The following is a 103,534-nucleotide window of genomic DNA, read 5'->3' as shown; positions in this document are numbered from 1 at the left end:
TGAGAAGCAATATTTCCAACGGCTCAAGAGTGTCTAGAGAAGCCGGGGCGATTCAATGCATGCTTGTACCGTTACCCAACATCGAAACGCGTCGTCGCTATCTTAAGTATCACGATCTGCATCACTTGCTTACCGGCTACTCTGTTGGCCGAATTGGAGAAGGAGAAGTGAGCGCGTGGGAACTGGGCGTGGGTTCAGGCTTCATTTCCCCCACATTAGGACTGATGAATCTTATTGCGCTATCAACAGGTTTGGTGCTTCAGCCCAAACGCATGTGGCTTGCCTTTCGGCGTGGCTGCCGTAGTCGCTGTCTTTATCGCCCCGCTATGCGGGCACTTGTGGACGCAGGCCATTGGCTTGACCTTGCCTCTCTAAGCCGTGAGTGTCTCGAATCAAGAAAACCGCGTGTTCCCGCAGCCTTGCGGACTGTCGAGTTTGTCTGTTACTGCGCTACTGCCATGCTCATTCACGCCACAATTGCGGTGCCTGCCGTCTTTGCGCGCATCGTTACTGATATGCTGTTGGGGTATACTTTCTTTCAGGCTGTGAAGCCCGTTCGTCGTATGGATCTGTACTGACCATACAGCTGCCTGGACGGAATATATTGCCGAACTCATCCGCATTTCATCTTGGGCAGGTGAGCGTCTGGCTGGGTAGGCCAGCGCAGCTTCAGATGCAGCTGTCAAAATGAACCCTGGCAAGGGGGAGGTGGCACTGAGTCTGGAGTCGTATTTTTCGCCAAAACCGCAAGGTGGGAACGGCGAGCTTCCCCCTTTGATGCTGCCATCACCGCGCAATATCGATGCCCTGGCTCAGGACATCAACCAGAAATTCCGGCATTTCTCTCCGCCAACGGCATTCCGGCTGCACCTGCCAGTATCCAGTACGATAGTAAGGGCCAGCCGCAGTTTCCTGCCGATTACCCCTATGCGGCCTAGCTTAAGCAAGCCTTGACTGATAACCCGGGTATCGGACGCGAGCTGAGCACGGTTTACGCCTTGGGCGAATTCAAGAACGTACTGGATGACAGCCAGGCATTCCAGCAGGAATATGCCGCTGCGGGCAGCCAGGGTGAGCTGGACAAGGTGATCGCCAAGTATTCCCAGCTGTTTTCGGCTAATCCGCCAGCAACAAAATCCATCCTGATGATTGATGCTGATGGCCATATACGCATCGGTGAAGCCGCAGGCCCTTCTAGCACTGCAGCACGGACAAGGCGGCTTGAATGTCCGTTTGCAGTGTTGTCAGCCAAAGGCAGTGGGACTGCCGGGCTATAGTGCGGCAGTAGGCTGAACCAGCAAGGGCTGCGGCGTGGCATTGGTGGCGTCCCACACCGCATTGAAATGGTCGATGACCTGTTCACCGCTCAATGCAAAGGCGCTGAGGGTAGTGTGGCCATCACGGATGACGGTGACCTGAAAGCCGCGCGATACCGCATTGCGCAGGGTGCTGTCCACGCAGAAGTCTGTTGCGCAGCCACCCAGCCACAGCTTACTGACGCCCAGCGTGTCCAGCAGGGTGGCCAGCGGTGTGTCGCAAAAGCTGTCGCCATAGCGCTTGAAAATGCGGTGATCACCGGCAGCATGCTGTAGTGCCGGGTGTAGCTGCCAGTCGGCACTGTCCCGCTCCAGTCCGGCTTCCTCATGCTGTACAAACACGATGGGAATGCCACGCTGGCGTGCCTTGGCGATGGCCAGGTTGAGGTTTTCCAGCACAGTATCCAGCCGGACGGCAGGCAGATCGCCCGCCACAACGCCACACTGGATGTCCACAATCAGCAAAGCAGTATCTGGCATACCTCCTCCTTGGTGAGTGGATAGGATAATCGCTATTTCAAGATCATGCAGATTGGTGTTCTTTGCTGCTGCCCGTTTTCCGCTTCTGCGGACATGGCTTTGCTGTGGTTCCGCTTGCTTCGGTCATGCGTGATCAGGCCCATGCGCGGCGGGGTTCTTGCTGGATTTTTGTCTTGATATTGGGAAAATATTTCCTGTATATTGGAAATATGAATCTGGATACCCAATTAGCCACCCGCATCCGTACCTTGCGTAAGCAGCGTGGATTTTCTTTGGAACAGCTGGCTGAGCGCAGCAGTGTCAGCCGCTCGATGATTTCCCTGATTGAACGCGCCGAAACCAGCGCAACGGCAGCGGTGCTGAACAAGCTGGCCGATGCGCTGGGGGTGAATCTGGCCTCGCTGTTTGATGAGGAGGCCGCCGCCGGTGCTGCCTTGCCCCTGGCACGCGCTGCGGAGCAGCAGGCGTGGCAGGACCCGGCCTCTGGCTATGTGCGTCGCCATCTGTCACCGCATGGCTTTGGCTCACCGCTGGAGCTGGCCGAAGTCAGCTTCCCGCCGGCTGGCCGTGTGGTGTTTGACAATGCCATGCGCAGCATCATCACCCACCAGCAGCTGTGGATGCTGGAAGGGGAAATGGAAATCACCCAGGAAGGGCAGGTGTGGTTGCTGCAGCCGGGCGACTGTCTGGCCATGACCCTGGGTCAGCAAATCACTTTTCATAATCCGGGCAGCCAGCCCGCTCGTTATCTGCTTGCCTTGACGGCAAGGTCTTCATTCTCCGGGAAATAATCATGACCCAGCTGCAACAGGTTTCCTGTAACCATGAGCGCCATGCCGGTGCCATTCTGGAAATTTTCAACGACGCCATCGTCAACTCAACCGCCCTGTACGACTACAAGCCCCGCAGCCCGGACAGCATGGATGGCTGGTTTGCTGCCAAGCACCAGGGGGGCTACCCCGTCATCGGCATCGAGAACGCCGCTGGCCAACTGCTGGCATTTGGCAGTTATGGCAGCTTCCGCGCCTGGCCTGCCTACAAGTACACGGTTGAACATTCGGTGTATGTGCACAAGGACTACCGTGGTCAGGGGTTGGGTCGCCAAATCATGCTGGCCCTGATTGCGGCAGCCAGAGCACAGGGCGTACACGCCATGATGGGCGGTATTGATGCCAGCAATAGCGGCAGTGTGTCCCTGCACGAGAGCCTGGGGTTCCGCCATGTGGGTACCTTGCCTGAGGTGGGTTTCAAGTTTGGTCGCTGGCTGGACCTGGCCTTTTATCAGTTGCTGCTGGAAACCCCCTTGCAACCGGTGGATGGCTGAAGCGTCCATCCGCTGATGCCGTCTTGCCGACAATAAAAAGCCGTTCCCACAGTGGGAACGGCTTTTCCATGCCAGATTTGCGTTCTGTTTCAGCGCTGTGCTTCGGCATCAATCAGCGAGCGTTGACCCGTGTCACGCATAAACCAGCAAACCAGCAAGGTGCAGGCAATCACGCCGGTGGTGTACCAGTAAAAACCGCTTTCCAGATGGATGGACTTGAACCACAAGGCCAGGTATTCCGCAGTGCCGCCGAATACCGATACCGCAAAGGCATAAGGTACGCCCACGCCGGTGGCGCGGATGCTGGCCGGGAACAGCTCGGCCTTGACCAGCGCATTGATGGAGGTATAGCCGGAGACGATGACCCAGGCGCAGGCGATGAGGCCAAAGGCTTCCCACGGCCCGCTGGCATGGCGGATGGCGGTGAGTAGCGGCACGGTGAACAGGGTGCCCAGCAGGGCAAAGCCGATCAGCAAGGGCTTGCGGCCAATGCGGTCTGACAGCGCGCCGTAAATGGGCTGCAGGCACATGGCAAACAGCAGCGAGGCAGCCGATACGGCGGTGGTTTGCATGTCGGTCAGGCCCACCGACAGACGCAGAAATTTCTGCATATAGGTGGTGTACACATAAAAGGCCAGCGTGCCGCCCATGGTCAAGCCCACCACCAGCAGCACTTCTCTGGGGTGCTGGGCCAGCTGTTTCAGGCCGCCCATCGCTTTGGACTTCTTGCGCGCAGCTTCGAAAGACTGGGTTTCCGGCAGATTATGGCGCATGCGCAGGGCCAGCACCGCCAGGGCCGCTCCTACAAAAAACGGAATGCGCCAGCCCCAGGCGCGCAGTTCTTCCGCACTGAGTAGGAATTTCTGCAAGACCAGCAGCAGGATCAGGGCCAGCAGCTGGCCGCCAATCAGGGTGACGTACTGGAAGCTGCTGTAGAAACCACGGTGCTTGGAATCGGCCATTTCCGACAGATAAGTGGCGCTGGCACCGTATTCACCACCCAGGCTCAGGCCCTGCAGCAGCCGGGCCAGCAACAGAATGCAGGGCGACAGGATGCCGGCGCTGGCATAGGTGGGCGCACAGGCAATCAGCAAGGAGCCAAAGCACATCAGCAGTACCGAGGCCATCAGCGCGGTTTTGCGGCCCATGCGGTCGCCAATGTGGCCAAACAAAATGCCGCCGATGGGGCGAATGAAAAAGCCCAGGGCAAAAATGCCGGCAGTGGACATCAGCTGGGCGGTGGGGTCCTGTGCCGGGAAGAAGGCATTGGCAAAGTACAGGGCAAAGGCGGAATAGCAGTAAAAGTCGAACCATTCCACCAAGTTGCCGGCCGAGCCGACAATAATGGCATGCAGGCGCTTGCCGGATATCCGTTCGTGAGTAGTCGCAGTGGCAGTGGCGCTGGACATGGTGTCTGTCTCCTCTGGTGTGACGGGTTATGGATGGGTTTCCCGTTTATCGCCGTCTACTATGCGCAGCAGGGCGGTAGTCGGCATCCGCAACTTTGCCCTGATCGTCTCCGTAAAACTACGGAGGAGTGTTTCCGTCCGGCGGCCGTGCTGCTATGGTCTGTGCTTCCCCGGCCAAGGAGATGTCATGTCCAGCCCCAGTTCCAGCTCCAGCACACACCATGCCCGCTATTGGCGCTGGCTGGGGCTGACCATGGCTGCCATCGGCCTGATCGTGTTGAGTGCCAACTGGGCGGAGCGCCACGAACTGGCCACCCGCACCGCTGCCTTGCGTCAGGCCGCTGCTGCCCATGTACTGGGTTTGCGCGGGCTGGTGGAGAAACACGATTTCCTGCCCTACGCCGCAGCGCGCCACCCTGATGTGCTGGCCTTGCTGCAAGCGCCGCAGGACAGTGCATTGCGCCTGCGAGTGAACCATTACTTTGCCGATTTGCAGGCCACCACCGGCGCGGCGGCCTTGTTTCTAGTGGACCGCAACGGCCTCACCTTGTCGTCCAGCAACTGGAATCAGCCCTCCAGTTTTGTTGGCGAGTCCTACCGCCAGCGCCCGTATTTTGAAACCGCCCTGCAGGGGCAGCGTGGCCTGTTTTACGGGCTGGGGCTGACCACGGGCCAGTCTGGCTTGTTCATCGCCGAACCGGTACGCGGCCCGGCTGGCATCATGGGGGTGGCGGTGGTCAAGATCAGCCTGGAGCCTTTGCAGACGGCATGGCGACGCGGCATCGACCCGGTTTCGCTGCGCGATAGCCGTGGCGTGGTGTTTCTCAGTGCACAGCCCGAATGGCTGTTCCTGGCGCGCCAGACGCTGAGTGCTGCGGATGCCGACTGGATCAGCCGCCATCGTCAATACGGCAGCCGCAGCCAGTTTGCCGTGCTGCCCTGGCAGGTAAGGCCCTTGCCGGATTCGGCCGCCTATGGTCTGCAAACCACGGTGCAGGGGCAGCATCGTTCCTTGCTGGCGCTGGATACGCCCTTGCCGGAACTGGACTGGACGCTGACCGTTACCTCCGACATGAAAGAAGTCACCCAGGCACGGCAGCTGGCGCTGGCCTTGAGCACCTTGCTGCTGGCCCTGCTGCTGCTGGCCAGCCTGTACTGGCGCTTGCGGGAAAAACGCTTTGTCGAGCAGCGCAGCGCCCGGCTGGAACTGGAACGGCGGGTGGAAGAACGCACCCGCGACCTGGAAGAAGCCCATACCTTTCGCAAGGCCATGGAAGATTCGCTGCTGGTGGGCATGCGCGCGCGCGACCCGCAAGGCCGCATCATCTACGTCAATCCGGCGTTTTGCGCCATGGTGGGTTATAGCGCGGAAGAATTGCTGGGCTGCCTGCCGCCTTATCCATACTGGCATCCGGATGATCTGGAAAAACAGGCCAGGGTGAGCCAGGACGTGCTGCAGGGCAGGGTGGTGCCGCATGGTTACGAATCACGTATCCGCCACAAGGACGGCCATGATGTGATCACCATGATTTACACCGCCGCCCTGGTGGATGCGCGTGGCGTGCATCGCGGCTGGATGAGTTCGGTGGTAGACATTACGGCCCAGAAGCAGGCGGAAGCCCGCCAGCGCGATCAGGAACTGCGGCTGGAACGCAGCGCGCGGCTGGCCAGTGTGGGCGAAATGGCCTCCACACTGGCACACGAGCTGAATCAGCCGCTGATGGCGCTGTCCAATTTTGCCCTGGCGGCGCGGGCGCTGGCCGAGCAAGGCAATGATGCACTGCTGGGGGAGACGCTGAACGACATCATCGCGCAATCGCGGCGGGCCAGCGAAATCGTCAAGCGGGTGCGGGTGTTCATCAACCCGCAACGCGCACAATATGAAAACCTGATGCTGGAGGAGGTCATCACCCATGCGGTGGCCCTGCTCAAGCCAGAACTACAGCGCCATCATGTCCAGTTGCAGCTGCAGCTGGAAGACGGCCTGCCGCCAGTGCGCGGGGATAGCGTGCTGCTGGAGCAGGTATTGGTGAACCTGATTCACAATGCGTTGCATGCCGTGCAGCCGTTACCGGCAGGACAGCGCAGCATCCTGCTGCTTAGCCAGCGGGTGGCGCAAGGGGTGAGCGTGACCGTGGCGGATAACGGACCGGGCATTCCCGCTGCACAGCTGGAGCAGGTTTTTGCCCCGTTCTTTACTTCCAAACCCGATGGCCTGGGACTGGGGCTGAATATCTGCCGTACCATTGTCGAGGCCCACGGCGGCAGCATTACCGTGGAAAACCGCCCCGCTGGCGGCGCAGCGTTTACCTTTACCCTACCCATCGCCCCATGAAAGAAATGCCGCTTACCCTGTTTGTTGTCGACGATGATGAGGCCCTGCGCCGCTCCTTGCTGCTGTTGCTGCTATCGCAAGGGCTGGCCGTGCAGGCGTTTGACTCCGGCGAGGCCTTCCTCAGCGCCATTAATCTGCGCCAGCCCGGTTGTGTGATTCTGGATTTGCGGCTGGGGGGCATCAGTGGCCTGTCGGTATTTGAGCAGTTGTTGGCGGCGCACAGCCCGCTGGTGACACTGTTTTTATCGGCGCACGGCGATATTCCTACCGCGCTGGAGGCGGTACGCCGTGGTGCATTCGACTGGGTGGAAAAGCCGGATACCCAGCAGCTGCTGGACAAGCTGCCTGCCGCCATCGCCCTGGCCCGTGCCCGCGCCCAGGCTTTGCGGCAATGGGCCGAACTCACCCCGCGCGAACGCGAGGTGGCCCGCTTGGTTGGGCTGGGGCAGGCCAACAAGGAAATTGCCCGCGTGCTGGTGCCGCCCTGCGGCCATCGTTCGGTGGAAACCCACCGTGCCAATATCTTCAGCAAGCTGCAGTGTGCCAACGACAACGAACTGGGACGCTGGCTGGCCGCCCATCCCTGGCTGGATTAAAGCGGCGCTGCAGCCATGGCCAGCAAGGGCGGCGACTGCTTATAGATGCTCGGCCAGAAACTGCAGGCTGCGACCGGTAGCCAGCGCTGCGGCAGACTGGTTGTACACTGCGCGGCGGCCCCAGCAATTGAAGCCATGGCCCACGCCGGGATAATCGCAGAACACGGCATTGTGCTTGCCGGCAAAGGCCGCTTTCACAGCGGAGACGGCAGTCTGCGGAATATGGTCGTCATTGCCAGCGTAATGGAACAGGATGGGCTGGGTGATCTGCCCGGCGAGTGCCAGGTGCTGGTCGATGCCGCCACCATAGAAGCAGACCGCTGCATCTGCCTGACTGAGCGCGGCAGCGCGAAACGCCAACTGACCGCCCAGGCAGTAACCCAGGGTGGCCACCTTACCGCTGACGTCCGGGCGGCTGCGCAGCAGGGCAACCGCAGCGGCAACATCGCTGGCTGCCTGGGCGGTATCTACTGTCTGGTAATAGCCGAATGCCTCCTGGGTGCCTGCCTCATCGTAAGTCAGGTCCACACGCGGCTGCAGACGCCAGAAAATGTCCGGTGCCAGCACCACATAGCCCGCCAGGGCGTATTGGTCTGCCACGGCCCGGATATGTTCGTTTACACCCCAGATTTCCTGCACCAGCACGATACCCGGCCCGGTGCCGGTGGGGGGGAGTGACAGATAGCCGCCGAATTGCTGACCGTCTGAGGTGGGGATGTCGATCCAGCTTGCGTTCACGGGAAACTCCTTTGTGTGAGAGTGCATCGGAATGGCCATCGGGCTGGCAGCCCGCAGGCATGAAAGGGGGCAGGGCAGGGTCAGGCGCCGTTGTCGTGACATGTTCGGCCAGGCCTGCCCTGCATGATCTTGGCTATGTCGTAGCAGGCATGGCTTTTTCAATAGTGATGCGCAGAAAATGCGTAGTGCCATTTGGCTGGCTTCGATCAGGTTTGCAGAAAGTTATGTCAAAAAGGCCAGCTTTGCTACCATGATAGCTGTCGCTTACCAACAAGCATTTCTCTCATGAAGCAGCACGCGCAACGCATGTTCATTGTGTTCTTCCTGCTGCTGTTTCTGGGCACGGCGGCCCTGATTGCCTTTCTCCTGGGGGTGGCCTACCAGGAAAAGCAGCGTCAGGCCGAGGTGAATGCCCGTAATGTGGTGGAAGCGCTGGAAGCCAGGCTGGAAGCCACCTTGCGCCGCAGCCAGGCCACGCTGGAAGAACTGGCACGGACTACCTCGCCAGCTGTCATGTCATTGGCGGTGCGCAATGAACACGGCAGTGCCATGCAAAGAGATCTGGCCTTGCGTGCCAGCCACTTTCCGGAAATTGTCGGACTGCGCTTGATCGATGCCCAGGGCAATGTGCTGTATGCCTCCGATCACGCCTTGCCTAATGCGTCGGTGCGAGACCGCAGCTATTACATTGCCTTGCGCCAGAATCCCCAGATACCGCTGTTTTTTTCCGAAGTGACAATCGGGCGGCTCAATCGCACCCGCCAGTTGTACATGGCCGTGCCCATGCGCAATCCGCTGGGCGAATTTGCCGGCATTGCCATGGCGCCGCTGGACATTGCCTATTTTCAGAAGCTGTTTGCCAGCATCGACCTGGGCCCGCACGGGGTGCTTACCTTTCGCCGCAGCGATGATGGCCGGCTGGTACTGCGCATGCCGGCCGTGGTGGGCACGGTCAACCAGAGTCTGCAAACCAACCAGATGTTCCAGCATGTTACCAGCGGTGAGCAAAGCGGCCTGCTGCGCTATTCCTCCAGCATGGACCAGGTGGACCGGGTATACGCCTTCAAGCGGGTGGGGGAGTTTCCTTTCTACTTGGGTGCGGGCATTGCCAGCATGGATTTTCTGGCGCAATGGCATGCCACCTTGCTGGGTACGGTGGTGGTCAGTTTGCTGGTGTTGCTGGTGCTGGGTTGGCTGCTGTACCGCTTGCAGCGCTCGGAGGTGCGTCAGCAGGATGCCACGGCAGATTTGCAAGCCAGCGAAGACCGTTTCCAACTGCTGATCAATTCGGTGGGTGAGGGCATTTGTGGCATGGACCATGACGGGCGCTGCATCTTTTCCAATCCGGCGGCGCGCCGACTGCTGGCTTATCAGGAAGATCCCGCCGTGCTGAAGGTGGATTTGCTGTCGTTGATCCACCAGCACCTGCCAGATGGCCAGTTTTTGCCTGCGGAAGACTGCCCCATTCGCCAGGCCTTGCGTCAGGGCCACAGTGCCCACGCTGAGGATGATGTTTTCACGCGGGCGGATGGCACGCTGCTGGCAGTACGTTACGATGCCTATCCGCTGGTGAAGGATGGGCGGGATATTGGCGCGGTGCTGTTGTTCCAGGATATTGGCGAGGGCAAGCGTCAGCAGCAGCAGATTGCCTTTCTGGCACACCATGATGTGCTGACCGGCCTGCCCAACCGCATGCTGGCGGAAGAACATTTTTGCCAGCTGGTCAGCCTGGCCCAGCGCCAGGGCGGCATGCTGGCCATGCTGTTTCTGGACCTGGATGGCTTCAAGACCATCAACGACTCGCTAGGCCACGATGTGGGCGACGAAATGCTGCAAGCGGTGGCGCAGCGTTTGCGCACCCTGCTGCGTGAACACGATACCGCCTGCCGGCTGGGTGGGGACGAGTTTTTGCTGCTGTTGCCCGGCATTGCCAGTGTAGACGTGTTGCTGCCACTGGTCGGGCGCATCCTGCATGGGCTGGAGGCACCATTCACGCTGCGCAGCCACCAGCTATCCACCTCGGCATCCATCGGGGTGGCGCTGTATCCGGTAGATGGCGATGACTTTACCACCCTGATGAAAAAGGCGGATACCGCCATGTATCACGCCAAGGATGCTGGGCGGAATACCTGTCGGCTGTTTGATGGCGCCATGCATGTGGAGGCGCAGGAAATGCTGCGTCTGCGCAGCCAGTTTCTGACCGCACTGGAGAGCGGCCAGTTTGTGCTGCATTATCAGCCACAGCTGCGGCTGGGCGATGAGCGGGTGCTGGGGGTGGAGGCGCTGGTGCGCTGGCAGGATGGCGAAACCCTGATTCCGCCAGCACAGTTTATTCCCATGGCAGAGAGCAGCGGCCTGATTGTGCCGCTGGGCGAATGGGTGCTGCACGAAGCCTGCCGTCAGGCCGTGTCGTGGCAGTCCTGTTACGACAGCCCGGTGGTGGTGGCCGTTAATCTGTCTGCCGTGCAGTTCAAGCGCGGCAATCTGGAGCAGGCGGTGGCCTCTGCCTTGGCCGGCAGTGGACTGGCACCGCATCTGCTGGAACTGGAGCTGACCGAAAGCACCTTGCTGCACCAGACCGAAGCCGTGCTATCCACCCTGCACCGGCTTAGCCAATTGGGCGTGCGGCTGGCCATTGATGACTTTGGCACGGGCTACTCCAGCCTGGCCTATCTCAAGCGGCTGGCAGTCAATACGCTGAAGATTGACCAGTCTTTTATCCGCAACCTGGCTTTCGATCCCGATGATGCCAATATCGTGTGCGCCATCATCGAAATGGCCCACAAGCTGCAGTTGCATACGCTGGCCGAAGGGGTGGAAAGCCGACAGGTTGCCGACTTGCTGCTGCAGATGGGGTGTGACCAGGTGCAAGGTTATTATTTTTCCCGCCCGGTGCCGATTGACCAGTTGCAGCATTATTTGCGCAGTCGGCAAGCCAGCGCACAGGCTTAGCCCGGAGGCAGGTAGGAGGGGTGGCCAGGCGGAATCAGGTCGGTCACCAGAAAGTCGATGAAGGCGCGGATGGCTGGCGACAAGCCGCGCCGGGAGGTGAAGGCGGCATGCAATATGCCCCACGGGCTGTCGAAGGCGGGTAGCAGTCTGACCAGCCGGCCTTGCTGCAAGGCCTCGTCGCACACCATCACCGGCAGGGCGGCCACGCCCAATCCGGCCATGGCGGCCTCCAGCAGTACCAGCAGGTCGTCGGTCATCAGGCGCGGGTTGTCAATCTGCAGGCTGTAGGTGTGGCCGGCCTGATCCAGTAGCTGCCATTGACCGCGCCCGTCCGGACGGCTCATGGTGAGCGCTGGCAGCCCTGCCAGTTCTGCCGGTGACTGCGGCATGGGGTGCTGTTGCATGAAGGCCGGGCTGGCCACCAGGATGACCTGGCTTACCGCCAGCTGGCGCACCACCAGATTGGCGCTGTTGTCTATGCTGTTGCGCACCCGTAGCGCGACATCAATATTGTCTTCTATCAGGTCTACCCGTCGGCTGGTGGCTTCCAGTGCCACCCGCACTTGTGGATAGCGTTGCATGAAGCGTGGCAATACCGGGGCCAGCAGGGTCTTGGCCAGCAGTTCCGGGCAGCTTACCCGCACCAGGCCGCGCGGCTCGGCGGTAATGCGCGAGATGGCATCGTCAGCGGCTTCCGCCTCTGCCAGCATGGCCTGGCAGTGCTGGTAATAACTGCTGCCCACCTCGGTCAGCGCCAGGCGACGGGTGGTACGTTGCAGCAAGCGCACACCCAGCCGCTCTTCCAGCTCGGCCACTCGTCGCGACAGGCGCGACTTGGGAATGCCCAGCATGCGGCTGGCGGCCATGAAACCACCAAATTCCACCACCTTGGCAAAGTAAAGCAGGTCGTTAAGGTCTTGCATCTTATTGTCCTATAGGTGGAACAATGTTTCTTTTTTTAGCAGTCTAGTCATGATTAGCAACAAAAACTACTATTCAGCCATACCCAACTGCACATAAAGGAAGTCCGCCATGAAACTGTTGCACCTTGATTCCAGCATCCTCGGTCAGAACTCTGTTTCCCGTCAGCTGACTGCTGCCGTGGTAGAGGCCGTGCGTGCCAAGCACAGCGATGTTCAAATCAGCTATCGCGATCTGGCTGCCCAGCCGATTGCCCACCTGTCCGGTGAAATCATTGGTGCCAATTTCACTGCTGAAGCCGACTGGACTGAAACCCAGCGCAGCGAGAGCGGGCTGAGCAATGCGCTGATTGAAGAATTCCTGGCCACGGATGTGCTGGTGATTGGCGCACCGATGTACAACTTCTCCATTCCGTCCCAGCTGAAAAGCTGGATCGACCGCGTTGCCGCTGCTGGCCGTACCTTCAAGTACGGTGCCAATGGCCCGGAAGGCCTGGCCGGTGGCAAGAAAGTGGTGATCGTATCCAGCCGTGGTGGTGTGTACTCTACGGAACAGGGCCAGTTGATGGACTTCCAGGAAGACTACCTGCGCACCGTACTGGGTTTCCTGGGCATTACCGATATCGCCTTCATCCGCGCCGAAGCGGTCAATATGGGTGAAGACAAGCGTGCTACTGCCATCTACGCTGCCAAAGATGCCATTGCCAAACTGGCCATCTGATTGCTGTTTGCTGTGAAAACGGGCCTGTCAGGCCCGTTTTTTATTGCATGACGTTGAAAATTGGCCTGCCAGGGTGTGCAAATTTTGCCCACTATTACTTGTCAACATAAATAAAGTACGGTCTTATGCTGACAAGGGTGTTGCTGGTGAGTGGACAAGATGCGCAGGATATGGTTGGGGGACGTCGTTCTGGATCATCAGCCGGCCTTTCGGTTTGGTCTGGCGCTGGTGATCATGCTGCTGCTGGCATCCAATGGCTGGTATGCCTACACGCGTTCGCTCAGCTTGGCCGACCAATACGCCCACCATGCGGTCATCGGTGTTAACCAGCATTTTTCCCGCATCTTCGGTTTCATCGACACCATCCAGTCCGAAACGATCAATGAGCTGCAATGGGGCAAGCCGCATCAGAATGCGGAGCAGTTGTTTGCTGCGCTACACAATCCCCCCGGACAAGCCTTCTATGCACTCGACAGGCTGCCGCGACCCTTCACCCACACGGAACTGGGCAATCTCACCGGGCTGGGACAGGCCACCAGGCTGGATGCACTACACCGCCACGAAATTGCCGTGATACTGGGGATGGCCCCGATATTGACGGCAGCCTATCGCCATCTGGGGGATCAGGGCGTGGCCTGGGTGTATTACGTTTCCAACCAGCAGTTCATCTACATTTACCCGTTCACCCCCTCCTCCAGCTATCACTACAGTCCGGCCACCGCCGCCGGCCAGTTTTGGCGCATGGTCCAGCCGACAGTCAATCCGCAGGGCCGACGGGTGATCACGCCGGTGTATATCGACCAGGCTGGCAAGGGGCAGATGCTCACCATCAGCCAGCCCATCTGGGTGGGGCAGCAGTTTCGTGGAGCCTTGTGCATCGATGTCAGTATTTCCATGCTCAATCGCCTGCTTGGCAATGTTGAGGCCCCGCTGGGCAGCCTGTATCTGCTGAATGCTCAAAACCAGGTGGTGGCAGCCAGCAATGAGCAGGCGCTGCCACAGGAAAATCTGCTGGAACTGCCAGTCACTGCCGAGTACAAAGCGGGTGCGCGGGCGCATGTGCAGGTATTTGCCGTGGGCAATACCGGCATGCGGGTGGTGCACTACCTGCCCAATTACTGGCTGGCTCGAGAGATAGCCAAGGGGTGTGCGCCTGGCATGGTGGCGGCGCTGCTGTTGTGGCTGGCCCTGCTGCTACTGCTTCGCACCTTGAGGCTTAACCGCGAATTGCGCCGTTTGTCCGAGCACGACGCCCTCACCGGTGCGCTCAACCACCGTGCTTGCCAGGCCATGCTGGCACAGCTGTATCAGGCGTATCGGGAGCATGGCACGGTGTTTTCCCTGGTGATGGTGGATCTGGATCATTTCAAGAAGGTAAACGACAGCTTTGGCCATGCCATGGGGGACGAAGTGCTGAAGGTGTTGGTAAGGCTGGCGCACCATCTATTGCGCAGTGAGGACAAGGTGGCAAGGTTAGGCGGCGAGGAGTTTGTGTTGATTCTGCCTGGCACCGATTTGCGTGATGCCATGAAAGCAGCGGTCCGCCTGCGTCTGCAGCTGGAGCGGCTGCACTGGAACAAGCTGGGCTTGCCGGGCAAGGTGACGGCAAGCATGGGCTGTGCAGTGGTGCTGGCCAGCGACAGGCATGCCGGTGCGGTACTGAAACGGGCAGACGATGCCATGTATCGTGCCAAGCAGGAGGGCCGCAACCGGGTGTGTCTGGACTTGCATGGCCAGCCACCCGGGGTGCAATGATGGCGCTTATACCCAGTTGCGGGCAGGCAGAAAGCGCTCGTACAGTACGGCCTCTGCGCTACCCGGTTCCGGCTGGTAGCCGTATTCCCAGCGCACCAGCGGTGGCATGGACATCAGGATGGATTCGGTGCGGCCACCAGTTTGCAGGCCAAACAGGGTGCCACGGTCCCATACCAGGTTGAATTCCACATAGCGGCCACGGCGGTATAGCTGGAATTGCCGCTGGGCGTCCGTCCACGGGGTCGCCTTGCGTTTGTCCACGATGGGGACATAAGCGCTGACAAAGCCCTGACCCACCGCCTGCAGAAAGTCAAAGCTGCGTTCAAAGCCCCAGGCGTTCAGATCGTCAAAAAACAACCCGCCTACACCGCGTGCCTCGTTGCGGTGCTTGATAAAAAAGTATTCGTCACACCATTTTTTGTAGTCGGCATACACACTGTCGCCAAAGGGCTGGCACAGATCGCGTGCCACCGTGTGCCAGTGAATCACGTCTTCTTCTACCGGATAGAAGGGAGTGAGATCAAAGCCGCCACCAAACCACCATACCGGCTCGGCCCCATCCTGCTCGGCAATAAAAAAGCGCACATTGGCATGACTGGTGGGCACATGCGGGTTTTCCGGGTGAATCACCAGCGATACGCCCATGGCTTCAAAGCGGCGGCCTGCCAGTTCCGGGCGGTGTGCGGTGGCCGATGCCGGCAGGGCATCACCACTGACATGGGAAAAATTTACCCCGGCCTGTTCGAATACCGCGCCCTTGCTCAGCACCCGGCTGCGTCCACCGCCACCTGCCGGACGCTGCCAGGCGTCCTCGACAAAACGGCCCTGACCATCGGCCTGCTCCAGCGCAGCGCAGATATGGTCTTGCAACTGCAGCAAAAAGGCTTTCACCTTGTCGGCATGGGGGTGGCTCATCGCAATATCCTGGGTGGTGGTGTGGCTGGCATTGTAGCAGAGGGGATTCTGGCTGCTGCATTGGTGTGGGCCGCAGCGCATGCAGAAAAAAAGAACCCGCCGGGAAGGCGGGCTGCACATCGTCACACAAAGGACAGAGGAGTACAGGTCTGTTGCCAGACCCTTACAGATACAAAGCAAGAGACTTGTCGCAGGCTCGGGGGTGTCTGCGGCAAGGCCGTCTGCATGCAACACAGTGTGCCAGAGCCAGCATGCAGTACTGTGCGGCTAGCGTCCTGCCTGTGTGCCCGCGCTGTGCCGGCTTGGTGACGGTGGGTGACAAAGCGCCGGACTTTGTTGCGAATGATGAAGCGCTGGAACTTGGGCCGCCGGAATGACAACAGGGCCGCCACGCGATGGCGTGGCGGCCCTGTCGGGATGCGCTGGCGGATTCAGGCGGTGACGGCGTCTGCCGGCCACTGGCTGGCGGTAGCGCGGCTGGTGTCCTTGCGTGGTGCCGGGCGCGCCTGGAAGAAGTCCACGCTGCGTGCCAGTACGGCCATGCGTTCGTTATCCACCAGAATCATGTGATAGCTGTCCGACAGCGGCATGAAGTCCACCGGTCCGCCCAGATGTTTTTGCAGATGGTGCGCCGAGCGCGGGCTGGTGATGTCGTCTTCATCGGCATGCACAATCAGCGTCGGGCAGGTGATCTGCCCCAGGCGTGGCATGAGCTGGCGGCGCAGCTTGTCGACTTCGCGAATACAGGCCAAGGGGACATAGGGGTAGTGAAAACGCTCGCCACGCTCAAAGCGCTGCTGGATCAGCTTGCGGATGCGCGGGTTTTTGATGCCGAAGGGCTCGGCTTCCGGAATGCGCATGCGGCGTGCCATGCCTGGCAGGATATAGCCCAGCGGGCGCAGCCAGGTCAGACGCGGCAGGCTCCAGCCATCCAGAAACAGCGGCGGTGCATACAGTGCCAGCTTGTCCTGATGATTTTCCAGCCGCGCCACTTCCAGTGCCACCAGTGCACCCAGACAAACCCCGGCCAGATGGACCACGCCATGGCGTTGTTTCAGCGCCCGGTATTCCGCCCGCATGCTGTCTATCCATTCGGTCCAAGCAATGTCCAGCAGATCGGCTGGTACCGTGCCATGCCCGGGTAGCAGCGGTGCATGGGTGACGATGCCGACATCTTCCAGGGTGCGACCCAGCGAGCCCAGGTCGTAGACAGTTCCACCAAGCCCGTGGATCAGCAGGGCAGCAGGTCGGGGAGAGCGCATGGCAATTCCACATACTGAAAAATAAACAGCCTGCAGTATGTGGTGTTACGCAGTGCGGGTCTGTCGGCTTCGTGTCCGCGCTTTGTGACGAGCTGTGACCCCATGGCGGTCAGCTCAATGCAATGCGCAAGGTCAGTCGGGCTCCGCCCAAGGGGCTGGTGCCGGCAAAGGCACTGCCACCGTGGTGTTCGGCAATCAGCCGCACATAGGACAAGCCCAGGCCATAACCGCCGGTGGCGCGGTCACGGCTGCGGTCCAGTCGGCGGAAGGGTTCGAAGATACGTTCACGGTCGGTTTCCGGGATGCCATGCCCATCGTCATCCACCTGGATTTCCAGCATGGTGCCCTGGCGCTCCACAATCAGGTGTACCTGGTGCTGGGCATATTTGAAGGCGTTGAGCAGCAGGTTGCGGCTGGCCACGTAAATCAGCTTGCGGTCAAAGGTGGCCTGGCCGCGTGCGCAGTCCATGGTGAGGCGGATGCCCGCTGGCTTGAGCGGCTGGACCAGATCAATCAGGTCGTCGAACCAGTCGTACAGATCCACTTGTTCGCGTTGCAGGATGGCTTCGCCCCGGTTGAGCTTGGCGTATTCCATGCTGGCGGTAATCAGTTCTTCCAGCTCCTGCATGTCGCGTTCCATGCCGTCGCTGTAACGGCGGCGCTCGTCTTCGTCGTCCTCTTCTTCCAGCATGGTCAGGCCAAAACGCAAGCGGGCAATGGGGGTGCGGATTTCATGCGCCACCGCATGGCTCATGGCCTGGTGCATTTCCAGCAGCCGCTCCAGCCGGGCGGCCATGCTGTTGAGGGCGGTGGACAGCGGGGCAAATAATCGGCTGTGCGCCTGCGGGGTACGCACGTGGAAGTCGCCATTGGCAAACAGCTCGGCGGCATCGCGTACCGATACCAGGTCGCGCCACATCGGTCGCAAATAGAAGTACATCAGCAGGCCCAGCGTGCTGCCGGTGAATACGATCCACAACAGCAATACCTCGATGTCCTCGGTAATCCAGCCACTGTCGTTGCTGTTGGGGGTGGCGTCCAGCGGGCCGAGCAACAGCATGCGCTTGTCGTCCGGCAGCGGGATGTAGAGCAGGTTGTTGTCGAAATCCAGATAGGTTTTGCCGCTGCTGAAGTTCTGTTTGCTTTCCGGGTCCAGGTCGGCAGGCAAGCTGGAGATCAGCTTGACCGGATAGCTGAAGTGACGGACCAGTTGCGGCAAGGCGTGTTCGCGGGCAGCCACGGGAACGCGTTGCAGCTCTTGCACCAGCAGTGAGGCCGGGCCGTCCAGCATGCGGCGGGCGTTTTCGCTGTCGCTGTTCTGGTACAACTTGCCCAGCATGAAGGCAAACCCGATGATGATGGCCAGCTCTGCTGCCATGGCAATGATGAAATAGCGGGCAAACAGCGTGGCCAGCGATGCCTTGCCAGCCCGTGGTTTGCGGTCTGGCCGCAAGGAGGCGAGTTTCATCATTCCCAGTCGCTACGTGAAAACAGATAGCCCTTGCCGCGTACGGTCTTGATGCGGGTGGGAGAGTCCGGGCTGTCGCCCAGTTTTTTGCGCAGCCGGGAGATGCGGGCATCGATGGAGCGGTCCAGCCCGTCAAAGCCGATGCCGCGCAGCTCGTTCATGATGTCATCACGCGACAACACCTGGCCGGCATGGCTGGCCAACAGCCATAGCAGGTCGAACTCTGCCGTGGTCAGCTCCATTTCCTCGCCGCTCAGATAGGCGGCGCGGGTACCCTGGCTGATCGTGAACTGGCCGAAAACCAGTTCGTCGTTGTCTTCGTTTTCACCGCTGCCCTCATCGGCGGCACCGCGACGTAACAGGGCGCGCACCCGTGCCAGCAGTCGGCGCGGTTCCACCGGTTTGGCCAGATAGTCGTCGGCTCCCAGTTCCAGCCCCAGGATTTCATCTACGTCTTCATCCCGCGCGGTCATGATGAGAATCCGACCGTGATAACGCAGCCGCACTTCGCGGCAGACGTCGAACCCTTCCTTGCCGGGAAGCATGACGTCGAGGATCACCAAGTCGGGGCGGGTATCCAGGATGACATCGGCCGCGGTGTCGCCACGACCGTGCTGGCTCACCTGATAACCATGCTTGGTCAGGTAGGCGGCAATCAGTTGGGAGAGATGGATGTCATCTTCGATGATGAGAATATGGGGTGCCATGCGGTATCTGCCAGAAACAATGGGAGAAATAGTATCACCATCCTGGCAGATGGCTTGTAATTCCGAATCCATGCGAAGAGAATGAAACGCGTGTTTTCCATGCACATTCAGGCCGGTCCCGATGTCGGCCCATGATTAATTCAAGGACAGAGAAAATCACATGCAACGCTTAAAGGAATGGGCAATCTGGATTGCCGTCGGCCTGGCGGGCGCCATCGCCTTTGCCGTGGTGGCATTGAACCGAGGAGAGCCGGTCAATGCGGTCTGGCTGGTAGTGGCTGCCGTGTCGGTGTATTCCATCGCCTACCGCTTCTACAGCCGTTTTATTGCCAACACCGTGCTGGAGCTGGATGCCAAACGGCTAACCCCGGCAGAAAAGCACAATGACGGCCTGGACTATGTTCCCACCAACAAGTGGGTGGTGTTTGGTCACCACTTTGCCGCCATTGCCGGTGCTGGCCCGCTGGTGGGCCCGGTGCTGGCCGCGCAGATGGGTTATCTGCCGGGTACCTTGTGGATTCTGATCGGCGTGATGCTGGCCGGGGCGGTGCAGGATTTCCTGGTGCTGTTTTTGTCCATGCGCCGCGATGGCAAGTCGCTGGGCGAAATCATCCGCCTGGAGCTGGGCCCCATCCCTGGCGTGATCGCTTCCATCGGCATCCTGATGATCATGATCATCCTGCTGGCGGTACTGGCGCTGGTGGTGGTCAAGGCGCTGGCTGGCAGCCCGTGGGGGACATTCACCATTGCCTGCACCATTCCGATTGCCTTGTTCATGGGGGTGTACACCCGCTTCATCCGTCCGGGCAAGATTGGTGAAATCTCGGTTATCGGCTTCATTCTGCTGATGCTGGCCATTGTTTACGGTGGTGATGTGGCCCACAGCCCGACGCTGGCGCCGCTGTTCACCTTCCAGGGCACCACGCTGGCGTGGATCCTGATCGGCTACGGTTTCATTGCCTCGGTACTGCCGGTATGGCTGCTGCTGGCTCCGCGTGACTACCTGTCCACCTTCCTCAAGATCGGCACCATCCTCGGCCTGGCCATCGGTATTCTGGTGGTGGCACCGAACCTGCACATGCCGGCGCTGACCAAGTTCATTGACGGCAGTGGCCCGGTATTTGCCGGTAATCTGTTCCCCTTCCTGTTCATCACCATTGCCTGCGGTTCGGTATCCGGCTTCCATGCGCTGGTGGCTTCCGGCACCACGCCCAAGCTGATCGAGAACGAAACCCACGCCCGTGCCATTGGCTACGGTGCCATGCTGATGGAAAGCTTTGTCGCCATCATGGCGCTGATTGCCGCCTGCGTGCTGGACCCGGGCGTGTACTTCGCCATGAACAGCCCGGCTGCCGTCATCGGCAAAACCGCCGTGGATGCAGCGCAGGTGATTTCCGGCTGGGGCTTTGTCATCACCCCGGATGTGCTGACGCAAATGGCCAAGGACGTGGGCGAATCCACCATTCTGTCGCGTGCCGGTGGCGCGCCGACCCTGGCGGTGGGGATGGCGCACATCCTGTCCGGCGTGATTGGCGGCAAAACCATGATGGCTTTCTGGTACCACTTTGCCATCCTGTTTGAAGCGCTGTTCATCCTCACCACCATCGACGCCGGTACCCGTGTGCTGCGCTTCATGATTCAGGATTTGCTGGGCATCTTCATCAAGCCGATGGCCAATACCGAATCCTGGGTGGCCAACCTGGTGGCCACCGGCCTGGCCGTGGCTGGCTGGGGCTACTTCCTGTATCAGGGCGTTGTGGATCCGCTGGGTGGTATCAATACCTTGTGGCCGCTGTTTGGCATTGCCAACCAGATGCTGGCGGGTATTGCGCTGATTCTGGCCACTGTGGTGCTGATCAAGATGCAAAAGCTGCGCTATGTGTGGGTAACGGCAGTTCCCACCATCTGGCTGCTGATTGTCACCCTGGTGGCCGGTTGGCAGAAGCTGTTCCATGCCAGCCCGAAAATCAGCTTCCTGGCCCACGCCGACAAGTTCTCCGCTGCTGCGGCCAAGGGTGAAATGCTGGCCCCGGCAAAAAGCCTGGCACAGATGCAGCAGATCATCTTCAATGATTATGTGGATGCCACGCTGACCGCCATGTTTATTGCTGTGGTGGTGGCCATGCTGGTGTTCTCCGTCAATGTCATCCGCAAGGCGCTGGCCGTGAAGTGGGTTACCACCAAGGAAGTACCGGCGGCCTATCGCGAAGGAGAAGCCAATGTCTGAGTGGTTGCGTCAGCTGACCGAAGCGGCGCGGCTGATGGTGGGGGTGAAGGATTACGACAAATACGTCGCCAGCCGCCGCCGTTTCAGCCCTAACGCGCCAGTGATGAGCCGCGAGGCCTTTTTCGCCCATTGCCAATCCGAGCGTTACGGTGGCAAGTCGATGAAAAAGTGCCCCTGCTGATTTCCGGTCAGCCATAGAAAAACCGCCCGACTCCGGGCGGTTTTCAGGCTGCTGACAAAGTAATCTGGTTCGATTGCACAGGACCCGGCAACGCCGGGCCTTTCGACTAAGTTATTTCTTCCGCAGCCTTCCCATCTATTCCCAATCCCCCCGCCCTTTCCTTTCAGAAAGCGAGAAGGGTGGTTGTCAACGATATGAAAACCGCCCTTACCGGGCGGTTTTCTTTTGCCTGTTGATCTGCGGCGTTCAGATCAGGTGTACCAGATAACTGACGCCGCTATTGATCAGCGTGCCGCCCACCAGCAGCCAGCCAAACAGCGCGCTGGCCAGCAGCATGGGTTTGCTTCCGGCGCGGCGGATGGCGGAGATGTGGGTGGTGAGGCCCAATGCGCCCATGGCCATGGCCAGCAGCAGATTATCCAGTGCAATCAGCTGGGCTACCCAGGCTTGCGGCAGCCAGTGCAGTGAGTTGAAACCGGCCATGGCGAGAAACCCCAGGGCAAACCACGGAATGGTGATGGGGCGTGCCTCGGTGCTGCCGGACTGGTGACGGCGGCCCAGCCAGGCCGACAGGATGACCAGAAACGGTGCCAGCATCATCACCCGGATCATCTTGGTAATCACCGCGCTATTGGCCGCCTGCTCGCTGACCGCCCGCCCGGCAGCCACGGCCTGTGCCACCTCGTGCACGGTGGAGCCGGTAAACACGCCATAGGCAAATTCGGATACGCCCAATGCCTGCGTCAGCGAAAACAGCAGCGGATACAAAAACATCGCCAGCGTGCCGAACACTACTACCGTAGCCACCGCCACGGCCACTTTTTCGGCATGGGCCTTCACCACCGGCTCGGTGGCCAGAATGGCGGCCGCACCGCAAATCGAGCTGCCCGCGCCAATCAGGATGACGCTGTGCTCATCCAGCCCCAGCTTGCGCCGCCCCAGCCAGTAAGCCAGCGCAAAGGTGGACGTCAGCACACAGGCATCAATCAGGATGCCAGTTACGCCTACTGCAGCAATGTCCTGAAACGTCAGTTTGAAGCCAAACAAGATGATGCCCAGGCGCAGGATCTGTCCCTTGGCAAAAGTGACGCCGTGGTGGCTGTGCGTGGCCAGGCGCGGATACAGCGTATTGCCCAGCAACATGCCGCCGACAATGGCCAGCGTTAGCGCCGACAAACCTAATTGACTGAATAGCGGCCAGTTGGCGGCCAGCATGGCCAGCCCGGCCAGTAGCAGAACGAGTAGCAGGCCGGGCAGTTTTTGCGTAAGGGATTGCATGATGGTGTTCCGGTAAAGCGGGCGTTTGCCCTGTTGCCTTCACCATACGCGCCAGCAATAAAGTTGAAAAACGGATAAAATTTCTACAAATAATTAGAATTATTAATACATTGAACCGCCAACGGCGCTTTGCACCGCCTGGCGATGCAAGGAAAACGGTCATGGCATTACGTCTAAGCCTGCGTGAACTGGAAGTTTTTGCGGCCATTGCCGAGGCCGGTACGGTCACGGCGGCGGCGGCGGCGATTGCCCTGACGCAATCGGCTGCCAGTCAGGCACTGGCGGCGCTGGAGGCCGGTCTGGGCGTTGCCTTGTTCGACCGCATTGGCCGCCGACTGCTGCTGAACGAGCATGGGCGGCTGTTGCTGCCACGCGCCCGCACCATGCTGGATGCCGCGCAGGACATGCAGCGGCTGTTTGACGATCAGTCCGCCCTGCATCTGCGGCTGGGCGCCAGCACCACCATCGGCAACTATCTGCTGCCGGAGCAGATTGCGCGTTTCCGGCAGGCCAGGCCGCAGGCGCGGGTGGAGTTGATGGTGGCCAATACGGCGGATATCGTCGATGCCGTGGCAGGCTTCAAGGTGGATATGGGTTTTATCGAAGGCCCCTGCCATCATCCGGACTTGCTGGTGGAGCCGTGGCGGGACGATACCTTGCTGGTGTTTGCCGCCGCCAGTCACCCGCTGGCACAGGGCGTGGTGAGCCTGGCGCAGCTGGCACAGGCGCAATGGGTGTTGCGCGAGAGCGGCTCAGGTACCCGGGAAGAAGTGGAGCGTCTGCTGCTGCCACATGTGGGCAGCTTTGGCGAGGTGATGGAAATGGGTCATTCCGAGGCCATCAAGCGGGCGGTGGCTGCCGGCTTGGGCGTGAGCTGCCTGTCCTTGCATGTGGTGCAGGAGTTATTGGACAGCGGGCAGATTGTCGCGGTGCTGGCACCGCTGCCCACCTTGCACCGTACCCTGTTTCGCATCACCCACAAGCACAAGGGGCAAACGCGCGGCATGGCGCTGTTTAACCGCAGTACGGCTGAATAAAAACAGGCTGCATCGAGCAGCCTGTAAGGGGGTGGCGAGCAGCGGGCTTACAGCCAGAAATCGCTGCGCTGGCGATGGGCTTCCACCAGATGCTGGAACACCTTGGGGTCCTTGGTGTAGGTCAGCTCACCATCCATCGGCTGGTAGAGATCCAGCAGGCGGGAAGTCCAGAAGCGCAGGGCCGCAGCGCGCAGCATGACCGGCCAGGCTTTTTTCTCGTCCGCAGTCAGCACCCGTACTGACTGGTAGCCAGCCAGAAAAGCGCTGGCCCGTTCCGGGCAGATGCTGCCGTCTTCCAGTCTGGTCCAGTCATTAAAGGCAATGGCCACGTCGTACAGCAGAATATCGTTGCAGGCGTAGTAGAAGTCGATGAAACCGGCGATTTTGTCACCGTCCATCAGCACATTGTCCTTGAACAGATCGGCATGGATCACGCCGCTGGGCAGGTGATCGAAACGGTGCTGATCCTGGAACTGGATTTCCTGGCGCAAGCTGGCTGCATCCGCTTCAGCCATGAAGGGGTACATGGCGCTGGCGGTATTGCTCCACCAGCGCGGGCCGCGCGGGTTACGCATCTTGCGCGGGAAGGTGGCGCTGGCCACGTGCATCTGCGCCAGCATCTCGCCTACCGCATGGCACTGGATGGCAGACGGCTGGCTGATGTCGGCGCCGGACAGGCAGCTCACCAGACAGGCGGGCTTGCCAGCCAGCAGCGAGGCAAACTGGTCGGTGTTGTCGGCCACCGGGGCCGGGCAGGCCACACCATGACGCGCCAGGTGGCTCATCAGGGTCAGGTAGTAGGGCAGTTCTTCCAGCTTCAGGGTTTCGAAGATGGTAAGAACATAACGACCATGCGTGGTGGTGACAAAGTAATTGGTGTTGGTGACGCCAGCGGCAATGCCCTTGAGCTCAACCAGCTGGCCGAGCGCATAGCGGCTCAGCCAGCTTTGCATCATGTCATCGCTGACGGTGGTGTAAACCGACATGCCTGTTCCTCAGAAGCGCTTGAGAACCCATTGCGGGATGATGATGCGGCGATTGGGGTCTACCTGCTTCATGCTGCCATTGCCCTCTTCATCCATCAGGTAATACGGGAAACCCACATTGGGGGTGACCTTTACCATGTAGAGCTGGCCATTGAGGCGGTATTCCTCGATTTTTTCATCACCGCGCTGGATGATGCGCACTTCCGGCTCTGCCGTGCCGGCGGCATCCTGCGAGATGGTGGGCGGGGGCGGTACCGTGGCGGGAGCCGGCGGTGTTTCGGCCCAGGCTGCCGACAGTGGCAGCAAGGCGAGCAGGGCAAGGAAGCGGCGCATGAGGATGGTCCTTGGTGAAATGTCTTATAGGTTGAGCAGTTTTTCGCGTTCTTCCGGCAGAGCCTCGAAGCCACGGGTTTCGTAGTGCTTGAAAATGGTTTCCACGATCTGGCCGGGTTCGTCGATCAGCTGGATCAGGTTAACGTCGTCAGGGTTGATCATACCTTCTTTTACCAGATGATTTTTCACCCAGTCGATCAGGCCGCTCCAGAATTCACTGCAGCACAGGATGATGGGGATGGGCCGCGACTTACCGGTCTGGATCAGCGTCAGCGCCTCGAACATCTCGTCCAGCGTGCCAAAGCCGCCTGGCATCACCACATAGGCAATGGCGTGCTTGACGAACATCACCTTGCGGCTGAAGAAGTGGTTGAACTTGATCGACAGATCCTGGTATTCGTTAGGCTTTTGCTCGTGCGGCAGTACGATGTTGAGCGCTACGGATGGGCTCTTGCCATAAAAAGCGCCCTTGTTGGCCGCTTCCATGATGCCGGGGCCGCCACCGGAAATCACCGAAAAACCGGAATCAGAAAGAAGCCGGGCCACTTCCTCGGTGAGCTTATAATAGGGATGGTCGCGCGGAGTACGGGCGCTGCCGAAGATGCTGACTGCCGGTGTGATGCCTTGCAGTTCTTCGGCTGAGTCGACAAACTCCGACATGATCTTCATCACGTGCCACGCCTCGCGCGAGCGGAAGCGCTGCATCATGTCGTATCGATCACTGGTCTGCGGCAATTTATCGGACAAGCTCATCATTCGCCCCTTTTCTATGAAAACATTGTTATTAATCGACGGCTCTTCTTACTTGTATCGCGCCTTTCATGCGATGCCCGATTTGCGTTCTCCGGATGGCCGGCCCACCGGGGCGGTTTACGGCATGGTCAACATGCTGCGCCGGCTGGAGAAAGAGGTGCAGTTCGATTATAGCGCCTGCGTTTTCGACGCCAAAGGCAAGACTTTCCGCGATGAGTTATACCCGGAATACAAGGCCAACCGGCCTTCCATGCCGGAAGAGCTGGCCGCACAGATTAAGCCGGTGCACGAGGTGGTGCAAGCTTCAGGCTGGCCAATGCTGATGGTGGACGGGGTGGAAGCCGATGATGTGATCGGCACGCTGGCGAAGATGGGCGAGGCCGCCGGTTTCAAGGTGATCATCTCCACTGGCGACAAGGACATGGCCCAACTGGTGACGCCGATGGTGTCGCTGGTGAATACCATGACCAATGAAAATCTGGATCAGGCCGGGGTGAAAGAGAAGTTCGGCGTGCCGCCCGAACGCATCATCGACTACCTCACCCTGATTGGCGACAAGGTGGACAACGTCCCCGGCGTGGACAAGTGCGGCCCCAAAACCGCCGTCAAATGGCTGGAGGAATACGGCACGCTGGACAATATCATCGCCAATGCCGACAAGGTGGGCGGCAAAGTGGGGGAAAACCTGCGCGCCGCGCTGGACTGGCTGCCGCGCGGCCATGAGCTGATCACCATCAAGTGCGATGTCGATTTGCAGCCGGACATGCCCTACGGCCTCGACAGCCTGCAGCACGGGGTGAAAGACCGCCCGCGCCTGGCCGAGCTGTTCAAGGACCACGGCTTCCGCACCTTCTACCGCGAAATGACCGAAGGCGAAGACGCGCCGGTCAGCAGCCCGGCCCCGCTGGATGTGCCTGCCGCCAGCGTCGGCCAGACTGACGATCTGTTCGCCATGGCTGCTGCGGCACCCGCACCTGCGCCGGTTGCCCCGCCAGCCTGCGCCATCAGCCGCCATTACCACACCATTCTGGACGATGCCGCACTGCAAGGCTGGTTGGACAAACTGGGCAGCGGTGCGCTGGTGTCGCTGGACACCGAAACCACCAGCCTGGACCAGATGCAGGCCCGTATTGTCGGCATCAGCTTTGCCTTGCAGGCGGGCGAGGCAGCCTACCTGCCACTGGGCCACCACTATGCCGGTGTACCGCAGCAACTGGCGCTGGATGACGTGCTGGCCAAACTCAAGCCCTGGCTGGAAGACGCCAGCAAGCCCAAATGTGGCCAGAACCTGAAATACGACCGCCATGTGTTTGCCAATCACGGCATCCGGCTGGCCGGGGTGGCGGACGACTCCATGCTGGCCTCCTACGTGCTGGAAAGCCACCAGCGCCACAATATGGACGACCTGGCTGCGCGCCATCTGGGCGAAACCACGGTCAGCTATGAAGACATCTGCGGCAAGGGTGCCAAGCAGATCGGCTTTGGCGAAGTGGATATCGAGATTGCCGCCAATTACGCGGCGGAAGATGCCGACATCACCCTGCGGCTGAACCAGTACTTTGCCCCGCAACTGAGTGGCAAGCTGGGTGAAATCTACCGCGACATCGAATTGCCGGTAGCCGAAGTACTGTTCCGCATGGAGCGCAACGGCGTGCTGATCGACCGCGACCAGCTGGCAGCGCAGAGCCATCAGCTGGGCACGCAAATGCTGCAACTGGAAAGCCAGGCTTACGAGTTGGCCGGTCAGCCCTTCAACCTGAATTCGCCCAAGCAGCTGCAGGAAATCCTGTTCGGCAAGCTGGGCATTCCCACCAAGGGCATCAAGAAAACCCCGTCCGGTGGTTTCTCCACCGACGAATCGGTACTGGAAGCGCTGGCGCTGGATTACCCGCTGCCCAAGTGCATCCTGCAATACCGCAGCCTGACCAAGCTAAAGTCCACCTATACCGACAAGCTGCCCACGCTGATCAACCCGGACACCGGCCGGGTGCATACCAATTACTCGCAAGCGGTGGCGATTACCGGGCGGCTGGCCAGTTCCGACCCGAACCTGCAAAACATCCCGGTGCGTACCGCCGAAGGCCGCCGCGTGCGCGAGGCCTTTATCGCCAAACCGGGCCACCGCATTGTCAGTGCCGACTATTCGCAAATCGAACTGCGCATCATGGCGCATTTGTCCGACGACGAAGGCATGCTGGCCGCTTTTGCCAGTGGCGAAGACATTCACAAGGCCACGGCCGCCGAAGTATTCGGCGTGACACTGGAGCAGGTGAGCAGCGATCAGCGCCGCGCCGCCAAGGCCATCAACTTCGGCCTGATCTACGGCATGAGCGCCTTTGGCCTGGCGGCCCAGCTGGATATCGAACGCAACGCCGCCCAGCAATACATCGACCGTTACTTCATGCGCTACCCCGGCGTGGCCGACTACATGCAGCGCACCCGCGAAACCGCGCGTGAGCAAGGCTATGTGGAAACCGTGTTTGGCCGCCGCCTGTATCTGCCGGAAATCAAGCTGTCCAATCCGGCCCGCCGCGCCGGTGCCGAACGTGCCGCCATCAATGCACCGATGCAAGGCACCGCCGCCGACCTGATCAAGCTGGCCATGATTGCCGTACAGAACTGGCTGGATGCACAAAAGCTGTCCAGCCTGCTGATCATGCAGGTACACGATGAACTGGTGCTGGAAGTACCGGATACCGAGCTGGAACTGGTGAAACAGAAACTGCCGCAAATCATGGCCGGTGTGGCACAACTCAAGGTGCCGCTGCTGGCGGAAGTAGGCGCCGGCAACAGCTGGGAAGCAGCGCACTAATTAGCGCATTGCGGTCGTATTCATTCTCGAAGCCATCCATCCGGGTGGCTTTTTCTTTGCCTTTGTCATGGCAATGCCAGTGGCAAGTCCAGACTATTCCAATGTAATACCAGAGTCAGCTGGCAGCCTGCCGTGGCAATCCTGGTGACCATGTGCTGTTACTCCAGCCATCGCGCATAAGCGTCCTATCGTCGCAGGTGGCGTATGAAGAAATAGCGCGCTATTACCAAGGCAACAAAGCAAGAAGACCGAGAGATTTTTAAATAAATAAGGACTAAGTATGTACAACTTCACGCAAGAAGAACTCAGTCAAATGTCGGAAAGTGCACGTGCCGAAATTGAAAAACAAATGCAGGCGTATGCCGAAGAGCAAAAAAAGCCGATCATCGCGCAGTTTTTTTATATCACCGACGGAGCCAAAACCCGAGATGGTGGAATGGTGGTCGCAAAAGATCGTGGCGTTTTCTGTGCAGGTCGGTTTATCGCAGCCGTTGGCGACAAAGTCGTTTATCCAGATGGACGCGAGGCGGAAATTATTTCAGGGGCCGGGCGCGCAATGAGTTTGAAAAATAAAGACGGTTCTTATTCAAGTGTCGCCATCTTGGGCAGCCGGCTTAGCAATGGCGATGTCGTGATTAGCACGCCGCACGCAGCGATGTCATGTGTCATTCGGGAAGGTGGAAAAATACCGGAAGGGTTGTTAGTTGATTATTTCAAGGCGGATTAAAAATGCCGCAGATCCGATATGTATGCCTCCAAGGCGACCCCATCACCGGCGGCGGACAAGTCCGCGAAGGAATAGGCCATGATAAAGCCTATATTGACGGTAAAGAGCCTACCGCCGATGGGCTCAAGGGATGGTGTAATGTGTGCAAGTCGATGGGCGTTATTCGATGTGTCGGCCCCAGGCCTGGTCATGCTCCGGATAATATTCATGGCTATAAGTTGGCTTTAAATGGAGACCTTTTAATATGTCAATGCCCGAAGCCGCAAAAGCTAATGAATACATCAACGGCTTGGGAAGTAATCATCACCGAAGGCGATGGCAGTGCTTGGAGTGAGCCGTTAAGGGCGTCTGCATACGCGGCGGGCACAACGCGAGTGAATTTTGATGATCGTTATCGCCTGTATTGTGAATCGACGGGAAGCACTTTAGCCAATACGGAATATATGATCATTAAAGATGGCAAAACAACTTTTGGAACAACGGATGCCTTTGGTTGCACCGATGTGTTAATCCATGATTCTGATACAGATGTAGAAATTTACATTTAGGCAAAACAATGAAGACAGTCAAACACCCAGTGACGGGAAGGCCCATGACGCTGGTTGCCACGCGTAAACTAACGCCTAGCAGCGATACCAGCATCAAACACGTTTCGGTAAAACTCCCTAAAGCCATTGTTTTTTTCATTGGCGGTGCTGGTGACAAAAGGCCATTTATCCTTGGCGAATATCCGCAGAATCCAATATCTCCAAACGGGAATATTACTGATGTTATGGATATCGTTGAGATAAGGTATGAGTCAAAAATAGCTTCCGGAGACATCTTGGCAAACAAAGGGACCTATTTTGGTTATTATGAAATATTTGGGGATGATAGAATACAAAAAAATATTTTGCCATTAATAAAAACAAAATCACAAAAAATAATTATTATTGGACACAGCCTTGGTGCTTGGAATGGAATTTGGTTGTCAAAAAAATTGAGCGATTTGGGATATAACGTTGAATTACTTGTCACACTAGACCCAGTTGGAACCGGCTTTATTGTTGAGGCTTTTGTCGACATATATACAGAAACACCGATTGGAGATGCTAAATTCTGGGTGAATTTAGGTTGTGGGAAAAATGATGATAAGTCCGACGCAGTTGCTATTGCGGGCGGTCGGTTTAATCCTAAAGGGAGACGGGTGCCTTTGCCGAACGATCCTGATATTAATGAAGTTATTGCCGAGAGTCACTGGGCGACGAAACAAGCCATGCAGCATCGGCTTTCAACAGGAAGAATTGGATGGGATTATTTAGATTTCGCTTTGCAATGATATCATGGCGGAAGTTAATTATTTTAGCATTTTCCGCGTGCATTATTTTTTGGGCATTTGTCGGATTTTACTCCGTTAAAGCAGCTATTTTTTTAGAGAGGAAAAATAACAGGATATATGCCAAGATTGAGTCTAGGTATGAAAGAAAAGGTTCGTCTGTATTGTGTTGGCAAAAGGACTCAGCTTCTTTGCCAAAGGAGACGTTTAGGGGGCGAGCATATGGAAATGAAGATATTGATTCCAATGGTAATGATGGGTGGCATGTATTCAAACATCAGCAAACTATCGTTGTGCTAGATGCGGGAAACATTAAACTTGGAACAACTCTCACTTGCATGTTGCACCAAGTGGATTTTGATTTTTTAGTGCCATCTTCTAATGAATTTGAAATAACACTTAAATGAAGAGAATGGCAGCGACTCGCTACGCCTCGTCGGGGGTAGTTCGACCTGTGCCGTGCGCATACGCGCATTGTTTTATGATTAAGAAAGGATGAACATGGTTTGATGGCAGGAAAAACGCTCCTTTTCATTATAAATAAACAGACTTGCCAAGCTGCCGACTTGGAGAAAGCGCATGGGATTATGTGGATCACGCTCTAAAATGAGTGTATTTAAAAAAATCCTCTTTCTGATTATTGTCATTTACGCTATTTTTTGGATTTTCATTTCTTTTTTCTCTGTTCAATCCGCAACGTATTTATATAGAAATGAAGGTGAGGTATTTGTTGAAGTAAAGTCTTTATACAAGCGAATTGGAGTGTCGGCGATATGCCGAGAAAAGGATAAACCTTATTCTTTAGGCAAGCATTTTAGAGGGTATGCTTACGGAAACAAAGATGAGGATGAGGATGGATGGCATGTTTTTAATCATATGCAGTTAATGCGAATTACTCGCGCTGAAAAAATTCAACCAAATACGCAGATGGTTTGCTTTTTGCATCAGGTAGATTTTGATATTTTTATACCATCATCGAATAAATTTGAAATAACGGTAAAGTAGCGCGGTGGTGAGCAACGACTCATTCGCAGGCGTATATTTTTTTATGATTAAGAAAGGATTGGCATGGTTTTATGGCAGGAAAGTCGCACCTTTTTGTCATAAATAAACAGACTTGCCAAGCTGCCGACTTGGAGAAAGCGCATGGGATTATGTGGATCACGCTCTAAAATGAGTGTATTTAAAAAAATCCTCTTTCTGATCATTATTATTTACGCTATTTTTTGGATTTTCATTTCTTTTTTCTCTGTTCAATCTGCAACATTCTTATATAGAAAGGAAGGTGAGGTATTTGTTGAAGTAAAGTCTTTATATAAGCGACTTGGAGTGTCAGCGATATGCCGAGAAAAGGACAAGCCTTATTCTTTAGGCAATCATTTTAGAGGGTATGCTTACGGAAACGAAGATGAAGTTTATGGAAGGCATGCATTTAATCATACGCAGTTAATGTGGATTGCTGACACTGAAAAAATTCAACCAAATACGCAGATGGTTTGCTTTTTGCATCAAATTAATTTTAATATTTTTATCCCAGCTTCTAATGAGTTTGAAATAACGGTAAAGTAGCTTTGTGCAGGCTAGCGAGTGAAATGGATTTAATGGCTATCTGGTATTATCTCCTGCCAATTTGTTGCAGAAGCTACGATTGGATTAATTAGAGATGCAGAGAAGTGATAGTAAATTTGATTACGCTGGCTGGCGGTAGATTTAATCCGAAAGGAAGGTGTATGCCATTGCCAAATGATCCTGACATTTAGCGGCTGTGGTGTTGAGGATGCAGCATAATAGTATTTGAGATTTTACATTAAAGAATGAGCTGGATGCACAAAGGCTGTCCAGCCTGCTGATCATGCAGGTGCACGATGAACTGGTGCTGGAAGTACCGGATACCGAGCTGGAATTGGTGAAACAGCAGCTGCCTCAAATCATGGCCGGTGTGGCGCAACTCAGGTACCGCTGCTGGCGGAAGTAGGCGCAGGCAATAGCTGGGAAGCCGTACACTGATTAGCGTACTGCGGTCGTATTCATTCTCGACGCCATCCATCCGGGTGGCTTTTTCTTTGCCAGTTTGATGGTAAATGCATGAGCAGGCCGGATGTTTCCTGTGAGATATCAGAGTCAGCTGGCAGCCAGCCATGGGCATGCCGCGCACCATCAAGCCTTGCGCACGCTGCAGGGCACAGCCCCGTGTGGCGAGCGTTAGCCGGTTTCCGTCATTCTGCACGCTGTTCCGAGGTAGCCCGATGCCGCAAGCAGACCCGCACTACCGCCCGCATGGCGGCTTTACCCTGTATGAAATGCTGCTGGTGATGGCCGTCAGCCTGATTCTGCTGACCCAGGGTCTACCGGCACTGCAGGGGGTAATGGCCCGCCTGCAATTGCAGGCCCGTAGCCAGTTGCTGCAGGCCAGCCTGACGCTGGCGCGTAGCGAGGCGATTCGCGGCAATCGCCCGGTCTGGGTGTGTTCCCTCAACAGCAAGGTCAATCTGGACATCCAGGGTTGCCAGCCGGAACGCAAGACAAGCTGGCAGGACTGGAGCGAAGGAGTGCTGGTGTTTGCCGACAGCCCGGAGCAGCCCAATGGTCGTTACGACAGTGGCGAGCGGCTCCACCACGCGCTGTTTTCCACCAGCAGCATTCAGGTTAGTGCCAGCCAGCATATCTTTGCCTTTTCTGCCACAGGCCGGGTGATGGATGGCGTGTCACCGCGCTTTGAATTGCGCAGCAGGCAGGGGCAGTGTCACCGCTTGCAACTACTGGCTGGTGGACGGGTGCAGTGGTGCCGTCAGGAGGGTTGCTGTGCCTGAACAGCACCATCAACATCATGGCTTCAGTCTGTTGGAAGTGCTGATCGCCCTGTTCATCCTATCCTGTGGCCTGCTGTCTTTGTCCGCCATGGTTGTCAGCAGCTTGCAGCAACTGCGCAATAGCGATGCCGACAGCCGCCTGTTGCTGGCGGCCAGCAACCTGGCGGAAGCCCGTCAGCTGGCTTCCGAGCCAAACGGCGTGGCCGGGCCGCTGGTCGAGACTGCACATGCGGGCTTGCACCACACGGTGCAGCTGCTGTGGCCAGACATCCAGCCAGCAGCCATCTTGGCTTGTCGCCATGCTGATGCCCAGCCAACTGTGGCCACCACAACAGACTGTCCCGCCGCTGGGCAGTTATGGCTGCAACTGGCGGTTTCACCTGCACGGTCATGGCAACTGCCACTGGAATAGCAGGCATGGCCATGCCGCGCGGCTTTTCACTGCTGGAACTGCTGCTGAGCATGGCACTGGGCCTGCTGTTGTGCGCCTTGTTCCTGCCGGTACTGCAGGCTAGGTTGCATAGCCAGCGCTTTGCTCTGGGCCAGCTGGATGCCCAGCAGGAGGCGCGCTTTGTCTTGCAGCAGCTGGGGTGGGATTTGCGCATGGCGGGCAGTTTCGGCTGCGCCGGACCCGCACAGTGGTCGGCAGCGTATGGCTCGGCCCTGCCACAAGTGGGGGCCACAACATTAGGGTTGGTCTATGCCGATGCCGGGGTGGCTGTCCGGGTGGAAACTGACCCAACAGGCCAGCCCGGTCTGCGCTTGCTGCAAACACCCCCACCGTGGGCTGCCGGGCAGGTGCTGCTGCTCAGCAGCTGCCATCAGGTCGACCGGCTGATACTCGGCGAGCAAGCCTGGCTGCAAGCACAGGAAGATACGGTGTGGCTGCGGCTGGCGCATGACAGTCCGGCATGGCAGAACCTGAACCGTCATCATCTGCTGTCGCTGGAGCTGCAGCCACTGCGACAGCACCGTTACCATTGGGATGCGCAGGGTGCGCTGTGGCTGCAACAAGATGGTGGCACGGCGCAGTTGCTGGCGATTGGCATGGCCGGATTGCAATTGCAGGCCATGCCGCTGACATCCTGCTTGGCCGGGCAGCGAGCATGGTGGTGGACGGTGAGGCTGGCCATGCAAGAAACATCGGCGCAGCGCATAGCGCCCGCATATGAAATGCAGTTTGCCAGTCGAATGGGTGCAGCATGTCCCGCCCAATAAGGTGCTTCCCGCAAGGCATGGTCTTGCTGACCGCACTGTTATGGTTGTTGCTGCTGACGACCACCGTGCTGGGGGTCAGCCGGCTGTTGCGCGACGAACAGCGCATTGGTAGCAATCTGGATGATGCATTGCTGGCTTTCCGGTTGGCGGAATCCGGCTTGCGTGCCGGAGAGGCAGCCCTGCCAACCATCCCTTTTCTGCATGGGCTGGAAACCATGACCAATGCTGCGCTAAGCCGCGCTGATTCCCCATTTACCTTGTCGTGCCGTCAGCCGCATAACCCATCGCCGTGGCAGCAGGGCTTGTGCTTGTCGGCGGCACTGGCCGGACAGGCGCATCCTGCACCGTGGCAACAGCGTGATACCGCCGGCCTTGCGCTGCTCCATCCCTGTGGCGCGGCGCGGCGTGTGGCATTGCAGCCGGTATCCAGTGGCAATTACTGCCCTGGTGTTGCACCGGGGCCGTGGTACTGGGCCGATCCGCATTATCTGGTCGAACTGCTCGACCCGCGCTATCCCACCCCCACTGGCACGGGCCTGTTGTTCCGGGTAACGGCGCGTGGCTGGGGCAAGCAGGCTGGCAGCGTGGCCACGCTACAAAGTCATGTGCTGCTGGAGCCGGTAGGTAGTGCTGGCCGTCGGCTGCAGCGGCTGTCATGGCGGCGGCTGCCATGAGGCGGCAAGGACGGGGTTTTAGCCTGATCGAACTGCTGACGGCGCTGGCCTTGCTATCGCTGCTGGTGGGCCTGGCGGTGCCGCCGCTGCGTGGCCATGTGGTGAAGGTGCGGCAGGCTGAGGCCCGCGTGGCCTTGCTGCAAGCCAGCCATTTCATGGCGCAATGGCGCAGCCAGCATGGACGGTATACCCAGGGCTCCGGTAGCTGGCCGCTGCTGCCGGTTAGCGAAACCACCCATTACCAGCTGGTTTTTGGTGCACAGGATGGCCATGCCCGCAATGACAGCTTCCAGTTGCGTGCCATACCCAAAGCAGATCACGCATGGCTGGGTGAGGAGGTGTTGGTGCTGGATCAGGATGGCAATATCAAGCTGTGCGCCAACAATGCCGACGGTAAATTGCGCTGCCGGGTGGATTAGCCGGTTTCGTATGGACGCACGAAAAAGCCCGCTTGCGCGGGCTTCTGGTGGCATTCAGGCTTAATGCGCGCCGCTGTCGGCAGCACCGCTGGAGGTAAACGGTGGCCGGGCAAACCACACCAGGGCAATCAGGGCGACAAACATGATGCCGAACAGCCAGAACACCTCGTTCACCCCAATCAGCGAACCTTGCCGGGTAATCTGCAAGGCGGTGTAGGCCTGCTGCTGGCTGGTGGACATGCCGGTGCTTTCCAGCAGGCGGAACCACAGCAGGCTGGCCTGATCGTACAGCGTCACATGCTGGGTGAGCTGGGCATGGTGCAGGGCTTCGCGCCGGTCCCACAGCGTGGTGGTGATGGAGGTGCCGATACTGCCGGCCAGAATGCGCAGGAAGTTGGACAGGCTGGACGCACTGGCAATCTGGTTCGGGCGCAGGCCGGACAGCGTAATGGTGGTTAGCGGCATGAAGAAGCAGGCCACGCCAATGCCCTGGATAAACTGCGGCCATACCACATAGGCAAAACTCATCTCCACGTTGAAGGTGCTGCGCCAGAAGAAGCACAGCGCATACACGCTGAAGCTGATGGTCACCAGCCAGCGCATATCCAGCCGGTGCGCGTTCTTGCCGATGATGGGCGACAGGAATACCGGCAAGATGCCGATGGGCGCTGCCGCCAGGCCTGCCCAGGTGGCGGTGTAGCCCATCTGGGTTTGCAGCATCAAGGGCAGCAGCACCACCGCGCCAAAATACAGCATGAAGCCCAGGCTGATGGCCACGGTGCCCACGGTGAAGTTGCGCTTGGCAAACAGGGTGAGGTCGACGATAGGGTGTTGTTCACCCAGCTCCCAGATCACCAGATAGATCAGCGATACCGCAGAGACGACAGCCAGCACCACGATTTCGGTGGAATTGAACCAATCCAGCTCCTTGCCCCGGTCCAGCATCATCTGCAGCGCCCCCACCCCTACTACCAGCAGGGCCAGGCCCAGCTTGTCGATGGGCAGGTTGACGATGTCGGTTTCGCGCTCCTTGAGGATTTTCCAGCTGATGAAGGCGGCTGCCATCCCCACCGGCACGTTGATGAAGAAAATCCAGCCCCAATGCCAGTTGTCGCTGATGACACCGCCCAGAATCGGGCCGAATACCGGTGCCACAATCACCGTCATCGCCCATAGCGCCAGCGCAAGCCCTTTCTTAGCCGGTGGATAGCAGGACATCAGCAGGCTTTGCGACAGCGGAATCATCGGCCCGGCCACTGCGCCTTGCAGCACGCGGAACAGAATCAGCATTTCCAGGCTGTTGGCCATGCCGCACATCCAGGAAGTCAGCACGAACAGCAGGGTGGAAATGGTAAACAGCTTCACTTCGCCAATCTGCTTGGCCAGCCAGCCGGTGAGCGGTACGGCAATGGCATTGGCCACGCCAAACGAGGTAATCACCCAGGTGCCCTGGCTGGTGGCGGCACCCAGATTGCCCGAAATGGTGGGTAGCGCGACGTTGGCAATGGTGGTGTCCAGTACCTGCATGAACACCGACATCGACAGCGCCAGCGTGATCCACACCAGGCGCGAGCCGGTCAGTGGTGGATGTTGCATGAAGAAATATCCTTGCAGCGGTACAGCCTTCCCCGGCGCAGCCGGGGGGATGTCACCGGAATTACTGGGCGTTGGCCGCCAGCAGGCTGGCGACCAGATCGTCAGCCTGTTTCAGGTCCGGCGTGAGGGCACGGGTTTCCTGTACCGGGTTTTCACGTGCGCTCTGCGCCAGTGTCGGGCCATCCTGCTTGCTGGTGTCCACCACGGCATCCACCGACAGGCCGACGCGCAGCGGGTGTTCTTTCAGCTGTTTCGAGTCCAGCTGGATGCGCACCGGCACGCGCTGTACCACCTTGATCCAGTTGCCGGTGGCGTTCTGTGCCGGCAGCAGCGAGAAGGCGCTGCCCGTGCCGGCTGACAACCCCAACACTTTGCCGTGGTAGCTGACCTTGCTGCCGTACACATCGGCGGTCAGTTCCACATCTTGGCCGATACGGATCTTGGCCAGCTGTACTTCCTTGAAGTTGGCATCCACCCATACGCTGTCCAGCGGTACCACCACCATCAGCGGGGTGCCGGTGGCCACGCGCTGGCCTACCTGCACATTGCGGCGCGCCACATAGCCGGAAACGGGTGCCTTGACCTCGGTACGCTGCAGTGCCAGCCAGGCTTCTTTCAGCTTGCTGGCGGCACGCTGCACATTTGGCTGCTTGGCCAGAACATCCTTGCCCACCAGTGCATCCGTGGCCTTGGCCTGTTCACGGGCTGCATCCAGTGCGGCCTGTGCGGTTTTCACTGCATCGCGGGCGTGGCCCAGTTCTTCGGCCGACATGGCATCGGTACCGGCCAGGGTTTCGCGACGCTTGAGGTCGGACTGGGCGCGGCTCAGCTCGGCTTCACGCTGTGCTACCTGGGCGGCCAGCTGCTGGGTGCTGGTCATCAACTGGCGGGTTTCGCGCACGGTCTGCACAAACTCGTTGCGGGCACGTTCGAAGGCCAGCTTGGCATCGCTGTTATCAAATGCCACTACGGTCTGGCCGCTATTCACGCGGTCGGTATCTTCGGCGCTGATTTTTACCACGGTGCCCGCTACTTCCGGGGTCAGTTGCACCATGTGGCCGGCAACATAGGCGTCGTCAGTGCTTTCCTGATGGCTCAGCACCAGGCCCCAGTAAACACCGTAGCCGATGGCCAGGGCGGCGATGATGCCGGTGGCAACAAAAAGATTGCGTTTGCGGCTTTTTGCCGTCTCGATTTGCTTATCCATGATGGGTGTCCTTAACGGGCTTGTTGGGTGGTTTCACTGGTGGCGAAACCCCCGCCCAGTGCGGTATTCAGTGTGGCCCAAGCCATGCGGTTGGCGGCGGTGGCGTCTATCTTGCCAGCTTGCTGGTTCAGGTCTGCATCTTGTGCCTGCAGTACCGCCAGCTTGTCGACCAAACCCGCCTTGAAGCGCAGTACGGTGCTGTCGGATGCCTTGCGGCTAAGCTGGGTGGCCTGATGGGCATCGGACAGCTGGCTGGCGGTTTTCTGCCAGGTGGACAGGCTGTCGGCGGCATCGCGTAGTGCATCCAGCACGGTCTGGTTGTAGTTCTCCACCGCAATGTCGTAGCGCGCGCGGGTGGAGGCCAGGTTGGCCTGCAGTGCGCCAGCCGTGAAGATGGGCAGGTGGATGGCCGGCGCAATGCCGACTATCTTGGAGCCCGCCTTGAACAGGTCCGATGTTTCCAGCGCGGATTGTCCGGCAAAGGCGGTCAGCGACACATTGGGGTAGAACTCGGCTTTGGCTGCCTTGACCGACTCATTCATTGCTTCCACGCGGGCGCGCTGGGCGGTGATGTCCGGGCGCTGGCCCAGGATATCCAGGGTCAGCGCCGCATCGGGCATGGCCGGGGCCGGTTTGAGTGCTGCGGGTTTCAGCGTGTCCAGCGCGTGTGGCGGCTGGCCGGTGAGTGCGGCCAGTGCATGGCGGGCGTGGTCGGCCTGGTCGGCCAGTACGCTATCTTGCTGGCTGAGCTGTTTCAGGCGGATTTCGGCCTGACGCAGGCTGTCCCCCGGCAGCAGGCCGGCATTGACCCGGGCCTGGGTCAGCGCCAGCTGACTCTGGGCCAGTTGCTGGCGCGCCTTGAGCAGCTGGGCCTGGGCCAGGATACGCTGCAGGCCGGTGTACTGGGCAATCACTGCCTGGGTAAGCATCAGCCTGGCCTGTTGGCCTTCCAGCGCGATGGCTTGCTGGTTTCCGATGGCGGCCTTTACCGCAGCGCGGTTTTTGCCCCAGAAGTCGATTTCCCAACTGGCACTCAGCGACAGGGTGTAGACATCGTAATAATTTCCGCCGATGGGGGCGGGCAGCAGGCCGTACAGCGAGTAGCGTTCGCGGTCCACGCCGGCATTGGCCTGTACCTGCAGGCCGTCCTTGCTCTCGGTCATGCCGATGGCGCTGCGGGCTTCACGCAGGCGGGCATCGGCCACCTTCAGGGTGGGCGATTGTTGCAGGGCGGTGCTGATCAGTTGGTCCAGCGCCGGATCTGCCAGTTGCTGCCACCAGCCCTGATGTACTTGGGCGGCTGCATGGCTGTCCAGTTGCAGCTGGTTTGCCGTCAGCGGTTTGGCGGGCGCGGTTTCGTCACCGAAACTGGCGCAACCACCCAGCATGGCGGTCAACATCAACACGCCAGCTGTTTGCTGCCAATTGGGTTTATTCACCTTGTGGGTCTCCGGATTCCATCGTGATGGTTGATCGTGTGATAGTCACTTACGTTATTATTTGGCGGAAATCTGCCAGCGGCGGGTTGAGCAAGCCTTAGCCGCCCAGCTTGGCCAGCAGTTTGCGCATCAGCTTTTCCATCAGCTGCATTTCCTCGGCATCAAAGTCCTGCCATAGCGCCCGATGGCTGGCACGAGATACCGGCAGCAGTTTTTCCACCAGTTCCTGTCCACTATCGGTCAGTGCCAGACGGATCTTGCGTCTGTCTTCGGCACAGGGAATACGGGTGGCCCAGCCATTGCGCACCAGCTCGTCGACAATGCGTGTGGCATTGGTGCGCGAGGAGTCCAGCGTGTCGCTGATATCTGATGGAAACAGCGTTTGCTGCGGGCAGGCATACATGGCCAGCAGTGACATCCACAGTGACTCATTCAGCCCGTATTCCTTCATGCCCTCATTCAGATGGCAGGTCAGGCGCGGCAGAATGTGGTAGTACAGCCGGGTGAGGATGACCTCCTGGCGCGGTACGCCGGGAAAGCGGCTTTCGATGCGGTCGATCGCCTGTTCCAGATGATGGAATGATTTATTCATGCATTATTTTAGTAACGTAGGTTACTATTTATCAAGTTATTATTCGTATGAAAGTAATTTCTGGATGAATGGATTGTCGCGTGTTCACGACAGGGTGGTCGCGGCGCCAAAGCAAACGCCAGGCTTGGCCTGGCGTTGAGTTAGCGACGTGTGCGCCTGCGCAGTCGCTGGATGATGGCGGCGCGCAGGGGTGGTGTCAGGGTTGCAGCAGTGCCAGTACCTTCTCCGGCGGGCGGCCCAGTACGGCCTTGTCCTCGCTGACGGCAATCGGGCGTTCGATCAGCATGGGGTTGTCCACCATGGTTTCGATCAGCGAATCGCGCTCCAGCGTGATGTCGTCCAGGCAGAGGGTTTCGTATTCCTCTTCCTTGGTACGCAGCAGATCACGTGGTTCCAGTTGCAGCAGGGTCAGGATGTGGTCTAGCTCGGCGGCGGTGGGCGGGTGTTTCAGGTATTCGATTACCTCGACCTCGGCACCGGCTTCTTGCAGCAGGGCTAGTGCTTCGCGCGATTTGGAACAGCGCGGGTTATGGTATAGACGGATCATGGAGGGTCTCCCTTGTGGTTTTGGTGGGGCGGGAAGAGGGTCTGCCGCGCCTGCCCTCCGGGTGGGCACAAGGGGTGTGCCAGCAGTCAGCCGGGCAGGACAGTGACTTCCATCTTAGACAGAAAACTTTTTCTTTGTGTAGCTGCAATGCTATGTCGGCCTGCAGCATTTCTGCGGCGCGCATTCTCGCCCAGTCCACCGCATGTGCCAAGGGTTTGGCTTTTGCTGCGGCGGAACGGTAACATGTGCCGCCCCCACCGCCCTTGATCGGATTCTCATGTCGTATTCTGCACGCAGCCACTTCAGTCTGGCCCTGTTGCTGGCGGCCCTGTCTACGCTTGGCCCCTTCTCGATCGATACCTTTCTGCCAGCCATGCAGGCCATTGGCCATACGTTGTCTGCATCCCCCTTGCAGATGCAGCAGGCGCTGACGGTTTATCTGTTGTGCTATGCGGTGATGATGTTGTGGCATGGTTCGATTTCCGATGCCATTGGCCGCAGGCCGGTGGTGCTGGCTACCACCTTGCTGTTCAGCCTGGCCTCGTTGGGCTGTGCGCTGGCCCCGTCGCTAGGCTGGCTGCTGCTATGCCGGGGTTTACAGGGGTTGTGCGGTGGTGCCGGGCTGGTGGTGGGGCGGGCCATCATCCGCGACAAGCTGGACGGGGCCGAGGCACAGCGGCTGATGTCGCAGGTGACCATGCTGTTTTCCCTGTCACCGGCGATTGCCCCGGTGGTGGGCGGCTGGCTGTTTGGTGCCTTCGGCTGGCATTCCATTTTTGTCTTCATGGCGCTGGTGGGCTTGCTGCTGTTTGTGATGAGCTGGTTTGCACTGGATGAAACCCATCATGCTCATCTGCGTACCCCCTTGGCCTGGCGTTCACTGCTGCAGAATTATCTGGCAGTACTGGGCAAGCGCGATTTCCAGCTGCTGGCGGCAGCGGTGTCCTGCAATTTTGCCGGTTTCTTTCTGTATATCCCCTCGGCACCGGTGTTTCTGTTGCAGCATCTGCATTTGCGACCAGACCAGTTTTTGTGGATGTTTGGTCCGGCGGTGTCCGGCATCATGTTCGGGGCTTATCTGTCGGGCAAGATGGCAGGTCGGCGCGGCGCACGCGAAATTGTGTCGCTGGGCTATGTGCTGATGTTTGCTGCGGCAGCGGCCAATCTGGCTTACAACCTGGGGGTGGCCGAGGCGGCCATGCCGTGGGCGGTGTTGCCGCTGGCGCTGTACACCACCGGCATGTCGCTGGCTGCGCCGTCCATCACGCTTAACCTGATGGACCAGTTTCCGGCGCTGCGTGGCACGGTGTCGTCTTTGCAAGGCTTTTTACAGACCATGCTGGGCAGTATCGTCGCCGGGGTGATTGCGCCGTTGGTTTGGGGAAGTACGCTTAGTCTGGCTTGCTGTATGGCGGTGTTTCTGGTGCTGGGTTTTTGCTTTCGCACCGCCTATCGTCGGCGACTGGTACGCCGCTCTGTGTGAGCGCTTTGCCTTCAAGCCCGGCTGCTGCTGTTGTAAATTCTGTACGGCAGTAGGGTTTTTCTGAGGTTTAGCATTATTTTTCCTAAAATATGCATGTGAGCGGATTGCGAAAGAGAATGATTCGCATATAAAATGCGAAAAATTATCATTCCGCAGCCAAGCCGTAGCGATTCCCGCTGCCTGCTGCTTTGCATAAAGGGTCACTCATGCGTTCCACCATCAGCACTGTTTTGCTGGCCTCCGCCGCCCTGACACTGAGCGCCATGGCTGCCGCCAAGGAATATCCGATTGGCAAGCCGGCCATCAAGAATGGCATGGAAATCGGTGCGGTTTATCTGCAGCCCACCAAAATGGAGCCGGAAGGCATGATGCGCAAGGCGGAAGAGTCCGACGTGCATCTGGAAGCCGATATCCATGCGCTGAAGAACAATCCCAACGGCTTTGAAGAAGGTGCCTGGATGCCCTACCTGATGGTCAAGTACGAACTGACCAAGGTGGGTGGCAAGGGCAGCATCAAGGGCGACATGATGCCGATGGTAGCCAACGATGGCCCGCACTATGGCGACAACGTGAAGCTGCAAGGCCCGGGCAAATACAAGCTGAAGCTGACTATTCTGCCGCCGTCGGAAAACCCGCACGCTCACTTTGGCCGCCATATCGACAAGGAAACCGGCGTGGGCCCGTGGTACAAGTCGTTTGAAGTGAACTATGAGTTCACCTACGCCGGTATCGGCAAGAAGGGTGGCTACTAAGCCCAGGCTTTACCCGGCAGTGGCCTGACGGGCGAAGTGCAATGCGAATCTAAACGCAAACCATTCCCGTTGGAGTATCATGAGAAACAGCGCTGTCTAATTTAAGCCAGCGCTGTTTTCTATTCAGAGGTTGCAAATGAAAGTTGCGATATTTCTGGCGGCAGCACTGCTGTCGATGTCGGCACTGGCTGACGACATGCCTACCTACAAGCTGGAGCTGAAAGACGGCGTGCTCAAACCCGCCCGCCTGCAGGTGCCGGTCAATACCAAATTCCGCCTGGAAGTGAGCAATACCGGCAAGACGCCGGCAGAGTTCGAAAGCACCCAGCTGCGCAAGGAAAAGGTATTGGCGCCGGGGGTGACTTCCTCGGTGGTGATCCTGCCGCTGGCTGCCGGCGAGTACAAGTTCTTTGATGATTTCCACATGGCAACCGCACAGGGTGTGATTGTTGCCAAGTAAGTGACACACGCAGGAAGAAGGTAAAGCAATGGGTCAGGTATTGTTCATTGTCTGGCGCGAAAGCGTCGAAGCCTTGCTGGTGGTGGGCATCCTTAATGCCTGGATGAACCAAAACCCGCAAGGTCGTGCCGGTAAGCCCTATTTGTGGGGTGGCGTGGCGCTGGGGATAGCGCTGGCGGTACTGCTGGCTGTGGCGCTGTTTTCGGCCAGCACGCTGATGGCTGGCTCGCAGGATGTGTTCCAGACCGTGATGGAATTCATGGCTTCCGGCCTGATTGTGCAGATGGTGCTGTGGATGCGCGAGCATGGCCGCACGCTGAAAAAAGAGCTGGAATCGGGCCTGGCGGATAACGCCAGCACTGCCAACTGGTGGGGCGTTACCACCCTGGTGGCCATTGCCGTGGCGCGTGAAGGCAGTGAAACCGTGGTGTTCCTGTACGGCATGCTGGGCAGCGCCGACGGCCAAACCCTGCTCAATATGAGTGGCGCGGCACTGATGGGCCTGGCGCTGGCATTCCTCACCTTTTTTGTATTGCAGCTGGGCGGCAAGGTGTTGTCCTGGCGGCTGTTTTTCCGCGTGACCGAAATCATGCTGCTGCTGCTGGGTGCATCTTTGTTCCTGGCCGGGGTGGAGAAGCTGATTTCCATGGAAATCCTGCCGGCGCTGATCGACCCGCTGTGGGATAGTTCGGCGGTACTGGATGACATGAGCCCGGCCGGTGGCGTGGTGGCCTCGCTTACCGGTTATCGCGCTCACCCGGCACTGATGAGCCTGCTGGCCTATCTGTTGTTCTGGGCTGGCGTATTTGGCCTGTTCTTCTGGCGTAAGCGTCGTCAGGCCGTATGAAACCCCTTGCCGATCACCGTCGCCGGCCCGAGCTCATCCGCCCGCTGTCCGGTGGTTGCGGCAGCCATGGAAGCGCCGCCCATGGCCGTCTGGCCATTGTAGGTAACTGGCTGCGCGACCATGCCGGCGCCCTGCGCCTGCTGCAGTGGCTGGTGGTGCTGGTGTACGCAGCGCTGCTGCTGATTCCGGCTTGGCTGCCACTGCCGGGTGACAGCGCCCGCATTGTCAACAACCTCACCATCTTTGCCCAGTTTGTGTTCTGGGGCATCTGGTGGCCCTTTGTGCTGTTGTCCATGGTGCTGTTTGGCCGGCTGTGGTGTGGGGTGCTGTGTCCGGAAGGGGCGCTCAGCGAATGGGCTGCCAAGAAGGGGCTGGGCCGACCGATTCCGCGCTGGATGCGCTGGGACGGCTGGCCCTTTGTTGCTTTTGCCCTCACCACCCTGTACGGCCAGCTGGTCAGCGTTTACCAATACCCCAAGGCGGCGCTGTTGGTGCTGGGTGGCTCTACCGTGGCGGCCATCGCTGTCGGCCTGGTGTATACCCGTGGCAAGCGCGCCTGGTGTCGTCATCTGTGTCCGGTAAATGGCGTGTTTTCTCTGCTGTCCAAGCTGGCGCCCATGCATTACAAGGTGGATGAACAGCGCTGGCTGGAATCCACCCGCCAGTCCGGCGTCATCCGCATTCAGGCCGTGGATTGCGCGCCCTTGCAGCCGCTGCGCCACATGCAGGGCGGCAGTGGTTGCCATATGTGCGGCCGCTGCAGCGGTCACCGCGACGCCATCAGCTTGAGCCTGCGTTCGCCCGCAGAAGAGGTGGTGAAGGTGGCGGCCAAAGAGGCCACGGTGTGGCAGACGCTGCTGATTGTGTATGGCTTGCTGGGCATTGCCATGGGTGGTTTCCACTGGACGGCCAGCCCCTGGTTTGTCGACCTCAAGCAGAGCGCTGCCGAATGGCTGGTGGACCACGACATCATGTGGCCGCTGGATACCAATGCGCCGTGGTGGCTGCTTACCCATTACCCCGATCACAACGATGTGTTTTCCTGGCTGGATGGCATGTCCATCATTGCCTACATGCTGGGTACGGCGCTGGTGATCGGCAGCGGCCTGCTGCTGTCACTGTCCTGTGCGGTGCGCCTGGCCGGGGCATGGCGCAGCCAGCGCCTGCACCATCTGGCGCAAAGCCTGATTCCGCTGGCTGGTATCGGGGTGTTTCTGGGGCTGTCGGCGTTGACGGTCACCCTGCTCAAGGCGGAGGGCATTGCCACCGGCTGGGCCAATGACCTGCGGCTGGGCCTGCTGTTGCTGGCCAATGCCTGGTCGCTGTGGCTGGCAGCGGGCATTGTGCGGCAATGGCAGGCTGGCTGGCGTAGTGTGCCGGCGCTGGTCTGTGTCATGGCGGGCCTGGCGCTGGTGGATGCCGCCTGGGGCTTCATGTTCTGGTGGTGGTAAAACGGCAGACTTTGATGGCAAACAGGGCGGCGTGACCGCCCTGTTTTGCGTCTGGCATCAGGCGGCAGCCTGTACCAGCACCGGCTGCAACACGCGGATCACTTCCTGCGGGTCCACACCAATCAGAAAGCCGCGCTTGCCGCCGTTGATATAGATGCGCGGCAGCGCGGCAATACTGCTTTCCATGTAAACCGGCATTGGGTGGCGGGTGCCAAACGGGCTGGTGCCACCCACCTGATAGCCGCTGTGCTTGTCGGCGGTTTTCGGGTCGCAGGGATTGATCTTCTTCACGCCAATCTGCTTGGCCAGCATGCCGGTGCCCACTTCGCGGTCGCCATGCATCAGCACGATCAAGGGGTGCTTCTGCTCGTCCTCCATGATCAGCGTTTTCACCACGCAGTGCTCGTCCACGCCCAGTTCGCGTGCCGACACCGTGGTGCCGCCCTTGTCCTCATATTTGTACAGATGCTCGCTGTACTCCACCTTGTGTTCGCGCAGTACGCGAATGGCCTGGGTGACCGGCGTTTTTTCCTTGGACATATCCGTCTATCTGTTACGGCAAAACGGTTACTTTAGTGGCTGCGGCCAACAACTGCAAACCGTGTCACTTGTGGCATGCTGAGGTTTTCTGCGGGGAATTGCCATGATTCTGGAAGCGGCCATGCTGCAAGTAAAAGCGGGGATGCAGCAAGAGTTTGAAACCACCTTTGCCGAGGCACAGGCCATCATTGCCAGTATGCCGGGCTATCACTGGCACCAGTTGCAACGCTGTCTGGAAGTGGAAGGCAAATACCTGCTGCTGGTGGGATGGGACAGCGTGGCCGCCCATGAGCAGGGCTTTCGTCAGTCTGCGGGTTATCAGGAGTGGAAACGGCTGCTGCATCACTTTTATCAGCCGTTTCCGGTGGTGGAGCATTTCCAGCAGGTATTGCCGGTTTAAGGCTGCCGCAGTTTGCGCACCAGCCGCCAACCCAGCAACACTGCCAGCACGCTGGCGTACAACATGGGTTGGGTCAGGTCTTTTTTCACCAGCCACCAGTAGTGCAGCACGCCCAGCAGGGCCACCGGGTAAACCAACTGGTGCAACTTGCCCCAGTTGCGTTTCAGCCGACGCATCCAGCCCTGGGTGGAGGTGATGGCCAGCGGCGTCATCAGCAGCATGGCGGCAAAGCCCACGGTGATGAAGGGGCGCTTGGCGATATCGTGCAGCATGCCCGGCCAGTCAAAAAACTGATCCAGCCACACATAGGTGGTGAAGTGCAGGCAGCCGTAAAAAAAGGCATACAGGCCCAGCATGCGGCGCAGGCGCAGCGGCCAGCCCCAGCCGGTAATCTGCCGTAGCGGGCTGATGGCCAGGGTGATCAGCAAAAAGCTTAGCGTCCAGGTGCCGGTGGAGCGGGTGATGAACTCCACCGGATTGACGGCATCACCGGATAGCACAATCCACGCTGCGCGGGCCAGTGGCAGCAGACTCAGTACAAAGACCGCAATCTTCAGCCAGTTGAAGCGGGCAGGCTGGCGGGGGGCAGCAGGGTTTTTCATGCGCAGGGTGGTCATGTCAGAAGTTCTTGCGCAGGTCCATGCCACGGTACAGGCTGGCCACCTGATCGCCATAGCCATTGAACGGTAAGGTTTTGCGCTTGAGGAATTCGCCGATGCGCCGTTCGCTGGCCTGGCTCCAGCGCGGGTGGTCCACCTCCGGGTTCACATTGGAATAGAAGCCGTATTCGTGGGCATTGGCCATATTCCAGCTGGTGGCGGGCATTTGTTCTTGCAGATGGATGCGCACGATGGACTTGATGCTCTTGAAGCCGTATTTCCACGGCACCACCAGCCGGATCGGCGCGCCGTTCTGATTCGGTAGCACATCGTTGTACAGGCCGACCGCCAGAATGGTAAGCGGATGCATGGCTTCATCCATGCGCAGGCCCTCGCGGTAAGGCCAGTCCAGTACCCGGCCGCGCTGGCCGGGCATCTCGGCCGGGCGTTGCAGGGTTTCAAACGCCACGTATTTGGCGCGCGAGTTGGGGGCCACTTGCTTGAGCAGGCTGGAGAGCGGAAAGCCTATCCACGGAATCACCATGCTCCAGCCTTCCACGCAGCGCAGGCGGTAGATGCACTCTTCCAGCGGTTGTTTCAGCAGTTCTTCGATGCCAAAGCTGCGCGGCCTGCCCACTTCACCATCCACCACCACATTCCACGGTCGGGTTTTCAAGGCCCCGGCATACATCGCCGGTTCGCTCTTGTCGGTGCCGAACTCGTAGTAGTTGTTGTAGCTGCTGATGTCTTTCAGACTGTTGGGCTTGTCGCTTACCGACAGCGGGCTTTTCTTGCTGGCCAGTGCGGCCAGGGTTTCGCCGGACAGCAGCAGCCCGGCACTACCCAGCATAAACTGGCGGCGGTTGAAATAAACGCCTTCGGGGGTGATCTCCGAAGGCTGGATGTCGGCGGGTTTCTTGATGAGCATGATGGTTTCTCCAGTGCTGTGCTTCTTTGTCGCAGCAACAAGGAGAATCTGACATGCAATCTTTACGATTGTTCAGGCTGGATTGATAGCCAATGGCTAATTTGTGTTAAGCGCCAGATGGTGCGCTTGCACGATGCTGGCTCAGGCCGCCTGTGCCGACCAGCACCGCCCCAGCGCGCTGCCCTGGCCGCCATCGCGCGCCAGCAACTGGCCAATGGCCTGCAAGGCAGTCCAGCGCGGGCCGCACCAGTCCGGCGCAATCAGCGTGGGTGCCTGGGCAGTGGCGGAAATGCGGTGGAATACCACCTCGGGCGGGGTGCGCTGAATCAGTGCTGCCGCCAGGCTGGCGTAGTCGTCCAGCGCCATGGCAGAGACTTCACCGCGCTGGTGCTGGGCGGCCATGCGGCTGCCACGCACAATCATCAGCGGATGCAGCTTCAGCCCCTGCACGCCGATTTCCAGCACGGTATCCAGCGTGGCATGTACATCGGCAGTGTCCTCACCGGGCAGGCCGGCAATCAGGTGGGTGCATACCTTGAGGCCGAACTGCTGGGCGCGCCGTACTGCATCGCGGTAATCAGCCAGGGTGTGGCCGCGCAGAATGCGGCGCTGGGTGTGGTCATGCGCGGTTTGCAAACCCAGCTCCAGCCATACTTCCTTGCCTGTGGCCTGGTAGGAAGCCAGCAACTCCAGCGCGCTGTCCGGCACGCAGTCCGGCCGGGTGCCTACGCACAGGCCCACCACATCGGCGCTGGCCGTGGCTTCGTCATACAGCTGACGCAGCAGGCTGACTTCGGCATAGGTGCTGGTGTAAGCCTGAAAGTAGGCCAGATAACGGCGGGCGCGGTTGGTTTTGCCCTTTTCTCGGGTAATCTGCTCGCTGATGGACAGCGCACCGGCATCGCGGCCAAAGCTTTTGACATTGCAGAAGGTGCAGCCGCCACGGCCTAGCGTGCCGTCGCGATTGGGGCAGGTGAAGTCACCGGCCAATGACAGCTTGTGCACAGCCTCGCCGTGGCGACGCTTGAGGTAATGGCCAAAGGTATGCAGGTGAGCGGTAAGGTCCATGGTGCTAAACGGCAGGGTGCAGACAGAAAAGCCCACAGCTTAGGCAGTTTGCCCCGGCATGGCCCTGTGCCATATCAAGGCTTGTACGTCTAAAGCTGGTGAAAGCCCAGCCAGTACAGCAGCACAAAGATGGCGGAAGCAGCCAGCAGGGCAATAGCCAGCGTGCTGACGAATTCGCGCAGGCTGGCGCGCTGACGCCGGTCCAGCAGCCAGCGGGCAATGGCATACAGCACGGCAAACAGCAGCAGCAGGCGGAACAGGCGACCAATCATGGCAGGTGTCAGGCAGGAAAACCGGGCCGATTATGCGGTGCCGGCCGCGCCGGGGCAAGCAAGGCTATGGATATAATCGGCCAGACAAGCGATGATAGCAGTCGTAGCCTACAGGAGGCTCCGCACCGAGAATGGCCAGCAAGGCCGCCGGCGGGGCAATAATCATTAGAGGCCTTTTTTGTTATGTCCGATCTGACAAGGTCTGTCGGCATCGTGCAGGCGCAGACAGCGGAGTTTGACACGCCGCTGCATCTGGCCAGCGGTGCCGTACTGCCTGCCTACCAGCTGTGTTTTGAAACCTATGGCACGCTCAATGCCGCGCGCAGCAATGCCATCCTGATCTGCCACGCACTGTCCGGCCATCATCATGTGGCGGGCCGCTATGCTGCCGATGATAAGGCCGCAGGCTGGTGGGACAATATGGTTGGCCCCGGCAAGCCCATCGATACCAACCGCTTTTTCGTGGTGGGGCTGAACAATCTGGGAGGCTGCCACGGCAGCACCGGGCCGTCCTCCATCAATCCGGCCACCGGCCAGCCCTGGGGCTCGACCTTTCCCGTGGTAACGGTGCCGGACTGGGTGCGTTCGCAAGCGCGCCTGGCCGACCGGCTGGGGATTGAGCGCTGGGCCGCCATCATCGGTGGCAGCCTGGGGGGCATGCAGGCGCTGCAATGGAGCATCGACTACCCGGACCGGGTGGCGCATGCGCTGGTGATTGCCTCTGCGCCCAAGCTGTCGGCACAGAACATCGCATTCAATGATGTGGCGCGACAGGCCATCCTCACCGACCCCGATTTCCACGGCGGCGACTACTACGCCCACGATGCCATCCCGCGCCGTGGCCTGCGGCTGGCGCGCATGCTGGGGCATATTACTTATCTATCCGATGACGGCATGGGCGAAAAATTTGGCCGCATGCTCAAAAGTGGTGATTACCAGTTTGGTTACGAGGTGGAGTTCGAGATCGAATCCTACCTGCGCTATCAGGGCGACAAGTTCTCCGATTACTTCGACGCCAATACCTATCTGCTGATGACCAAGGCACTGGATTACTTCGACCCGGCCAAGGATTTGAACGACGACATCGTGGCGGCACTGAAAAAGGCCACGGCGCGCTTTATGGTGGCCAGCTTTACCTCGGACTGGCGTTTTTCGCCGGAGCGTTCGCGCGAAATCGTCAAGGCGCTGGTGGCGGCGGACAAGGAAGTGGTGTACGGCGAAATCGAATCAGTACACGGCCATGATGCCTTCCTGATGCTGGATGAGCCCTATGTCAACCTGATGCGCGCCTATCTGAACCGCGTGGCCGAGGAGGTGAACGCATGAGCGCTGCCAACACGTTACGGGCCGACCTGCAACTGATTGCCGACTGGGTAGCCCCTGCCAGCCGCGTGCTGGACCTGGGCTGCGGCGACGGTGCCCTGCTGTCCTGGCTGAACCGCCACAAGGCGGTGCGCGGCTATGGCGTGGATTTTGACGTCAACAATGTGGTGCGCTGCGTGCAAGCGGGCGTTAATGCCATTCAGGGCAACCTGGAAACCGGTCTGGCCGAATTTGAAGACCAGCGTTTTGACCATGTGGTGTTGTCGCAAACCATTCAGGCCATGCACAATACCGAGCAGATTTTGGTGGAAATGCTGCGCGTGGGCCGCGAGGCCATCGTCACCTTCCCCAATTTTGGCTACTGGGAAAACCGTTGGCAGATTCTGCAAGGCCATATGCCGGTGTCGGAAACCATCCCCTACGAGTGGTACAACACGCCCAATATTCACTGGTGCATGCTGGGGGATTTTGAAGCGCTGTGTGCCAAAAACGGCATCCGCGTGCTGGAACGGGTGGTGATGAACGAGGAAAAACGCATTCATTTCCTGCCCAATCTGCGTGGCAGCCTGGCGTTTTACCGCGTGGCGCGGCAGGGCTGATTTTTCCTGACCTCAAGGCGGCCATGGCCGCCTTTTTACATTGTTATTTGCATTGATGGCTGCGGCCACAAGGATACATGACGCAAGCTCCCGTTCACTGGCGCGAGGCCATTTTGTCGCGCCGCATGCTGATCTGCATCTTCACCGGCTTTGCCTCCGGCCTGCCGCTATACCTGCTGATCAACCTGTTACCGGCCTGGCTGCGCAGCGAAGGGGTGAATCTCAAGGCCATCGGCCTGTTTGCCCTGATCGGCCTGCCGTATACCTGGAAATTTCTCTGGTCGCCGCTGTTGGATCGCTTTGTCCCGCCGCTGTTGGGGCGGCGCCGTGGCTGGATGCTGCTTAGCCAACTGGCCTTGCTGCTCAGCATGGCCCTGTTCGGCCTGTTCAATCCACAACTGCAATTACAGCAGATTGCCGCGCTGGCGGCGGTAGTGGCGTTTTTCTCCGCCAGTCAGGACATCGTGCTGGATGCCTACCGTCGCGAGCTGCTGCCGGAAGCCGAACTGGGGCTGGGTAATTCCATCCACATCAATGCCTACCGCCTGGCCGGGCTGGTACCGGGCTCGCTGTCGCTGATTCTGGCGGACCATACCAGTTGGGCCAATGTGTTTATTGTGACTGCGCTGTTCATGTTGCCGGGGCTGATCATGACCCTGCTGGTGGCCGAACCGAAACTGACTGCTGCGCCACCCAAAACCCTGCGCGAAGCGGTGGTGGAGCCGTTTCATGAGTTTATCCACCGCCAGGGCTGGCAAAGTGCCGCCACCATTCTGGGCTTCATCTTCCTGTACAAGCTGGGTGACAGCATGGCTACCGCGCTGGCCACACCGTTTTACCTGGACATGGGCTTTGCCAAATCACAGATTGGCCTGGTGGCCAAGAATGCCGGACTATGGCCCGCCGTGATTGGTGCGCTGCTGGGCGGGGTGTGGATGCTCAAGCTGGGCATCAACCGCGCGCTGTGGCTGTTTGGTGTGGTGCAAGTGCTGTCGATACTGGGTTTTGCCTGGCTGGCCAGCTATGGCCATTTTCAGCAGATTGGCCCTAACCAGCTGGCACAGCTGGCGGTGGTGATCGGTTTCGAGGCGCTGGGCGTGGGCCTGGGCACGGCAGCTTTTGTCGCCTTTATCGCCCGCACCACCCACCCGGCCTATACCGCCACCCAGTTTGCCTTGTTTACCAGTTTGTCCGCCGTGCCGCGTACCTTTGCCAATGCGGCTACCGGCTATATTGTCAATGACTTGGGCTGGATGGGGTTTTTCCTGCTGTGCACCCTGCTGGCCCTGCCCGGCATGTTATTGCTGTTGAAAGTAGCCCCGTGGCGCGGGGATGATCTGAGTGAGGACGCTGCATGAAAACTGCGATCGCCTTGTTGTTGAGCCTGCTAAGTCTGCCGGTACTGGCCGAGCCGGGGCCGGAAGCCGTTGCGGAACCTGTTACGCCACCAGTCGGCAATACGGTGGTATTACAAAAGGTGGATTACCAGTGCGCTGCCCAGCGCACGGTCAGCGTGGAATATCCGCAGCCAGAAGTGGAAGACGTGGTGCCTATCCGCATCAGCTGGCATGGCCGCCATTACCGACTGGTGCGGGTCAGCAGCGCCAGCGGCGCACGCTATGCCAGCCAGCAGCTGGTGTGGTGGAACAAGGGTGAGCAGGCTGTATTGCTGACCCGTGGCGGCCGCACACTGGCGCGGGATTGCCAGCCATTGGTCACTGCTACAACTGCGCCACTTCTTACCCCGGCAGCACCATGAAAAAACCGGCCATCAAGGCCGGTTTTCAGGCTGCTGACAAAGTTATTTGGAGCGATTGTACTGGCCCCGGCAAAGCCAGGCCTTTCGATGAAGTAACTGATTCCGCAGCCTTTCCATCTATTCCCTATCCCCCCGCCCTTGCCTTGCCAATTGAAGAAGGAAACCTCGCTTTCCTTTCAGAAAGCGAGAGGCTTGTTTGTCAACGTGCCGCGTGGCTCAGGCCTTTTTGTGGTGCAGGTCGGGCAGCAGCACGGTAATGATGCCCAGTAGAGGCAGGAAGGCGCACAGCTGGTACACGGTTTCGATGCCGTAGTGATCGGCCACCTGTCCCAGCACCGCTGCACCGATACCACCAATACCGAAGGCAAAGCCGAAGAACAGCCCGGACACCATGCCCACCTTGCCCGGCACCAGCTCCTGCGCATATACCAGGATGGCAGAAAACGCCGAGGCCAGAATGAAGCCGATGATGAAGGACAGCACGCTGGTCCAGAACAGGTCCACATGCGGCAGCGCCAGGGTAAACGGGGCCACCCCCAGAATCGAGAACCAGATCACCCGCTTGCGGCCAATGGCATCGCCAATCGGCCCGCCCAGCACGGTACCGGCAGCCACGGCAAACAGGAAGATGAACAGATGCAGCTGTGCTGCCTGCACCCCCAGCCCGAAGTGCTGCATCAGGTAGAAAGTGAAATAGCTGGTGATGCTGGTGAGGTAGAAATACTTGGAGAAAACCAGCAATACCAGTATGCCCAGCGTGAAGGCGGTGCGCTGCGGCGACAGGCCGGTGGCTACGATGGCCTTGTGTGCCTTGGCGGTGCGCTGCTGGTGGGCATACCAGTTACCGATACGCCACAGCACCAGCATGCCCAACAGCGCAGCCAGCGAAAACCACGCCAGGCTGGGCTGACCATAGGGAAACACCACCAGTGCGGCCAGCAAGGGGCCGGTGGCGGTACCGGCATTGCCACCCACTTGAAACAGCGACTGCGCCAGGCCATGACGGCCACCCGAGGCCATGCGCGCCACGCGGGAGGATTCCGGATGGAAGATGGACGAGCCAGTGCCCACCAGCGCGGCGGCCATCAGCAGCACTGGATAGCTGGGTGCCACCGACAGCAGCAACAGGCCACACAGGGTGGAACCCATGCCGAATACCAGCGAGTAGGGCAGTGGCCGCTTGTCGGTGTAAATGCCGACCAGCGGTTGCAATAACGAGGCGGTGCACTGGTAAACCAGCGTCATCAGGCCGATCTGGGCAAAACTCAGGTGAAAGCCACCCTTGAGTACCGGGTAGATGGCCAGAATCAGCGACTGCAGCATGTCGTTGAGGAAATGGGTAAAACTGATGGCACCCAATACCCGGAAGCGGGTGTCCTGCGGCGGGGCCATGCTCTGGCTGGCGCTTGTCATGATGAGGTCGTCTTGTGGTGGTGGGTTCATCATGCTATCAAGGGGTTTCCTGCCCGTCCTGCGCATGAAGGGCAATCTTCTTCGAGAACATGACAGTCATGAATGATTATCAACATCTGCACCAGTACGACACCGGTATTGCCCCGGTGGTGGCCAAGGCGCGCGATTACCCGGCTGGCGAGGATACGCCGCGCCATGCCCACCCCACGGCGCAGCTGTTGTATGCGGTGGAAGGCGTGATGGTGGTGAGCACGGCGCTGGGGCAGTGGATTGTGCCGCCTACCCGTGGCATCTGGCTGCCAATCGATACCTGGCACCAGGTGAGGATGATCAGCGCGGTGCGCATGCGCACGGTGTATGTGCGGGCTGACAGTCTGGAAGGTTTGCCGCAGGAGTGCCGGGTGCTGGCCATTTCGCCCTTGCTGCGCGAGCTGATTCTGGCGGCGATGAGTATTGCCGTGCCGTATCCGCCGGATTCGCGCGACGAGCGGCTGATGAAGCTGCTGCTGGATGAAATCCGCAGCCTGCCCACGCTGGCCTTGTCCCTGCCACGGCCACAAAGCCCGGTGTTGCAAGAACTATGTGCGGCCTTGCAGGCCGAGCCGGGTGATGCCCGTTCGGTGGAAGAGTGGGCGGAGCTACTGGCGATGGACTCGCGCACCTTGCAGCGCCGTTTCAGCCGGGAAACCGGCTTGTCACTGGGGCAGTGGCGGCGGCAGGCACGCTTGATTGCCGCGCTGGAAAAGCTGGCCTGCGGGGCCAGCGTGCTGGAAGTGGCGCTGGACCTGGGTTATGCCAGCCCCAGTGCCTTTGCCACCATGTTCAAGCGCGAACTGGGCGTACCACCCAGCAGCTTTTATGCCCCGCTGCCGGATGATCATTACTCGGTGATTTGCAGGGGCTAGGGCAGGGCGCGGCGCAGCGCGTCCAGCTGGGTAAGGCTTTCGTCCAGAATCAGTAATTGCAGCATCTGCTCGGCCAGCGCTTCCTTGCCACCCCGGTAGGCGTTGGCAAAGGCATCCACCGCAGTCGCATCCAGCAGGCCATCCGTCAGGCGGTTCAGTCGGCCACCCAGGCCGGAAAAACGCTCGGCCAGACTGGTTTTCAGCCAGCCGGACAGCGGCGGGTTGAAGCCGCGCTTTTTGCGCTGGAAGAAATCTGCAGGCAGGGCCGGGTGCATGGCGCGGCGGAAGATCAGCTTGGCAGGCTGGGTGTAGCGCTCGGCGTCTGTCGTGGCCAGCAGATGCTGGTACAAGCCGTGGTCCAGTAACGGGGCGCGGCTTTCCAGCCCGTGCGCCATGGTGCACAGGTCCGACTTTTGCAGGATGTAGTCCGGCAGGTAGTTGGCGAAGTCGATGGCCAGCAGGCTTTGCAGGCCGGGGACGGCATCGCTGGCTTCCGGGCCGATGTCGTCCGGCTTGCGCCAGTAGCTGAGTTGTTGCAGCTCACGCCCCACTTGCAGATAGCGGCGCTGGCCTGGCGTCATGCCGGAAAAACGCAGCGAATAGGCCGATTGCCAGTCCATCGCCAGCTCGGTGGCCAGCTTGCCCTGCTTGCCATCCAGCGAGGGACGGATGCCCAGCGGCAGTTGCAGGTGTCGCCGCCAGCGGGTGCGCAGATGCTTGTTCATGCGCTTGTAGCCAGCCAGCAGCTCGTCGCCGCCATCGCCCACCAGAACGACTTTCACATGCTTGCTGACTTCGCGTGCCAGATACCAGGTGGGGAAGCTGGATGGATCGGCAAAAGGTTGGTCCAGATCGGCCACAATGCGGGAAAAATCCGCTGCCAGATTGTCCGGCATATCAATGCGGATATTGCTCAGCCCCATGCGCTGGGCCGAATCTGCCGCGTCGATCGATTCATCCAGCGTGCTGCCGGGAAAGGCAGCGGTAAAGGTGGAAAACTGCTGATAGCCCTGGGTGGCTAGGCGGCTGGCAATCAGGGTGGAGTCAATGCCGCCGGACAGCAGCACCCCCAGCGGGCGGTCGGCCACGGTACGCATGGCCACGGCGCGGTCCAGCTCCGGCAGCCAGTCGCCGGTTTCTGCCTGCGGTTGCCAGTAACGACGTTTCTGCAATTGACGACTGGAGAGATCAAACTCCAGGCAATAGCCGTTTTCCAGCCGCTGGATGTTTTCAAATACCGTGGCCGGTGCCGGGATGTAACGGTGCGCCAGATAAGCGTCGATGGCGCTTGGGGCAAACTGACGTGCGGCGAGCGGTACAAACGGCAGCACCGAACGCACTAGCGAGCCAAAGGCCAGATTGCCATCCAGCAGCGCATAAAGCAGTGGTTTTTCGCCCATGCGGTCGCGTGCCAGGTGTACCTTGCCCTGGCGCAAATCGAGAATGGCAAAGGCAAACATGCCGCGCAGGCGCGCCAGCAGGCCATCGATGCCCCAGGCTTCATAGCCGCGCAGGATGAATTCTGTATCGGAGTGGGTGCGGAACACCGCGCCAGCCTGTTCCAGCTCGCGCTTGCCCGCTTCCCAGTCGTACACCTCGCCGTTGTAGCAGATCCAGATCTGGCCATCGTCGTTGCGCATCGGCTGGTCGGCCTCGGGGCGCGGGTCGATGATGGACAGCCGCGCATGCAGCAAGGCGTTGTGGATATTGTCTGTTCCCGCCGTTACGCCTTGCTGATCCAGCAGGAGTTGGTGGGCGGCATCCGGGCCGCGCCGGGCCAGTTCCAGCAGTATGGCGTCGGCGGTGGCGGTCGCAACCGGGCGTTGGGAGAAGAAACCTGCGATTCCGCACATAAAACAAGATCCTGATACCGGCCTGGGCAGCGCGCTGCCGGTCGGTACTTGCGAAAAAAGAAAAAGCCGGCAGGCCACGCAAGGTGGGCTGATCGACCCATGTCAACAGCTGGCGGCTGTCTGGAAGTTAGTTATCCGTGCTGGCCTGGTACGGGCTGTTGCAGTCGCAGGGCCGCTTCGGCCAGACGCTTGCCCTGAGCCTGCGCCAGCTTGCGCTCGTCTTCGGACAGAGGGCGGTCGTTTTGTATCCCGGCTACGTGGCTGACACCATAAGGTGTGCCACCGGTCTGGGTGGCCGCCAGCGATGGCTCGGAATAAGGCAGGCCGACCAGCAGCATGCCGTGGTGCAGCAGCGGCAGCATCATGCTGAGCAAGGTGGACTCTTGCCCGCCATGCATGGACGAGGAGCTGGTAAACACACAGCCCGGCTTGCCGGCCAGTGCGCCAGCCATCCATTCACCACTGGTGCTGTCGATAAAGTACTTCATGGCCGCTGCCATATTGCCAAAGCGCGTGGGGCTGCCCAGTGCCAGGCCGATGCATTCGGCCAGATCGCTTTTTTCCACATAGGGCGCGCCCTGGGCGGGAATGGTCGGTTCGCTGGCTTCGCACACGGTGGAAACCCTGGGTACGGTACGCAGCCGGGCCTGGCAGCCGGGTACGCTTTCGATACCACGGGCAATCAGGCGGGCCAGTTCGGCAGTGGCACCATGCTGGCTGTAATAGAGAACAAGAATGTCTTGCACGGCAATATCCGTTGATATGCCATCGTCAAACGATGGCCACGATAACAGGCTGCATGATAACAGCTTCCAATCGTTAATTTGTATGAAGACGGTGTACAAAACATGATGCCAGCAGGGGTATTGCCAGCTTATTGTGGTGAGTAATGCGCCGGATGCTGCGACTGTTGCTTGCCAGCTGCGGGTGGCTGCATTACCTTGCGCCTCATGAATTCGCTCCGACAATACGCTTCGCAAATCGGCTTTGCCGGTTTCCTGGTCAGACGCATGGGCAGCCAGCGTGTGCTGCAGGTGGCCGGTAGCCTCACCTTTACCACTCTGCTGGCGCTGGTCCCCCTGTTCACCATTGCGCTGACGGTGATTTCTGCCTTCCCGGTATTTTCCGATTACAGCACCCGCTTCAAGGTGATGTTGCTGTCCACGCTGGTGCCGGAATTTGCTGGCAAGGTGATTTCGGTCTACATGCGCCAGTTTGCCGACAATGCGGAAAAGCTGACCGCCGCCGGCATTGTGATGCTGGGTGTGACGGCCTTGATGCTGATGTCTACGATAGAGCGCACTTTCAATGCCATCTGGAGCGTGCGCCGCGCTCGGCCCTGGCTTCAACAGAGCATGGTGTACTGGACGGTGCTGACGCTGGGGCCGCTGGTGCTGGGCGGTGGCCTGCTGTCCTGGCGCTGGCTGCTCAAGTTCACCCGGTTCGAAAAAACCATGCCGCTGCTGGCTGGCACCGTTGAAGCCGGTGGCACCATCTTGCTGACCGGCATTGTGCTGTCCTTGCTGTATCGCATTGTCCCCAACCGTTTCGTGCCCATCCGCCATGCGGCCTTGGGCGCAATGATTACCGCCGTGCTGCTGGAACTGACCAAGCTGCTGTTTGCTTATTACATCGGCCAGGTAGCCAATTACCAGCTGGTGTATGGCGCCTTTGCCAGCATCCCCATCTTTCTGTTGTGGGTGTACTGCCTGTGGCTGGTGGTGCTGGTCGGTGCGGTGTTTACCGCCTCCCTGTCTTATTGGGAGGGCGAGGCCTGGCGGCGGCGTTTCGAGCCACGGCGGCGCTTTCTGGATGCGGTGGAAGTCTTGCTGATGCTGGATACCGCTCAGGAGCGGGGCTGCAGCCTGACCCCGGTGCAGCTGCGCACGCAGGTGAGGATAGGCTATGACGAGCTGGGCCTGGTGCTGGACAAGCTGGCCCAGCATGGCTATGTGCAAAAAGGCCAGCGCGATGGCTGGGTGCTGATGCGCAAACTGGCTACCGTGCAGCTGTCCGACCTGTTCCAGCTGTTTGTCTACCGGGCCGACCTGGCCAATGACGATGATGTCGGCCAGGGTATTGAAGCCTTGCTGGGCAGTGTCACCGAACGACTTCAGACCGTTTCGCTGGATGACTTTGCCCGTCGGCTGGGACGGAAGTAGTCGGTATTGCGGTAGAAGGCCGGGTTTTCATTGTCCGGCCACCAGCCCGGTATGCCCAGCAAGGGGAGCGGCCACAGCTGGCGCGGGCTGGCCAGCCAGTCATCATCGGCCAGCTGCTCTGCCAGCATGGTATCCAGCTGCTGGCGCTGTGCGGTTGCGCAGGCGCTGAAAAATGCATCGTCCACGGGCAGCAGCAAGGCCTTGCCGCACCAGCCAAGATGCGGCTGCAAACCCACCTCGAAAATGGCATGCCCCAGCGTGTGCACGCTGATGTGCTTTCCCCAGGCCGCGCGCTCATCGACAAACAGCGTGTGCCACTGCATGTCATCCAGCGCCTGACCCAGTTCCGGCCGCGCACAGGCCACAATCACGCCGCATTCATCCAGCAAGGTGGCGGCATCGCGCCGTGGCCCGCGTTTGATCTCCCCGGCGGCGATGGCGCGTAGATGGCGTGCATTGAGAGCAGCCTTGCTGTGGGGCCAGGCCAGCCAGGCCAGGGCATTGAACCAGTCATGCCAGTTGCGGCTGCGGGTGGGGACTTCTCCGGTGTTGCCGATGTGCATTTCGTAGTAGGCATCGGCTTGCAGATCACAGCAGAACCGTAGTGCTGCTGGCAGGGTGCTGAGCGAGCGGGCCCGTTGCAGCAAGTGGTCATAATCCTGCTGTGCTGGCCAGTCAGTCAGTAGCAGCAGGTGGGCAATGTCGGCCAGTGGCTGGTATAGCGGATGGGTGAGGTAGTCGGTACGCCAGTGGTTCACGGCAAGGGCTATCGCGAAGAAAAGCGTATCTTAGGGCCAGCATGGCCGGATGCGATAGTCCGGCCCGCTGGCTTGGCACCGGTCAGACAAGCTTGAGCCTCAGGTCGTGGCACACCTGATTGCGCCCCTGGTGTTTGGCCTGATAGAGCAGCTTGTCCGCCCGTTTCAGCAGGTCGTCCACGTGCAGATCGCTATCGCGCAACAGGGACAGGCCGATGCTTACCGTGTAGTGAATCTGCTGACCGTTGACCTCCACCAGGCTGTCGTTCACTGCACTGCGTAACCTTTCCGCCACGGCCAGTGCATGTGTGCAGTCAGCCTCCGGCAGCAAGGCGGCAAACTCCTCGCCACCCAGCCGTCCGGCCAGATCGGTTGCGCGCAGCATCTGGCGGCACAGGTTGGCAAAATGGGTAATCACCTGATCGCCCGCCGCATGGCCATAGGCATCGTTGATGTTCTTGAAGTGATCCAGATCCATCATCAGCACTGCCATGTCCGTGCTGTTGCGCTGGCTGCGTTTGAGTTCGCGCGCAGCTTGCAGCAGGAAATTGCGACGGTTGTCCAGCCGGGTCAGCTCGTCCATGGTGGCCAGCTGGAATAGCTTTTTCTCATGCTGGTCTCGCTGCAGGGCGATGGCGGTGATATGCGAGCTGCGGTAGACCAGGCGCATTTCATCGGGGTTGGGCGCGCGGGTTTCGTTGTAGTAAATGGCAAAGGTACCCAGTAGCTCGCGTTGACTGCTAAATAGCGGTGTCGACCAGCAGGCGCGCAGCCCGAAGGGGCGGATCAGCTCCAGATAGGGCTGCCACAAGGGGCTGTTTTCCATATCGTCGACGATGATGGTGCGCTTGAAGTAGGCGGCGGTGCCACAGGAACCCACTTGAGGGCCAATGGCAATGCCCTCGATGATGTCAAGGTAACCGGCGGGCAGCTTGTTGCCCGAGGCCACGTGCAGGTGCTCGCCGTCTTCCGTCAGCAACATCACCGAACAGCGGCCGCCAGTGAGCTGGGATTCGATCATGGTGCAGATCTGGCCCAGGATATCCTCCAGCGGCTGATTGGCGGCAATCATCTCCATCACCGCATTTTCTTCGCTCAGCAGGCGGTTGGCCTGACGGCTGTCGGTAATTTCGCGATCTACCGACAATATGCTGGTCAGCTTGCCGTTGCTGTCGAATTCGGGAAACAGGCGGGTTTCAAAAATGTAGCGCCGGTTGTGCGACAGCAACTCCATTTCAAAGCAACGTGGCTCGCCGCTGTCGATCAGACGACGGCACTCCTGCTCGAACTGGGCCACCACATTGTCCGGCCAGCCTTTTTCATGCACGGTCTTGCCGATGTGCTCGTCACGGATCATGGGCGAGTAGCGGCTAACGCTGCGGTTGATAAACTGGCAGCGCAGCTCCAGATCATAGCGGGCAATGATGTCACTGGAATTTTCCACCAGGGTGCGGAATTCCAGCTCGCGTCGGCGCATGGCTGTTTCAGCTAGCTTGCGGGGCGTGATGACCTGACTGAATACCTGTACATGACGGGGGTGCGTGCTCGCCTCGGCAGGCTGGAATATCTGCTCCAGCCATTCCCAGTGCAGATCAGCATGTTGCATGCGGTATTCCAGATCCAGCACGGCAGCCGTGTCCGGACCGATATTCTGCAGTGCATTGTCCAGTAGGCTGCGGTCCTCCGGATGCACGCGTTGCAGCCAATCGCCCAGACTGATGCTCTCCTGCTCTGCCGGCAGCCCCAGCAAGGTATGTAGCGCACCACTATTGCAGCGAATCTGTGCCTGATCCAGGTCGAATTCACACAGGCCGATACGCGCCCCCTGCAGTGCCGTCAGCATGGTTGCGGTCAGTGGCGATACTGGAGGGGCGGTGTCGACCGTATGCAGCAGTAATACCCGCCAGTGTGCTGGCAGCGTGTCGGCTGGCATGACCAGCTGCTGCACGCCCATCTGCAAAGGCCGTTGTTGGGCGTCTTGCCAGTTAATAAAGTGGGGAGGTGCCAGCAATGCCGTTTGCTGCTGCAACTGCTGACACAGCCGGGCAGGCAGGCCGCTGGCTTGCAGGCTTTGTGGAGTATGGCCAAGCAGGTCGGCGCAGCACGGGCTTGTCGCCTGTACCCGGCCTGTTTCATCCAGCGCAAGCAGCGCATCGGTCGAGTGCTGTAAGTGAAAATGCAAGGCATTGATGCGTAGCCGGGACTGACGCAAGCGTTGCCAGATACTGCCCAGCCAGATACCCGTAGCCAGACATAGTAAGCCTGCCAGTGGCCAGTCCCAGGGGGCATGTCGCACCGACTCTGCCCACACTTCACCACTGGCCAGCAGCAAGGCACTGCTCGTGGCCACGGTTGCCATGGCCATGCCTGATCTGAAATTATTCAATGTTCACCCGCCGCTTCCTTGTTTGCCCTTTCTACTGCTGGTGAAGGGCTTACTCTCATCATGGCATTTAGTATGGAAATTGTGATGACGAAAATCAGACTGTATGCGCCGTTTTCGTCGTTTTTATGCAACAAATAAAGTATGCTGTGGCGATCGTTGTGGAGTGATGCATGGATTACTTTCCGATTTTTCTCAAGCTGCAAGATGCCGCCTGTCTGGTGGTTGGCGGCGGTGATGTTGCCTTGCGCAAGGTGCGCCTGCTCAAGGCCGCCGGTGCTCGCCTGACCGTGGTGGCGCCCGAAGTGACCGACGAACTGGCCTTGATGGCCAAGCGTGGTGAATTGCAGTGGCTGCCCGGCTACTTTGCTGATGAGATGGTCAGCGGCATGCGGCTGGTGATTGCGGCCACCGATCAGCGCACGGTCAACCAGGAGGTTTCCCACGTGGCGCAGCAGCACAATATTCCGGTCAATGTGGTGGACGACCCGGAAATCTCCAGTTACATCACCCCTGCTATCATCGACCGCTCGCCACTGGTGATTGCGGTTTCCTCCGGTGGCAGCGTTCCGGTGCTGGCGCGGCTGGTACGCGCCAGGCTGGAAAGCATCATTCCGGCCAGCTTTGGCCTGCTGGCAGCATTTTCTTCCCGCTTTCGCGAGCGGGTGAAAGCCCGGTTTGCCGATGTCGAAGCGCGGCGAACTTTCTGGGAGTCGGTACTGGAAGGCCCGGTGGCTGAAGCCGTGATGAATGGTCGCGAGGCGGCTGCCTGCGAAGAAATGGAAAAACGGCTGGCCAGTTCCGAAGATCGCCCCAGCGGTGCGGTGTATCTGGTGGGGGCTGGCCCGGGTAACCCCGATCTGCTGACCTTCCGTGCCCTGCGCCTGATGCAGCAGGCCGATGTGGTGCTGCACGACAAGCTGGTGGCCCCGGAGTTACTGGAGCTGGTGCGGCGCGATGCCGAGCGCATTTATGTGGGCAAGGCGCGTGCCAATCACACGCTGCCGCAGGAAGACATCAACCAGCTGATGGTGCGCCTGGCGCAGTCTGGCAAGCGGGTGCTGCGCCTGAAGGGGGGCGATCCCTTTACCTTTGGCCGTGGTGGCGAGGAAATCGAAACCCTGGCCGAGCATAATATTCCCTTCGAGGTGGTGCCGGGCATTACATCGGCAAATGGCGCGGCAAGCTACGCCGGTATACCTTTGACCCACAGGGATCATGCCCAGTCGGTGACATTTGTCACCGGCCACAAGAAAGATGGCAGCATAGACCTGGACTGGCCGGCGCTTACCCGCCCGGATCAGACCGTGGTGGTGTACATGGGGCTGACCATGGCCGCCGAGCTATGTGCGGCCTTCATCGAGCATGGCAAGCCGGCGGATACGCCAGCAGCTGTCATCGAATGGGCGACTACTCCGCGCCAGCGTACGCTGAGCGGAACGCTGCAAACCCTGCCGGCCCTGATATCGTCCTATGGCGTTGCATCGCCGGCGCTTATCATCGTGGGCAGTGTCGTTTCGCTGGCAGATAAACTCGCTTGGTTTCGTCGGGTGGAAAACGGGCCTGTTACAATGCCGGATTCGCAGCAGAAATGAAGCACGGTTCGCTACAGCGGACTGTGTGCCGATAATCGTTACGGACAAGAAGACGCAGGCATGGTTGGTGTACTAGTCATATCTCATGGCAATCTGGGTGCCTGTCTACTCGACTGCGCCCGGCATGTATTAGGACGGGACCCGGACAATATCGCCACGCTGGCGGTAGAGAAAACCGAGGACCCGGATCAGAAACTGGTCGAAGCTGCGGCGCTGGTGGCACGCCTGGAGCAGGGCGATGGCGTGGTGGTGTTGACCGATATGTATGGCGGCACGCCATCCAATATTGCCAGCCGGCTGATTGATCCGGGCAAGGTGGAAGCCGTTGCCGGGGTCAGCCTGCCCATGCTGGTGCGTGCGCTCAGCTATAGCAGCCAGCCGCTGGAAATCGTGGTCAGCAAGGCCATTACCGGTGGGCTGGAGGGCGTACTTTATATTCTTCCAGGGGACGGTAATGCTGCGCGTTGAAATACAAATTATCAATAAACTTGGCCTGCATGCTCGTGCTTCGAGTAAATTCACCCAGCTTGCCAGCCGTTTCAAGAGCGATGTGGGCATTGCCCGCAATGGCCGCCGGGTAAACGGCAAGAGCATCATGGGGGTGATGATGCTGGCAGCCGCCAAGGGCTCCACCGTCGAACTGGACGTGGATGGCCCGGATGAACAAGAAGCGCTGGATGCGCTGGCCGCATTGATCAACAACCGGTTTGACGAGGCTGAATGAATCAGCCCGCTTGAGGAGGGGATGGGACGATGAATATCACCCTGCATGGTGTAGCCATTGGTGGCGGCATCGCCATTGGCCGGGCCCATCTCATCTCGCGCAGCATGGACGATGTGGCGCACTACGGCCTGGAGGATGCAGAAGTCCCGGCCGAGATGACCCGTTTTGACGAAGCGGTGCGTGCCACGCGCAAGGAACTGGAAATGCTGTGGGGCAGCATTCCGGAAAATGCGCCGGCCGAGCTGGGGGCTTTCCTGTCGCTGCACATCATGTTGCTGGGCGATATCACCATCTCGCGCGAACCGCGTGAAATCATCGAAAAACAGCGCTGCAATGCCGAATGGGCATTGAAGCTGCAATGCGACCTGCTGGTGGAGCAGTTTGACGCCATCGAGGAAGATTACCTGCGTGAGCGCAAGAATGACGTGCTGCAGGTGGTGGAGCGCATTTTCAAGAACCTGGACGGCCACGCCCCGCAGTTGCCGGCACCGGGCGACCTGCTGGATGACACCATTCTGGTGGCGCATGATCTGTCGCCAGCTGACATGGTGTATTTCAAGGATTCCAATTTCGCCGCCTTCGTGACCGATGTGGGCGGTGCCACTTCGCATACCGCCATTCTGGGACGCAGCCTCGACCTGCCGTCCGTCATTGCCCTGCATCACGCCCGCGAGCTGATCCGCGAGGAAGAACAAATCATCGTTGATGGCCAGCAGGGCGTGCTGATTGTCAATCCGGACGAACTGGTACTGAGCGAATACCGCCGGCGCCAGCGTGCCTGGCGCGATGCCAAGCGCAAGCTGTCTTCCATCCGCAAGTCCGATGCCAAAACCAAAGATGGCACGGTGATCGAGCTGTTGGCCAATATCGAATTGCCGCAGGATGTGGACGTGGTGAAAAGCTCCGGTGCCGCCGGTGTGGGCCTGTTCCGCAGCGAGTTCCTGTTTCTGGGCCGTGATACGCTGCCCACCGAAAACGAGCAGTTCGAGGCCTACCGCAAGGTGGCCGAAGACATGAAAGGCCTGCCGGTCACCATCCGCACCATGGATTTGGGGGCCGACAAGAACCCGAAATGGCTGAACCATGATGTGGCGGACAACCCGGCACTGGGCCTGACCGGCATTCGGCTGTGCCTGGCCGAACCCTTGATGTTTCGTGCCCAATTGCGGGCGCTGCTGCGCGCCTCGCATTACGGCAAGGTAAAAATTCTGTTCCCCATGCTTAATTCGCTGGGCGAACTCAAGCAGTCGATTGCCCAGCTGGATTACGCCAAGCAGGAATTGCACGACGAAGGTCTGCCCTTTGATGAAAAGGTGGAAGTCGGCGCGATGATTGAAATCCCCTCCGCCGCGCTGGTGGTGGGCAGTTTCATCAAGTACGTCGATTTCTTGTCCATCGGCACCAACGACCTGATCCAGTACACCCTGGCCATCGACCGCAACGACGACTCAGTCAGCCATCTGTACGACCCGGTTCACCCGGCAGTGCTCAAGCTGATCCTGCATACCATCCGCACCGGCATCAAGGGTGGGGTACCGGTATCGGTGTGCGGTGAGATGGCGGGCGACCCGCGCCTGACCCGCTTGCTGCTGGGCATGGGCCTGCGCAAGTTCTCCATGCATCCGGCCAGCCTGCTCTCGGTCAAGCGCATGGTGCTCAACACCCATCTGGACGATATCGCCCCCATTGCGGGACGCATGCTTCGATCTGAAGACCCTGATAAAATCGCCGATCTTTTGCAACTGCTGAATACCGAGCCGGATGCCTGATCCGGCTTTTTTCACCCAATCTATGCTGAATGACTCCATCGATCTGAACCAGGTGCGCCGCGTCTTGGTGATCAAACTGCGCCACCATGGGGATGTGCTGCTCACATCTCCTGTCTTTAGCGCCCTGAAACAGCAGGCTCCGCAGCTGGAAATCGATGCGCTGGTCTATCGCGATACGCAGGAAATGCTCAGCCTGCATCCGGCCATCAGCCAGTTGCACACCATAGACCGCAACTGGAAAAAGCTGGGCCTATTTGGCCAGCTCAAGGCTGAACTGGGGCTGATCAACCGCCTGCGCCAGCGCCAGTACGACCTGGTCATCACCCTGACCGAACACAAGCGCGGTGCCTGGCTGGTCCGCCTGCTGTCGCCACGCTGGTCGGTGGGGCCGGATGGCCCGTATGGCAAGCTGTTCCGCAAAAGCTTTACCCATCGCTATTTGCAGGTGCCGGGCAACCGTCGCCATACCATTGAAATCCATCTGGATGCGCTGCGGCGTATCGGTGTTTATCCGGCAGAACAACAGCGTCAGCTGATGCTGGTGGCCGGTCACAATGCCGAAGCCACGCTGGCCGCCAAGTTGGAACAACAAGGCTTGCAGGCCGGGCAGTACATTCTGGTACACCCCACCTCGCGCTGGTTGTTCAAGAGCTGGACGGTGGAAAACATGGCTGCGCTGATCAACACCCTGCAGCAACGCGGCCAGCGCGTATTGCTGACAGCCGCGCCCAGCCCGGATGAAATGGCCATGCTGGCTGATATCCAGTCACGGCTGACGCAGCCGGCTGCCAGCCTGGCCGGCCAGCTCAGCCTGAAAGAACTGGCCGCCGCCATTGATAACGCTCGTCTGTATATCGGTGTGGATTCGGTCCCCATGCATATTGCCTCGGCAATGAAAACACCCTGTGTGGCCCTGTTTGGTCCGTCCGGCGATATCGAATGGGGGCCGTGGCAAGTGCCGCACCGGGTAGTTGCTGCCCGTGTACCGTGCCGACCCTGTGGCAATGCAGGCTGTGGTGGTGGCTGGAACAGCGAATGTCTGAATCTGATCAGTCTGCAACAAGTCATGGATGCGGTTGACGCCGTACTGGGAGAAACCGCATGACCCGTCTGGCCATTATCCGGCAGAAATACAATCCGGCTGGCGGCGCTGAGCGCATCGTCAGCGCCATTCTGGGCCAGTTGAAACAGCAGCCCGAACTGGAGCCGGTGCTGATCAACCGCAACTGGGAGCAACTGGATGGTGTGGCCGTATGCCGCGTCAATCCCTTCTATCTGGGCAGTATCTGGCGCGACTGGGGCTTTGCCCGCGCCGCGCGGCGTGCCTGGCAACAGGTGGGGGCTGATCTGGTGCAGTCGCACGAACGCATTCCCGGTTGCCATGTATTCCGTGCCGGCGACGGCGTGCACGCCGCCTGGCTGGATGCGCGTGCAGAGGGCAAGGGCTGGTGGCACAAGCTGTCGGTCTGGTGCAATCCCTATCACCATTTCATGCTGCGCATGGAGCGCGCCATGTTCACGCATCCAGACCTGCGAGCGGTGATCTGTATTTCTGAGATGGTGAAACAAGATGTGCTGCAGCGTTTTCCGCTCAGTCCGGAACAATGCGTGGTGATTCACAATGGTGTGGATTGTCAGCGCTTCAATCCCGACGCCGCTCAGCTGCGCCGCAGCGCCTTGCGTGCGCAATACGGCATTCCGGCTGATGCGCCAGTGCTGGTATATGTCGGCTCCGGCTTTGAACGCAAGGGCGTGGCGCAGGCTATTCGTTCCATCCAGCAGCAGCCGGATGTACATCTGGTGGTGGTGGGTGGTGACAAGAAACTGGCGTACTACCAACAGCTGGCCAGGGCGCTGGGCGTGGCCGCACGCGTGCACTTCACCGGTCCGCAAAAAGATGTGCTCAGCCATTACGGCATGGCGGACGGATTCATTTTGCCAACACTGTACGAACCGTTTGGCTCGGTGGTGGCTGAAGCCATGGCCTGCGGCCTGCCGGTGCTTACCAGCACCCGTTGTGGCGGTGGCGAGTGTGTGACTCCCGGCAAGACCGGTTGGCTGGCCGCGCCGCAGGATACACAGGCATGGCAGCAGAATGTGGCGGCATGGCTGGCGGCCCGCGCACAGTGGCCGGAGATGGCCCGGCAGGCGCGCGAACGGGTGCTGGCACAAACCGAGCCGCAAATGGTGGCACAGATGATGGCGCTGTATCGCCGCCTGCTGCCGGGCGGGCTGCCTGATGTGGTGGCAACGCCATGATGAAAGCAAGTCGCTTCCCTGGTCGTGCGCTGATCTTCCTGTCTCTGCTGCTGCGTCTGCCCTGGCAATGGCTGCGGCGCAAGCCCGAAGCCGCAACGGTGCAGCGCGTGCTGATCCTGCACCAGTTTTTGCTGGGCGATGCCTTGATGGCGACCAGTCTGCTGGCCAAGGCGCGGCAACGTTATCCTCAGGCTGACATCATCATGGCCTGCCCGTTTGGCCAAGTATCCTTGTATGGCGGGCAACCCTATGGTGTGCGTGCCTTTGGCTGGCATATCCGCAACTTTGCCTCGGTGTGCCAGCTGTTTGCCATGCCACGTTTCGATCTGGTGCTGCTGATGGGCGAAAATCGCCTCAGTTATCTGGCGCGTGCCATCGGTGCGCGCTGGATTGTCGGCTTTGCCAACGAACAGCCGGCGCACAAAAACTGGCTGCTGGATGAGGCCATTCCGTATGCCACAGAGCCTGAAGCCTGGACTGACACCGCAGCCCGGCTGGTGGATGGCCCGGAGCCGGCCCCTTATCAGCTAAGCGACTGGCCGATGCCACAGCAAAGCCTGCCCTCCTTGCCGGATCATTATGTCGTGCTGCATGTGGGGGCCAGTTCGGCCACCCGCTTTTGGCCGGCGGCGCACTGGCTGGAGCTGGCCGAATCCATTCGCCGTGCCAAGCTGGCGGTGGTGTGGTCTTGCGGGCCGGGCGAGGATGCCCTGCTGCGAGAAATCGAACCGCCTGCCGGTGATGTTCGCATGGCTGGCTGCCTTACCCTGCTGCAGTTGCGTCAATTACTGGCCGGAGCGCGCGCCTGTGTTTGCCCGGACACCGGCGTGGCACATCTGGCCAAGGTGACGGGTACGCCCTTGCTGATGCTGTTTGGCCCGGGCAGCGAAGTGTTGTTTGGTGCCAGCCGCTTCTTTAGCCGTTACCCATGTATGGGGGTTGGTCCGGATATATTCCCCTGCCGTAACCAGCGCAGTGTGCACCATCGCGATGTAGACTGGGCTTTGCGTTGTTTCCGCCGTTTTGGCAATGGCGCCAATGAATGTCGCCGTGCCCTGTGCATGGAAGCCATCAGCAGTGCCGAGGCATGCAATACCTTGCAACAGCTGCTGCAGATCAGCCAGCCAGCCCGTGCTGCGGAAGGAAGACATCATGACTGACTGGGTGCTGTTCACCGAGTCCTCCGATAATGTCGGCGGGCAGGAATTGCAGCTGATGCAGCAAATGCGCCAGATGCAGTCGCATGACCTGCGCACCATACTGGCTTGCCGTCCGGGTGGACGCGTTGAACAGGCGGCTTTGCAGCAGGGTTTGTCGGTGTTGCCGGTTCGTTTTCGCAACAGTGTGCATGTGCCGTCGATTGCCATTCTGCGGCGCTGGATCAGCCAGCATCAGCCACGCCTTGCCATTTGCCACAGCGGGCATGACAGCAATAATCTGGCCATTGCCGCACGCCTAGTGTGGCGACGCCCGTTCTTGCTGCGTTCGCGCACTTATCAGCCGGGCAAGCCGTCGGCCTGGTCGTATAACCGGCTGGTGGATGCCACCATGGTGCCCAGCCATTACCTGCGCGATGCCTTGTTGCAAAATCCGGCGATTCGGCCCGAGCGCATTCACGTGGTGTATCCGGGAATAGACTTTGCCGGGCTGGATGCTGCTGTTGATCAGGCGGTTCCGCCCGCGATTGCCGACTGGCTGGCTACCGATGGCAGCCCGGTGCTGTTGCATGCAGCCATGTTGCGTGGCGAAAAGGGGCATCTGACCATTCTGCAAGCCATGCATTTGTTGCGCGACAGCCATCCGCACTGGCGTTATCTGGTGGCGGGAGAGGGGGTAGCCAGGCCGGACATCGAGGCGGAAATCCAGCGTCTGGGCTTGCAGCAGCGCGTGCTGCTGGCGGGCGTTGTCTCCCCGGTGGCACCCTTGTACCGTCATGCCGGCCTGTTGCTGATGCCGTCAACTTACGAGCCCTTGGGCATGTCGCAAATCGAGGCACTGGCGCTGCAGTGCCCGGTACTGGCCAGCAATACCGGGGGTATTCCGGAAACGGTAAAACATGGTCAGACCGGCACGTTGGTGGAAGCTGGCAATGCCCAGGCTTGGGCTGCTGCCATTGCTGCGGCACTGGATGCCATGCCGCAGCAGGGCCAGATGGCCGAAGCCGGTGCGCATGATGTGCGTCAGCGCTTTGCCCCGGACAGTAATTTGCAGCAGATCATGACCCTGAGCGGTCTTTCCGGCCTGTTGGCCGCATCTCATTGATCCGATTGGACTATTACCTTGAAACATAGCTGGCCCATTTACCGCCGCCTGCTGGGTTATCTGGCCCAGTACTGGAAGGTCTTCACCCTGTCACTGGTCTCCATGACCGTTGCAGCCCTGACCGAACCAGCGTTTGCCCGGCTGATGAAGCCGTTGATCGACGGTGGCTTCGTCAATAAAGACCCGAAGGCGATTGTCTGGGTACCGATGGCCATCGTCGGCGTATTCCTGGTTCGGGGGATTACCAGCTTCGTCAACGAATACACCTCCAGCTGGCTTGCCGGGCATCTGGTGCAAACCCTGCGACAGCAGATGTTTGCCAAGATGCTGCGCTTGCCGGTGCAGTACTATGCCGATAATCAGTCGGGGCGTCTGGTGTCGCGCATCTCCTTTGATGTCAACCAGGTGACCGAGGCCGGTTTCAATGTCATTACCGTCAGCGTCAAGGATGGTGTGACTGCCATCAGCCTGCTGGCATGGTTGCTGTATATCGATTGGCAACTGACCATCATCTGCCTGGTGGTGATGCCGGTGGTAACGGTATGCATGCGCATGGTTGCCAAGCGTCTGCGTGGCCTGGCTTTGGAAAACCAGCAACACATGGCAGACCTGACGCAGATTTTGGGTGAAGGGGTGGATTGCCAGAAGGTCATCAAGGTTTACGGTGGCGAGGAGTACGAAGAAAGCCGCTTCAATACCGCATCGCAGGCCATTCGTCGCAATGGTGTGAAGCAAAGCGCGGCCAGTTCGGCCAATACCGGCGTCACCCAGCTGATGATTGCCTGCGCCTTGGCCGCCATTTTGTATTTTGCCGCCATGCGCGCCCAGCACGGTGCGTTTACTGCTGGCGACTTCATGTCTTTCCTAACGGCCATGATGCTGTTGTTTGCGCCGATAAAGCGTATCACCGGTATTTCCCAAGCCATGCAGCGCGGGTTGGCTGCCGCCGAAAGTGTGTTCAACTTCCTGGATGAACCCGGCGAACCGGACCATGGGACGCAGCGCCTGCCCACAACCCGTGGCCAGCTGCGTTTTGAGGATGTTTCCTTCCGTTATCCCAATGCCGAACGGGTGGTGCTGCAGCAGGTCAGTCTGGAGGTGAATTCCGGCGAGACGGTGGCGTTGGTAGGCTCTTCCGGTAGCGGTAAAACCACGCTGGTCAGCCTGATTCCGCGCTTCTACGAACCGTTGTCGGGCCGTATCACCCTGGATGGCCTTGCGTTGGATGAGATCGTGCTGGCCGATTTGCGTCAGCATATCGCCATGGTGAGCCAGGATGTGGTGCTGTTCAACGACACCGTGGCGGCGAATATTGCCTATGGTTCAGGACCGGCGATTAGCCGCGAGCAGATCATTGAGGCTGCGCGCGCTGCCAATGCGCTGGAGTTCATCGAAGCCATGCCGGACGGACTAGATACACAGATCGGCGAGAACGGTGTGCGACTGTCCGGTGGTCAGCGTCAACGTTTGGCCATTGCACGCGCACTGCTGAAAAACGCACCGCTGCTGATTCTGGATGAAGCGACGTCGGCACTGGATACCCAGTCCGAGCGACTGGTGCAGGCGGCACTGGAAAATCTGATGAAGAATCGCACCACCATTGTGATTGCCCACCGTTTGTCCACCATCGAGAACGCCGACCGCATCATCGTGATGCATCAAGGCAAGGTGGCGGAGCAGGGCAGTCATCAGCAACTGATGCAGCTGGACGGTCTGTATGCCCGTTTGCACAGCCTGCAGTTCCGCGAACCGGCGGCTGACGCAGGCTGATTAGTTTGGTTCAAATGGACAAAGTAAAACAGGCTGCCCGTGGGCAGCCTGTTTTACATGCAGCAGGATTCAGGCTTTGACCGCGAACAGAGGGTCCTGCGGTGCCAGCTGGCGGCCATTTTCCTGGATGGTGTGCCATACCGGCTGGTCCTTGACCTGGGACTGTACGTCACGGGCCAGGCGGCAGTAGGCCTTGCCGTTGCCTTCGGTGGAGTAGGCACGCAGCAGGGTGACCTTGATGGAAAGATTTTGGGGTTCATCCTTCATGGCCTCTTTCAGCACGCGAACGGCATCGCCGCTGCGGCCATAAGCCAGGAAAACTTCGGCCTCGCCCACCGGGTCGATACCCCGGGCGCGCGGCTTTTTATAAGTTAGCTTGCGCCACAGCTGGCGGGAAATGTAGTAGCTACTCATCAGGCCGAAACTGGCCAGTAATGCGGTTATTGCATCCACCTTGGCTTCCCTCCGAGATTCTCTCTCTGCTTGAATTATGCAGTGGATTATTCGGGTAGCCAGAGTTCCCCGCAATCCGTAAAAATCCTTAATGACACTAAGGTTTCAGGGTTTGCGGGGGCGTGGGCAATCAATGGGAGAGGTTTGGATCGATATGCGGTCCGCTGAACAGGGTGTCGAGCAGCGCCACCGGTAGACCGGGCTGGATGACGGCCTGGCCCAGCTGCTTGAGCAGGACAAAGCGGATGACGCCGCTTTCCACTTTTTTGTCATGGCCCATGTGACGCATCCATTCGTCCACACCGAAGTTGGGGCTGCGTACCGGTAGGCCGGCGGCAGCAATCAGCGCCACCGTCCGTTCAACATCATGCTGTGTCAGCCAGCCCAGTGCCTGGGATGCAGCGGCGGCCAGTACCATGCCCGCACCGACGGCTTCGCCATGCAACCATCGTCCATAACCCAGCCCGGCTTCGATGGCGTGGCCAAAGGTGTGACCCAGATTGAGCAGGGCGCGTACGCCCTGTTCTTTTTCGTCCTGGCCGACAATCTCGGCCTTCATTTCGCAGGAGCGGCGTACGGCATATTGCAGTGTCGCCGGGTCGCGTGCGCGCAGGAGATCCATATTGGCCTCCAGCCAGGCCAGGAAATCGGCATCGCCCAACAGGCCGTACTTGATCACTTCGGCAATGCCGGCGGACAGTTCGCGTTCGGGCAGCGTGGCCAGCAAGTCCATGTCGGCCAGCACCAGTTTGGGCTGATAGAACGCGCCAACCATGTTTTTGCCCAGGGGATGGTTGATGGCGGTTTTGCCACCTACCGAGGAGTCAACTTGAGCGAGCAGGGTGGTGGGAATCTGGATGAACGGTGCGCCACGCTGATAACAGGCAGCGGCAAAGCCGGTCATGTCGCCGATGACGCCGCCACCCAGTGCAATCAGCGTGGTTTTGCGCTCGGCGTTGGCTCCCAGAAGGGCATCGAAAATCAGATTCAGCGTTTGCCAGTTTTTGTGTGCTTCGCCATCCGGCAGGATGACCGGGATGCAATGCACGCCATGGCTTTGCAGCTGCCGGGTCAGGCGTTCCAGGTAGAGCGGTGCCACCACGTCATTGGTGATGATGGCAACCTGGGGAATGGGCAGATGGGGCAGGATCAGCTCAGCCTGATCAAGCAGTCCGTGGCCAATGTGAATGGGGTAGCGGGTATCCGGCAGGGTCAGGTCGAGGGTAATCATGTGCGTCAGGTCTTGGCTGGGGTATTGTGCAGCTGGTCGAGCAGACGGCTGACCAGCAGATTGACGTTTTGCTGAGAGGTGTCGACTACGATGTCGGCCACTTCGCGGTAAAGCGGGTCGCGCTGTTCCAGCAAGCTTTGCAGCTTGGCGCGCGGGTCGGCGGTTTGCAGCAGCGGACGGTTCTTGTCGTGCATGGTGCGGGCCAGCAAGTCATCAATGGAGGCGCGCAGGTAGATCACTACGCCGTGTTTTGACAGTTCGGCCCGATTTTCCGGACGCAGTACTGCGCCCCCACCGGTGGCCAGTACGATGTTATTCATCCTGGCCAGATCGGCAATCACGCTGCTTTCGCGGTCGCGAAAGCGCAATTCACCTTCTATCTCGAAGATGGTGGCAACGCGAACACCGGTGCGCGCCTCGATTTCATGATCCGAGTCGTAGAAGGTTTTGCCGGTCTTGCGTGCCAGGGCTCTGCCTACGGTGGTCTTGCCGGCACCCATCAGCCCGACAAGAAAAAAATTGCCTGCCATGTTCTCCATGGCAGGCATTGTAGCTGATGCTGGCTGGGTCTGTCTGCGCAGGCAGAAGACAAAATGCGCGCAGATACCCAGTGTTTAATGATTTTGCAGGTTCAGGTCTTCCACCACCTTGGGGGTGATGAAGACCAGCAGCTCGGTGCGGTTGTTCTTGTCTACCTTGCTGCGGAACAGCGCGCCCAGGAAGGGAATGTCACCCAGCAGCGGTACCTTGTTGACCGTGGTATCCAGTGTTTGCTGGTAGATACCGCCAATCACCACGGTGCCACCGTTTTCCACCATTACCTGGGTTTTCACCACCTTGGTGTCGATGGCCGGGGTGCTGTTGACAAACAGGGTGCTGCTGACGCTGTCCTTGTTGATCTGAATTTCCATCAGCACACGGTTGTCCGGTGTGATTTGCGGCGTGACTTTCAGGCTGAGGTTGGCCTTTTTGAACGATACCGAGGTAGCACCGCTGGAGCTGGCTTCCTGATACGGAATTTCCGTGCCTTGCTCGATGCTGGCTTCTACCCGGTCGGCAGTCATGATGCGTGGACTGGCCAGGATCTTGCCCTTGTCGGCGGTTTCCATGGCATCCAGTTCCAGGCCGATGGCCGCGCGCGAACCTGCACCAAACACGGCGCCAATGGAGTTATAGGTGCCGGACAGGCCCAGATTGACCCCGGAGTTGAGCGGAATGGTGCCGGTGGTGCTGCCTCTGGCAAGGTTGAAACTGGTGGTGGCATCGGCCACCGAGCCGCCAATACTGGTGCCGCTACTGGCGCGTGCTACATTGAGTTTCACCCCCAGGCTCTTGCTCCAGTTGTCGGTGGCTTCGACGATGCGCGCTTCAATCAGCACCTGCTTGACCGGAATGTCGGTCTTGGTCACCAGATCGCGAATCTTGTCGATCACGGTCTGGGTATCGTTGATGATCAGCGTGTTGGTTTTCGGGTCGATCATGAAGCTGCCGCGCCCAGATAGCATGCCGGAACCACCGCTGCTGCCTGATGCACCTGAACCCGCCGTGGTGGTGCTGCCATCCAGAATCTTCTTGAAGTCTTCCGCCGAGCGGTAACGCAGCACAAAGGTTTCCGAGCGGACGGGCTCCAGCGCATTCAGTTGCTGTTTGCCTTCCAGGATCTGCTTGTCGCGAGTGAGCAGCTCCTCGCGCGGTGCGATGTTGATGATATTACCGTTGCGGCGCTGATCCAGGCCCTTGGTTTGCAGGATGAGATCCAGCGCCTGATCCCACGGTACATCTTTCAGGCGCAGGGTGATGTTGCCGGTTACCGAATCGCTGGTAACGATGTTAAGCCCGGTAAATTCGGCAATCACCTGCAATACGGTACGTACTTCGATATTCTGGAAGTTGAGCGACAGTTTGTCGCCCTTGTATTGAGGCTTGCTGTTCAGCTCGTTCTTGCTGGCGCTTTCCACCACAGCCTTGCGGACTTCCACCACCAGCTTGCGTTCTGTCTGATAGGAGGAAAACTCCCAGTCGCCTTGCGGCTGCACCATGATGCGGCTGTTACGCCCCTGATTGCTGGCAATTACCTTGTCCACCGGGGTGGCAAAGTCGCTGACATCCATGCGCTTTTCCAGCGATCGCGGCAGATTGGCACCCAGTACATCCAGTACCAGATTCTTCCCCTCACGGCGCACGTCAACCGGCGTGCTTTCAGAAGGCAGGGTGATTTCCACGCGTCCTTCACCACCACGGCCACGGCGGAAGTCCAGCCCCAGCGGGGTGGTGGCCACGGCAGCCTGGGCGCTGGCCTGACTGGCGGCGGATGCGTTGCTGGCTGGCTGCTCTTGCGAGGTGGCCGCCTGCTGTGGCGAAGTCATGCTGTTATTGATGCGAACCAGCAGCTTGTTGCCCGAGATGCTGGTGCTGTAGGCCACATTGTGCGCCAGGTTCAGCACCAGGCGCGAGCGGCCATTGGCCTGCACGGCAACCGCAGACTTGACGATGGGATTACCCAGCTCGACAACGCTCTTGGGGAGTTTGACCTGGGTATCGGCAAAGTCAAAGGCAAGGCGGGCCGGATTGGCGATGGCGAAGCTGTTGGGCTTGATGGCCGGGCCATCAAAAGTCACCTGCAGCAATTGGGCGTCACCATCGGTCTGGGCTACGTCGATCGCGGTGATGGACGCTGCATGGGCAATGGAAAATGCAATGGACAGACCCAGCCCCGACAACAGTTTGATTGAATGGTTTTTCATTATTTCTGCCCTTGTTCATCCAGGTACATGCTGGTTTCGCGTTGTACCCATTCACCGTTCAGATCTTCCACGGTCTCGGAAAGTACTAGTTCGGTTTCGCTGATGCGTTTGACCTGGCCGTAATTGGGGCCAATGAAATTGCCCGGTTGCACGCGGTAGATGCTGTTTTCCGGCGTTCGGATCAGTGCATAGGTCATGTTGTTGCGCTTGAGCAGCCCAACCATCTTCAGCTTGTCCAGATCGTAGTTTTCCAGCAGTTCACGCGCGCGCTTGAAGTCGGGCGCATTGGCAGCATTCTGCTTTTTGGCCATCTGCAGCTTGACCGGATTGAACGGATCAGGAATGTCGAAGGCATTATAGGTAAATGGCTGGTATGCCTGGGCCTGGGGCAGCGGGTCGATCTGACCGCGCAGGCCCTGGCTGGCCTGTTGCATCCAGGCGTGCAGATCTTCGGTATTGCCGCTGCCACAGGCTGTGAGCAGCAGCGGACACAGCAAGGCGGCGAGAGTTTTTTTCAGCATGGCGTCACGCTCACTTCTTTGGCGGCTGTGCCGCAGCAATGCGCTCTTCTGGCTCCAGCGCGCGATAGGTCTTGGCCGTGGCTTCCATGGTCATGCGGGCATCCTTGCCCTGCCCCGGGGTCAGGCTGATGTCGCCGATGGTGACAATGCGCGATAGCTGGGCCACATCGCTGACAAAGGCTGCCAGATCGTTGTAGCTGCCGGTCAGCTTGATCGAAATCGGAACCTCCGCCATTTCAGCTGTCTTAATCTCACCATTGGGGCGGAATAACTCAAACTGCAGGCCACGGCCAATGCCGGCTTGGTTGATTTCGGTCAGCAAGGCATCCATGTCTGATTTGGTGGGCAGCTGTTTGAGCAGTGCGCCAAAGGACAACTGGATTTCCTTCAGTTGCTGCTGTAACGCTTCCAGGTTGATGGCCTGGCGTTTTTTGTCGATGAAGGTTTGCTTGAGCTGTTCTTCTTGCTGCTGGGACGTGTGCAGCTTATCCATCTGGTCGCTCAGGACAAAGAAATAGCCCAGAAACAGGAATACCCCGGCCATGAAGACAAGCACGAGTACCTGTGCTGGCAGCGGCCAGTTGGGCATGTCCTTGGGGTCAAGATTGCGGAACTCGTCTAGGGTCATGGTTTGGCTCCCTGCGGTGCGACCTGGCCTTGCGGTGCACTGGCTGCTGCAGGCTGTCTGAACGTGCTGGTAAGGCTGAATTCACTGACGCGCTGGTTGTTTGCCATGGCCGCTTTCACTTCAATCAGCTGGGGTTCGTTGAACACCTGCGACTGGGCCAGGGTGCGCATGTAGTTGGACACCCGTGCGCCGGACAGGCCGTAGCCGGAGAAGTTGAACGCATTGCCACTTTGCTTGAAGGTTTTCAGGTAGATGCCATCCGGGGTCTGGCGTACCAGTTGGTCAAAGATGCGTACCGCATCATTGCGCCCTTGTTGCAGGCGTTCTACCAGCTGTTTACGTGCCAGCAGGTCGTCGCGCTGCTTCTTCAGCATGCCGATATCCTTGATTTGCTGGTCGAGCTTGTTGATTTCAGCTTGCAGGAACTGGTTACGTTCTTCCTGGCGGGACTGGCGCGCATCCAGGATGAAGTAGCTCAGGCCGATGACCAGCAGCGCGGCACCGATGGCGCTGCCAAGAAACAGCTGGAAGCGCAGGCGGTGGGCGGCTTTTTTCTGCTCGCGGTGGGGCAGGAGGTTGATGCGTATCATCAGTCGAACCTCCGCATGGCAAGTCCGCAGGCAATCAGCAGCGCCGGGGCATCCAGCAGCAGTTCCTTCAGGCGGATGGAGCTGGACTGCACCATGGACGTAAACGGGTTGGCAATCATGGTGCTGATCTGGGTGCGAGAGGCAACGGCATCATCCAGGCCGGCCAGCATGCTGCAACCGCCGCCCAGCAGGATGTAATCCACGCGCAGGTATTGCGATACGCTGACCGTGGTGTAAAAGAACTGCAGTGCCCGTTGTATTTCCTGCGCCAGCGAATCCACAAACGGATGCAGCAACTCGGATTCGTAGCCATCCGGCATGGCCATGCTGCGCTTGCCACTTTCGGCTTCGTCAAAGCTGATGCCGTAGCGGCGCTGGATATCGCGTGTCAGTTGCAGGCCGCCGAACATCTGTTCGCGGTAGTAGATTTGCTGGCCGTTACGGATGACATTGCAGTGAATTTTGCTGGCACCGATATCAAACAGGGCAAAGGTCTGATTCATGCCGTGGTCGGGCAATTGCTGCTGGATCTGCTCAAAGGCCGTCATCATGGCAAAGGACTCGACATCCACCAACTGGGCGCGCAGGCCGGCCATTTCCACCACGGCCACGCGCTCTTCCACCTTTTCCTTGCGGGCGGCGCACAGCAGGACTTCCAGATCATCCAGACTGCTGCTGGAAGGGCCCAGCACCTGGTAGTCCAGGTTAACCTCGTCCAGCGGGAAGGGAATGATCTGATCGGCCTCGGATTCGATCATGCCTTCCATGTCTTCGGATTGGCTGACCGGCACCAGCAGTTTCTTGTAGATGGCCATTGCGGTAGGAATGGCGATGGCGACATTCTTGATCGGGCTGCCAAGGCGTCTCCAAGCCTTGCGCAAGGCTTCGGCAATCCCTTCGATATCCACCAGATTACCCTCGGACACGGCTTCCTTGGGCAGGCTTTCTATCACATAACGTTCGATCTGGTAGTTCTTGCCCGATCTGGACAATTCCACCAGTTTGATGGAGGTGGTGCTGATATCAAGACCAAGCAGGGGAACATTGCTGGATTTCCCCAATCCAAGCTGATTCAGCCAGTCTGTCCCGAACCGTAATTTGTCGGATAGCATCAGTTAAGGCCCCGAATAGGTCTAGTGCGACAGTTTTTGTGCTGTCGCGGTCAATGTTTGTCTTGCTTGTTCCCACAAGACGTTATAATCCGCTTTCTTCCGAAAGCCTATTTGTAATTATGTTCAAACGACTTCTTGCGATTCTGGCCGGCTTGGTCATTGGTGGGGCCGTGCTGGCAGCCGGCGCGGCAGCCATTGCCATCATCATAACCTACCCGCGTTTGCCAAGTCTTGATGTGCTGACGGATTACCGTCCAAAAATTCCACTGCGTGTCTACTCGGCAGATGGCCAGTTGTTGGGTGAATTCGGTGAGGAGCGCCGTTCCTTTGCCCGTATCCATGAAGTCCCGCAGTTGATGAAGCAAGCCTTGCTTGCGGCTGAAGACGAGAGATTCTATCAGCATAGCGGAATCGACTACATGGGGGTTTTGCGTGCCGCCGTCGGTAATCTGGTATCCGGTCATGCCCGTTCCGGTGCCAGTACCATCACCATGCAGGTGGCCAAGAATTTCTTCCTTTCCAGTGAAAAGACTTTCACGCGTAAGTTTAATGAAGCTTTGCTCGCTTTCAAAATTGAACATACGCTTTCCAAGGATCAGATTCTTGAGCTTTACTTCAACCAGATCTACCTGGGGCAGCGCGCCTACGGTTTTTCTGCGGCAGCGCAGGCCTATTTCGGCAAGCCAATCACCGACCTGAGCGTGGCAGAAATGGCCATGCTGGCGGGGCTGCCCAAGGCACCGTCTGCCTATAACCCCATTGTCAATCCAGAACGTGCCCGCCTGCGCCAGCAGTATGTATTGCGCCGCATGCGCGAGCTGAACTTCATCACTCAGGATCAGTACAACGCCGCAGTGAATGAGCCGCTGCATCTGGCCAGTGCCACCGTGGATAGCAACCAGCCGGCGCTGTATGTTTCCGAAATGGTGCGCCAGGCCATGTATGAGCGTTACAAGGATGCCGCCTATACCGAGGGTTATAAGGTCTACACCACGCTGGACAGCCATCACCAGCAATGGGCCTACGATGCCCTGCGTGCAGGTCTGATCGATTTCGACCGCAAGCAGGGTTACCGTGCGCCGGAAAGCTATATCGATCTGGCCTCTGCTGAGGGGGAAGACCAGACCGAGGTGCTGGACGATGCACTGTCTGAAATTCGCGACAGTGGCGACATGCAGGCTGCGATTGTGCTGTCGGCAAGCCCTGCGGAAGTACGTGCCTACCTGCGTGGCGGCAAGGTTGCCGTGATCAAGGGGCAGGGGCTGGAGTTTGCCCGTCGCGCACTGAGCCCCAAGCTGGCGGCGGACAAGCAGATTCGCCGTGGTGCGGTGATTCGTGTCCGTGCCAACGAAAAGGGCTATTGGGAAATCGTGCAGATGCCGGATGTGGAAGGGGCATTTGTCTCGATGGACCCGCGCAACGGCGCCATCAAATCGCTGGTGGGTGGTTTTGACTTCAACCGTCGCAGCTTCAATCACGTGACCCAGGCCTGGCGTCAGCCGGGCTCCACCTTCAAGCCCTTTATCTATTCCTCGGGTATCGAACGTGGTGTTACCCCGTCCACCATGTTCAACGATGCGCCGCTGACCGTTCCGGGTGCGCCCGGTTCGCCCAGCTGGGAGCCGAAGAACGATGATGGCAAGTTTGCCGGTCTGATCAGCTTGCGTCGTGCGCTGACCCAATCCAAGAACCTGGTGTCGGTACGGCTGCTGATGGCAGTCGGTACCGATTACGCCCAGCAATATATCCAGCGTTTCGGCTTCTCGCCCAAACAGCACCCGGCCTATCTCACCATGGCGCTGGGTGCCGGTGCAGCGACACCACTGCAGATGGCTGAGGGCTATTCGGTGTTCTCCAATGGCGGCTATCGCATCAAGGCCTATTTCATTGACCGCATCGAGGATCAATCCGGCCATGTGCTGGCCAAAACCCAGCCTGCGGTTGCCGGGCAGAATGCCACCCAGGCCATCGACCCGCGCAATGCCTTCATCATGACTTCCATGCTGAAAGATGTGGTGCGCTACGGGACTGCAGCCAAGGCAATGAGCCTGGGCCGTATGGATCTGGCCGGCAAGACCGGTACCACCAGTGACTGGAAGGATGCCTGGTTTGTCGGCTTCAACCCCAATCTGGTGGCCGCCACCTGGGTGGGTTACGACCAGCCGCGCTCGCTGGGCCGCTATGGTTATGGCGGTACTGCCGCCCTGCCGGTGTGGATGAACTACATGGCCAATGCCCTCAAGGGGGTGCCGGAGGTAGAACTGCCAGTGCCGGCAGGCATCGTGGTGAAACCGGGTGCGGGTCAGCGTGGTGGTGATGAGTACTACTACGAGGAATTCCAGAAGACCAATCCAGAGCTGAAGATTGACAACCACGGCACCATTCCGGGCAGCAATGCCTCCGATGCGGCGGTAGACGATACGACAGCGAAGGACCCCAATGCGCCGGCGGCCAAGGACGCGGTGGAGAACGTCAAGGAATTGCTGTTCTGAGCCAGATGGCCGTTCATCACAGCCCACTCTTTCCAGAGTGGGCTTTTTCTTGCCCGTCTGGCCGCCATGCCTGCCAGGATGTGCCTGATGCCGGCCGATTAACAACTATAAACAGCTTGTCGATAGGCAAGGGCAGGGTGATTCCTTATCATCTCATCCTGTTTGCTGCTTTGCATCAGGCTTGTCGATCCTGACTCCGCTGACAACTTAAGCTGGTCCTTTCCCGGAAAACCAATATGTCTGCCGCTCCTGCCAAATCCCCCCATACCTTGCGCAATGTCTCCCTGTTACTGCTGGTGCTGGCAGCCGGTGGCTGGTGGTGGAACAGCCATCGCACGGCATCTGCCGATGCTGCGGCCCCCAAGCGTGGCGGTGCGCCGGTAGCGGTTGCGGTGGCCCCGGTGATGCAGCAGGATGCGCCCTTGCAGCTGGGGGCACTGGGCACGGTAACCGCCACCAATACGGTGACGGTACATAGCCGGGTGGATGGTCAACTGATGGCCCTGCATTTTGAAGAGGGGCAGATGGTGCAGAAAGGCCAGCTGCTGGCGGAACTGGACCCGCGCCCCTATCAGGCTGCGCTGACCCAGGCCGAAGGCCAGCTGCTGCGCGACCAGGCGCTGCTGCAAAACGCCCGGCTGGACCTCACCCGTTACCAGCAACTGCTGGCGCAGAACTCCATTGCCAAACAGCAGGTGGATACCCAGCAGGCGCTGGTGGCCCAGTATCAAGGCACGGTGAAACTGGATCAGGGCGCGGTGGCCAATGCCCGTCTGCAACTGGATTACAGCCGCATCACGTCTCCGCTGGCCGGGCGTGCCGGCCTGCGTCAGGTAGACCCTGGCAATATCGTGCACTCCAGCGATAGCAACGGCGTGGTAGTGATTACCCAAACCCAGCCCATCAATATACTTTTTGCCATCCCGGAAACCAGCCTCAGCCAGGTGCTGGCGGCAGACCGGGCAGCCAAGGGCAAGCTGCAGGTGGAAGCCTGGGACCGCGACAACCGCCACAAGCTGGCCGATGGCGAATTGCTGGCCATCGACAATCAACTAAGTACCACCACCGGCACGGTCAACCTGAAGGCGCGTTTTGCCAATGCCGATGCTGCCTTATTCCCCAACCAGTTCGTCAATGTGCATCTGCAACTGGGGGTGCAGGCCAATGCCACCGTGTTGCCCAGTGTGGCTTTGCAGCAGGGCAAGGTGGGCAGCTATGTGTATACGGTGAATCCGGACCAGACCGTCAGCATCAGCAAGGTGAAAACCGGTGCGGTGTCCGGCGACAACACCATTATTGAAGAGGGCGTGAAAGCCGGTCAGAAAGTGGTGGTGGATGGCCTGGACAAGCTGCGTGAGGGGGCTCAGATCAAGGTTATCGACCGTGCCAAACAAAGCGCGGCAGAGGGCAGTGGCAAAGGCAGGGGCAAGCCGCATGCGGCCAGTGGCAGCTGGGGCGGCCAGCGCCAGCATGCCTCGGCCGCCAACTAAGCGCGGGATGACGGCATGAACCCTTCACGTCCCTTTATCCTGCGGCCGGTGGCCACCACCTTGCTGATGCTGGCCATCCTGCTTACCGGCCTGGTGGCCTGGAAGCTGCTGCCGGTATCCGCCCTGCCCGAGGTGGACTACCCCACCATCCAGGTGGTGACCCAGTACCCCGGTGCCAGCCCGGAAGTGATTACGTCTTCCATTACCGCACCACTGGAGCGCCAGTTCGGCCAGATGCCGGGGCTGACCCAGATGTCGTCCACCAGTTCGGGCGGTGCCTCGGTGATTACCTTGCAGTTCAGCCTGGAATTGACGCTGGATGTGGCCGAGCAAGAAGTGCAGGCTGCCATCAACGCGGCCGGTAATCTGCTGCCCAGTGACCTGCCCAATCCGCCGATCTACAGCAAGGTGAACCCGGCGGATACCCCGATTCTCACCATCGCGGTCAGCTCGGACACCTTGCCGCTGACCAAACTGGAAGACCTGGTGGATACCCGGCTGGCGCAAAAGCTGTCGCAAGTGCCGGGCGTGGGCTTGGTCAGCCTTAGTGGTGGCCAACGGCCAGCGGTGCGCATTCAGAGCAATCCCAAGGCGCTGGCTGCACGCGGGCTGACGCTGGAGGACATCCGCACCGCCATCAGCAATGCCAATGTGAACCAGGCCAAGGGCAGCTTTGACGGCCCGCAGCAAGCCTCCACCGTGGATGGCAACGACCAGCTGAAGTCGGCCGAGGAGTACAAGGATGTCATCGTTGCCTACCAGAACGGCGCGGCGGTGCGCCTGCGCGATGTGGCCCGCGTGGTGGATTCCGCCGAAAACATGCGGCTGGCGGCCTGGGCCGGTGCCACGCCGTCCATCATCCTGAATGTGCAGCGTCAGCCGGGGGCCAATGTCATCCAGGTAACCGACCGCATCAAGGCCTTGCTGCCGCAACTGCAGTCCACCTTGCCCGGTGCAGTGGATGTAAAGGTGCTGAGCGACCGCACCGTCACCATCCGTGCCTCGGTGGAGGATGTGGAGTTTGAACTGCTGCTGTCCATTGCGCTGGTGGTGATGGTGATCTTCGTATTCCTGCGCAATGTGCCGGCCACCATCATCCCGGCAGTAGCGGTGCCGCTGTCGCTGGTGGGCACCTTTGGCGTGATGTACCTCACCGGTTTTTCCATCAACAACCTCACCCTGATGGCGCTGACCATTGCCACCGGCTTTGTGGTGGACGATGCCATCGTGATGATCGAAAACATCGCCCGCTACATCGAGGAAGGCGAAAAACCGATGGCGGCGGCGCTGAAGGGCTCGCAGCAGATTGGCTTTACCATCATCTCGCTCACTTTTTCGCTGATTGCGGTGCTGATTCCACTGCTGTTCATGGGCGATGTGGTGGGGCGGCTGTTCCGTGAATTTGCCATCACGCTGGCGGTGTCCATCCTGATTTCCGCCTTTATTTCGCTGACCTTGACGCCGATGATGTGCGCGCGCCTGCTCAAGCATGTGCCAGAAGAAAAACAGGGCCGCTTCTACCATGCCAGCGGGGCGTTTTTTGACCGCATCATCGCCCGTTACGGCCAGATGCTGAGCTGGGTGCTGGATCGGCAAAAGCTCACCCTGCTGGTGGCGGCAGGCACGCTGGTGCTGACCGTGCTGCTGTATACGGCGGTGCCCAAGGGCTTTTTCCCCTTGCAGGATACCGGCGCCATCATGGGCAGCAGCGAGGCGGCGCAAAGCATTTCCTTCACCGCCATGGCGCAGAAGCAGGAACAACTGGCCCAGGCCTTGCTGAAAGACCCGGCGGTGGACAGCCTGTCGTCCTTTATCGGGGTGGATGGCAATAACGCCTCGCTCAATAGCGGCCGCCTGCAAATCAACCTCAAGCCCAAGGGCGAGCGCGATGACATCCGCACCGTGCTGGCGCGGCTGCAACAAAGTGCTGCCACGGTGCCGGGTATGTCGCTGTATTTGCAGCCGGTGCAGGATTTGTCCATCGACACCCGTGTCAGCCGCACCCAGTACCAGTTCACCCTGCAGGCCACTAATCCGGACGACCTGTCGCAGTGGGTACCCAAGCTGGTACACAAGCTGAACCAGCTGCCGCAACTGGCGGATGTTGCCAGCGATTTGCAGGACAAGGGCCTGCAAGCCTATGTGAATATCAACCGCGATACCGCCGCCCGGCTGGGCGTTACCACCGCCGCCATCGACAATGCCTTGTACGACGCCTTTGGCCAGCGGCTGATTTCCACCATCTTCACCCAGACCAACCAGTACCGCGTGGTGCTGGAGGTGGATGCGCAGAACCAGCAAGGCCCGCTGTCGCTGCGGGGCATTTATGTGCCCACCGTCAGTGGTGGCCCGGTGCCGCTGGATACGGTGGCCAGCATCGAACAACGCCCCACCGCGCTGACCATCAACCACCTGGGGCAATTCCCCACCACCACCATCTCTTTCAATCTGGCCAAGGGCGCGGCGCTGGGGCCGGCCGTAGATGCCATCCGTCAGGCTGAGGACGAGCTGGGCATGCCGACCAGCCTGGATACCAAGTTCCAGGGCGCGGCACTGGCCTTCCAGGCCTCGCTCAGCAATACGCTGTGGCTGATCCTGGCGGCCATCGTCACCATGTATATCGTGCTGGGGGTGCTGTACGAGAGCTATATTCATCCCATTACCATCTTGTCCACGCTACCCTCGGCGGGCATTGGTGCCTTGCTGGCCTTGCTGGTGTCCGGTAACGACCTGTCGGTGATTGCCATCATCGGCATCATTTTGCTGATCGGCATCGTCAAGAAAAACGCCATCATGATGATCGACTTTGCGCTGGAGGCCGAACGCGAGCAGGGCATGAGCCCGCGCGATGCCATCTACCAGGCCTGTTTGCTGCGCTTCCGTCCCATCCTGATGACCACCATGGCGGCGCTGCTGGGCGCGCTGCCCCTGATGCTGGGCAGCGGCATGGGCTCCGAATTGCGCTCACCGCTGGGCGTTACCATGGTGGGTGGGCTGATGGTGAGTCAGGTGCTGACGCTGTTTACCACGCCGGTGATTTACCTGGCCTTCGACCGGCTGGCACGGCGCTGGCGGCGTCATGGCGATGCAACGGATGATCAGGCAGAGGCCGAGGCATGATTCCGTCCGAACCCTTCATCCGGCGGCCCATTGCCACCACGCTGCTGACGCTGGCCATCCTGCTGGCCGGTTTCCTGGCGTTCAAGCTGCTGCCGGTGTCGCCCTTGCCGCAGGTGGATTTTCCCACCATCTCGGTCAGTGCCAAGCTGCCCGGAGCCAGCCCGGAAACCATGGCGTCCACCGTGGCCACGCCGCTGGAACGGGCGCTGGGGCGTATTGCCGGGGTGACGGAAATCACCTCGTCCAGCTCGCTGGCCTCCACCCGCATTACCTTGCAGTTTGACCTCAACCGCGACATCAACGGTGCCGCGCGCGATGTGCAGGCCGCCATCAATGCCGCGCGTTCGCTCTTGCCCACCGGCATGCCGTCCAACCCCACCTATCGCAAGGTGAACCCGGCTGACGCGCCCATCATGATCATCGGCCTGACCTCGGACTCGCTCACCCGTGGCCAGATGTACGATGCCGCCGACTCCATCCTTGGCCAGAAGCTGGCGCAGGTGGAGGGCATTGGCGATGTGAATATCGGTGGCGGCGCACAACCGGCGGTGCGGGTGGAAATGAACCCCTTGCAGCTGAACCATTACGGCATCGGTATGGAAACGGTGCGCGCGGCCATCACCAGCACCAATGCCAACCGGCCCAAGGGCTTTGTCGAGGACGGCCAGCGCCACTGGCAGGTGCAGGCCAATGACCAGGCTGGCAAGGCCAGCGACTACCTGCCGCTGGTGGTGAGTTACAAGAACGGCGCGGCGGTGCGCCTGTCCGACGTGGCCGAGGTGAAGGATTCGGTGCTGGACGTGCGCAATGCCGGTTTGCTGGGCAAGCAACCGGCAGTGATGATCATCCTGTTCCGCCAGCCGGGCGCCAACATCATCGAAACGGTGGAGCGGGTGAATGCGCTGCTGCCGCAATTGCAGGCGTCCATTCCTGCCGCCATCAAGATGCAGGTGGTGATGGACCGCACCTCCACCATCCGCGCCTCGCTGTCCGAGGTGGAGCGCTCGCTGGTCATTTCCATCGCGCTGGTCATCCTGGTGGTCTTCCTGTTTCTGCGTAATGGCCGCGCCACCGCCATTCCCGCCATCACCGTGCCGGTGTCGCTGGTGGGCACCTTTGCCGTGATGTATCTGTGCGGCTTCTCGCTCAACAACCTCAGCCTGATGGCGCTGACCATTGCCACCGGTTTTGTGGTGGACGACACCATCGTGGTGCTGGAAAACATTGCCCGCCATATTGAGAACGGCATGAAACCGTTCAAGGCCGCCTTGCAGGGCGCGCGTGAAGTGGGCTTTACCGTGTTGTCGATGAGCATTTCGCTGATTGCGGTGTTCATTCCCATCCTGATGATGGGCGGCATCATCGGGCGCTTGTTCCGTGAATTTGCCGTCACCCTGTCGGTGGCCATTCTGGTGTCGCTGCTGGTGTCGCTTACCACCACGCCCATGCTGTGCGCACGCTGGCTCAAGCCGCATGCGGACAAACCGCCAGGCCGATTGTTTGCCTGGAGCGAGCGCATGTTCGACGCCATGCTGGCAGGCTATCGGCGCAGCCTGGGCTGGGCCTTGCGCCACGGCCCGTTGATGATGCTGATTCTGGGCGCCACCATTGCGCTGAATGTCTACCTGTACGTGATTGTGCCCAAGGGCTTTTTCCCGCAGCAGGACACGGGCCGGCTCACCGGCATGATCAAGGCCGACCAGAGCATTTCCTTCCAGGCCATGCAGCAAAAGCTGCAACGCTTTATCGACGCAGTCGGGCAGGACCCGGCGGTGGACAAGGTGATCGGCTTTACCGGCGGCGGCCAGCGCAACACCGCCAATATGTTTGTCAGCCTCAAGCCCTTGGGTGAGCGCACGGAAAGCGCCGATCAGGTGATTGGCCGCCTGCGCAAGCGGCTGGCGCGCGAGCCCGGTGCGCAGTTGTTTTTGCAATCGGTGCAGGACATCCGCGTGGGTGGCCGGTCCGCCAATGCCCAGTACCAGTACACTCTGCAAGGGGATGATCTGGAAGAGCTGCGCCGCTGGACGCCCAAGGTACAGCAGGCCTTGCAAAAGCTGCCGATGCTGGCCGATGTCAGCAGCGATCAGGAAATCAAGGGCCTGCAAACCACGCTCACCTTCGATCGTGACGCCATGGCGCGCCTCGGCCTGACCCAGTCGCAAGTGGATTCGGTGCTGAACGACGCCTTCGGTCAGCGCCAGGTGTCCACCATTTACAACCCGCTCAACCAGTACCACGTGGTGCTGGAAGTGGCACCCCAGTTCTGGCAAAGCGCCGAGGGCCTGCGCAGCATTTATCTGCAAACCACCACCGGCCAGCCGATTCCGCTATCCGCCTTTGCCCGCTGGCAGCCCACCAATACCGCGCTGGCGGTGAACCACCAAAGCCAGTTTGCCGCCACCACCGTGTCCTTCAACCTGCCGCCGGGCAGTTCCTTGTCCGACGCCACTGCCGCCATCGCCAAGGCCACAGCGGACATCGGTCTGCCATCGTCGATTCAGGGCAGCTTCCAGGGCACGGCCAAGTCGTTTCAGGATTCGCTGGGCAGCCAGCCCATGTTGATTCTGGCGGCCATGGTGGCGGTGTATATCGTGCTGGGCATGCTGTATGAAAGCGTGGTGCACCCGCTCACCATCCTGTCCACGCTTCCGTCTGCCGGGGTAGGGGCCTTGCTGGCACTGCTGGCCACCGGGGGCGAGTTCAACATCATTGCGCTGATTGGTGTGCTGTTGTTGATTGGCATCGTCAAGAAAAACGCCATCATGATGATTGACTTTGCCCTCAGCGCCGAACGCGAGCAGGGCCTCAGTTCGCACGATGCCATTTTGCAAGCCTGCCTGCTGCGCTTCCGCCCCATCATGATGACCACGCTGGCCGCCCTGTTTGGCGCGCTGCCGCTGGCACTGGGGCATGGCGACGGTGCCGAGATGCGCACCCCGCTGGGCATCTCGATTGTTGGCGGCCTGCTGCTCAGCCAGTTGCTGACGCTGTACACCACGCCGGTGGTTTACCTGTATCTGGACCGTTTCCGCCTGTGCTGCCTGCAATGGCGTGACAACTGGCGCAGCCGGACTGCCGCCGCACACAAGGAATGACACGCATGTCTGCATTCACCCCGTCCCGGCTGGTACTGGCCGGCCTGATCAGCCTGCTGCTGGCCGGCTGCGCCATCGGCCCCGACTACAGCAAGCCCAAGATGGATATCCCCGCAGCCTTCAAGGAAGACGGCCGCTGGAAAACCGCCACCCCGCAAGATGCCAGCCCGCGTGGCAACTGGTGGGCGGTGTATCAGGACGCGCAGCTCGATAGCCTGATGGACACCCTCAACCGGCAAAGCCCCACCATTGCCCAGGCCGAGGCCAATTACCGTAATGCCCGCGCCTTGCTGGATCAGGCCGAAGCCAGCCTGTGGCCCACCATCGGCACCACCGCCAGCAAGACGCGCGGGGTGACAACGGCAGGCGGCAGCGTCAGCAATCAGTACAATCTGTCCGCCAGCGCCAGCTGGGAAGTGGACTTGTGGGGCACGGTGCGCCGTGCGGTGGAGGCGGGCAATGCCAAGGAAGCGGCCAGCGCCGCCCAGTTGGCGGCTATTCGTTTGAGCAGCCAGGCCCAGCTGGCGACGGCGTATCTGCAACTGGTGGCGGCCGATGTACAGCTGAAGCAATTGCAGGACAGCGAGGCCAATCTGCTGCAAAACCTGCAGCTCACCCGCAACCAGTTTGCTGTGGGCATGGTGTCGGACGATGCCGTGGCGCAGGCGGAAAGCAGCTGGAAAACTGCCCAGGCCGCTCGCGTGGACAAGCAACTGAGCCGCGCCCAGCTGGAGCACGCCATTGCCGCCTCGCTGGGCGTGGCTCCGGCCAGCTTCACGCTGCCGGTCAGCAAAACCCTGCCCCATCTGCCACAGCTGCCAGCCGGTCTGCCATCCACCTTGCTGGAGCGCCGTCCGGACATCGCGGCAGCGGAGCGGGCGGTGGCGCAGGCCAATGCCGAAATCGGCATTGCCAAGGCGGCGTTCTTCCCCACGCTGAACCTGACTGCCAGCGGCGGCTACAAGAGCAGCAGCTTTGCCGACTGGGTCAGCCTGCCCAACCGCATCTGGAGTGTGGGGCCGCAACTGGCACTCACCCTGTTTGACGGTGGCTTGCGCCGGGCGCAGACCGCCGCTGCCGTGGCCAGTTACGACGCCAGCGTGGCCAGCTACCGTCAGACGGTGCTGAGTGCTTTTCAGGCAGTAGAGGACAATCTGTCAGCCCAGGTGCTGCTGGACGAGGAAATGCAATACCAGCAAGCGGCGCTGGCGGCGGCGCAGCGGGCGGAAACCATTGCGCTCAACCAGTATCGCGCCGGGGTGGTGAGTTATCTGAATGTGCTGACCGCACAAAACAGCCGCATCAGCGCCGAAAACAGCCTGTGGACCCTGAAAAACCGCCAGTACACCGCCAGCGTGGCCTTGATTGCCGCGCTGGGTGGTCAGTGGTAGTGGCCCTGCCTGTCAGATGAAAAAACAGCCCTTAACGGGCTGTTTTTCGTGAAATGAGCAAGTGGATAAGGGCGCTCAGAACGGCCTTCTGCCACTGATGGCACCGGGAGGCTGCACGCTCCATTCGCTGATCACCAGATAGCCATCCTGCACGGCAAACAGCATGGACAGGTCCACGCTGCGCAGCAGGGTGCCGGGCGCGTGGCTGTGTGGCTCCAGCCAGCCGTGGGCGCGATGCACCACAAAATCCACGCCATTGGCCTCGGCCAGACAGTTGATATCGCCAAAGGCGCGCAACTGCCGCAAGATGGCGTCCAGCGGGCCGCGCAAGTCCAGCGTGCGTTCTGCCTCGCCCCAGCGCGGCCAGTAGCTACCAGCCCCTTGTGGCCGGGCCTGTTGCCACAGTCTGGAGAAGTCCGCGATGACACGGCGGGCCAGCTGCTCCAGTGCCAGCTGGCATTTCCATTCCAGCGTGGCCAGGGTTTCGTCCGGGCTCAGGGCAAACAGTTGCTGATCCAGCAGCGCGCCGCTGTCAAAGCGCGGCTCCACCACATGGCAGCTCACCCCCCATTGGCTGCGCTGTTCCAGAATGGCGCGCACCAGCGGAAACGGCCCGCGTGCTTCCGGTAACGGCGAAGGGTGGAAGTTGACCGCATGGGGCAGATAAGGCCGCCAGTCCGGCACTTTCCAGTCATAGCTGCCCAGCAGCAGGGCTTCGCAGCCTTGTGCAGCCAGGGCGGCCAGATCGGCCTCGGTCATCGGGGATAACTGGACGGGAATGCCCAGCCGCGCCGCCTGTTCCACCACCTGCCGGTTGTCGTGGATTTTGCCATCCAGCGGGCAGGTGAAGATTTTCAACGGCAGCCAGCCGGCCAGCAAGGCAAGGTCCAGCAGCACCTTGAAGCGGTCGGTCAGGGTAATGGCAAAGCGCATGGCGGCATCCGGGCGTGAGTCAGGCTGACAGATATACCAGCATCCGCTGCGGACCGGGCCATCCTGGCAAACACCTTAACAATTCTGTTCAACATGCCCCGGCAGAGGGTGGCTGGTGTAGCCGTGGGCTACTGCTGTCGTCCGGTGTTGCTGTGCCGGACAAGGCCTGCTTGCGCAGGCGGCTGGGGCGCAGCTGGCCGCTGGCTTCCAGCGCCGGATAGGCGGTGGCGCACAAGTGGGAGTGAATGCGCTTGAAGTCGCGCAGGATATCCAGATGCAGCGAGCTGGTTTCCAGGCTTTCCAGCCGTCCTTCGCGCAGCCGCGCCATATGGCTTTCGGCGGCTTGCATTTCCAGTTCGCGCACCCGGGTTTTTTCGTCCAGCAACTGGCGTGCCGCCTTGACGTCGCCGGTGAGGAATACGGTAAAGGACAGCTTGAGATTGTCGATGATCAGGCGGTGAAAGGCCTCCAGCTCCTGCGCGCCCTCGCGCGAGAACTGCAGCTGGTGCTTGGTCTTCTTGCTGGCCAGCTCCATCAGGTTCTTGTCGATGATGTCGCCGATATGCTCCAGATTGATCGACAAGGCCATGATTTCCATCGCGCGCCGCCCTTCAGCTTCGTCCAGGCTGTCGCGGGTCAGCTGCACCACGTACAGCTTGATGGCCTCGTACAGGCTGTCCACCGCGTTGTCGCGTTGCGAAACCGCCAGCGCCAGCTTGCGGTCATTGCCCAGCAACACCTGCATGGATTCGCGCAACATGGTTTCCACAATATCGCCCATGTGCAGGGTTTCGCGCGCGGCACAGGCCAGCGCCACGCTGGGCGTGGAAAGCGCGCTGGCATCCAGATACAGCGGCTGGGCCGGGTCGTCTGCGGCCTTGCTCTCCGGCAGCCAGCGGCATAGCAAGCGCGACAGCGGCTGGATGCCCGGCAGGAAAACCAGCGCTACCGCCACATTGAACAGGGTGTGGAAATCCGCCGCCAGCCGTGCCGGGTTGTCTTCCCACGGCATCAGCCAGGCCAGCAGTGGGTTCAGTAGTGGCAGGAACAGCGCACAGCCTACCAGCCGGGTGAGCAGATTGCCCGCTGGCAGGCGGCGATGCGCCGGATTACTGCTGGAAAGCCCTTCGATGAAAGGATTGAGCGCACTGCCCAGATTGGCGCCCAGAATCAGCGCACAGGCGGCCAGCGGCGGAATAAAGCCGGAGTAGGCCAGCGACATGGTGAGCAAGACCGTGGCCACGCTGGAATGGGCCAGCCAGGTCAGCACAGCCCCCAGCAGCAAGGTGAGCAGCGGCTCGCCAGTAATGGCCGACAGGATTTCCCGCACGACCGGGGCGTTCTCCGCCGGTGCCAGGCTGGTCAGCAACAAGTGCAGCGACAGCAGCATCAAGCCCAGGCCAATGGCCACCCGGCCCAGGTCGCGCCCTCTGGCATCGCGGCTGCGTTTGAACGCCACCACGCCCACCACCAGCAGCAGGGGCGAGATGGCGGATGAGTCAAACGACAGCAGTTGCACAATCAGCGTGGTGCCGACATTGGCTCCCAGCATCACCGCCAGCGCCGGGGCCAGCTCCACCATGCCGGAGGCAGAGAACGATGACAGCATCAAGGCGGTGGCGGTGCTGCTTTGCAACAGCGCGGTAATGCCCAGCCCGGCCAGAAAGGCCTGTACGCGGGTGCGCAGCACTGTGGCCATTACCCGGCGCAGGCTGGCACCAAAGGCGCGCACGATGCCGCTGTGCACCATGTGCAAACCCCACAGCAATAGCGCCACGCCTCCCATCAAGTCCAAAAGGATGGAAGTCACCATATTGTTCTCCCCGACGATGTGCTGCCTGTGCCAGCCCGCAGCGGGAGCGCTGTGGCTGACCAGTGGGCTGAGGCCCGGCTGTCATCCTGCCAGTGTAGGAGGGGTAAACCGGCCAAATCCGCCAACAGGCGACCTGTTCTTGTGTAAATCCGTAGCAAATGCCGTGCCGGCAGCTGATTTCGGTATACCTCACCCACTACACATGCGCCATGTGGACTTTGCAGTGCAACACGATGCAGCGCCGCGCTTTGACGCATCTTGCGCCCGCTATACAATGGGCGGCTCTTTAGCCACAGATAGCCACCTGTTGCGCTGCATCTGCCCGATGTGGCCTGGCAGGTGCCAGAGCGTTCATGTCACTTCGTCCTTCCTCCAGCGTCAGTGCTGGCAGTTACCGCCCCGATATTGATGGCCTGCGCGCTCTTGCCGTACTGGCCGTGGTGTTGTTTCACATCGGCGTGCCGGGTTTTGGCGGCGGTTTTGTCGGAGTGGATATCTTTTTTGTCATTTCCGGTTTCCTGATCAGCGGTTTGCTGCGGCAGGAGCTGCTCAGCCAGGGCCGCATCGACTTCAAGGCCTTCTATGCCCGGCGTTTTCGCCGCCTGGGCCCGGCCTTGCTGTTGATGGTGTGTGTGGTATTGCTGCTGTCCTACTTTGTGCTGTTGCCGGACGACCAGAACAAGCTGGGCCGCGAAATCCGAGGCGTGGCCTTGCTGTCGGCCAACCTGCACTTCCTCCAGCATGCGTTTGACTATTTCAACTCCGCGTCCGACCTCACCGTCATGCTGCATACCTGGTCGCTGGCAGTGGAGGAGCAATATTACCTGGCCTGGCCCTTCATCATGTGGGGCTTGTACCGCCTGAATGGCCGTCAGCCGGACAAGGTGGCGCGTAGTCTGCCGCCGCTGCTGTGGCTGATATTTGTCGCTTCGCTCGCCTATTGCCTGTGGCTGTCCTATCACGAAACCCCGCGTGCCTTTTACCTGATGCCCACCCGCGCCTGGGAGTTTGCCGCCGGTGCGCTGCTGGCCATCACCCCCGTGCCGGCTGGCTGGAAACCGCATGCTGGCGTGGCCAGTGGTATCGGCCTGCTGTTGCTGCTGGGCTCGGTGCTGGGCCTGAACGAAGCCATGGTGTTTCCCGGTGTCATCGTACTGTTGCCGGTGCTGGGCAGTGTGTTGTTCCTGCTGGGTGGCCAGTTGAATGCGAACAATGCCGTCAGCCGTCTGGCTGCACGTCGGCCCTGGACCGACATCGGCATCCTCTCCTATGGTTTTTATCTGTGGCACTGGCCGCTGCTGGCGCTGGGCCGCTACTGGGGCCTGGGTGAGCGCAGCCTGCCGCGCGACCTGCTGCTGGGCGGGGTGCTGGCCTTGCTGCTGGCCTGGCTGAGCTATCGCTATGTCGAGCAACCCATCCGCCAGAAAAAGCTGCGCGCCTTCACCGCCACCAAAGCCACGCTGTGGAGCGGCTTTGGCATGATCGTGGGCATGTGGTTGCTGGGTAATGTGGCCATGTTCCTGCTGCCCCGCGCGCCGTGGTCCGGCCATCAGGCACTGCTGCAAGCCAAGGGCGATGCCATGGCCATGCACGGCAATTGCGCCATGCCCCGTGACGGCCTGCCCTTGTCACCGGTGGCGCAGTGCCTGGAAGGGCAGCGCAATGGCCCGGTAAGACTATTGGCCTGGGGCGATTCGCATACCGACCACCTGATGCCGCTGTATGAAACCCTGGCGCAGCAACAGCATATTGCCATCCTGCGCCGGGTGTACCACGGTTGCCCGCCGCTGCCAGATGTCACCCCGGTGGGCGAGGGCAAGCTGCGCACCTGGTGCACCAACTTCTCCCGCGCCGTGCGCGACGAACTGCCGCAGCTCAAGCAGCAGGGCGTCAGCGGTGTGCTGATGAATGTGCGCTGGAGTGGCTACGCGGCGCTCAACAAACCGGGTGAAAACAGCATTGCCGTGTTGCCAGCCGGGCAGAACGGCATGCCGGGCAGCGTATGGGACAAACAGGTGGGCGTGGCACCGCTGGACCGCGCCACCTCGCTGACCGTGCTGCAACAGGCGCTACAGCGCAATGCCGCCTACCTGCAGCAACTGGGACTGAAGCTGGTGCTGGTATTGCCGGAGCCGGAAATGCAGCGCTCGCCGCCAGAGTGTGTGATACGGCTGGGAGCCGCCGCCTGTAATGTCAGCCGCCAGCAAGCCGAGGCAGAACGCGCCGACGTGGTGGCCATGCTGCGCAAGGTGGCCAGCCAGTCGCCCAATGTGCGTATCTGGGATGGTTTCGACCATTTCTGCGATGCCACCACCTGCTACGTCAGCCAGAACGGCCACATCCGCTATCAGGACAAAAACCACATCACCGCCAGCATGGCCCGTTCCATGGCGGCCGATTTCAAACCGGTATTCGACTGGGCCTTGCAACCGCTTGCCAAGCCCTGAGGCCATCAGCACCGATAGCAAAAAGCCGCCAGTGATGGCGGCTTTTTTCTGCGTGGCTCCTGGACGACTGGCCGCTTTCGCCCCTGACCAGAGCCAAGAATCAATGATGACAATGATGGACCGCAAGCCAACAAGCCCGCCATACTTGAAGCATCAAGCGCAGCGTTGCCAGCTTCGGCAAGCCTGACTAAGCCGAAAACCAGAGAGGGCCACACCATGCACCGGGAACTGGAAATCGTCGAACAACTGATACTGGGCCAGGACCCCTTGCACCGTGGCCAGGCGCTCAACACCCCCAAAGACCCGGCGCTGGACCAGGCGCGTGCCCACTACTACCAGCAGCTCAAGCGGGTGAGCAAACAGCATGCCGCTGAGCCTGCCCAGCCCTCGCTACCGGCCCGCTCCGGCCAAAACCGGGCGGGTGAGCGCTGGAGCATTGCCGAAGACAACCGCCTGAGCGCGCTGTGGGAAACCTCCGCCACCGTCACCAGTGCCGAGCTGGCAGACAAGCTGGGCCGCAGCCGCACCGCCATCCTCGCCCGGCTGGTGAAACAAGGTTATTTCCCCGACCAGGCCAGTGCCATGCAGGCCGACGACCAGCGGCTGGAACAAGCCGGTCAGCCCGCCTGGTGGGCCACTCAGCCCAAGCCTGCTATTCCGGTCACGACGCCTGCTACACCACCCAGCCCGCCCGCGCATACGGCACAAGGCAGTGGTCCTGTCGACATTCCCAACGCAGGCAAAGCCTGGAGCGCCAGCGATGATGCCCGCCTACTCGCCAACTGGCACGACCCCGCCGCGCCAGACTGCGCCAGCATCGCGCAAAGCATGGGTCGCAGCCGCGCTGCCATCATCGCCCGGCTGGTACGCATAGGAGAGTTTCCCGACCGGGATGCGGTAAGGGCGGCGGATAGGGAGAGGGGGAGTAACCTGAGGCCGGATGACTGAATGCTGGGAACGACAATTGCTTGCTGAATAGCATCACGCAAAAAAAGCCGCATCCATTTATCGGGTGCGGCTTTTGGGATTTTTACGAATGCATATTGCAGTGCAAGTGGAGTCCCGACAGGAATCGGATTGACACTGCATCTGGCTGATTTTTATATGGTAATTTTTATGCCATCTAAAAATGTACCAGCATTTGTACCAGCGTAGCGAGAAATGGTGATTTTCCGACGTTCGGAGGGAATCGAATTAAAGTAGATTGCCATTGTCATTTCTGCGTATGCGGGGCTGAAATGGATCTCCAACACACGGCACAAGTATAGCAGATTAGGTTCCCTCTACTCACGGCCAAGCATCTTTGTAAATGCGCAGTGCCGCTTCTGCTGTGCGCCCGATGAGTCGAGCGCAAAGTTTGAGGCCCGCCTTGCCAAGCGTATGCAGTGCCGCTGGGCCAAGCAGGACTATGACCTCTACAACCTTCCTTGCGGTAAATGGACTCTTTATGATTTGCACCGCACGGTAGCCACGAGGATGGAAGAGCTGGGTGTCGAGCGGGACATGGTTGCCCGGGTTCTAGCTCATGCAAGGCCTGATGCCAAAACCACTGGGCGTTATGCAAGACACACTCATTGGGAGCAGCGTTGTAAAACACTCGATCTGCTGGGGAGTGCACTTGAGCAATGTGAGAGCGGCCAGCTTCCCTTGGTCGAAGGCGGGAATGTCGTTCAGCTCAAAAGAGCCTGATTTTGTGTTACTGGGTTGGTATACATCGGTCTATCTTGATTCACCGGCTTGGAATGCATATCCCTGCAGGATGTCCCATTCTCACTAGCAAATATCCCTCGTCAATCTGCTGGACTGCACTCTGTTTTAGGTCATAAGGGCTGCCGGAACTTCTGTGATCCACGATCACGATCGAGGCAGAAATTTCAATTAATTAGGCGACTCTAATATTTAGATATCGATAGAATAGGAACGATAATTATGGGGCCTATTTAAAGAAAGTCAGTTCCACGTACCCCGCACATGCCCTGTCATTGTCTATGATTACCCCTCAGTAGCTCGAGTGTGCCGCTTTGATCGGTAGCGTGCTTGTTGTAAGGGACGCAATGTCCGATCATAGGGTGACAGTTGGTGAGCGAAGTGACCGTTAAGGGGAGTGTAAATGGCACGAGGCTTTACTGGAAGTAGGGGGGCTCTTTCAGCCGCGACAGCCCAAGGTTTGAGGGACTCTTGCTGTAGTTGGCTCCCTGGGATGCCGCTACTAGATGGTAGAGGTCCGGCTATGGTAGTGGGGGACTTACAAAACGCGGTCAGCACAGTCATCTCTGGGATGAAGCTGGCAGTAGATTTGCTGGGTACTGATGCGTTGCCATACCGATGGGTGAGGGACGAAGCTGGATGGGACGTATTTGATTCTACTGATCTGGTAGCGCGGCTGACGTTTCTCAAAAGTGATCCGTTTCGCGAGATGTGGCGGTACCTGTCGGCTTACGAGGTACATCCGTACTTGGGGTTGCTGTCGAAGCTGATCAATGACGTGAACGGCTCAATGATCGCCCCTTGGCCTTGTGCAATGAACGCGGCACAGCCTTCGAGCCAAGATCCGGAGCTTGCCAGGGCGTGGAATCGACTCGTACTGGCTTTTCGTGAGGCAGTGGCGCAGAAGGATTTCGAGAAGCACCGGCAACTGATGGTACGTACTGCGAACAAAAATGCGCGTGGCTGCAAGGACTACATCACTGCCCTGCAAAAAATCTCCAAAGATCTGTATGTGCAACGACTGGAGCTGAGCTACACCCCAGAAACCCAGTGTACTCCCGGCTCAATCAAAAAAGATCTGGAAACGCTTTTGCGGAGCCGTAATCAGAGACGATTCGAAAGATCCTGGAATGGTTTGGCCGGTTATGTGTGGAAACTTGAAAAAGGCGATATGAACTGGAAGGTCCACCTTGTCTTGCTCTTTGATGGCCGGATAGTTACGACACCAAGACAGGCTGGTTGGATTGCCACTTTCTGGATGCGTGGGTGGGGGAAGGCAGAACGTATAGCTTTTTTGCTGCCAGCCAAACCAGATAACTATCAGCTTTGTGCTATTGGACTGATGAAGCGTGGCGTGGCTGATACTGACAAGCAGCTAGGCATGTTGGTCCATTACATGACCAAGCTGGATGCAGTGATGCGATTAAGCATCCCGGGAGCCCCACGGTTTGTGACCTATAGCCGTGGTCAACTACCTCGCAAAAAACCGAAGCCTAGCGCCAAAAAGAAGGAAGAACCGTCGGAAGTGAAGCCAAATGCTTACTATCCAATGCCAGTCTATATGCACAATGATCGCAGAAATGCCTCAGATCCATGGCGTGCTTTATTTCCGCGTCTCAGGACTTTAAGGAGAGAGAAGCAAGATGTGGTGGTGTGTGATTCTTCTGCACTGGAGTTGGATGTGTCATCTGGTTCAGATGATCCGAGTGAAGCGCTAACGCCTCAAGAAATGGGGCCGCCATTACCTGTGCCTCCGCAGGCTAGTACTGTACCAAACAAGACGGCTGAGCTGATGGTTAACGGACAGAGAGTTGAGACGAGAAAAAGAAGACCTATGACCATACCAGCATCGGTACCGAAGGAGGTGTAGTTAGTTTTTTACTGTGTACTTCAATGATGTGTCCTAACACTGAGGTTGCACATCATGAACAAAATTCTCCGCCTGAAAGATGTCCTGGAAACGACTGGCCTGGCACGGGCTACGATGTACAAGATGATGACCGATGGCGTATTCCCCAAGTCGATCTCGCTGGGGGAGCGTAGCGTCGGTTGGCTGGAAAGTGAAGTACAAGACTGGATCCTGGCCAAGATTGAAGAGCGTGATGCTGGCAAGGCATGATGGGTAGATGATGTTGCTGATGGAATGATGCGCTTCTCTGGTAAAGCACCGTGGCCGTGGTGGTCATGGTGTTTTACCAGAGTGCAGACCGTGCTCACTTTGTCCGTGGCTACGGGGTAAGTTTGTCATTCGATCCATGCTGCATGAGGAAACCAGACGATCGTTTTCTCGGTATTGGTAATATGCTTTTATTACTATTACTGTATGGTTACTAATAACTAGTGGTGATATCTACACCCAGATAGGCAAGACGAATGCACTGCCCTTAGGCAGAGTGCAATTCGGATGCTTGTCATGTCTTGGTCTGAGTGGGCATCGGTACTCCTGCTAGCTTGATCACAACAGTAGACGAAGGAGCTGTATGGTTACTGGCACGAAGCCGCATCTGCATATTGTTCGTTCATCTATGCCGGTCTATCAGCTGCGTATCGCGCTGACTGACTCAGAGCCTTTGATCTGGCGGCAGTTACTGGTGTCCGGGTCTACTACCCTGGCCACGCTGCATGTCATCTTCCAGCATGCGATGGGATGGCGAGGTAGCCATCAGCATGCGTTCTTGATCGGTGATACCTGCTATGGCCAAGCTGATCCTGATTACCCCGAGACCGTACCCGTTATTGATGAGCAGACCGTTACGCTTTCTGGCTTGGTGAAAGTAGGGGAGCGTTTTTCCTACCAGTACGACTACGGGGATGACTGGCAACACGACATTACGGTGGAAGCGTTGCTTCCTGCCGACGTGACGTCGGTAACGCCGCTCTGTATTGCGGGTGCCAATGCCTGCCCACCGGAGGATGTCGGTGGTATCCCGGGCTACGTAGACTTCTTGGATGTCCTGGGTGATCCGTCACATGACGAGCATCTGTCCATGCTGGAATGGTGTGGCGGTGGCTTTGATCCAGCCGTATTTGGCCAGGCAGAGACGAACAGACGGTTAGCAGGACTCAAGCTCTAGCACTGTTCTACATGGTGAAAATTTACTGCGGAGCTACAGGTTATGTGAACCTACACTCTGGAGTAAACGATGGTCCGTCATCCTGGCAATACCAACCTCACCCTTCATTACGATGCTACCTACCTGAGCTTGCCTGTACAGCAGGAAAAAGGCCCCTTTGTTCTGAGCTATCTGGATCGTCTGAAGCAGACGATAGATCGTGCGTTAGCGCAATACCGTCGTGTCTTTGCTTTCCGGGTTGATCTACGCTTACCGGCAGGTCAGTTTTTACCGGACGATGTCTTTACCAACCAGATCGTGTCGCGCTTCATCGCTTCCTTCAAAGCCAAGCTTGCGCACAAACGTAGACGTGCTTTGGATGCAGATAAGTATGCCCATGAGTGTAATGTTCGCTATGTCTGGGCGCGTGAAATCGGGGAGCGTGGCCGGCCGCATTACCACTTGTTGATCCTGCTGAATGGCGATGCGTACTGTGCATTGGGAAGCTTTATATCAAAACAAAGCAATACTTGCCATCGCTTGGAGGAGGCGTGGGCCAGTGCCCTTGGCTTGCCTGTAGCTGCAGTGGATGGTTTGGTACACATTCCAGATGACCCGACCTACAAGCTGCGTAGAGGGGATCAGCAAGGCATGAATGATCTCTTTCACCGAGCTAGCTATCTGTGCAAGGCAGCCACCAAAAGCTACGGCAATGGGCAGCATGGCTTTGGCTGTAGTCGGGGCTAATTACCAGTAGCTTTGTGTACCCGTGATATGGCGGAGGCCCGGGTAGTGAGCCGGTTCGTCATCCTGGCAGGATCGTTACGGATTCACAAAGAACAGTGTCGAATGTTGATCCTTTTCGCATTCGGCAAAAAATTCCTTCTTCTGCTTACGTAAGCGAGCAGGCTCTCCACACTCAGGACAGCTGGTCTTGATCGATGTGTTCTTCTCGCAGTCTCGGCAATAGAAAAAGTAGCTGAACGAGTAACGGATTTCGAGGTTGTGGCTGCTACAGTGTTTGCAGCAGTTGGCAGGGGCTTTAGTGGCAGGGGACGGTGGGGGCGAAGCCGCTTTGGTTACGGCTGTAGTTTCGTCGACCTCTGGTTCGGAGGGCTGCTTCACCAGTGGTTTGTTTTTCGCCAAAAGGAATGCTGCAATTTTCTTGCGATTCTCTGCGGAAAGCGCCGGTTCCTGCATTTGACGAGCACGGGAGACATTACTCTCGATGACCTTATCTGCGATCTGGTCAGCTTTACAGACGTTATCCACAGGGCCACTCTTTGGCCACAAGATCACCCCGCTATCTGAGATAGCAATGTAAGTGT

General features: G+C 59.4%; 94 protein-coding genes and 1 pseudogene (1 of these 95 running past the window's edge). 57 read left to right on the top strand and 38 right to left on the bottom strand.

The features are described from left to right. Both ACODR9_RS11900 and ACODR9_RS11895 read left to right on the top strand, forming a co-directional pair. The coding region (locus tag ACODR9_RS11900; RefSeq protein WP_488809492.1) for a hypothetical protein at positions 1-578 on the top strand (578 nt) is incomplete at its 5' end. A gap of 372 nt (positions 579-950) precedes the next feature. Then, on the top strand, positions 951-1,277 hold the full coding sequence (locus ACODR9_RS11895; protein ID WP_488809491.1) for a hypothetical protein: 327 nt from the start codon (positions 951-953) through the stop codon (positions 1,275-1,277). Here ACODR9_RS11895 and ACODR9_RS11890 read toward each other — a convergent pair. Continuing rightward, positions 1,272-1,796 (bottom strand): cysteine hydrolase family protein, encoded by a 525-nt coding sequence (locus ACODR9_RS11890; protein WP_488809490.1) that lies wholly within the window; start codon positions 1,794-1,796, stop codon positions 1,272-1,274. The two genes, ACODR9_RS11895 and ACODR9_RS11890, sit on opposite strands and share 6 nt — an antisense overlap. A 209-nt stretch (positions 1,797-2,005) precedes the next feature. Here ACODR9_RS11890 and ACODR9_RS11885 point away from each other — a divergent pair, with 209 nt between their 5' ends. Together ACODR9_RS11885 and ACODR9_RS11880 are read left to right on the top strand one after the other, a co-directional pair. Next, positions 2,006-2,587: a helix-turn-helix domain-containing protein gene (locus tag ACODR9_RS11885; protein WP_488809489.1), complete on the top strand. Its 582-nt coding sequence runs from the start codon at positions 2,006-2,008 to the stop codon at positions 2,585-2,587. A gap of 2 nt (positions 2,588-2,589) precedes the next feature. Then, the gene (locus ACODR9_RS11880) at positions 2,590-3,120 is read left to right on the top strand and encodes a GNAT family N-acetyltransferase (RefSeq protein ID WP_488809488.1); all 531 of its coding nucleotides are present in this window, start codon (positions 2,590-2,592) and stop codon (positions 3,118-3,120) included. An 89-nt stretch (positions 3,121-3,209) separates the two neighbouring features. Here the strand turns inward: ACODR9_RS11880 and ACODR9_RS11875 are convergent, their stop codons facing one another. Continuing rightward, a complete protein-coding gene (locus ACODR9_RS11875) occupies positions 3,210-4,529 on the bottom strand; it encodes an MFS transporter (RefSeq protein WP_488809487.1) in 1,320 nt (439 codons plus the stop codon). 187 nt (positions 4,530-4,716) lie between these two features. Here ACODR9_RS11875 and ACODR9_RS11870 point away from each other — a divergent pair, with 187 nt between their 5' ends. After that, positions 4,717-6,864, top strand: coding sequence for an ATP-binding protein (locus ACODR9_RS11870; RefSeq protein ID WP_488809486.1), 2,148 nt, complete (start codon positions 4,717-4,719; stop codon positions 6,862-6,864). A 5-nt stretch (positions 6,865-6,869) separates the two neighbouring features. Next, positions 6,870-7,460 (top strand): response regulator transcription factor, encoded by a 591-nt coding sequence (locus ACODR9_RS11865; RefSeq protein ID WP_488809485.1) that lies wholly within the window; start codon positions 6,870-6,872, stop codon positions 7,458-7,460. Positions 7,461-7,499: 39 nt separating this feature from the next. On the opposite strand, the gene ACODR9_RS11860 is transcribed toward ACODR9_RS11865, so the two are convergent. Then, positions 7,500-8,198 carry a dienelactone hydrolase family protein gene (locus ACODR9_RS11860; protein WP_488809484.1) on the bottom strand — a complete coding sequence of 233 codons (699 nt, stop codon included), beginning with the start codon at positions 8,196-8,198 and terminating at the stop codon, positions 7,500-7,502. Between the two features lie 285 nt (positions 8,199-8,483). Between ACODR9_RS11860 and ACODR9_RS11855 the strand changes: the two genes are divergently transcribed. After that, entirely contained in the window at positions 8,484-11,150 is a 2,667-nt protein-coding gene (locus ACODR9_RS11855) for a bifunctional diguanylate cyclase/phosphodiesterase (protein WP_488809483.1), read from the top strand. On the opposite strand, the gene ACODR9_RS11850 is transcribed toward ACODR9_RS11855, so the two are convergent. Continuing rightward, positions 11,147-12,073 (bottom strand): LysR substrate-binding domain-containing protein, encoded by a 927-nt coding sequence (locus ACODR9_RS11850; RefSeq protein ID WP_488809482.1) that lies wholly within the window; start codon positions 12,071-12,073, stop codon positions 11,147-11,149. The genes ACODR9_RS11855 and ACODR9_RS11850 overlap by 4 nt on opposite strands. Before the next feature lie 109 nt (positions 12,074-12,182). Between ACODR9_RS11850 and ACODR9_RS11845 the strand changes: the two genes are divergently transcribed. Both ACODR9_RS11845 and ACODR9_RS11840 read left to right on the top strand, forming a co-directional pair. Further along, a complete protein-coding gene (locus tag ACODR9_RS11845) occupies positions 12,183-12,791 on the top strand; it encodes an FMN-dependent NADH-azoreductase (RefSeq protein WP_488809481.1) in 609 nt (202 codons plus the stop codon). A 174-nt stretch (positions 12,792-12,965) separates the two neighbouring features. Beyond that, positions 12,966-14,546, top strand: coding sequence for a sensor domain-containing diguanylate cyclase (locus ACODR9_RS11840; protein WP_488809480.1), 1,581 nt, complete (start codon positions 12,966-12,968; stop codon positions 14,544-14,546). A gap of 6 nt (positions 14,547-14,552) precedes the next feature. On the opposite strand, the gene hemF is transcribed toward ACODR9_RS11840, so the two are convergent. The 4 genes from hemF to ACODR9_RS11820 form a co-directional block, all read right to left on the bottom strand. Continuing rightward, on the bottom strand, positions 14,553-15,461 hold the full coding sequence (gene hemF / locus ACODR9_RS11835) for an oxygen-dependent coproporphyrinogen oxidase (protein ID WP_488809479.1): 909 nt from the start codon (positions 15,459-15,461) through the stop codon (positions 14,553-14,555). Positions 15,462-15,892: 431 nt separating this feature from the next. Beyond that, the gene (locus ACODR9_RS11830) at positions 15,893-16,723 is read right to left on the bottom strand and encodes an alpha/beta hydrolase (protein ID WP_488809477.1); all 831 of its coding nucleotides are present in this window, start codon (positions 16,721-16,723) and stop codon (positions 15,893-15,895) included. A gap of 109 nt (positions 16,724-16,832) precedes the next feature. Further along, on the bottom strand, positions 16,833-18,194 hold the full coding sequence (locus tag ACODR9_RS11825) for an ATP-binding protein (protein ID WP_488809476.1): 1,362 nt from the start codon (positions 18,192-18,194) through the stop codon (positions 16,833-16,835). Then, entirely contained in the window at positions 18,191-18,898 is a 708-nt protein-coding gene (locus ACODR9_RS11820) for a winged helix-turn-helix domain-containing protein (RefSeq protein ID WP_488809475.1), read from the bottom strand. Before ACODR9_RS11820 ends, ACODR9_RS11825 begins: the two co-directional genes overlap by 4 nt. 160 nt (positions 18,899-19,058) lie before the next feature. On the opposite strand from ACODR9_RS11820, the gene ACODR9_RS11815 reads away from it, so the two are divergent. Both ACODR9_RS11815 and ACODR9_RS11810 read left to right on the top strand, forming a co-directional pair. Next, entirely contained in the window at positions 19,059-21,125 is a 2,067-nt protein-coding gene (locus ACODR9_RS11815; protein WP_488809474.1) for a carbon starvation CstA family protein, read from the top strand. Then, positions 21,118-21,306: a YbdD/YjiX family protein gene (locus ACODR9_RS11810; RefSeq protein WP_089083650.1), complete on the top strand. Its 189-nt coding sequence runs from the start codon at positions 21,118-21,120 to the stop codon at positions 21,304-21,306. The genes ACODR9_RS11815 and ACODR9_RS11810 overlap by 8 nt, the downstream gene beginning before the upstream one ends. A gap of 246 nt (positions 21,307-21,552) precedes the next feature. On the opposite strand, the gene ACODR9_RS11805 is transcribed toward ACODR9_RS11810, so the two are convergent. Continuing rightward, on the bottom strand, positions 21,553-22,584 hold the full coding sequence (locus ACODR9_RS11805; protein ID WP_488809473.1) for a YeiH family protein: 1,032 nt from the start codon (positions 22,582-22,584) through the stop codon (positions 21,553-21,555). 161 nt (positions 22,585-22,745) lie between these two features. Here ACODR9_RS11805 and ACODR9_RS11800 point away from each other — a divergent pair, with 161 nt between their 5' ends. Continuing rightward, entirely contained in the window at positions 22,746-23,621 is an 876-nt protein-coding gene (locus tag ACODR9_RS11800; RefSeq protein ID WP_488809472.1) for a LysR family transcriptional regulator, read from the top strand. A 47-nt stretch (positions 23,622-23,668) separates the two neighbouring features. On the opposite strand, the gene ACODR9_RS11795 is transcribed toward ACODR9_RS11800, so the two are convergent. From ACODR9_RS11795 to ACODR9_RS11785, 3 genes are read right to left on the bottom strand one after another with little or no spacing between them, the layout of a single operon-like run. After that, positions 23,669-24,607 carry a homoserine kinase gene (locus ACODR9_RS11795; protein ID WP_488809471.1) on the bottom strand — a complete coding sequence of 313 codons (939 nt, stop codon included), beginning with the start codon at positions 24,605-24,607 and terminating at the stop codon, positions 23,669-23,671. Between the two features lie 9 nt (positions 24,608-24,616). Beyond that, complete coding sequence (locus ACODR9_RS11790; protein WP_488809470.1) at positions 24,617-24,940, bottom strand: DUF2782 domain-containing protein; 324 nt, start codon at positions 24,938-24,940, stop codon at positions 24,617-24,619. A gap of 24 nt (positions 24,941-24,964) precedes the next feature. Next, positions 24,965-25,693: an LOG family protein gene (locus ACODR9_RS11785; RefSeq protein WP_059285725.1), complete on the bottom strand. Its 729-nt coding sequence runs from the start codon at positions 25,691-25,693 to the stop codon at positions 24,965-24,967. A 73-nt stretch (positions 25,694-25,766) separates the two neighbouring features. On the opposite strand from ACODR9_RS11785, the gene polA reads away from it, so the two are divergent. From polA to ACODR9_RS11720, 13 genes and pseudogenes are all read left to right on the top strand, one after another. Continuing rightward, positions 25,767-28,505, top strand: a complete 2,739-nt coding sequence (gene polA, locus ACODR9_RS11780) for a DNA polymerase I (RefSeq protein WP_488809469.1) — start codon at positions 25,767-25,769, stop codon at positions 28,503-28,505. Between the two features lie 280 nt (positions 28,506-28,785). After that, on the top strand, positions 28,786-29,232 hold the full coding sequence (locus ACODR9_RS11775; protein WP_488809468.1) for a PAAR domain-containing protein: 447 nt from the start codon (positions 28,786-28,788) through the stop codon (positions 29,230-29,232). 2 nt (positions 29,233-29,234) lie between these two features. Beyond that, positions 29,235-29,780: a PAAR domain-containing protein gene (locus ACODR9_RS11770; protein ID WP_488809467.1), complete on the top strand. Its 546-nt coding sequence runs from the start codon at positions 29,235-29,237 to the stop codon at positions 29,778-29,780. A 44-nt stretch (positions 29,781-29,824) separates the two neighbouring features. Further along, on the top strand, positions 29,825-30,550 hold the full coding sequence (locus ACODR9_RS11765; protein WP_488809466.1) for an alpha/beta hydrolase family protein: 726 nt from the start codon (positions 29,825-29,827) through the stop codon (positions 30,548-30,550). Next, entirely contained in the window at positions 30,520-30,954 is a 435-nt protein-coding gene (locus tag ACODR9_RS11760; protein ID WP_488809465.1) for a hypothetical protein, read from the top strand. Before ACODR9_RS11765 ends, ACODR9_RS11760 begins: the two co-directional genes overlap by 31 nt. Positions 30,955-31,126: 172 nt before the next feature. Next, a complete protein-coding gene (locus tag ACODR9_RS11755; protein ID WP_488809464.1) occupies positions 31,127-31,552 on the top strand; it encodes a hypothetical protein in 426 nt (141 codons plus the stop codon). A 141-nt stretch (positions 31,553-31,693) separates the two neighbouring features. Next, positions 31,694-32,116: a hypothetical protein gene (locus ACODR9_RS11750; RefSeq protein ID WP_488809463.1), complete on the top strand. Its 423-nt coding sequence runs from the start codon at positions 31,694-31,696 to the stop codon at positions 32,114-32,116. A gap of 265 nt (positions 32,117-32,381) precedes the next feature. Beyond that, a pseudogene (locus ACODR9_RS11745) lies at positions 32,382-32,554 on the top strand (DNA polymerase); the annotation flags it as partial. A gap of 239 nt (positions 32,555-32,793) precedes the next feature. Continuing rightward, positions 32,794-33,357, top strand: a complete 564-nt coding sequence (locus ACODR9_RS11740) for a GspH/FimT family pseudopilin (protein ID WP_488809462.1) — start codon at positions 32,794-32,796, stop codon at positions 33,355-33,357. Then, positions 33,350-33,769 carry a type IV pilus modification PilV family protein gene (locus ACODR9_RS11735; RefSeq protein WP_488809461.1) on the top strand — a complete coding sequence of 140 codons (420 nt, stop codon included), beginning with the start codon at positions 33,350-33,352 and terminating at the stop codon, positions 33,767-33,769. The genes ACODR9_RS11740 and ACODR9_RS11735 overlap by 8 nt, the downstream gene beginning before the upstream one ends. A 5-nt stretch (positions 33,770-33,774) precedes the next feature. After that, positions 33,775-34,575 (top strand): PilW family protein, encoded by an 801-nt coding sequence (locus ACODR9_RS11730; RefSeq protein ID WP_488809460.1) that lies wholly within the window; start codon positions 33,775-33,777, stop codon positions 34,573-34,575. 17 nt (positions 34,576-34,592) lie between these two features. Next, positions 34,593-35,249, top strand: a complete 657-nt coding sequence (locus tag ACODR9_RS11725; protein WP_488809459.1) for a pilus assembly PilX family protein — start codon at positions 34,593-34,595, stop codon at positions 35,247-35,249. Further along, positions 35,246-35,668 (top strand): type IV pilin protein, encoded by a 423-nt coding sequence (locus ACODR9_RS11720; RefSeq protein ID WP_488809458.1) that lies wholly within the window; start codon positions 35,246-35,248, stop codon positions 35,666-35,668. Before ACODR9_RS11725 ends, ACODR9_RS11720 begins: the two co-directional genes overlap by 4 nt. A gap of 60 nt (positions 35,669-35,728) precedes the next feature. Here the strand turns inward: ACODR9_RS11720 and ACODR9_RS11715 are convergent, their stop codons facing one another. From ACODR9_RS11715 to arsC, 5 genes are all read right to left on the bottom strand, one after another. After that, the gene (locus ACODR9_RS11715; RefSeq protein ID WP_488809456.1) at positions 35,729-37,264 is read right to left on the bottom strand and encodes a DHA2 family efflux MFS transporter permease subunit; all 1,536 of its coding nucleotides are present in this window, start codon (positions 37,262-37,264) and stop codon (positions 35,729-35,731) included. Between the two features lie 61 nt (positions 37,265-37,325). Further along, positions 37,326-38,471 (bottom strand): EmrA/EmrK family multidrug efflux transporter periplasmic adaptor subunit, encoded by a 1,146-nt coding sequence (locus ACODR9_RS11710; RefSeq protein WP_488809455.1) that lies wholly within the window; start codon positions 38,469-38,471, stop codon positions 37,326-37,328. 11 nt (positions 38,472-38,482) lie between these two features. Next, positions 38,483-39,910 carry an efflux transporter outer membrane subunit gene (locus ACODR9_RS11705; protein ID WP_488809454.1) on the bottom strand — a complete coding sequence of 476 codons (1,428 nt, stop codon included), beginning with the start codon at positions 39,908-39,910 and terminating at the stop codon, positions 38,483-38,485. A gap of 97 nt (positions 39,911-40,007) precedes the next feature. After that, positions 40,008-40,502, bottom strand: a complete 495-nt coding sequence (locus tag ACODR9_RS11700; protein ID WP_488809453.1) for a MarR family transcriptional regulator — start codon at positions 40,500-40,502, stop codon at positions 40,008-40,010. A 196-nt stretch (positions 40,503-40,698) separates the two neighbouring features. Beyond that, entirely contained in the window at positions 40,699-41,049 is a 351-nt protein-coding gene (gene arsC, locus ACODR9_RS11695) for an arsenate reductase (glutaredoxin) (protein WP_488809452.1), read from the bottom strand. Positions 41,050-41,326: 277 nt separating this feature from the next. Between arsC and ACODR9_RS11690 the strand changes: the two genes are divergently transcribed. From ACODR9_RS11690 to ACODR9_RS11670, 5 genes are all read left to right on the top strand, one after another. After that, the gene (locus tag ACODR9_RS11690) at positions 41,327-42,532 is read left to right on the top strand and encodes a multidrug effflux MFS transporter (protein ID WP_488809451.1); all 1,206 of its coding nucleotides are present in this window, start codon (positions 41,327-41,329) and stop codon (positions 42,530-42,532) included. Between the two features lie 206 nt (positions 42,533-42,738). Next, complete coding sequence (locus tag ACODR9_RS11685; RefSeq protein WP_488809449.1) at positions 42,739-43,284, top strand: iron transporter; 546 nt, start codon at positions 42,739-42,741, stop codon at positions 43,282-43,284. A 136-nt stretch (positions 43,285-43,420) separates the two neighbouring features. Beyond that, a complete protein-coding gene (locus ACODR9_RS11680) occupies positions 43,421-43,744 on the top strand; it encodes a cupredoxin domain-containing protein (RefSeq protein ID WP_488809448.1) in 324 nt (107 codons plus the stop codon). A 28-nt stretch (positions 43,745-43,772) separates the two neighbouring features. Continuing rightward, positions 43,773-44,591, top strand: a complete 819-nt coding sequence (locus ACODR9_RS11675; protein WP_488809447.1) for an FTR1 family iron permease — start codon at positions 43,773-43,775, stop codon at positions 44,589-44,591. Beyond that, positions 44,588-46,042 carry a 4Fe-4S binding protein gene (locus ACODR9_RS11670; protein WP_488809446.1) on the top strand — a complete coding sequence of 485 codons (1,455 nt, stop codon included), beginning with the start codon at positions 44,588-44,590 and terminating at the stop codon, positions 46,040-46,042. The genes ACODR9_RS11675 and ACODR9_RS11670 overlap by 4 nt, the downstream gene beginning before the upstream one ends. A gap of 57 nt (positions 46,043-46,099) precedes the next feature. Here ACODR9_RS11670 and ybaK read toward each other — a convergent pair whose 3' ends face one another. Then, complete coding sequence (gene ybaK, locus ACODR9_RS11665) at positions 46,100-46,582, bottom strand: Cys-tRNA(Pro) deacylase (protein ID WP_488809445.1); 483 nt, start codon at positions 46,580-46,582, stop codon at positions 46,100-46,102. 103 nt (positions 46,583-46,685) lie between these two features. Between ybaK and ACODR9_RS11660 the strand changes: the two genes are divergently transcribed. Next, positions 46,686-46,982: an antibiotic biosynthesis monooxygenase family protein gene (locus ACODR9_RS11660; RefSeq protein ID WP_488809444.1), complete on the top strand. Its 297-nt coding sequence runs from the start codon at positions 46,686-46,688 to the stop codon at positions 46,980-46,982. Here the strand turns inward: ACODR9_RS11660 and msrQ are convergent. The 4 genes from msrQ to ACODR9_RS11640 all read right to left on the bottom strand — a co-directional run bounded on the left by msrQ (position 46,979) and on the right by ACODR9_RS11640 (position 49,849). Next, entirely contained in the window at positions 46,979-47,599 is a 621-nt protein-coding gene (msrQ, locus tag ACODR9_RS11655) for a protein-methionine-sulfoxide reductase heme-binding subunit MsrQ (RefSeq protein ID WP_488809443.1), read from the bottom strand. The two genes, ACODR9_RS11660 and msrQ, sit on opposite strands and share 4 nt — an antisense overlap. 1 nt (position 47,600) lies before the next feature. Further along, entirely contained in the window at positions 47,601-48,509 is a 909-nt protein-coding gene (gene msrP / locus ACODR9_RS11650; protein ID WP_488809442.1) for a protein-methionine-sulfoxide reductase catalytic subunit MsrP, read from the bottom strand. A gap of 141 nt (positions 48,510-48,650) precedes the next feature. After that, positions 48,651-49,577: a tRNA modification radical SAM protein MnmL/YtqA gene (gene mnmL / locus ACODR9_RS11645; protein WP_488809441.1), complete on the bottom strand. Its 927-nt coding sequence runs from the start codon at positions 49,575-49,577 to the stop codon at positions 48,651-48,653. A gap of 89 nt (positions 49,578-49,666) precedes the next feature. Beyond that, entirely contained in the window at positions 49,667-49,849 is a 183-nt protein-coding gene (locus ACODR9_RS11640) for a protein MIGRI (protein WP_488809440.1), read from the bottom strand. A gap of 183 nt (positions 49,850-50,032) precedes the next feature. On the opposite strand from ACODR9_RS11640, the gene metX reads away from it, so the two are divergent. The 4 genes from metX (at position 50,033) to ACODR9_RS11620 (ending at position 53,530) form a co-directional block, all read left to right on the top strand. Further along, entirely contained in the window at positions 50,033-51,175 is a 1,143-nt protein-coding gene (gene metX, locus ACODR9_RS11635) for a homoserine O-succinyltransferase MetX (RefSeq protein WP_488809439.1), read from the top strand. Next, a complete protein-coding gene (metW, locus tag ACODR9_RS11630; protein WP_488809438.1) occupies positions 51,172-51,771 on the top strand; it encodes a methionine biosynthesis protein MetW in 600 nt (199 codons plus the stop codon). Before metX ends, metW begins: the two co-directional genes overlap by 4 nt. 77 nt (positions 51,772-51,848) lie before the next feature. Beyond that, a complete protein-coding gene (locus tag ACODR9_RS11625; protein ID WP_488809437.1) occupies positions 51,849-53,129 on the top strand; it encodes an AmpG family muropeptide MFS transporter in 1,281 nt (426 codons plus the stop codon). Next, positions 53,126-53,530: an MliC family protein gene (locus ACODR9_RS11620; RefSeq protein WP_488809436.1), complete on the top strand. Its 405-nt coding sequence runs from the start codon at positions 53,126-53,128 to the stop codon at positions 53,528-53,530. The genes ACODR9_RS11625 and ACODR9_RS11620 overlap by 4 nt, the downstream gene beginning before the upstream one ends. A gap of 216 nt (positions 53,531-53,746) precedes the next feature. Here the strand turns inward: ACODR9_RS11620 and ACODR9_RS11615 are convergent, their stop codons facing one another. Then, a complete protein-coding gene (locus tag ACODR9_RS11615; RefSeq protein ID WP_488809435.1) occupies positions 53,747-54,976 on the bottom strand; it encodes an MFS transporter in 1,230 nt (409 codons plus the stop codon). 65 nt (positions 54,977-55,041) lie between these two features. On the opposite strand from ACODR9_RS11615, the gene ACODR9_RS11610 reads away from it, so the two are divergent. After that, positions 55,042-55,848 (top strand): AraC family transcriptional regulator, encoded by an 807-nt coding sequence (locus tag ACODR9_RS11610; protein WP_488809434.1) that lies wholly within the window; start codon positions 55,042-55,044, stop codon positions 55,846-55,848. On the opposite strand, the gene asnB is transcribed toward ACODR9_RS11610, so the two are convergent. Together asnB and wrbA are read right to left on the bottom strand one after the other, a co-directional pair. Beyond that, the gene (gene asnB / locus ACODR9_RS11605) at positions 55,845-57,701 is read right to left on the bottom strand and encodes an asparagine synthase (glutamine-hydrolyzing) (RefSeq protein ID WP_488809433.1); all 1,857 of its coding nucleotides are present in this window, start codon (positions 57,699-57,701) and stop codon (positions 55,845-55,847) included. The genes ACODR9_RS11610 and asnB overlap by 4 nt on opposite strands. Positions 57,702-57,832: 131 nt before the next feature. Next, positions 57,833-58,447: an NAD(P)H:quinone oxidoreductase gene (gene wrbA, locus ACODR9_RS11600; protein WP_488809432.1), complete on the bottom strand. Its 615-nt coding sequence runs from the start codon at positions 58,445-58,447 to the stop codon at positions 57,833-57,835. A gap of 204 nt (positions 58,448-58,651) precedes the next feature. Here wrbA and ACODR9_RS11595 point away from each other — a divergent pair, with 204 nt between their 5' ends. Next, complete coding sequence (locus ACODR9_RS11595; protein WP_488809431.1) at positions 58,652-59,863, top strand: YihY family inner membrane protein; 1,212 nt, start codon at positions 58,652-58,654, stop codon at positions 59,861-59,863. Here the strand turns inward: ACODR9_RS11595 and ACODR9_RS11590 are convergent. Together ACODR9_RS11590 and ACODR9_RS11585 are read right to left on the bottom strand one after the other, a co-directional pair. Next, positions 59,815-60,621 carry a DUF3025 domain-containing protein gene (locus tag ACODR9_RS11590; protein ID WP_488809430.1) on the bottom strand — a complete coding sequence of 269 codons (807 nt, stop codon included), beginning with the start codon at positions 60,619-60,621 and terminating at the stop codon, positions 59,815-59,817. The two genes, ACODR9_RS11595 and ACODR9_RS11590, sit on opposite strands and share 49 nt — an antisense overlap. An 82-nt stretch (positions 60,622-60,703) precedes the next feature. After that, complete coding sequence (locus ACODR9_RS11585; RefSeq protein ID WP_488809429.1) at positions 60,704-62,986, bottom strand: sensor domain-containing diguanylate cyclase; 2,283 nt, start codon at positions 62,984-62,986, stop codon at positions 60,704-60,706. A 191-nt stretch (positions 62,987-63,177) separates the two neighbouring features. Here ACODR9_RS11585 and cysG point away from each other — a divergent pair, with 191 nt between their 5' ends. From cysG to msbA, 9 genes are read left to right on the top strand one after another with little or no spacing between them, the layout of a single operon-like run. Beyond that, positions 63,178-64,599: a siroheme synthase CysG gene (gene cysG, locus ACODR9_RS11580; RefSeq protein WP_488809428.1), complete on the top strand. Its 1,422-nt coding sequence runs from the start codon at positions 63,178-63,180 to the stop codon at positions 64,597-64,599. 60 nt (positions 64,600-64,659) lie between these two features. Next, a complete protein-coding gene (locus ACODR9_RS11575) occupies positions 64,660-65,067 on the top strand; it encodes a PTS sugar transporter subunit IIA (RefSeq protein WP_488809427.1) in 408 nt (135 codons plus the stop codon). Continuing rightward, positions 65,054-65,323: an HPr family phosphocarrier protein gene (locus tag ACODR9_RS11570; protein ID WP_488809425.1), complete on the top strand. Its 270-nt coding sequence runs from the start codon at positions 65,054-65,056 to the stop codon at positions 65,321-65,323. Before ACODR9_RS11575 ends, ACODR9_RS11570 begins: the two co-directional genes overlap by 14 nt. A gap of 29 nt (positions 65,324-65,352) precedes the next feature. Next, positions 65,353-67,092: a phosphoenolpyruvate--protein phosphotransferase gene (gene ptsP, locus ACODR9_RS11565; RefSeq protein WP_488809424.1), complete on the top strand. Its 1,740-nt coding sequence runs from the start codon at positions 65,353-65,355 to the stop codon at positions 67,090-67,092. A 22-nt stretch (positions 67,093-67,114) separates the two neighbouring features. Continuing rightward, positions 67,115-68,197: a putative lipopolysaccharide heptosyltransferase III gene (gene rfaQ / locus ACODR9_RS11560; protein WP_488809423.1), complete on the top strand. Its 1,083-nt coding sequence runs from the start codon at positions 67,115-67,117 to the stop codon at positions 68,195-68,197. Beyond that, positions 68,194-69,351, top strand: coding sequence for a glycosyltransferase family 4 protein (locus ACODR9_RS11555; RefSeq protein WP_488809421.1), 1,158 nt, complete (start codon positions 68,194-68,196; stop codon positions 69,349-69,351). Before rfaQ ends, ACODR9_RS11555 begins: the two co-directional genes overlap by 4 nt. Continuing rightward, complete coding sequence (locus ACODR9_RS11550; RefSeq protein ID WP_488809420.1) at positions 69,348-70,511, top strand: glycosyltransferase family 9 protein; 1,164 nt, start codon at positions 69,348-69,350, stop codon at positions 70,509-70,511. Before ACODR9_RS11555 ends, ACODR9_RS11550 begins: the two co-directional genes overlap by 4 nt. Further along, positions 70,504-71,613, top strand: coding sequence for a glycosyltransferase (locus ACODR9_RS11545; protein WP_488809418.1), 1,110 nt, complete (start codon positions 70,504-70,506; stop codon positions 71,611-71,613). Before ACODR9_RS11550 ends, ACODR9_RS11545 begins: the two co-directional genes overlap by 8 nt. Before the next feature lie 18 nt (positions 71,614-71,631). After that, the gene (gene msbA, locus ACODR9_RS11540; RefSeq protein WP_488809417.1) at positions 71,632-73,383 is read left to right on the top strand and encodes a lipid A export permease/ATP-binding protein MsbA; all 1,752 of its coding nucleotides are present in this window, start codon (positions 71,632-71,634) and stop codon (positions 73,381-73,383) included. 69 nt (positions 73,384-73,452) lie between these two features. Here the strand turns inward: msbA and ACODR9_RS11535 are convergent, their stop codons facing one another. The 8 genes from ACODR9_RS11535 to ACODR9_RS11500 all read right to left on the bottom strand — a co-directional run bounded on the left by ACODR9_RS11535 (position 73,453) and on the right by ACODR9_RS11500 (position 80,662). Then, a complete protein-coding gene (locus ACODR9_RS11535; protein WP_488809416.1) occupies positions 73,453-73,836 on the bottom strand; it encodes a type IV pilus assembly protein FimV in 384 nt (127 codons plus the stop codon). A gap of 130 nt (positions 73,837-73,966) precedes the next feature. Next, positions 73,967-75,067, bottom strand: a complete 1,101-nt coding sequence (aroB, locus tag ACODR9_RS11530) for a 3-dehydroquinate synthase (RefSeq protein WP_488809415.1) — start codon at positions 75,065-75,067, stop codon at positions 73,967-73,969. Between the two features lie 5 nt (positions 75,068-75,072). Further along, positions 75,073-75,615: a shikimate kinase AroK gene (gene aroK / locus ACODR9_RS11525; RefSeq protein WP_488809414.1), complete on the bottom strand. Its 543-nt coding sequence runs from the start codon at positions 75,613-75,615 to the stop codon at positions 75,073-75,075. 66 nt (positions 75,616-75,681) lie between these two features. Continuing rightward, positions 75,682-77,811 carry a type IV pilus secretin PilQ gene (locus ACODR9_RS11520; RefSeq protein ID WP_488809412.1) on the bottom strand — a complete coding sequence of 710 codons (2,130 nt, stop codon included), beginning with the start codon at positions 77,809-77,811 and terminating at the stop codon, positions 75,682-75,684. Continuing rightward, positions 77,811-78,332: a pilus assembly protein PilP gene (locus ACODR9_RS11515; RefSeq protein ID WP_488809410.1), complete on the bottom strand. Its 522-nt coding sequence runs from the start codon at positions 78,330-78,332 to the stop codon at positions 77,811-77,813. The genes ACODR9_RS11520 and ACODR9_RS11515 overlap by 1 nt, the downstream gene beginning before the upstream one ends. 10 nt (positions 78,333-78,342) lie before the next feature. Further along, positions 78,343-78,960: a type IV pilus inner membrane component PilO gene (locus ACODR9_RS11510; RefSeq protein ID WP_488809409.1), complete on the bottom strand. Its 618-nt coding sequence runs from the start codon at positions 78,958-78,960 to the stop codon at positions 78,343-78,345. Further along, entirely contained in the window at positions 78,957-79,550 is a 594-nt protein-coding gene (locus tag ACODR9_RS11505) for a PilN domain-containing protein (protein WP_488809408.1), read from the bottom strand. Before ACODR9_RS11505 ends, ACODR9_RS11510 begins: the two co-directional genes overlap by 4 nt. Continuing rightward, entirely contained in the window at positions 79,550-80,662 is a 1,113-nt protein-coding gene (locus tag ACODR9_RS11500) for a pilus assembly protein PilM (RefSeq protein ID WP_159874770.1), read from the bottom strand. The genes ACODR9_RS11505 and ACODR9_RS11500 overlap by 1 nt, the downstream gene beginning before the upstream one ends. Positions 80,663-80,781: 119 nt before the next feature. Here ACODR9_RS11500 and ACODR9_RS11495 point away from each other — a divergent pair, with 119 nt between their 5' ends. The 5 genes from ACODR9_RS11495 (at position 80,782) to ACODR9_RS11475 (ending at position 92,253) form a co-directional block, all read left to right on the top strand. After that, on the top strand, positions 80,782-83,154 hold the full coding sequence (locus tag ACODR9_RS11495) for a penicillin-binding protein 1A (RefSeq protein ID WP_488809407.1): 2,373 nt from the start codon (positions 80,782-80,784) through the stop codon (positions 83,152-83,154). A gap of 236 nt (positions 83,155-83,390) precedes the next feature. After that, positions 83,391-84,644, top strand: a complete 1,254-nt coding sequence (locus ACODR9_RS11490; RefSeq protein ID WP_488809406.1) for an MdtA/MuxA family multidrug efflux RND transporter periplasmic adaptor subunit — start codon at positions 83,391-83,393, stop codon at positions 84,642-84,644. Between the two features lie 15 nt (positions 84,645-84,659). After that, the gene (locus ACODR9_RS11485; RefSeq protein WP_488809405.1) at positions 84,660-87,764 is read left to right on the top strand and encodes an MdtB/MuxB family multidrug efflux RND transporter permease subunit; all 3,105 of its coding nucleotides are present in this window, start codon (positions 84,660-84,662) and stop codon (positions 87,762-87,764) included. Beyond that, a complete protein-coding gene (locus tag ACODR9_RS11480) occupies positions 87,761-90,862 on the top strand; it encodes a multidrug efflux RND transporter permease subunit (RefSeq protein ID WP_488809404.1) in 3,102 nt (1,033 codons plus the stop codon). The genes ACODR9_RS11485 and ACODR9_RS11480 overlap by 4 nt, the downstream gene beginning before the upstream one ends. Before the next feature lie 5 nt (positions 90,863-90,867). Beyond that, positions 90,868-92,253, top strand: a complete 1,386-nt coding sequence (locus ACODR9_RS11475) for an efflux transporter outer membrane subunit (protein WP_488809403.1) — start codon at positions 90,868-90,870, stop codon at positions 92,251-92,253. Positions 92,254-92,328: 75 nt separating this feature from the next. Here ACODR9_RS11475 and ACODR9_RS11470 read toward each other — a convergent pair whose 3' ends face one another. Next, positions 92,329-93,186, bottom strand: a complete 858-nt coding sequence (locus tag ACODR9_RS11470) for a formyltransferase family protein (protein WP_488809402.1) — start codon at positions 93,184-93,186, stop codon at positions 92,329-92,331. A gap of 88 nt (positions 93,187-93,274) precedes the next feature. Continuing rightward, positions 93,275-94,999, bottom strand: coding sequence for a Na/Pi cotransporter family protein (locus ACODR9_RS11465; protein WP_488809401.1), 1,725 nt, complete (start codon positions 94,997-94,999; stop codon positions 93,275-93,277). Between the two features lie 353 nt (positions 95,000-95,352). On the opposite strand from ACODR9_RS11465, the gene ACODR9_RS11460 reads away from it, so the two are divergent. The 6 genes from ACODR9_RS11460 (at position 95,353) to ACODR9_RS11435 (ending at position 102,953) form a co-directional block, all read left to right on the top strand. Further along, positions 95,353-97,446, top strand: coding sequence for an acyltransferase family protein (locus ACODR9_RS11460; protein WP_488809399.1), 2,094 nt, complete (start codon positions 95,353-95,355; stop codon positions 97,444-97,446). A 216-nt stretch (positions 97,447-97,662) separates the two neighbouring features. Next, complete coding sequence (locus ACODR9_RS11455) at positions 97,663-98,394, top strand: hypothetical protein (RefSeq protein ID WP_488809398.1); 732 nt, start codon at positions 97,663-97,665, stop codon at positions 98,392-98,394. A gap of 1,288 nt (positions 98,395-99,682) precedes the next feature. Next, positions 99,683-101,023, top strand: coding sequence for a hypothetical protein (locus ACODR9_RS11450; RefSeq protein ID WP_488809396.1), 1,341 nt, complete (start codon positions 99,683-99,685; stop codon positions 101,021-101,023). A 54-nt stretch (positions 101,024-101,077) separates the two neighbouring features. After that, entirely contained in the window at positions 101,078-101,272 is a 195-nt protein-coding gene (locus ACODR9_RS11445) for a helix-turn-helix transcriptional regulator (RefSeq protein ID WP_199102158.1), read from the top strand. 361 nt (positions 101,273-101,633) lie between these two features. Continuing rightward, on the top strand, positions 101,634-102,227 hold the full coding sequence (locus ACODR9_RS11440) for a plasmid pRiA4b ORF-3 family protein (protein ID WP_488809395.1): 594 nt from the start codon (positions 101,634-101,636) through the stop codon (positions 102,225-102,227). Between the two features lie 69 nt (positions 102,228-102,296). Continuing rightward, entirely contained in the window at positions 102,297-102,953 is a 657-nt protein-coding gene (locus ACODR9_RS11435) for an inovirus Gp2 family protein (RefSeq protein WP_488809394.1), read from the top strand. Between the two features lie 75 nt (positions 102,954-103,028). On the opposite strand, the gene ACODR9_RS11430 is transcribed toward ACODR9_RS11435, so the two are convergent. After that, positions 103,029-103,534, bottom strand: the 3' portion of a protein-coding gene (locus ACODR9_RS11430) for a nuclease-related domain-containing protein (RefSeq protein WP_488809393.1). The gene runs 397 nt beyond the window's last position; the window shows 506 of its 903 coding nt (coding positions 398-903); its start codon lies off the right edge, out of view; it ends in the stop codon at positions 103,029-103,031.

The organism is Aquitalea sp. FG25 (assembly GCF_057809375.1).
Note: the sequence above shows the minus strand (reverse complement) of the source record. Positions and strands in the feature narration are given on the sequence as shown.

Bases quoted from the DNA above. Each gene is read 5' to 3' on its own strand.
- ACODR9_RS11890 (WP_488809490.1), bottom strand. From the start codon at position 1,796: ATGCCAGATACTGCTTTGCTGATTGTGGACATCCAGTGTGGCGTTGTG.
- ACODR9_RS11885 (WP_488809489.1), top strand. From the start codon at position 2,006: ATGAATCTGGATACCCAATTAGCCACCCGCATCCGTACCTTGCGTAAG.
- ACODR9_RS11880 (WP_488809488.1), top strand. From the start codon at position 2,590: ATGACCCAGCTGCAACAGGTTTCCTGTAACCATGAGCGCCATGCCGGT.
- ACODR9_RS11875 (WP_488809487.1), bottom strand. From the start codon at position 4,529: ATGTCCAGCGCCACTGCCACTGCGACTACTCACGAACGGATATCCGGC.
- ACODR9_RS11870 (WP_488809486.1), top strand. From the start codon at position 4,717: ATGTCCAGCCCCAGTTCCAGCTCCAGCACACACCATGCCCGCTATTGG.
- ACODR9_RS11865 (WP_488809485.1), top strand. From the start codon at position 6,870: ATGCCGCTTACCCTGTTTGTTGTCGACGATGATGAGGCCCTGCGCCGC.
- ACODR9_RS11855 (WP_488809483.1), top strand. From the start codon at position 8,484: ATGAAGCAGCACGCGCAACGCATGTTCATTGTGTTCTTCCTGCTGCTG.
- ACODR9_RS11850 (WP_488809482.1), bottom strand. From the start codon at position 12,073: ATGCAAGACCTTAACGACCTGCTTTACTTTGCCAAGGTGGTGGAATTT.
- ACODR9_RS11845 (WP_488809481.1), top strand. From the start codon at position 12,183: ATGAAACTGTTGCACCTTGATTCCAGCATCCTCGGTCAGAACTCTGTT.
- hemF (WP_488809479.1), bottom strand. From the start codon at position 15,461: ATGAGCCACCCCCATGCCGACAAGGTGAAAGCCTTTTTGCTGCAGTTG.
- ACODR9_RS11830 (WP_488809477.1), bottom strand. From the start codon at position 16,723: ATGCGCTCTCCCCGACCTGCTGCCCTGCTGATCCACGGGCTTGGTGGA.
- ACODR9_RS11825 (WP_488809476.1), bottom strand. From the start codon at position 18,194: ATGATGAAACTCGCCTCCTTGCGGCCAGACCGCAAACCACGGGCTGGC.
- ACODR9_RS11820 (WP_488809475.1), bottom strand. From the start codon at position 18,898: ATGGCACCCCATATTCTCATCATCGAAGATGACATCCATCTCTCCCAA.
- ACODR9_RS11815 (WP_488809474.1), top strand. From the start codon at position 19,059: ATGCAACGCTTAAAGGAATGGGCAATCTGGATTGCCGTCGGCCTGGCG.
- ACODR9_RS11810 (WP_089083650.1), top strand. From the start codon at position 21,118: ATGTCTGAGTGGTTGCGTCAGCTGACCGAAGCGGCGCGGCTGATGGTG.
- ACODR9_RS11805 (WP_488809473.1), bottom strand. From the start codon at position 22,584: ATGCAATCCCTTACGCAAAAACTGCCCGGCCTGCTACTCGTTCTGCTA.
- ACODR9_RS11800 (WP_488809472.1), top strand. From the start codon at position 22,746: ATGGCATTACGTCTAAGCCTGCGTGAACTGGAAGTTTTTGCGGCCATT.
- ACODR9_RS11795 (WP_488809471.1), bottom strand. From the start codon at position 24,607: ATGTCGGTTTACACCACCGTCAGCGATGACATGATGCAAAGCTGGCTG.
- ACODR9_RS11790 (WP_488809470.1), bottom strand. From the start codon at position 24,940: ATGCGCCGCTTCCTTGCCCTGCTCGCCTTGCTGCCACTGTCGGCAGCC.
- ACODR9_RS11785 (WP_059285725.1), bottom strand. From the start codon at position 25,693: ATGAGCTTGTCCGATAAATTGCCGCAGACCAGTGATCGATACGACATG.
- polA (WP_488809469.1), top strand. From the start codon at position 25,767: ATGCCCGATTTGCGTTCTCCGGATGGCCGGCCCACCGGGGCGGTTTAC.
- ACODR9_RS11775 (WP_488809468.1), top strand. From the start codon at position 28,786: ATGTACAACTTCACGCAAGAAGAACTCAGTCAAATGTCGGAAAGTGCA.
- ACODR9_RS11770 (WP_488809467.1), top strand. From the start codon at position 29,235: ATGCCGCAGATCCGATATGTATGCCTCCAAGGCGACCCCATCACCGGC.
- ACODR9_RS11765 (WP_488809466.1), top strand. From the start codon at position 29,825: ATGACGCTGGTTGCCACGCGTAAACTAACGCCTAGCAGCGATACCAGC.
- ACODR9_RS11760 (WP_488809465.1), top strand. From the start codon at position 30,520: ATGGGATTATTTAGATTTCGCTTTGCAATGATATCATGGCGGAAGTTA.
- ACODR9_RS11755 (WP_488809464.1), top strand. From the start codon at position 31,127: ATGGGATTATGTGGATCACGCTCTAAAATGAGTGTATTTAAAAAAATC.
- ACODR9_RS11750 (WP_488809463.1), top strand. From the start codon at position 31,694: ATGGGATTATGTGGATCACGCTCTAAAATGAGTGTATTTAAAAAAATC.
- ACODR9_RS11740 (WP_488809462.1), top strand. From the start codon at position 32,794: ATGCCGCAAGCAGACCCGCACTACCGCCCGCATGGCGGCTTTACCCTG.
- ACODR9_RS11730 (WP_488809460.1), top strand. From the start codon at position 33,775: ATGGCCATGCCGCGCGGCTTTTCACTGCTGGAACTGCTGCTGAGCATG.
- ACODR9_RS11725 (WP_488809459.1), top strand. From the start codon at position 34,593: ATGGTCTTGCTGACCGCACTGTTATGGTTGTTGCTGCTGACGACCACC.
- ACODR9_RS11720 (WP_488809458.1), top strand. From the start codon at position 35,246: ATGAGGCGGCAAGGACGGGGTTTTAGCCTGATCGAACTGCTGACGGCG.
- ACODR9_RS11715 (WP_488809456.1), bottom strand. From the start codon at position 37,264: ATGCAACATCCACCACTGACCGGCTCGCGCCTGGTGTGGATCACGCTG.
- ACODR9_RS11710 (WP_488809455.1), bottom strand. From the start codon at position 38,471: ATGGATAAGCAAATCGAGACGGCAAAAAGCCGCAAACGCAATCTTTTT.
- ACODR9_RS11700 (WP_488809453.1), bottom strand. From the start codon at position 40,502: ATGAATAAATCATTCCATCATCTGGAACAGGCGATCGACCGCATCGAA.
- arsC (WP_488809452.1), bottom strand. From the start codon at position 41,049: ATGATCCGTCTATACCATAACCCGCGCTGTTCCAAATCGCGCGAAGCA.
- ACODR9_RS11690 (WP_488809451.1), top strand. From the start codon at position 41,327: ATGTCGTATTCTGCACGCAGCCACTTCAGTCTGGCCCTGTTGCTGGCG.
- ACODR9_RS11685 (WP_488809449.1), top strand. From the start codon at position 42,739: ATGCGTTCCACCATCAGCACTGTTTTGCTGGCCTCCGCCGCCCTGACA.
- ACODR9_RS11680 (WP_488809448.1), top strand. From the start codon at position 43,421: ATGAAAGTTGCGATATTTCTGGCGGCAGCACTGCTGTCGATGTCGGCA.
- ACODR9_RS11675 (WP_488809447.1), top strand. From the start codon at position 43,773: ATGGGTCAGGTATTGTTCATTGTCTGGCGCGAAAGCGTCGAAGCCTTG.
- ACODR9_RS11670 (WP_488809446.1), top strand. From the start codon at position 44,588: ATGAAACCCCTTGCCGATCACCGTCGCCGGCCCGAGCTCATCCGCCCG.
- ybaK (WP_488809445.1), bottom strand. From the start codon at position 46,582: ATGTCCAAGGAAAAAACGCCGGTCACCCAGGCCATTCGCGTACTGCGC.
- ACODR9_RS11660 (WP_488809444.1), top strand. From the start codon at position 46,686: ATGATTCTGGAAGCGGCCATGCTGCAAGTAAAAGCGGGGATGCAGCAA.
- msrQ (WP_488809443.1), bottom strand. From the start codon at position 47,599: ATGACCACCCTGCGCATGAAAAACCCTGCTGCCCCCCGCCAGCCTGCC.
- msrP (WP_488809442.1), bottom strand. From the start codon at position 48,509: ATGCTCATCAAGAAACCCGCCGACATCCAGCCTTCGGAGATCACCCCC.
- mnmL (WP_488809441.1), bottom strand. From the start codon at position 49,577: ATGGACCTTACCGCTCACCTGCATACCTTTGGCCATTACCTCAAGCGT.
- ACODR9_RS11640 (WP_488809440.1), bottom strand. From the start codon at position 49,849: ATGATTGGTCGCCTGTTCCGCCTGCTGCTGCTGTTTGCCGTGCTGTAT.
- metX (WP_488809439.1), top strand. From the start codon at position 50,033: ATGTCCGATCTGACAAGGTCTGTCGGCATCGTGCAGGCGCAGACAGCG.
- metW (WP_488809438.1), top strand. From the start codon at position 51,172: ATGAGCGCTGCCAACACGTTACGGGCCGACCTGCAACTGATTGCCGAC.
- ACODR9_RS11625 (WP_488809437.1), top strand. From the start codon at position 51,849: ATGACGCAAGCTCCCGTTCACTGGCGCGAGGCCATTTTGTCGCGCCGC.
- ACODR9_RS11620 (WP_488809436.1), top strand. From the start codon at position 53,126: ATGAAAACTGCGATCGCCTTGTTGTTGAGCCTGCTAAGTCTGCCGGTA.
- ACODR9_RS11615 (WP_488809435.1), bottom strand. From the start codon at position 54,976: ATGATGAACCCACCACCACAAGACGACCTCATCATGACAAGCGCCAGC.
- ACODR9_RS11610 (WP_488809434.1), top strand. From the start codon at position 55,042: ATGAATGATTATCAACATCTGCACCAGTACGACACCGGTATTGCCCCG.
- asnB (WP_488809433.1), bottom strand. From the start codon at position 57,701: ATGTGCGGAATCGCAGGTTTCTTCTCCCAACGCCCGGTTGCGACCGCC.
- ACODR9_RS11595 (WP_488809431.1), top strand. From the start codon at position 58,652: ATGAATTCGCTCCGACAATACGCTTCGCAAATCGGCTTTGCCGGTTTC.
- ACODR9_RS11585 (WP_488809429.1), bottom strand. From the start codon at position 62,986: ATGGCCATGGCAACCGTGGCCACGAGCAGTGCCTTGCTGCTGGCCAGT.
- cysG (WP_488809428.1), top strand. From the start codon at position 63,178: ATGGATTACTTTCCGATTTTTCTCAAGCTGCAAGATGCCGCCTGTCTG.
- ACODR9_RS11575 (WP_488809427.1), top strand. From the start codon at position 64,660: ATGGTTGGTGTACTAGTCATATCTCATGGCAATCTGGGTGCCTGTCTA.
- ACODR9_RS11570 (WP_488809425.1), top strand. From the start codon at position 65,054: ATGCTGCGCGTTGAAATACAAATTATCAATAAACTTGGCCTGCATGCT.
- ptsP (WP_488809424.1), top strand. From the start codon at position 65,353: ATGAATATCACCCTGCATGGTGTAGCCATTGGTGGCGGCATCGCCATT.
- rfaQ (WP_488809423.1), top strand. From the start codon at position 67,115: ATGCTGAATGACTCCATCGATCTGAACCAGGTGCGCCGCGTCTTGGTG.
- ACODR9_RS11555 (WP_488809421.1), top strand. From the start codon at position 68,194: ATGACCCGTCTGGCCATTATCCGGCAGAAATACAATCCGGCTGGCGGC.
- ACODR9_RS11550 (WP_488809420.1), top strand. From the start codon at position 69,348: ATGATGAAAGCAAGTCGCTTCCCTGGTCGTGCGCTGATCTTCCTGTCT.
- ACODR9_RS11545 (WP_488809418.1), top strand. From the start codon at position 70,504: ATGACTGACTGGGTGCTGTTCACCGAGTCCTCCGATAATGTCGGCGGG.
- aroB (WP_488809415.1), bottom strand. From the start codon at position 75,067: ATGATTACCCTCGACCTGACCCTGCCGGATACCCGCTACCCCATTCAC.
- aroK (WP_488809414.1), bottom strand. From the start codon at position 75,615: ATGCCTGCCATGGAGAACATGGCAGGCAATTTTTTTCTTGTCGGGCTG.
- ACODR9_RS11520 (WP_488809412.1), bottom strand. From the start codon at position 77,811: ATGAAAAACCATTCAATCAAACTGTTGTCGGGGCTGGGTCTGTCCATT.
- ACODR9_RS11515 (WP_488809410.1), bottom strand. From the start codon at position 78,332: ATGCTGAAAAAAACTCTCGCCGCCTTGCTGTGTCCGCTGCTGCTCACA.
- ACODR9_RS11510 (WP_488809409.1), bottom strand. From the start codon at position 78,960: ATGACCCTAGACGAGTTCCGCAATCTTGACCCCAAGGACATGCCCAAC.
- ACODR9_RS11505 (WP_488809408.1), bottom strand. From the start codon at position 79,550: ATGATACGCATCAACCTCCTGCCCCACCGCGAGCAGAAAAAAGCCGCC.
- ACODR9_RS11500 (WP_159874770.1), bottom strand. From the start codon at position 80,662: ATGCTATCCGACAAATTACGGTTCGGGACAGACTGGCTGAATCAGCTT.
- ACODR9_RS11495 (WP_488809407.1), top strand. From the start codon at position 80,782: ATGTTCAAACGACTTCTTGCGATTCTGGCCGGCTTGGTCATTGGTGGG.
- ACODR9_RS11490 (WP_488809406.1), top strand. From the start codon at position 83,391: ATGTCTGCCGCTCCTGCCAAATCCCCCCATACCTTGCGCAATGTCTCC.
- ACODR9_RS11485 (WP_488809405.1), top strand. From the start codon at position 84,660: ATGAACCCTTCACGTCCCTTTATCCTGCGGCCGGTGGCCACCACCTTG.
- ACODR9_RS11480 (WP_488809404.1), top strand. From the start codon at position 87,761: ATGATTCCGTCCGAACCCTTCATCCGGCGGCCCATTGCCACCACGCTG.
- ACODR9_RS11475 (WP_488809403.1), top strand. From the start codon at position 90,868: ATGTCTGCATTCACCCCGTCCCGGCTGGTACTGGCCGGCCTGATCAGC.
- ACODR9_RS11470 (WP_488809402.1), bottom strand. From the start codon at position 93,186: ATGCGCTTTGCCATTACCCTGACCGACCGCTTCAAGGTGCTGCTGGAC.
- ACODR9_RS11465 (WP_488809401.1), bottom strand. From the start codon at position 94,999: ATGGTGACTTCCATCCTTTTGGACTTGATGGGAGGCGTGGCGCTATTG.
- ACODR9_RS11460 (WP_488809399.1), top strand. From the start codon at position 95,353: ATGTCACTTCGTCCTTCCTCCAGCGTCAGTGCTGGCAGTTACCGCCCC.
- ACODR9_RS11455 (WP_488809398.1), top strand. From the start codon at position 97,663: ATGCACCGGGAACTGGAAATCGTCGAACAACTGATACTGGGCCAGGAC.
- ACODR9_RS11445 (WP_199102158.1), top strand. From the start codon at position 101,078: ATGAACAAAATTCTCCGCCTGAAAGATGTCCTGGAAACGACTGGCCTG.
- ACODR9_RS11440 (WP_488809395.1), top strand. From the start codon at position 101,634: ATGGTTACTGGCACGAAGCCGCATCTGCATATTGTTCGTTCATCTATG.
- ACODR9_RS11435 (WP_488809394.1), top strand. From the start codon at position 102,297: ATGGTCCGTCATCCTGGCAATACCAACCTCACCCTTCATTACGATGCT.